The sequence below is a fragment of the Lysinibacillus sp. NPDC059133 genome (assembly GCF_042755925.1).
Lineage (GTDB): Bacteria > Bacillota > Bacilli > Bacillales_A > Planococcaceae > Lysinibacillus.
The window spans coordinates 1-100,475 of record NZ_JBHZDH010000017.1; the positions used below are offsets into that span (position 1 = coordinate 1).

At 35.6% G+C, this 100,475-nt stretch carries 94 protein-coding genes and 4 pseudogenes; 34 read left to right on the plus strand and 64 right to left on the minus strand.

Annotated features, from left to right (window positions below; translation table 11 throughout):
* Window positions 1-985 precede the first annotated feature (985 nt).
* From ACFXN8_RS11290 to ACFXN8_RS11310, 5 genes are all read right to left on the minus strand, one after another.
* Window positions 986-1,366: a DUF6262 family protein gene (locus ACFXN8_RS11290; RefSeq protein ID WP_376078231.1), complete on the minus strand. Its 381-nt coding sequence runs from the start codon at window positions 1,364-1,366 to the stop codon at window positions 986-988.
* Window positions 1,359-3,470: a tyrosine-type recombinase/integrase gene (locus ACFXN8_RS11295; RefSeq protein WP_386845123.1), complete on the minus strand. Its 2,112-nt coding sequence runs from the start codon at window positions 3,468-3,470 to the stop codon at window positions 1,359-1,361. The genes ACFXN8_RS11290 and ACFXN8_RS11295 overlap by 8 nt, the downstream gene beginning before the upstream one ends.
* A gap of 14 nt (window positions 3,471-3,484) precedes the next feature.
* Window positions 3,485-4,606 (minus strand): tyrosine-type recombinase/integrase, encoded by a 1,122-nt coding sequence (locus ACFXN8_RS11300; protein WP_376078287.1) that lies wholly within the window; start codon window positions 4,604-4,606, stop codon window positions 3,485-3,487.
* Window positions 4,607-4,871: 265 nt separating this feature from the next.
* Window positions 4,872-5,510, minus strand: a complete 639-nt coding sequence (locus tag ACFXN8_RS11305; RefSeq protein ID WP_386845125.1) for a peptidylprolyl isomerase — start codon at window positions 5,508-5,510, stop codon at window positions 4,872-4,874.
* 134 nt (window positions 5,511-5,644) lie between these two features.
* Window positions 5,645-6,871, minus strand: coding sequence for an MFS transporter (locus ACFXN8_RS11310; RefSeq protein ID WP_386845127.1), 1,227 nt, complete (start codon window positions 6,869-6,871; stop codon window positions 5,645-5,647).
* A gap of 759 nt (window positions 6,872-7,630) precedes the next feature.
* Here ACFXN8_RS11310 and ACFXN8_RS11315 point away from each other — a divergent pair.
* Both ACFXN8_RS11315 and ACFXN8_RS11320 read left to right on the plus strand, forming a co-directional pair.
* The gene (locus ACFXN8_RS11315) at window positions 7,631-8,455 is read left to right on the plus strand and encodes a methyl-accepting chemotaxis protein (protein ID WP_386845129.1); all 825 of its coding nucleotides are present in this window, start codon (window positions 7,631-7,633) and stop codon (window positions 8,453-8,455) included.
* A gap of 18 nt (window positions 8,456-8,473) precedes the next feature.
* Window positions 8,474-9,016 carry a GNAT family N-acetyltransferase gene (locus tag ACFXN8_RS11320; protein ID WP_376078245.1) on the plus strand — a complete coding sequence of 181 codons (543 nt, stop codon included), beginning with the start codon at window positions 8,474-8,476 and terminating at the stop codon, window positions 9,014-9,016.
* Between the two features lie 49 nt (window positions 9,017-9,065).
* Here the strand turns inward: ACFXN8_RS11320 and ACFXN8_RS11325 are convergent, their stop codons facing one another.
* Entirely contained in the window at window positions 9,066-10,619 is a 1,554-nt protein-coding gene (locus ACFXN8_RS11325; RefSeq protein ID WP_376078247.1) for a flotillin lipid rafts scaffold protein FloT, read from the minus strand.
* 15 nt (window positions 10,620-10,634) lie between these two features.
* Entirely contained in the window at window positions 10,635-11,165 is a 531-nt protein-coding gene (locus ACFXN8_RS11330) for an NfeD family membrane protein (RefSeq protein ID WP_134025177.1), read from the minus strand.
* 759 nt (window positions 11,166-11,924) lie between these two features.
* Between ACFXN8_RS11330 and ACFXN8_RS11335 the strand changes: the two are divergent.
* Window positions 11,925-12,899 (plus strand): annotated as a pseudogene (locus ACFXN8_RS11335) (beta-propeller fold lactonase family protein); the annotation flags it as partial.
* A gap of 317 nt (window positions 12,900-13,216) precedes the next feature.
* Here ACFXN8_RS11335 and ACFXN8_RS11340 read toward each other — a convergent pair.
* The 6 genes from ACFXN8_RS11340 to ACFXN8_RS11365 form a co-directional block, all read right to left on the minus strand.
* Window positions 13,217-13,951, minus strand: coding sequence for a hypothetical protein (locus ACFXN8_RS11340; protein WP_386845132.1), 735 nt, complete (start codon window positions 13,949-13,951; stop codon window positions 13,217-13,219).
* A 339-nt stretch (window positions 13,952-14,290) separates the two neighbouring features.
* Window positions 14,291-15,082: a GNAT family N-acetyltransferase gene (locus ACFXN8_RS11345; protein WP_376078253.1), complete on the minus strand. Its 792-nt coding sequence runs from the start codon at window positions 15,080-15,082 to the stop codon at window positions 14,291-14,293.
* Complete coding sequence (abc-f, locus tag ACFXN8_RS11350; protein ID WP_386845135.1) at window positions 15,075-16,877, minus strand: ribosomal protection-like ABC-F family protein; 1,803 nt, start codon at window positions 16,875-16,877, stop codon at window positions 15,075-15,077. The genes ACFXN8_RS11345 and abc-f overlap by 8 nt, the downstream gene beginning before the upstream one ends.
* Before the next feature lie 101 nt (window positions 16,878-16,978).
* The gene (locus ACFXN8_RS11355; protein ID WP_166672191.1) at window positions 16,979-17,119 is read right to left on the minus strand and encodes an RAxF-45 family protein; all 141 of its coding nucleotides are present in this window, start codon (window positions 17,117-17,119) and stop codon (window positions 16,979-16,981) included.
* A gap of 1,080 nt (window positions 17,120-18,199) precedes the next feature.
* The gene (locus tag ACFXN8_RS11360; RefSeq protein ID WP_386845137.1) at window positions 18,200-18,676 is read right to left on the minus strand and encodes a YjdJ family protein; all 477 of its coding nucleotides are present in this window, start codon (window positions 18,674-18,676) and stop codon (window positions 18,200-18,202) included.
* Window positions 18,677-19,059: 383 nt separating this feature from the next.
* A complete protein-coding gene (locus ACFXN8_RS11365) occupies window positions 19,060-20,088 on the minus strand; it encodes an AbrB family transcriptional regulator (protein ID WP_386845139.1) in 1,029 nt (342 codons plus the stop codon).
* A gap of 223 nt (window positions 20,089-20,311) precedes the next feature.
* Between ACFXN8_RS11365 and ACFXN8_RS11370 the strand changes: the two genes are divergently transcribed.
* The 6 genes from ACFXN8_RS11370 to ACFXN8_RS11395 all read left to right on the plus strand — a co-directional run bounded on the left by ACFXN8_RS11370 (window position 20,312) and on the right by ACFXN8_RS11395 (window position 24,206).
* Window positions 20,312-20,761 carry a LytTR family DNA-binding domain-containing protein gene (locus tag ACFXN8_RS11370; protein ID WP_386845141.1) on the plus strand — a complete coding sequence of 150 codons (450 nt, stop codon included), beginning with the start codon at window positions 20,312-20,314 and terminating at the stop codon, window positions 20,759-20,761.
* Between the two features lies 1 nt (window position 20,762).
* Entirely contained in the window at window positions 20,763-21,167 is a 405-nt protein-coding gene (locus tag ACFXN8_RS11375; protein ID WP_370075987.1) for a DUF3021 domain-containing protein, read from the plus strand.
* 6 nt (window positions 21,168-21,173) lie between these two features.
* Window positions 21,174-22,094 (plus strand): ABC transporter ATP-binding protein, encoded by a 921-nt coding sequence (locus ACFXN8_RS11380; RefSeq protein WP_386845143.1) that lies wholly within the window; start codon window positions 21,174-21,176, stop codon window positions 22,092-22,094.
* Window positions 22,094-22,969 (plus strand): ABC transporter permease, encoded by an 876-nt coding sequence (locus ACFXN8_RS11385; RefSeq protein ID WP_376078271.1) that lies wholly within the window; start codon window positions 22,094-22,096, stop codon window positions 22,967-22,969. The genes ACFXN8_RS11380 and ACFXN8_RS11385 overlap by 1 nt, the downstream gene beginning before the upstream one ends.
* 123 nt (window positions 22,970-23,092) lie before the next feature.
* On the plus strand, window positions 23,093-23,848 hold the full coding sequence (locus tag ACFXN8_RS11390) for a DUF2087 domain-containing protein (protein ID WP_386845146.1): 756 nt from the start codon (window positions 23,093-23,095) through the stop codon (window positions 23,846-23,848).
* A gap of 16 nt (window positions 23,849-23,864) precedes the next feature.
* A complete protein-coding gene (locus ACFXN8_RS11395; protein ID WP_386845148.1) occupies window positions 23,865-24,206 on the plus strand; it encodes a GIY-YIG nuclease family protein in 342 nt (113 codons plus the stop codon).
* A gap of 252 nt (window positions 24,207-24,458) precedes the next feature.
* On the opposite strand, the gene ACFXN8_RS11400 is transcribed toward ACFXN8_RS11395, so the two are convergent.
* The 8 genes from ACFXN8_RS11400 to ACFXN8_RS26525 all read right to left on the minus strand — a co-directional run bounded on the left by ACFXN8_RS11400 (window position 24,459) and on the right by ACFXN8_RS26525 (window position 33,204).
* Window positions 24,459-24,833, minus strand: coding sequence for an MmcQ/YjbR family DNA-binding protein (locus tag ACFXN8_RS11400; protein WP_386845150.1), 375 nt, complete (start codon window positions 24,831-24,833; stop codon window positions 24,459-24,461).
* Between the two features lie 298 nt (window positions 24,834-25,131).
* Window positions 25,132-25,947: a YitT family protein gene (locus ACFXN8_RS11405; protein ID WP_376078281.1), complete on the minus strand. Its 816-nt coding sequence runs from the start codon at window positions 25,945-25,947 to the stop codon at window positions 25,132-25,134.
* Window positions 25,948-26,056: 109 nt separating this feature from the next.
* Complete coding sequence (locus ACFXN8_RS11410) at window positions 26,057-27,382, minus strand: M48 family metallopeptidase (RefSeq protein WP_386845252.1); 1,326 nt, start codon at window positions 27,380-27,382, stop codon at window positions 26,057-26,059.
* Between the two features lie 230 nt (window positions 27,383-27,612).
* Complete coding sequence (locus ACFXN8_RS11415; protein WP_386845152.1) at window positions 27,613-28,410, minus strand: hypothetical protein; 798 nt, start codon at window positions 28,408-28,410, stop codon at window positions 27,613-27,615.
* Complete coding sequence (locus ACFXN8_RS11420; protein ID WP_386845154.1) at window positions 28,407-29,501, minus strand: MBL fold metallo-hydrolase; 1,095 nt, start codon at window positions 29,499-29,501, stop codon at window positions 28,407-28,409. The genes ACFXN8_RS11415 and ACFXN8_RS11420 overlap by 4 nt, the downstream gene beginning before the upstream one ends.
* A complete protein-coding gene (locus tag ACFXN8_RS11425; RefSeq protein ID WP_386845156.1) occupies window positions 29,494-31,155 on the minus strand; it encodes an ABC transporter permease in 1,662 nt (553 codons plus the stop codon). The genes ACFXN8_RS11420 and ACFXN8_RS11425 overlap by 8 nt, the downstream gene beginning before the upstream one ends.
* Before the next feature lie 61 nt (window positions 31,156-31,216).
* Window positions 31,217-32,242, minus strand: a complete 1,026-nt coding sequence (locus ACFXN8_RS11430) for an ABC transporter substrate-binding protein (protein ID WP_370076007.1) — start codon at window positions 32,240-32,242, stop codon at window positions 31,217-31,219.
* Entirely contained in the window at window positions 32,239-33,204 is a 966-nt protein-coding gene (locus ACFXN8_RS26525; protein WP_483869454.1) for an ABC transporter ATP-binding protein, read from the minus strand. Before ACFXN8_RS26525 ends, ACFXN8_RS11430 begins: the two co-directional genes overlap by 4 nt.
* Window positions 33,205-33,341: 137 nt before the next feature.
* Here ACFXN8_RS26525 and ACFXN8_RS11445 point away from each other — a divergent pair, with 137 nt between their 5' ends.
* From ACFXN8_RS11445 to ACFXN8_RS11460, 4 genes are all read left to right on the plus strand, one after another.
* On the plus strand, window positions 33,342-34,235 hold the full coding sequence (locus ACFXN8_RS11445; RefSeq protein ID WP_370076009.1) for a LysR family transcriptional regulator: 894 nt from the start codon (window positions 33,342-33,344) through the stop codon (window positions 34,233-34,235).
* A gap of 79 nt (window positions 34,236-34,314) precedes the next feature.
* Complete coding sequence (locus tag ACFXN8_RS11450; RefSeq protein WP_376078086.1) at window positions 34,315-34,764, plus strand: PTS sugar transporter subunit IIA; 450 nt, start codon at window positions 34,315-34,317, stop codon at window positions 34,762-34,764.
* Between the two features lie 5 nt (window positions 34,765-34,769).
* Window positions 34,770-35,033 carry a PTS sugar transporter subunit IIB gene (locus ACFXN8_RS11455; RefSeq protein WP_386845160.1) on the plus strand — a complete coding sequence of 88 codons (264 nt, stop codon included), beginning with the start codon at window positions 34,770-34,772 and terminating at the stop codon, window positions 35,031-35,033.
* Window positions 35,034-35,076: 43 nt separating this feature from the next.
* Window positions 35,077-36,345: a PTS ascorbate transporter subunit IIC gene (locus ACFXN8_RS11460; RefSeq protein WP_386845162.1), complete on the plus strand. Its 1,269-nt coding sequence runs from the start codon at window positions 35,077-35,079 to the stop codon at window positions 36,343-36,345.
* 162 nt (window positions 36,346-36,507) lie between these two features.
* On the opposite strand, the gene ACFXN8_RS11465 is transcribed toward ACFXN8_RS11460, so the two are convergent.
* Complete coding sequence (locus ACFXN8_RS11465) at window positions 36,508-37,758, minus strand: MFS transporter (protein ID WP_386845164.1); 1,251 nt, start codon at window positions 37,756-37,758, stop codon at window positions 36,508-36,510.
* Between the two features lie 708 nt (window positions 37,759-38,466).
* On the opposite strand from ACFXN8_RS11465, the gene ACFXN8_RS11470 reads away from it, so the two are divergent.
* Both ACFXN8_RS11470 and ACFXN8_RS11475 read left to right on the plus strand, forming a co-directional pair.
* On the plus strand, window positions 38,467-39,453 hold the full coding sequence (locus ACFXN8_RS11470; RefSeq protein ID WP_386845166.1) for a BMP family lipoprotein: 987 nt from the start codon (window positions 38,467-38,469) through the stop codon (window positions 39,451-39,453).
* A complete protein-coding gene (locus ACFXN8_RS11475; protein WP_386845168.1) occupies window positions 39,450-41,111 on the plus strand; it encodes a methyl-accepting chemotaxis protein in 1,662 nt (553 codons plus the stop codon). Before ACFXN8_RS11470 ends, ACFXN8_RS11475 begins: the two co-directional genes overlap by 4 nt.
* Before the next feature lie 209 nt (window positions 41,112-41,320).
* On the opposite strand, the gene menC is transcribed toward ACFXN8_RS11475, so the two are convergent.
* The 3 genes and pseudogenes from menC to ACFXN8_RS11490 form a co-directional block, all read right to left on the minus strand.
* Window positions 41,321-42,430, minus strand: coding sequence for an o-succinylbenzoate synthase (gene menC, locus ACFXN8_RS11480; RefSeq protein ID WP_386845170.1), 1,110 nt, complete (start codon window positions 42,428-42,430; stop codon window positions 41,321-41,323).
* 14 nt (window positions 42,431-42,444) lie between these two features.
* A pseudogene (locus ACFXN8_RS11485) lies at window positions 42,445-42,801 on the minus strand (oligopeptide/dipeptide ABC transporter ATP-binding protein); the annotation flags it as partial.
* Window positions 42,802-42,806: 5 nt separating this feature from the next.
* Window positions 42,807-43,379 (minus strand): helix-turn-helix domain-containing protein, encoded by a 573-nt coding sequence (locus ACFXN8_RS11490; protein ID WP_376078068.1) that lies wholly within the window; start codon window positions 43,377-43,379, stop codon window positions 42,807-42,809.
* Between the two features lie 86 nt (window positions 43,380-43,465).
* Here ACFXN8_RS11490 and ACFXN8_RS11495 point away from each other — a divergent pair, with 86 nt between their 5' ends.
* The 5 genes from ACFXN8_RS11495 to ACFXN8_RS11515 all read left to right on the plus strand — a co-directional run bounded on the left by ACFXN8_RS11495 (window position 43,466) and on the right by ACFXN8_RS11515 (window position 48,115).
* The gene (locus tag ACFXN8_RS11495; RefSeq protein ID WP_376078066.1) at window positions 43,466-44,431 is read left to right on the plus strand and encodes a DMT family transporter; all 966 of its coding nucleotides are present in this window, start codon (window positions 43,466-43,468) and stop codon (window positions 44,429-44,431) included.
* A 284-nt stretch (window positions 44,432-44,715) separates the two neighbouring features.
* Window positions 44,716-45,996: an XRE family transcriptional regulator gene (locus tag ACFXN8_RS11500; RefSeq protein ID WP_386845172.1), complete on the plus strand. Its 1,281-nt coding sequence runs from the start codon at window positions 44,716-44,718 to the stop codon at window positions 45,994-45,996.
* 255 nt (window positions 45,997-46,251) lie between these two features.
* Window positions 46,252-46,665 carry a hypothetical protein gene (locus ACFXN8_RS11505; protein ID WP_376078062.1) on the plus strand — a complete coding sequence of 138 codons (414 nt, stop codon included), beginning with the start codon at window positions 46,252-46,254 and terminating at the stop codon, window positions 46,663-46,665.
* Window positions 46,666-46,686: 21 nt separating this feature from the next.
* Window positions 46,687-47,481, plus strand: a complete 795-nt coding sequence (locus ACFXN8_RS11510) for a hypothetical protein (RefSeq protein WP_386845174.1) — start codon at window positions 46,687-46,689, stop codon at window positions 47,479-47,481.
* A gap of 118 nt (window positions 47,482-47,599) precedes the next feature.
* Window positions 47,600-48,115 carry a DUF6097 family protein gene (locus ACFXN8_RS11515; RefSeq protein WP_386845176.1) on the plus strand — a complete coding sequence of 172 codons (516 nt, stop codon included), beginning with the start codon at window positions 47,600-47,602 and terminating at the stop codon, window positions 48,113-48,115.
* A 166-nt stretch (window positions 48,116-48,281) separates the two neighbouring features.
* Here the strand turns inward: ACFXN8_RS11515 and ACFXN8_RS11520 are convergent, their stop codons facing one another.
* Window positions 48,282-49,040, minus strand: a complete 759-nt coding sequence (locus ACFXN8_RS11520; protein WP_386845178.1) for an SDR family NAD(P)-dependent oxidoreductase — start codon at window positions 49,038-49,040, stop codon at window positions 48,282-48,284.
* A 163-nt stretch (window positions 49,041-49,203) separates the two neighbouring features.
* Here ACFXN8_RS11520 and ACFXN8_RS11525 point away from each other — a divergent pair, with 163 nt between their 5' ends.
* Entirely contained in the window at window positions 49,204-50,400 is a 1,197-nt protein-coding gene (locus tag ACFXN8_RS11525; protein ID WP_386845180.1) for an AraC family transcriptional regulator, read from the plus strand.
* 331 nt (window positions 50,401-50,731) lie between these two features.
* On the opposite strand, the gene ACFXN8_RS11530 is transcribed toward ACFXN8_RS11525, so the two are convergent.
* The 5 genes from ACFXN8_RS11530 to ACFXN8_RS11550 form a co-directional block, all read right to left on the minus strand.
* Complete coding sequence (locus ACFXN8_RS11530; RefSeq protein ID WP_376078056.1) at window positions 50,732-51,211, minus strand: ANTAR domain-containing response regulator; 480 nt, start codon at window positions 51,209-51,211, stop codon at window positions 50,732-50,734.
* A gap of 33 nt (window positions 51,212-51,244) precedes the next feature.
* On the minus strand, window positions 51,245-52,102 hold the full coding sequence (gene eutC, locus ACFXN8_RS11535; protein ID WP_386845182.1) for an ethanolamine ammonia-lyase subunit EutC: 858 nt from the start codon (window positions 52,100-52,102) through the stop codon (window positions 51,245-51,247).
* Window positions 52,103-52,117: 15 nt separating this feature from the next.
* Entirely contained in the window at window positions 52,118-53,479 is a 1,362-nt protein-coding gene (locus tag ACFXN8_RS11540; RefSeq protein ID WP_386845254.1) for an ethanolamine ammonia-lyase subunit EutB, read from the minus strand.
* A gap of 274 nt (window positions 53,480-53,753) precedes the next feature.
* Window positions 53,754-54,845 carry a sensor histidine kinase gene (locus ACFXN8_RS11545; RefSeq protein WP_386845184.1) on the minus strand — a complete coding sequence of 364 codons (1,092 nt, stop codon included), beginning with the start codon at window positions 54,843-54,845 and terminating at the stop codon, window positions 53,754-53,756.
* Between the two features lie 304 nt (window positions 54,846-55,149).
* Complete coding sequence (locus tag ACFXN8_RS11550) at window positions 55,150-56,121, minus strand: DMT family transporter (RefSeq protein ID WP_386845186.1); 972 nt, start codon at window positions 56,119-56,121, stop codon at window positions 55,150-55,152.
* A 226-nt stretch (window positions 56,122-56,347) separates the two neighbouring features.
* Here ACFXN8_RS11550 and ACFXN8_RS11555 point away from each other — a divergent pair, with 226 nt between their 5' ends.
* Window positions 56,348-57,205 carry a LysR family transcriptional regulator gene (locus tag ACFXN8_RS11555; RefSeq protein WP_386845188.1) on the plus strand — a complete coding sequence of 286 codons (858 nt, stop codon included), beginning with the start codon at window positions 56,348-56,350 and terminating at the stop codon, window positions 57,203-57,205.
* A 201-nt stretch (window positions 57,206-57,406) separates the two neighbouring features.
* On the opposite strand, the gene ACFXN8_RS11560 is transcribed toward ACFXN8_RS11555, so the two are convergent.
* Window positions 57,407-57,802 (minus strand): VOC family protein, encoded by a 396-nt coding sequence (locus ACFXN8_RS11560; RefSeq protein WP_376078045.1) that lies wholly within the window; start codon window positions 57,800-57,802, stop codon window positions 57,407-57,409.
* Window positions 57,803-57,972: 170 nt separating this feature from the next.
* Window positions 57,973-58,857 (minus strand): LysR family transcriptional regulator, encoded by an 885-nt coding sequence (locus tag ACFXN8_RS11565; protein WP_386845190.1) that lies wholly within the window; start codon window positions 58,855-58,857, stop codon window positions 57,973-57,975.
* A gap of 104 nt (window positions 58,858-58,961) precedes the next feature.
* On the opposite strand from ACFXN8_RS11565, the gene ACFXN8_RS11570 reads away from it, so the two are divergent.
* Window positions 58,962-59,729 carry a sulfite exporter TauE/SafE family protein gene (locus ACFXN8_RS11570; RefSeq protein WP_386845192.1) on the plus strand — a complete coding sequence of 256 codons (768 nt, stop codon included), beginning with the start codon at window positions 58,962-58,964 and terminating at the stop codon, window positions 59,727-59,729.
* Window positions 59,730-59,920: 191 nt separating this feature from the next.
* Here the strand turns inward: ACFXN8_RS11570 and hblA are convergent, their stop codons facing one another.
* The 9 genes from hblA to ACFXN8_RS11615 all read right to left on the minus strand — a co-directional run bounded on the left by hblA (window position 59,921) and on the right by ACFXN8_RS11615 (window position 70,659).
* Window positions 59,921-61,033, minus strand: coding sequence for a hemolysin BL binding component B (hblA, locus tag ACFXN8_RS11575; protein WP_386845194.1), 1,113 nt, complete (start codon window positions 61,031-61,033; stop codon window positions 59,921-59,923).
* Window positions 61,034-61,061: 28 nt separating this feature from the next.
* Complete coding sequence (gene hblD, locus ACFXN8_RS11580) at window positions 61,062-62,294, minus strand: hemolysin BL lytic component L1 (protein WP_386845196.1); 1,233 nt, start codon at window positions 62,292-62,294, stop codon at window positions 61,062-61,064.
* Between the two features lie 32 nt (window positions 62,295-62,326).
* A complete protein-coding gene (gene hblC, locus ACFXN8_RS11585) occupies window positions 62,327-63,646 on the minus strand; it encodes a hemolysin BL lytic component L2 (protein WP_376078033.1) in 1,320 nt (439 codons plus the stop codon).
* 584 nt (window positions 63,647-64,230) lie between these two features.
* Window positions 64,231-65,274 carry a Fic family protein gene (locus tag ACFXN8_RS11590; protein WP_376078031.1) on the minus strand — a complete coding sequence of 348 codons (1,044 nt, stop codon included), beginning with the start codon at window positions 65,272-65,274 and terminating at the stop codon, window positions 64,231-64,233.
* A gap of 814 nt (window positions 65,275-66,088) precedes the next feature.
* Window positions 66,089-66,985 carry a diguanylate cyclase domain-containing protein gene (locus ACFXN8_RS11595; RefSeq protein ID WP_386845199.1) on the minus strand — a complete coding sequence of 299 codons (897 nt, stop codon included), beginning with the start codon at window positions 66,983-66,985 and terminating at the stop codon, window positions 66,089-66,091.
* Window positions 66,978-67,607 carry a hypothetical protein gene (locus ACFXN8_RS11600; RefSeq protein WP_386845201.1) on the minus strand — a complete coding sequence of 210 codons (630 nt, stop codon included), beginning with the start codon at window positions 67,605-67,607 and terminating at the stop codon, window positions 66,978-66,980. Before ACFXN8_RS11600 ends, ACFXN8_RS11595 begins: the two co-directional genes overlap by 8 nt.
* A gap of 8 nt (window positions 67,608-67,615) precedes the next feature.
* Window positions 67,616-67,975, minus strand: coding sequence for a response regulator (locus ACFXN8_RS11605; protein WP_386845203.1), 360 nt, complete (start codon window positions 67,973-67,975; stop codon window positions 67,616-67,618).
* A 544-nt stretch (window positions 67,976-68,519) separates the two neighbouring features.
* On the minus strand, window positions 68,520-70,121 hold the full coding sequence (locus ACFXN8_RS11610) for a DUF4179 domain-containing protein (RefSeq protein WP_376078021.1): 1,602 nt from the start codon (window positions 70,119-70,121) through the stop codon (window positions 68,520-68,522).
* Window position 70,122: 1 nt separating this feature from the next.
* Window positions 70,123-70,659 carry an RNA polymerase sigma factor gene (locus ACFXN8_RS11615; RefSeq protein WP_376078018.1) on the minus strand — a complete coding sequence of 179 codons (537 nt, stop codon included), beginning with the start codon at window positions 70,657-70,659 and terminating at the stop codon, window positions 70,123-70,125.
* Window positions 70,660-71,187: 528 nt separating this feature from the next.
* Between ACFXN8_RS11615 and ACFXN8_RS11620 the strand changes: the two genes are divergently transcribed.
* Both ACFXN8_RS11620 and ACFXN8_RS11625 read left to right on the plus strand, forming a co-directional pair.
* A complete protein-coding gene (locus tag ACFXN8_RS11620; RefSeq protein ID WP_376078015.1) occupies window positions 71,188-71,475 on the plus strand; it encodes an AbrB/MazE/SpoVT family DNA-binding domain-containing protein in 288 nt (95 codons plus the stop codon).
* A 39-nt stretch (window positions 71,476-71,514) separates the two neighbouring features.
* A pseudogene (locus ACFXN8_RS11625) lies at window positions 71,515-72,248 on the plus strand (Fic family protein).
* 1,192 nt (window positions 72,249-73,440) lie between these two features.
* Here the strand turns inward: ACFXN8_RS11625 and ACFXN8_RS11635 are convergent.
* From ACFXN8_RS11635 to ACFXN8_RS11665, 7 genes are all read right to left on the minus strand, one after another.
* Window positions 73,441-74,193: an iron ABC transporter ATP-binding protein gene (locus ACFXN8_RS11635; protein ID WP_376078007.1), complete on the minus strand. Its 753-nt coding sequence runs from the start codon at window positions 74,191-74,193 to the stop codon at window positions 73,441-73,443.
* Window positions 74,190-75,254, minus strand: a complete 1,065-nt coding sequence (locus tag ACFXN8_RS11640) for an iron chelate uptake ABC transporter family permease subunit (RefSeq protein WP_376078004.1) — start codon at window positions 75,252-75,254, stop codon at window positions 74,190-74,192. The genes ACFXN8_RS11635 and ACFXN8_RS11640 overlap by 4 nt, the downstream gene beginning before the upstream one ends.
* The gene (locus ACFXN8_RS11645; protein ID WP_376078001.1) at window positions 75,251-76,267 is read right to left on the minus strand and encodes an ABC transporter permease; all 1,017 of its coding nucleotides are present in this window, start codon (window positions 76,265-76,267) and stop codon (window positions 75,251-75,253) included. The genes ACFXN8_RS11640 and ACFXN8_RS11645 overlap by 4 nt, the downstream gene beginning before the upstream one ends.
* Window positions 76,268-76,286: 19 nt before the next feature.
* Entirely contained in the window at window positions 76,287-77,324 is a 1,038-nt protein-coding gene (locus tag ACFXN8_RS11650; protein ID WP_386845207.1) for a siderophore ABC transporter substrate-binding protein, read from the minus strand.
* Window positions 77,325-77,721: 397 nt separating this feature from the next.
* Entirely contained in the window at window positions 77,722-78,399 is a 678-nt protein-coding gene (locus tag ACFXN8_RS11655) for a response regulator transcription factor (RefSeq protein ID WP_386845208.1), read from the minus strand.
* Window positions 78,400-78,817: 418 nt separating this feature from the next.
* Window positions 78,818-79,162, minus strand: coding sequence for a VOC family protein (locus ACFXN8_RS11660; RefSeq protein ID WP_386845210.1), 345 nt, complete (start codon window positions 79,160-79,162; stop codon window positions 78,818-78,820).
* Between the two features lie 145 nt (window positions 79,163-79,307).
* A complete protein-coding gene (locus tag ACFXN8_RS11665; RefSeq protein ID WP_376077991.1) occupies window positions 79,308-79,562 on the minus strand; it encodes a hypothetical protein in 255 nt (84 codons plus the stop codon).
* A 175-nt stretch (window positions 79,563-79,737) separates the two neighbouring features.
* On the opposite strand from ACFXN8_RS11665, the gene ACFXN8_RS11670 reads away from it, so the two are divergent.
* The 6 genes and pseudogenes from ACFXN8_RS11670 to ACFXN8_RS11695 all read left to right on the plus strand — a co-directional run bounded on the left by ACFXN8_RS11670 (window position 79,738) and on the right by ACFXN8_RS11695 (window position 84,298).
* Entirely contained in the window at window positions 79,738-79,911 is a 174-nt protein-coding gene (locus tag ACFXN8_RS11670; RefSeq protein WP_386845213.1) for a hypothetical protein, read from the plus strand.
* A gap of 301 nt (window positions 79,912-80,212) precedes the next feature.
* On the plus strand, window positions 80,213-81,178 hold the full coding sequence (locus tag ACFXN8_RS11675) for a peptidylprolyl isomerase (RefSeq protein ID WP_386845215.1): 966 nt from the start codon (window positions 80,213-80,215) through the stop codon (window positions 81,176-81,178).
* A 725-nt stretch (window positions 81,179-81,903) separates the two neighbouring features.
* A complete protein-coding gene (locus ACFXN8_RS11680; protein ID WP_376077984.1) occupies window positions 81,904-82,422 on the plus strand; it encodes an RNA polymerase sigma factor SigV in 519 nt (172 codons plus the stop codon).
* On the plus strand, window positions 82,415-83,308 hold the full coding sequence (rsiV, locus tag ACFXN8_RS11685; RefSeq protein WP_386845217.1) for an anti-sigma-V factor RsiV: 894 nt from the start codon (window positions 82,415-82,417) through the stop codon (window positions 83,306-83,308). The genes ACFXN8_RS11680 and rsiV overlap by 8 nt, the downstream gene beginning before the upstream one ends.
* Before the next feature lie 129 nt (window positions 83,309-83,437).
* Window positions 83,438-83,641, plus strand: a pseudogene (locus ACFXN8_RS11690) (hypothetical protein); the annotation flags it as partial.
* Between the two features lie 105 nt (window positions 83,642-83,746).
* Window positions 83,747-84,298 (plus strand): GNAT family N-acetyltransferase, encoded by a 552-nt coding sequence (locus ACFXN8_RS11695; RefSeq protein WP_386845219.1) that lies wholly within the window; start codon window positions 83,747-83,749, stop codon window positions 84,296-84,298.
* A 44-nt stretch (window positions 84,299-84,342) separates the two neighbouring features.
* On the opposite strand, the gene ACFXN8_RS11700 is transcribed toward ACFXN8_RS11695, so the two are convergent.
* Genes ACFXN8_RS11700 through ACFXN8_RS11725 form a run of 6 tightly spaced genes read right to left on the minus strand, consistent with a single transcriptional unit; the run spans window position 84,343 to window position 88,937 of the window.
* Window positions 84,343-84,723, minus strand: a complete 381-nt coding sequence (locus tag ACFXN8_RS11700; protein WP_386845221.1) for a GntR family transcriptional regulator — start codon at window positions 84,721-84,723, stop codon at window positions 84,343-84,345.
* A complete protein-coding gene (locus ACFXN8_RS11705; RefSeq protein WP_386845223.1) occupies window positions 84,720-86,300 on the minus strand; it encodes a hypothetical protein in 1,581 nt (526 codons plus the stop codon). Before ACFXN8_RS11705 ends, ACFXN8_RS11700 begins: the two co-directional genes overlap by 4 nt.
* Window positions 86,290-86,991, minus strand: coding sequence for an ABC transporter ATP-binding protein (locus tag ACFXN8_RS11710; protein ID WP_386845225.1), 702 nt, complete (start codon window positions 86,989-86,991; stop codon window positions 86,290-86,292). The genes ACFXN8_RS11705 and ACFXN8_RS11710 overlap by 11 nt, the downstream gene beginning before the upstream one ends.
* 24 nt (window positions 86,992-87,015) lie before the next feature.
* Window positions 87,016-87,795, minus strand: coding sequence for an ABC transporter permease (locus tag ACFXN8_RS11715; protein WP_386845227.1), 780 nt, complete (start codon window positions 87,793-87,795; stop codon window positions 87,016-87,018).
* 4 nt (window positions 87,796-87,799) lie between these two features.
* A complete protein-coding gene (locus tag ACFXN8_RS11720) occupies window positions 87,800-88,702 on the minus strand; it encodes an ABC transporter ATP-binding protein (protein ID WP_386845229.1) in 903 nt (300 codons plus the stop codon).
* Window positions 88,686-88,937 (minus strand): PLD nuclease N-terminal domain-containing protein, encoded by a 252-nt coding sequence (locus ACFXN8_RS11725; RefSeq protein WP_386845231.1) that lies wholly within the window; start codon window positions 88,935-88,937, stop codon window positions 88,686-88,688. Before ACFXN8_RS11725 ends, ACFXN8_RS11720 begins: the two co-directional genes overlap by 17 nt.
* A 176-nt stretch (window positions 88,938-89,113) precedes the next feature.
* On the opposite strand from ACFXN8_RS11725, the gene ACFXN8_RS11730 reads away from it, so the two are divergent.
* The gene (locus ACFXN8_RS11730; RefSeq protein WP_386845233.1) at window positions 89,114-89,650 is read left to right on the plus strand and encodes a helix-turn-helix domain-containing protein; all 537 of its coding nucleotides are present in this window, start codon (window positions 89,114-89,116) and stop codon (window positions 89,648-89,650) included.
* Window positions 89,651-89,684: 34 nt separating this feature from the next.
* The gene (locus ACFXN8_RS11735; RefSeq protein WP_370044274.1) at window positions 89,685-90,545 is read left to right on the plus strand and encodes a YitT family protein; all 861 of its coding nucleotides are present in this window, start codon (window positions 89,685-89,687) and stop codon (window positions 90,543-90,545) included.
* A gap of 255 nt (window positions 90,546-90,800) precedes the next feature.
* Here ACFXN8_RS11735 and ACFXN8_RS11740 read toward each other — a convergent pair whose 3' ends face one another.
* The 6 genes from ACFXN8_RS11740 to ACFXN8_RS11765 form a co-directional block, all read right to left on the minus strand.
* Window positions 90,801-91,901, minus strand: a complete 1,101-nt coding sequence (locus tag ACFXN8_RS11740) for an ABC transporter permease (RefSeq protein ID WP_386845236.1) — start codon at window positions 91,899-91,901, stop codon at window positions 90,801-90,803.
* Window positions 91,898-93,151 (minus strand): ABC transporter permease, encoded by a 1,254-nt coding sequence (locus ACFXN8_RS11745; RefSeq protein WP_386845238.1) that lies wholly within the window; start codon window positions 93,149-93,151, stop codon window positions 91,898-91,900. Before ACFXN8_RS11745 ends, ACFXN8_RS11740 begins: the two co-directional genes overlap by 4 nt.
* 12 nt (window positions 93,152-93,163) lie before the next feature.
* Window positions 93,164-94,096: an ABC transporter ATP-binding protein gene (locus ACFXN8_RS11750; protein ID WP_376077950.1), complete on the minus strand. Its 933-nt coding sequence runs from the start codon at window positions 94,094-94,096 to the stop codon at window positions 93,164-93,166.
* A gap of 148 nt (window positions 94,097-94,244) precedes the next feature.
* Complete coding sequence (locus ACFXN8_RS11755; protein ID WP_376077947.1) at window positions 94,245-94,889, minus strand: response regulator; 645 nt, start codon at window positions 94,887-94,889, stop codon at window positions 94,245-94,247.
* Window positions 94,890-95,984, minus strand: coding sequence for a sensor histidine kinase (locus ACFXN8_RS11760; protein WP_386845241.1), 1,095 nt, complete (start codon window positions 95,982-95,984; stop codon window positions 94,890-94,892).
* 263 nt (window positions 95,985-96,247) lie between these two features.
* A complete protein-coding gene (locus ACFXN8_RS11765; protein WP_386845243.1) occupies window positions 96,248-97,090 on the minus strand; it encodes a hypothetical protein in 843 nt (280 codons plus the stop codon).
* A gap of 591 nt (window positions 97,091-97,681) precedes the next feature.
* Between ACFXN8_RS11765 and ACFXN8_RS11770 the strand changes: the two genes are divergently transcribed.
* The gene (locus tag ACFXN8_RS11770; RefSeq protein ID WP_376077939.1) at window positions 97,682-97,990 is read left to right on the plus strand and encodes a hypothetical protein; all 309 of its coding nucleotides are present in this window, start codon (window positions 97,682-97,684) and stop codon (window positions 97,988-97,990) included.
* Between the two features lie 41 nt (window positions 97,991-98,031).
* Here the strand turns inward: ACFXN8_RS11770 and ACFXN8_RS11775 are convergent, their stop codons facing one another.
* From ACFXN8_RS11775 to ACFXN8_RS11785, 3 genes are all read right to left on the minus strand, one after another.
* The gene (locus tag ACFXN8_RS11775; RefSeq protein WP_386845245.1) at window positions 98,032-99,549 is read right to left on the minus strand and encodes a sensor histidine kinase; all 1,518 of its coding nucleotides are present in this window, start codon (window positions 99,547-99,549) and stop codon (window positions 98,032-98,034) included.
* A complete protein-coding gene (locus ACFXN8_RS11780; RefSeq protein ID WP_386845247.1) occupies window positions 99,533-100,234 on the minus strand; it encodes a response regulator transcription factor in 702 nt (233 codons plus the stop codon). The genes ACFXN8_RS11775 and ACFXN8_RS11780 overlap by 17 nt, the downstream gene beginning before the upstream one ends.
* 42 nt (window positions 100,235-100,276) lie before the next feature.
* The coding region (locus ACFXN8_RS11785) for a hypothetical protein (protein WP_386845249.1) at window positions 100,277-100,475 on the minus strand (199 nt) is incomplete at its 5' end.

Genomic DNA, 100,475 nt, shown 5'->3' on the forward strand with positions numbered 1-100,475 from the left:
TGTTTACTATCTCTATTTGAGAGTCTTTTATTTTCTTCAAAAACGGAAGAAACAGAAAACAGAAAATTCAATTAAAATTTATGCGACGTTAGTGAGTTCATTTTTATAAAAATTAATTTAGGCTCTATGAGTGACCTCAAATGTAAATTAAATTGAGGTCACTATTTTCTATCTACTTTTTTAAAACTACTGTCTAATTCCTCTGTTTTTTTGGAAAAGGCCCCTAAACATTTTTTCCTTTACGTTTGATTTTATAGATTATCAAGATAGCAATTACTACTATCGGTATTATAAATACACCTAACGAAACAATGTTTGCAATTATATCTCCAACATGCATATTTGACATATTGATGCTCCTTCTTAAAGATTTAAATCTGGAAATTAAAGTATAAATCCCATTTATGTAAATTATTTTATTATATATATATGTTAGTTACAACAATTAATTCATAATTTCTACATTTTTATTTCAACTGAATATTCATTTAAAGGGAACATCTTATCCAAATTATTTCAATCTTTTTAATATCATGCTTAATAATGGTACACTAATTCAATTTTAAGCAAATATAACTCGTAGCTTAAGAAATATAGCTTAGCAAGGGTTTAAATAGTATGTAGTAACGACTGCTTTATGGCAGTCGTTTTCTTTATTCTTCCCATCCCTTAATCTGACTTAGCCTTAAATCAGAAATTGATCAAACTTTTTTATAAAAATTAAACAATACTTCACAGAGGAAGAAACCGTTTTGATCAATCTTTTTTCAAAACGGTTTCTTTTAATTTAATGTAAGATGTGGGTTTGTGAGATATTTTTGATCAAACATTATTTTAAAGAAACACTTTATTAATGATTTTTGAGTACAATTTCCTTTAAATGGATAAAAATTGCACAACTTAAAGAGCCTTACTGCACACTAAATTGTAGCAAGGCTCTTATATTTTTATATCAAAATTAAACAACTATATTATCGTTTTACAATCATAACTTTTTATACACCTCTGCATAAGAAAATTTCAATTGCACTCTTAGTTCTTTATTTTCACTTTCCAATTTCTTGACTTTTCTTTTTAAAGATTCAATAAGGGCGTCTTTATTATTTTCATTCATTTCTCGCTTCACTTGTTTAGGTGTGGGTACTTGTGCTTGTTGTTGCCTTAACGTTTCAATTCTTTCACGAATATCCTTGTTGTTGTATAGTGTTGCTTTCGACACTCCAGCTTCACTAGAAACACTATTAAAATTAATATTTTCGTTAGCACGTATAAGCCTTTTAATAGCTTCATCTACCTTTTGATAGGTGTTAGCCTTACGCTTGGCGTGAATGTCTTTTAAATGAGCAGAACGGTCATATTCAGCCATTATTTGCACCTAACTTTCTTTTCATACGTTCTTGTCTACCAAAGATGACACTTCCTTCTTGAAGGGTATTTAAAACAATTTGGTAACGATGTAAATTTTTTTCGTTTTTCTCAGCTATATCTTCTCGTCCTCTTTGTTTTGCTATTTCAATTGCTTTTGTCGTTGTTTTAATGTGCAACTCATATTTTTGCTTATCTAATTCTGAAAAACCTACAGCTAAGTCTTTACATGGTGTTTGGTTGTCGCCACAAGTAAGACAAGGTGGTGCTTCCATATGAGGGCAATTACCGTTTAGACGAGCGTGACATGTTCCATATGGGTTGTCCATCGCGTTTAGCTTATGGTCTTGCCATAAGGCATCCAATATGTCTGTGGGTATATCTTTTCCTGCTTTTATTTCTTGCACCTCACCATTTAAATCAAAGCTAAATACACCTTGTTTCATAACCGATTCAAACGCTTTTCTTTTCGTATCATCTAATAACTTGGCGTACCTCATTGTCATTTCTGGAGAAGCGTGAGCCAAAAGTTCCTGTACTGTCAGAATGTCTGCACCGCCATTTATCATTTTCACCCCATAGGTATGTCGGAACTGATGTGTCTTAAAATGGAATAGATCGCCATTTTCGTCAGTGATGTTTGCTTGTTTTGCCAATAAGTTCAGCCCGTGTCTAATGAAGTGCTGACTATATGGTTGTCCTTTTCGATTACCACGATAGCGAACAAAAATATACCTATTAGGATTGTTATCTTGATTGCTAAGTTCTTTTGAATTGTTGATTAGAACCGCAAGGATTCCCGCTAAATCTTCATCAATTGGAATACGATGACCTTTTACGTAGGTTTTTTCAATATCGGTTTCAATGGAGTATTGACCATTAAGTTTTACTAAGCAATCAGAGGTTAGCCCTAATACATCTGATATTCTAAGTCCTGTTTTAAACGCCACCCAAACTACTGGAACGACATTTTTATGTAATTGGTCTAGATGAAAGAAGAGTTGTTCTAAAACAAAGTCGGGAATGTAATCAATTTGTTCAATAGATTTTTTTCGCAGTTTAGGCTTATCTTCAGGAAAAACCAAGAGTCGTGCATGCACTTCAGGAGCCATCTCATACTCATATCGTTGAATGTCTTCAAGAAATTTTCCTACAATAAATAATGCCTTTTGTATGTACATTTCGGGATGTGCATTCCTTCTTGTCAGTTGAGTTTGAGAATATTCATGTAGATATTCAATGTATTTTTCTATATGTTTTCGCTTTAAAGGTTTTAAATCTTGCCATACTGGTTCTAGTGTAAAAATAAATGTAAAAAAAGATGTTAGAGATTTCATGTAATTTAATGCTGTACCCCACGAGAATCCATTTTTACTAAGTAAGCGTTGTTTAAAATACCTTTTGACTTGCTCACTAATTGTATTAGGTATCTTTGAGAAATTAAGATAATAGTGTGTTTGGCTTTTATTGTAATGAATTCCGTATCTATCATGTAAATTACGAATATCCCATCTATCTTTTCCCCATTCTTCTCCCTTATCTGTGTATTGCGAGAAGGCTATATAAATAATCCTTAGAAAGCCTGCAACCGCGGATTTACCTATTCTATCTTTGCTAATCAGACTTCTTCTTATTCTTTGGGTTTGGATTCCTTTTTCATTCAACCAAAATAAATACTCACTTTCTGCTTTTTCAATATCCAACTTCAATAAAGAGGATAGTTCGGGGTGCTTTTCATTTATGAACTCCGTTACCCGTTTCAATGGGGATTGAGCCGCAAAGGCATTCTGGACTGTCCATAAATCGTTAAATAATTGTTGATAATAAACGTATTTCACTTCTAAATTAATCATGGGATTATTGAATCGAAAATGAATGTTTTTGTTTGTATTCTTATAGTTACCTACCACTTCTTTGAATTGCTTAATTTCACCTATAACATCGATATTCCATTTGTCGTTGACGAAGAAATGGGAATTATTTACTTGTTCAACTGTTACCCGACCATCTTCGTGTATTGTTTTTTCAAAATAAGTTGAAAGTTCTTTTTCTAAACCTTCATAAAATCCTAATTCTTCTGATCCAACAATCTTGATTTGTTTCATCCAAGTAACTCCTTCTAGTTATTTTTCTTTAGGTTAAATGCAGATTGTGCCTTATTCCAATCTTCTCGAATATCTTCGTCAGAAGGATGTAGATACAAGTTCATTGTTGTTTGGATTTGAGCGTGTCCTAATCGTTCTTGCACTTGTTTAATATCCTTTGTTTTCTGATAGTAAATTGTAGCGTGTGTATGGCGAAATAGGTGAGGGTGTAGGCTTATCCCTGTTTTCTTTTTTAAACGCTTAAATAGAGATTCTACGCTCCAATATTCCATTGGTTTTCCGACATCTTTACCTCGTATTTTCACAAAAACAAAGTTTGAATCTAAATCTAATTCATCAATCACTTCGTACAAATAATCATCATATAAATCCATTAAGGATTGTGACACATATATCTCTCGTTCTCCAGTTTTTAACTTAGCACCGTTCTCCAATTCCCCTCGGTCAACAAGGCGAATCCGGTGTCCTTTTTGAAGGTCAAATATAAAATCCTCCATAAAGAGACCAATAGCCTCTCCGATACGCAATCCCGTTTCAAACAACAACTGAATGAGGAACGTATCTCGGATATTAGTAGTTGCTTGCAATACTTGTTGTACTTGTTCCTTTGTTAGTGTATCTACTTTTTTACGTGGCTCCTTTAATTTAAGTACGTTTCTGGTGGATGGCTTATCTTGATTAACATGGTGTAAGAAACTTTTGTAACGTGTATAACCTCCTGTGAACACTTGTTTCATCAACTTTTCCATCATGTCATTTTGTACTTCTTCATTTCGAAATAAATAGTCATAGAAGTTTGCTATAACTGTAATGGTTAGGTTAATAGTTTTTTCTGTTCGTATTGCTTTTTCTTTTTTAATCGAAGCGACTTTAGAACTTCCATAAGGGTTCCTTAACCACCCCACAAAATCAACCAAATCTTCTAGCCGAATATGTTTATAATTTTTATTAGCTTCTTTTAAATAGGTAAAAAAATGCTTTAGGGAATAACAATATGTTTTCTGCGTATTAGAGCTTTTTCCCGTCTTATCTAAATACTTTATGTATCTCATGACTGCTAGTACAGGAACTCCTTCTTGGTCGAGCAATATATACCTTTTAATATTATTTTCCAAAATAACCTCTTGAACTCTAATAGCACTTCACCCTCCAAAAAGTAATAGTAACGTTCGTTCTTATAACTGATTATATCTAGCTATGGGATAGTTCACCAATTAACGAACGTTTGTTCTATATTATTCTATACATATTATACTAATATTTCAACATCTAATTAATAAATCTAATATGCATGAAAAAAGAGGATATATGCTCATATATTGAACATAATATCCTCTTTTTAGTTTAGTCTATTTAAAAAATTGATCTCTCATGCTTTTTTGTTTCAGATTTACAAATCTGTTATTTTAGTACCTTTGGAGCTGGGTAATCAAAGCCCTTTGTATCTACTTCTACCTTTTTCATTTGCTGATCTTTTAATGGTTTATCTGCACCATCTCGTTCAGCAGCAACGATAGCATCTACTATTTCCATTCCCTCGATTACTTTCCCAAAGGCAGCATATTCTTTATCAAGATCTGATGCATCCTTTACCATAATGAAAAATTGTGATCCCGCAGAATTTGGATCATTTGAACGAGCCATTGAAATGACACCGCGTTCATGCTTCAAATCATTTTTAAAACCATTCGATGAAAACTCACCTTCTATCGAGTAGTCTGGTCCACCCGTACCATTACCCGAAGGATCTCCACCTTGAATCATAAAATCAGGAATAATTCGATGGAAAATAAGACCATCATAAAAACCTTTTTTAGCTAATGAAATAAAATTAGCTACCGTATTCGGCGCTTTAGAAGGCTCTAATTCGATGACGATTTTTTTATCATTGTTCATCGTAATCGTCACAATTGGATTTTCCTTCACTTTTGATGAATAATCCGCATTTTCTTCCGATTTCTTGCCCTCACAACCTGTCAAAACCAGCACTACCGCCAGCAAAGCAAAGACAAAAGAAAATCCTTTATTACGTGCAAACATATTCTTTCAACTCCTCTTTATAACCAGTCTACTCATTATACTATCAGATAATATACGACAAATCATTTTTATAAAAGTCGATGAAAATATTCAAAATATAAAACTATCAAATGGTGCCTCAAACAAACTACTGATTATGGATGCGAACGAGATTCCTTTTGCCCTGCTACAATGCGTTGTTTAGCAATAATCACCTTTAATACAAATGAAAGTAAGCATGCAACGACTAAAAATACAGCGATCATACCAATCACGCCTCCCCAGCCGAAGTGCATCCAGAACACACCCCCTACCGTTCCTCCAACACTTGAACCGAAATAATAGAAAAATAAATAGAGAGAAGAAGCTTGTGCTTTATCATGAGTGGCTCGTTTACTTACCCAGCCACTGGCAATCGAGTGCGCTGCAAAGAAGCCAAATGTAAAGATTGTAATCCCTATTATTTTCAAACTAAGTAGCCCATTTAATGTAAAAATTGCCCCTGTGAACATGATTGCAATGGACAATAACAGCATCTTTTGACGACCGTATTGATCAGCTAGACTCCCGAACCAAGCAGAGCTAAAAGTACCTACTAAGTAAATCACAAAAATCCAGCCAACAATCGTAGCACTTAAATTATAAGGCGGCGCCATCAATTTAAAGCCAATGTAGTTATAAAGAGTCACAAAGCTCCCCATTAATACAAAGCCAATACCAAAAAGACAAAGCATGGATAGATCCTTTAAATGTTGCAAAAGAGATATCGTCAATGATTTCATCTGTAATGGACGAGCTGTAAAATGCTTGGAGTTAGGTAGCATCCAAATAAATAACACACTAATCATAAGACTGATAACACCCAGTACAATCATCCCCACCTGCCAATTGTAAAAATCCGTTAATGTCCCTATAATAACTCGACCACTAAGCCCACCTACCGAATTACCACTTATGTATAAGCCCATTGCAATACCTAAACTAGATGGATCCATTTCCTCCCCTAAATAAGCCATCGCAATTGCTGGCAATCCTGCAAAAACAACACCCTGTATAACACGTAACACTAATATCGTTTCAAAATTAGGAGAAAAGGCAAGGGCAAGCGTAATAATAGATGCCGCAAAAATAGAAATCGTCATCAAAGATTTCCTGCCCCATGCCTCCGAGAATGAGCCAACAATAATCATACTGATGGATAACGCAAAGGTTGTCACAGAAAGCGTTAAACTCGCAATAGCTGGTGATACATGAAACTCCTTCGCAAATGTTGGTAATAATGGCTGTGTCACATATAAGTTGGCGAAGGTAATAAAACCCGCTAAAAATAAAGCCCAGTTTGCTTTATGAAACGCCTTAGTCCCTTTTTGAATGTAATCCATTTCTCTCTCTCCTTAACATACTTCTAATGTTACTATTATTCTAATACAATAATCTTCAAAACTCACGATTGTTTGTCACAAAATAGACGAATTTGCCACCGTATCAATTATGCCTCGGCATAATTGCGTCCGGAATCGGCTTTGTGCTTAGGCTTGCGTGACGCAGGTCAGTTAGCCGTTATCGCATGGATGCGATGATCTTAGGCTAACATCCTATGTGAATTCCTTTCCGATTCCGTGACATCCGCCGGAGGCTTTAAATTCTTTCAGCGGATGTTTGGACAACCGCTGAAAGAATTTAAATCATTGCCATAACGTGTTGTTGACTTCCGTTCCGACTGGGCGCTTTGTTGCTGACGCTTCGCTTTCGCACAGATAAAACATTGTTGCTGACGCTTCGCTTTCGCGCAGATAAAACATTGTTGCTGACGCTTCGCTTTCGCACAGAGCAAAGCTTCCTGGGGGCGTCGGGGCAACAGGATGTTGGTCACGAAGGCGTTATTACAGGACATGATGGTTTTAGCCTTCGTTCCTCTATTGCTAATCCCCGAGGAGTCGCCCAGTCTCCACTCCAATCAACCTATCTATATTTGATAATCTACCCGTGACTAAAGCCATATTTTCTTCATAAAAAATTGGTTTTTATCTATTTTGAGTTGGCAAATATTGTGTTACAGTGAAAGTAATCATCTAGCAATCATTGGTAAATAAGCTCCGATGACTAAACTATTTTCATTGCACAGATTTGGAGGAATTTATATGAAGATTATTGAAGCTTTAGCTCTTTCAGCACCCTATATCCACCTTGCATTAAAGGAAGAAGCAATCGTGGCTGTCGTTGAGAAGGAAAGTGAAACCGTTGTAAAATACTTAGCTGGCAAACGTGTAGATTCAGGCTATCTAGATGGACAAAAAGTAAATGCGAATGACCAAAATGTTTTCATTGCCTTTAGTGGGAAAAATGCTGATGTCGTTATACCAGAGGATTTATACGGAGTTGCTATCAATGCTTTTTCGTTTCCAATCCGTGAAAATGGTAAAGTCGTAGGTGCTCTAGCATTTGGATTGCCTATCGACAACGAGCTTAAACTCGAGGATTATATGGGTACAATGGATAGCATCGTAAACAGCCTACAGGACAAAGTACATACAATAGCCTCACATTCAGAGGAATTGGCAGCAACAAGTGAGGAAATTAACAAACAAGCACAGCACGCCCTTGAAGATTCAAAGAAAACAAATGAAGTCACAGATTTAATAAAAAGCATTTCTCGCCAAACCAATTTACTCGGCTTAAATGCATCTATTGAGGCGGCTCGTGCGGGGCAGCATGGCGCTGGCTTTAACATCGTTGCGCAGGAAGTTAGAAAACTCTCCTTCGAAACATCAAGCGCCACTGAAAACATTGAAACTTCCCTACGGAATATAAATAGAAACCTTGAAAACCTTAAGCAAAATATGGGGCAAGTCAATGACGCAACAAACGAACAGGCTCAGCTCGTTCAAGATTTCAGTGAAATTATTGAGGAATTAACAGTTCTTAGTCGTGAAATGAAGGGCTTTATGCATGATGCCTTAAAATAATAATGAGGTGAAAAAACATTGCAAATTACAATGAATCCAGAATTATTTTTACGTACTATCGAATTAGAAGATGCTAATGCTGTTTTTTCCTTAACAGATGCATCACGAGCATATTTACGTGAATGGTTGCCATGGCTAGATTTCACAAAAGAAATAGCCGATACAACAACATATATAGAGGGCTGTATAAAAGGACATGAAGCAAATAGTAGCCTCTCTCTTGTTATCATTTTTCGAAATGAAATTGTTGGCGTTGCTGGCTTCAACACGATAAATCATAGCAATAAAATCGCTGCTATTGGCTATTGGCTCAGTGAAGGAGCTCAAGGGCATGGTATTATGACAAAGACCGTACAGGCATTATTACAATATGCTTTTGAGGATTTACAGCTCAATAAGGTCGAAATTCGTGCTGCTGTGGGCAACACAAAAAGCCGAGCTATCCCTGAGCGACTAGGCTTTACAAAAGAGGGAACGATCCGTGCGGCAGAATGGCTTTACGATCATTATGTTGACCATGTTGCTTATGGTATGCTCGCTAGCGAGTGGAAGGAAAAATAGAAGCAAAAATAGCCGCCCGATATCATAGATATCAGGCGGCTATAGTTTATTATTGTTCAACTGTTTCTTTTATCTCGTCTTGCGTTGTAACGGGTTCTTGCTTTCCTAAGCCTACTGCTATTTGTTCTAGCTCAGGACGCAATGTATGCTTACCTGCATAGCTTTCAATTAGTTCTTTCACGTCAATCCCTGAAGTTTCCTTCAACGATTCCTGTAATGTTGACATTAAATTCGTTGCGTAGGCAGTTACTTTATTGGCACCGCCGCTTCCTTCCCCACCGCCAGTATCAACAACAGTAATCTTATCGATATTGCCAAGTGGACTCGCAAGCTCTTTCGCATATTCTGGCATCATACGTACAATCATATCAAGGACAGCTGCTTGACCGTAGTATTCGAAGGCTTCTGCAATTTTACGTTTTGCCTCGGCTTCAGCAAGACCACGAAGACGAATAATATCCGCATCTGTTTCCCCTTTTGCACGCTCAGCATCCGCTTTCGCAAGACCGTCCAAACGAATTTTCTCTGCTTCAGCTTTTGCTAATGATTCGATACGGTATTTCTCCGCATCTGCTTGCGCTAGTTCACGCATTTTGTCTGCCGCTGCATTTTGCTCGACAGCGTAACGATCAGCATCAGCCTTTTTCTTAACTTCTGAATCGTATTGCTTCTCACGACGTAAAATCTCTTTTTCTTCTAATTCAATTTGTTTTTGACGTTCAATAATGCGAATTTGCATTTCCTGTTCAGTTACTTCCTGCTTTGCACGTGCCGTTTCTAGCTCATACGCTTGGTCTGCACGAGCTTTTGCAATATCTTGCTCTCGACGGAATTCTGCTACCTTTAATTGATTTTCTTTTTCGGCTTCTGCAATTTCTGTCGCACGTTCAAGTTCTGCCTTTTGAGCTTCTTTCGATGCTTCAGCACGCTTAATACGTGTTTCCTTATCAGCATCTGCAGTAGCAATATCTGCATCACGTTTAACCTGTGCAATACGTGGCTTACCAAGTGATTCTAAGTAGCCATTTTTATCGCGTACATCTTTAATCGTAAAGGATACGATTGTCAGACCCATCTTCGCCAAGTCCTGAGATGCAACACGTTGTACTTCCTGAGAGAATTTATCACGATTTTTATAAATTTCCTCAACCGTCATTGAACCTAAGATTGAACGTAAATGACCTTCTAATACTTCACGCGCCTCATTTTCACGCTCTTCCTTTTGCTTTCCTAAAAATTGCTCCGCTGCCGTTGCAATTTCAGAAATGGAACCACCAATTTTAATGATAGCTGTTCCATCGGCCATAACGGGTACACCTTGTTCCGTATACACTTCAGGTGTTGTTACATCAAGCTTACTTGACAATAAGCTTAATGGATGTGCCTGCTGGAAAATCGGGAATACAAATGTACCGCCACCTCGTATAATTTTTATACGATTTCCTGACTCATCTTTATGTACATTTTTTGAGCCAAGATAGCTACCTGTCACAATCAGTGCTTCATCAGGACCCGCTGTACGATACTTAGTCACATACAGTCCAACTAGTGCGATTAAAACAAATGCTACAATCCCTATAACAATTAAAATTTCCGTTGACATATAAATATCGCTCCTTTATAAAAATTTCTTATCATAAGATCTCACAAACAGTGTTCCTTCCTTCACTTCTACAACAAGTACCGTCGTATCGTAATCGATAGCCTCATTGTCAAAACCTGTTGCTCGCTTCGAAATCATTCCGCTAGTCGTTTCAATAACTACCTCCCCAAAACCGTCTGTCGGGATTGGGACAATGACCTTTCCTAACTGGCCACCAAGCGATTCTTCCGTATAAGCTAAAGAGACATCGGCCGATCGTAGCGGAACAAGAACGAATAAATAAAATAGTGCACTTAAAATAGCTCCGATAATACAAGCAGCAACAATGTTCCAAACGCTAGGGAAAAAGGCTAGTTTTTCTAAAATAAATCCTGTTGCTGACATCAACGTAATGAAAGATAGAATGACACTTGGATTAAAAATCGGTAGCCCCTCTCCAATGCCCTCGACAGCATCACTAAAAAACGTAAATAAAAGAGTTGCAAGGCCCCCAAATATTAATCCCACTAAAAAGATGTGCTCGAGTGAATAGCCAAATAGCGTCAAGTTGTTCACCCCTTTTCATTGTATTACTTACTATACGGATACAGCCTGCGGAAAGTTTCGTAATTTTTCATATTTTCTTAATTTTTAATGATAGATTATGAAATAGTTAATCTCTTATAGTATTATTGTTCTCTGGAAATAGAACCATGTTACCATAAAAAATAATGACAATTTAAGGAGATATTGCATGAGGCTCACTCATCACCAAAAGTTGGGATACCTTTTGCTAAACATTACCATAATATTAGTTGATCTTCGTTACGACTGGGCGACTCCTTGGGGATCAGCAATAGAGGAACGCGAGTGAAGCGGCTCATCGGACACCCCCGGGAATGCGCCTTTAGTCGGAACGGAAATCAACCTCACGCTATGACTATCCGTCGATTTCTGTCTACGAAAATAAAAAGCATGTCACTAATTGGGCTTTATTTATAAGCTCCAATCGGCTGACATGCTTTTCTTATATTCTAGTACATTTAATACGGTTAAAGAACCCTTCGAAGAATCACCAGCAAACACTATAATTGGGGAATCAAACAATACTCGGCAACTAATATAACCAACCATTCGACACAGAAGTATTTGGTTTAGGTAAAACGTACAAGCAACATAAATCTGTTTGCATATAGTATCAATGTATCATTATCAAATATATTAGAAAGGGTGTGCAATGTGAGGAAAGAACATGAAAATTTTATAAGGTTCAAATTTAAATCAAATCCAAGTTGTCATTGTCATTGTTGTGGTTTTTGTTGCCCTTGTCGTTGTAAACCACCATTTATACCTGAACCACCACCCCCTCCAGCTTGTCATTTTTTAGTGTACGTTACAGACGCAGGTCAGCAAGAAACTCCTGATAATATGGTATCAGTAATTGATACGGCAACAAATACTATAGTCGCTACCATTCCAGTAGGAACTGCTCCTCTAGAAGTAGCGATTACACCAAATGGAGAATTTGGTTATGTTCCAGCTCTCTTCTCGGATAATGTAACGGTTTTTAATACTGCGACAAACGCTGTAGTCACTACCATTCCGGTAGGATTTCAGCCTCTTGGTGTAGCAATTTCACCAAATGGATTACTTGTTTATGTATCAAATCATGGACTTGGAGCTAACTCTGTATCTGTCATAAGTACAGCTACAAATACAGTAACCGCTACTATTCCAGTAGGGCTCCAACCTCAAGGCATCGCTTTTACTCCGGATGGTGCGTTTGCTTACGTTGCAAACGAAAACTCAAATTCAGTATCAGTTATTAATACAGCTACAAATACTGTGGTTGCTACAATCCCTGTAGGACTTCGCCCAAGATCTATCGTTTTCACACCAAGCGGACAATTTGCTTACGTTACAAATGAATCTAGTAACACAGTATCTGTCATTGAAGTAGCTACAAATACGGTATTTACTACAATCCCTGTGGGAACAGGACCTGTTGGAACAGCCATTACACCTGATGGAACACTTGTTTACATTGTCAATAAAGGTAGTAAGACTGTATCTGTCATAAGTACAGCAACAAATTTGGTGATTGCTACAATCCCTGTAGGATTATCCCCTGACCAAGTAACCATCTTGCCGGACGGAACACTTGCTTATGTTACAAATCAACTTGACAATACTGTGTCTGTCATAGATATAGAAACAAATACAGTAATCGATACAATTCCAGGATTTAACGGTCCTACGGGTATAAAAACCGGAACAATCTGTCTGACTTCAGAATCCTAGGTGTCGAGGGTTTCAAGCAGGGGACCTTCCCTTGTTCATCTGTATAAAAAAAGACATACTTCAGTTGCCTTTAGGCAATTGAAGTATGTCTTTTCGATTTTAGTCTGGCTACCTTGAAATGTTTAACGCGAACTTGTGATCACACGATTTGTCACATCTAGGGAATATTAGTTCCTTATTGATCACTGCCTTCTAAATGTGTTGGTAGTTCTTCTGATTCAAGCGACACATTTGACCGTGCTATTATAAGGCTAAAAATGGGGCTAGCTCATAGCTACCCCCACTCAAACCGTACTATATAGTCATTAATAAAGCCTTTAGGATTCTAATACATTTAAAATAGCATCAAGATCATTGACAGCAATATCCAGGCGTTCCTTTGCCTCGACATTTTGCAGTTTTAATTGATTAAAATCTAGTAAATTTTTCTCATGTTTTAACTTGATAGAAGACAAGCGTTCAATTCGTGATTCTACCTTTTCAATAGCTTGCTCACAAACTGCTGTCCATAGCTTCTCTGATTTCTGCATTTCAGTCGTTGATGGGTTGTGTTGACGCATAATTCGGGCATATACAGCTTCAATTTGTTCAATTAATTCTGAATAAAAATGTCGTTCAACACGAGTAGTTTGGAATGTCGGATGCTCTACCTCTTTTGCATATGGGGTAATCTGACGTAGTAGCTTTCCAGCATTTTCTCCAAAACCATGTGATAAATTTAATACATTCATTAACTGTAAAAGTAAACGAATTTCTTCTAGATTAATAAGCTGTGAATCGATGCTTTCCTTTAGCTTTAAGGATTCGATATAGCGTCGATCGAAGTGCTCAATTTCACCGTTGCGTTGCTCTACTAAATGATCACTTGCATTGTCTTTTAAGCTTTTAATATAGCGAATGGCGTGGCTTTTTAGCTCTTCCATCGACAGCAAGTTGTCATTGTCTTGTTGTGGCTTTCCTCGTTGAACATACGCAAATGCATCCATTTTTTGGGGCCATTTTGCTGCTGAGGTTTCTTCTGAGACATTATAGCGTATATAAATTCCGTGCATTCCATATCCTCCAAGTCCATTAAACAAGTATCTCTAAAGACAATAAATCGAATACGCTATTTTTTCAAGTAAAAAACTTTTAAAGAGTGAAAATCCTTCTTTTGCCCAATTATGTGAAAATTCTGAGTAGTTGTTGCTGTTCAGGATTGCACTATTTATTAAACGGGCGATTTTACCACTTTATCCTTTAAAAACTTGTTCTCACACGGTTTGAAACATATTCTACGACTAAAACAAGCAAAATTATCTCCTCAAAAAATGGCTCTTCCCTTGTACCACTTATAGACATTCACTAAGTGATTCCAAGATAGATTCTAGCATTTTTATCTTTCATCCTAATTAGGCATCTTGCCGTATTTGATAAATGCTTTTTCCTTCCGTGAAGGCATGAATCGATTTTAATTTACCGATTGATTTGAAATTTGCCTTGTCATAGACCTTTGCAACCGGTTCATTGATCGGCAAGATCCAGAGATATTCTATCCCTTGCTTTACCGACTCTTGCTGAACATGCTGCAGAATATACCCAATCAATCCTCGTCCTCGGTAACTTTCAATCGTCGCTACACTCTCGACTCTCCCTTGATTCCCTGAGATAAAAATATTGGCAGTACAGCAAGCTTTGCCATCCACTCTTAATAAATAATACGTAAAATGCGGAGAATGATAGGTTTGTTCAAAGGCTTTTTCAATTAATGCAGGCTCCCCAAATGTAGCAATACTCATTTCTACGGCTAATGCTTCCTCCCTATTAACATCTGTTACACGTTCAATTTGTATGGCAGGATTATGTGGTAATTGCGCGTATTCACCATTCCAACACTGTACATCATCAGTAAAACTTTCATATTGAAAGCCATGAAGTTCTAATGCCTCTATACATGACTGATTTTCCTCCAGATTGTATAAATACAATCTTGGGACGAGGGATTTTGACTGATAGAAACTCTTGATTTTCTTTAAAAACATATTTGGGTCGGCAATCTTCTTCCAAATGTGTGCATGATTGGCGTCGTAATATGTTGGTATTTCCTTATTGTAAAATAATACTCCTTCATTACAAGTTTCTATCTCACTAAAACTTTTAATATAATCAATGTCTAGTTGCATGATATGCTCAATTTTATGCATGCTCTGTTCCTCCTTCAATCCATCTTTCATATAAATCCTCTAGCTGCTGTTCAAGCTTTTGACGTTGCTCCTTAGCAAGTGTCGGCTCTTTTAATTTCATTTCGAGCTTTTCAATTTGTTCTTCAATGGGTATCTCTTTTTTAGTCGCGTAGATCTTTTCAGGAGCTTCTTTTATAACTGGTTCTTTTACTATTTCTAAGCGGCGTTTTTGTCTTGCCCAATCATAATCACCTTCAAACACTTGAATCGTTTCATGCTCAATCCATGCAACTTTTGTAAAAATCTTTTGTAAAAAATAACGGTCATGCGAAACACCAATAATAGTCCCTTCAAAGGATTCCAGTGTATCCTCCAATACCTCTCTCGCTTCAATGTCTAAATGGTTGGTCGGCTCATCCAGCATCAATAAATTAATATCCTCATGCATTAACTGTGCTAGACGTAAGCGCATTTTTTCTCCGCCACTTAAATCCTTTACTTTTTTAAAGACGTCATAACCATAAAATAAAAACTGAGCAAGAATATGACGTGCTTCAGCCTCTGACACAGAGACGCCCTCACGGAAGGCATCTATTAAACGAATGGCAGGATTTTTATGCTCAAACTGTTGCGATAAGTAGCCAATTTTAACACTGCTGCCGACATGGCAAACACCTTTATTCGGTTCTACTTCACCTAGCATCATTTTTAATAACGTTGATTTTCCACTGCCATTGCCACCCACAATTGCCAGTCGTTCTTCGAAGTAAACCGCTAAATCACTTTCCTTAAATAATGGTTTTTCAAATGCATGGCTAATGCCCTTCATTTGTACAACCTCTTTACCACTACGCTCAGCCATCGTTAAAGCTAAATTCATTTTCTTTTTCGTTGTAGGCCTCTTCACACGTTCTATACGGGCTAGTGCTTTTTCCATACTTTTGGCACGTCGATGCAGGCCAGCATTTGGCGGATTCGCTTCATTTGCCCATTGCTTTAAACGCTTTATTGTTTCCTGCATTTTTTTAATTTTCTTTTGCTGTTCTTCGTATTCAGCAAACTGCTGTTCAACCTTTGCTTCTTTTTGTGCTACAAATACATCGTAATTGCCGATATACGTAAATGCCTCTCCATCCTCAATCTCAATTATTTTTTGAGCCATCTGATTCATAAATTGACGATCATGTGATACTACAATAACAATTCCCGCAAAGTTTCGGACATAATTTTCTAACCACTCAATTGCCTGCATATCTAAATGATTGGTCGGTTCATCTAATAGCAAAATAGAAGGATTGCTTAACAGGATTTGCCCAAACATCACCTTTGTTTTCTCCCCACCACTTAAGTTACTAAAAGGTTGCTCAAGTAATGGTGTAATACCTAGACCATTTGCAATCATCGCTAATTGCGCATCCATTTCATAGCCACCCTGTAGGATAAACTGTTCCTGCACATGACCATATTGCTGAAGTACCTTATCTGTTACAGCTAACTGCATTTCCTGCTCAAGCTTTGTCATTTTCGCCTTTATTACATAAATTTCCGCAAATGTTTCCTCCAGCACTTCCTTCACTGAAAACATCGGATACTGTGGAATTTGATGTAAATAACCAATCGTCGCTTCCTTGCTTTTTATGATTCGTCCCTTATCCGGTGTATCCAAACCAGCTAATAACTGTAATAAAGTCGTTTTCCCGCTGCCATTCACACCAACAATGGCAACATGCTCCCCCGTATTTACTTCGAATTGAAGTCCTTCAAATAAAACATTTCCACCAATAATTTTTTGTATTTGTTCAGCTTTAATTTGCATCGTTTTTTCCTCCAATGAAACGTGCGAAAAACATCTAGACACAAAAAAGACTGCTCGATTAACAAGCAGTCTTTTCCTCATTAGTTTGTGAAAAAGAATGGTTAATTCGCTACGTTTGATATTTGATTTTGCTTAAAAATGGACAGACCTATCCCGTTGTTCGCAAAATCGAAAGTAATAACACGTGCAAAATACATAGCTGTATCCACTTTTACACATGTTTTCGTAGCGTTTTTATTCATTCCTTTTCACCTCCGTTCATAATAGTTAGCTTTATAATACCATAATTCCGATAAATTGGAAAAGAAAAAATTTTCAGAGGTTAAGATAATTGTTTCAAATGTGTTTTTTATAAAAATGGATAAAGAATCAACATTTAGTAGTGGAAATTATTATCAATTTGTTATAACAACGAAAACAAAAAACGAAATCAATTTAGCATAAAATGATAATAGAATAGTCAATTGCGTTGCCTTATGATAGTAACTTTTTTAACATAATAATAAATAAATGATATATAATGAAAAATACTTTGAATTATTAATTCAGATATACATATTTTAACGGCAAGAGGTGTTTAGATATATTAAAATTTCTCGTATTAGTATTGGCATTTTTAATTGTAATAGTATATGTCATATCGGTTAGAAAGAGGAGTTGGTCATTTTTCTTCATCGGTATCGCTTTAGTAATTAATATTGTTGTTGCTCCACTTTCATTATTTATTGGCCTTATGTCAACAGATGATCCCAATGGAGGATCCTTTGCTTTTATTCTAGGCTTTTTATTTATTCAATCCATTCCATTACTAATACTTTTCATATGTGTTTTAGTAAGTTTTATAATGAAACGACGTGTAAAACAAAAAATTTCTAAATGAGTTTGGATTAATAGCGATTTTTACAGCTACTATGCAAGAATTAGCGAGTAGCGCAAGCACACAAAAACATAGTGCCAGTGAAATGCGGAAGCTATGCAGGATAGTATTCATGCTAGCTGATCAAACAATTTACTGGCATTTATTGATTAATCGAAGCAGCACTTGCTAGAGAGCATGGTAAGGGCTTTACGGTTCAAAGGATTGTTCATTAGGGTGATATCTGATGGGCAATTTTTTTTATTCGTCATACCCCTTATGACGGTATATCTTTTAAGGCTATCGGTACTGCTATGCCCCATACCTACACAAAATGCTTTTAACACGATCAAATCCTCATTTGGTTCAATATTAAAATGAGTAGCTATAAGATTGAAAAAGTGCGAGCTCTTGTACAAAGACTTATGTACTAGAGCTCGCACGCTTATGTTCCTATCATCAATTATTATGGCTGTAAGTTAAATGATGTATTTTTCTTGTACCATAAACTTATTGTAATACATATAAAAATTAATGCACCGACAGTTGTAATCCAAAAGAATACATTCCCTCCATCGGTTGTAGAGTTAAGAAATATGCCACTACTAACAATAACTACACAACTAATAATTCCTGACAAGATAATGGCTAACTGACGATTTAGTTGGTAAATTAAAAAAATAAGTACTGCAAAAATATAAATAACACTTACGATCATAATAGTCGGGAAAAATGGTTGAAATTTAGCCGCATAGACAAAGTAATCAAGCTGGCTAATATCCTGACCATTGTTTATCTCAATATTAAAAAACTGAGAAAATGGTGTTGAATACTTCCATTCCAGTGAATTATCTATGATACCACTTCCCTCATACCAAGAAATAGCTGTTGACATCAATAAAGTCAAGAAACCAAGAATTAGTTGAATCACATATTTAAACAATGTTCTTCCCCCTTCTCCCTTTGAAGTTAAAGACGTTAGAATAAGATTATAGTTTCCAAAACCAACAAAACTTTACAATATTAAGGTCGATACCATAACGTGTGGTTGATTTCCGTTCCGGCTGGGCGCTTTGTTGTTGCTGTCGCTACGCTTTCGCACAGAGCAAAGCTTCCTGGGGGCGTCCGATGAGCCGCTTGGGCCAACACAATGTTGGTCACGAAGCCGTTGTCACAGGATGTGATGGTTTTAGCCTTCGTTCCTCTATCGCTGATCCCCAAGGAGTCGACCAGCCTCCACTCCAATCAACTTATATACATGACAGTGTTTATCATCTTTATTATATATATTTCCCATACAATAAACTGGTGATATCCACCCGTACTCTACGTTTTCACTTTTTTCACAAACATCTTCACAAACGGTACGAGGAAAACAGATACAATCAGCACTCGGAACAGCTGAAATGCGGTAACGATTGTGACCTTTGCATGCACGGAAGCCGCAATAATCCCCATTTGATCAAGTCCGCCTGGTACGATACTTAAAAAGCTCGTTTGAAAATCAAGGCTATAAAGACTTTTCATAACAAATGTTAAGCCATAGGCCGCGCCAACAAAGATACCCGCCGATACAAAAGCGTAAAATACTTGCTTCTTCGATAAATGTAGATCGTCTTTTTTCAATAAAAGTCCGATGTAAATGCCAAGCATTAGTTGCGCGATATGAAGTAGTGACAATGGCAATTTCGGTACATCGATCCCCGCTATATTGATGCCCATCAATAAAAACACTGGACCAAGCATATAACCTGTCGGAATCTTTGCCTTTTGCGCTAGCCAACCTGCTACTCCACACACAGCAAGTAATCCTATTAAGCTCCATGAATACGCCCCATTGACAACTACGCCAGTTCCCCCAGATCCAGACACCATTAATGGCACAAAACCGACAATTAATAGAACCCGTAATATTTGGAAGAACATAATCACGACCATATCCATATCCCCTTGCTCCTCAGCAAAGGCAACAACCTGTGACATGCCACCAGGTACACAGCATGTCAACGCGGTCGCAAAATCTAAATCCGCACGTTTTGCTACTAAATAACTAACACCAAAAAACAATACAATAAATAATACGTTTAAAACAATCATACTTCCTATAAATTGTTTAATATCCTGTACCGCTTCTGGTGTAAACGCAAAACCAATGGAATACCCCGCAACGATTAAACCAAAATTACGAAAATATCTATGCCATTTCAATTGTACTTTTGTTGATAACTGAACAATAAGTACCGCCGCTATAGCTCCAAGTAACCACGGCATTGGAATATGTAATAAATTAAATAAAATTGCACCTGTTAAACCTATACATAATGTAATGAACATGTGCTTGTCAAAAATAAACATAGAAGCAACCCCTCATAATTGTATGTTTCTATTATGCTGTGAACCTGCCTATTTTTCTACTTCATTACTTTTTTGCAAGATCATATATCGTTAAAATTTAACCTGTTATCGATAAAATTCAACCTCTTATCCAAGATTTTCTCCAAGCCAAAATTTTCTATGCTACATTATTATTACCTGATTCAGTGTTTCTCCATAGCGGAGATATGTAAAGGAGGCCTCCATGAAAATTCATTTAACAATCAATAGTGAGCTAGACGAAACCGAGATTCATATACATGCGAAGGAATACACCGAGCAAATTGAACGACTGATGAAGCAGCTACAAGCTTCACAAACAACAATGCTAGATGGCTTCTTTCAACAGGAAATTCATATGCTAAAAATTTCAGATATTTACTCCATTTACGCAGAGGGTGCAAAAGTTTTTTTGCAGACGGAAGAACAGGAATTCGAAACGAAGCGTAAATTATATGAGCTGGAAGCACAATTAGCGAAAGACTTTGCCCGAGTTAGTAAATCAACGCTCGTCAACATTAATAAAATTGCCTCTATTCAAATGGGCAAAATTGGCACAACTGAACTGATTTTAGAAAACGATGTGTCCGTCCATGTTAGCCGGAAATATTTAAAAGAACTAAAACACCACTTAGGTATTGGGAGGGACTCATAATATGAAAATTATTCGCATGATGATTATTGGACTACTCATATCACTTAGTTCTTCCTACGTCTTAGTAACATTAAGTGTCATATCTAATAACGCTGTGGTGTCAGGATCTGAATTACTTGAGCAAATTATCATCGCCGCCATCCTTGGAGCGGTAATAGGTCTGCTGTCCATCATTTTTGAAATAGAGCGTTTACCTTTTATTACTCAGCTTATTCTACATTTAATTGCAGTTACGCTGTGTGTTATGATTGCAGGCTATTTCGGGCGTTGGTTTGAACATTCCGGCATTAAGTATGTTCTTATAAGTGAAGCTATTATTTACTTAATCGTTTGGTGCATCCTTTATGTCCTTCAAAAAAATGATATTGAAAAAATTAATTATGAAATTCAAAAAAGAAAGGAATAAAACAATATGACCTTTTCTATACAAGTTGAAAATCTATGTAAACAATATGGCGATCATCAGGCGGTAAAAGGTATTTCATTTACGGTTGAACAGGGCTCCCTCTTCGCCTTTTTAGGTGCAAATGGTGCTGGAAAATCAACGACCATTGAAATACTTTGTACATTATTGAAAAAATCAAGCGGTACTGTAAACATTAATGATTATACACTTGGTGCAAGCAATGACAATGCGGAAATCCGAAAATCCATTGGTGTTGTATTCCAGCAAAGTTTACTAGATGAACGATTAACGGTGCGGGAAAATATAATTCACCGTGGTAAAACATATGGCTTATCAAAAAAACAATTGGTCGAAAATTATCAATTCGTTTCAACATATTTACATTTAGAAGATATAGAAAAACGCAAATATGGGACTTTATCAGGTGGTCAAAAAAGGCGTGCTGATATCGCTCGAGCCCTAATCCATCGACCAAAAATATTGTTTTTAGATGAACCGACAACTGGACTTGATCCACAAACGCGGCAATTCGTTTGGCAAGCCATTAAGCAGCTTCAGCTCGAAACAAACATGACTGTTTTTTTAACAACACATTATATGGAAGAAGCAGCAGTTGCTCATCAAGTCATCGTCTTAAAAGAAGGAGAAATTGTTGCTGAAGGGACACCTGATGAACTTAAAACAAAATACGCCTATGATTCAATGGCAATTGTTTTTCATAATAGTTCAGAAGGGATACAGTGGCTCGAGGAAAATGCTATCTCCTATACAGAAAACCTAGGTATTTTCTCCATCCGAGTCGACTCGACCCTTCATGCTTTAACGCTATTAAAAAATGCGGAACCGCTTATTGCTTCGTTTGAAGTCATCAAAGGTACGATGGATGATGTCTTTCTTCATATTATGGCCGAGGGAGGTGCAGCTTAATGGAAGCATTATTTAGCTTAGTAAAACGAAATAACAAAGTTTTTAGACGTGATAAAACACAAGTCTTCTACTCGCTGCTATCCGTCATTATAGTCATTATCCTTTACGCAGTATTTCTTCAAAAAATGCAGGTCAATGCCATTGAAGAAGTGACAAAGGCTACTCCAGAATTAGTAACGATGGTCAATGAATGGATTGTCGCTGGTTTACTCTCTATGATCGCTGTTTCTACTACACTTGCCGCGTATGGCATTGCTGTAAGGGATCTTGAAACAAAAGCGCAAGCTGATTTTCTCACAGCGCCTATCTCGCGAGCAACCATTCAATTTAGCTATGTTTTAAATGCGTTTATCATTGGCTGTATCTTTTCCTTTATCGCCCTTATTGGCTGTGAAATTTTTATCGCATCAACTGGCGGCCAGCTACTAAACTTTGGGGATTTCATGAAAGTTGTAGGATTACTATTTTTATCAGTATTACTGGCCAGTGTTTTTAATCTCTTCCTTGTGTTACTTGCTAACAGCCAACATTCATTTTCAACTCTCAGTACAATCGTCGGTACAGCACTCGGTTTCTTTTGTGGTGTTTATGTACCTGTTGGTGCACTTCCAAGCTTTGCTCAAAATCTTATTATGTATTTCCCTATCAGTCATACAACGTTACTATTACGCAATGCCTTTATGGAGAGCTCAATTCCCAAAGTTTTCGAAGGTGCGCCTGCTTCACAGGTGGAAGATTATAAAATAATGTATGGTATTGTCTATGACGTTCATGGAAATATACTGAGTACCTCAACTAGCTTTATCATTATTTTCGTCACAATTATTGTGCTAGCGATCTTATCGATCATTATTTTTAAAAAGAAAAATAAATAAACATTTTCGCACATCGTTTATAAAACGATGTGTTTTTTATTGATTTTAATCAAACAATTTGTTATTTTAATAATAAATAAGCAAACAAAATAAATAAGCGTTTGTTTTATAGGAGGATATCCAATGGATGTAAATGAATTGTTTTGGCAAGCTTCAATCCATGACATAAAAAAAGGCTACAGTGATGAAGCAACACACTTCACTTGCTTGCTTTGCGGAGAAAAAATTGAAAAGGGTATTATTTATCCACATGAAGGCGTTCTCTACGAGGCAGAAAAATTTATGCAATATCATATTACTGCTACACATCGATCTGTATTTCATTATTTAAATGGCCTTCATAAAAAAATGACAGGACTAACTGATCATCAAAGTCATATTTTACGCTTATTTTATGAAGGAAAAACCGATCAAGAAATTAAAGAAGAGTTGGAAATTGGTAGTGCAACAACGATACGTCACCATCGCTTTACTCTTAAAGAAAAGGAACGTCAAGCGAAAGCGTTTCTTGCGATGATGGAGCTTTTAAAAGAACAAAATCAAAAGGAAGACAGCTTTGTACCTATTCACAAAACGGCAACGATGGTCGACGATCGCTATAATATTACGATTTCTGAAGAACAGCAATTACTTGAAAAGTACTTTCCAAACGGTATTGGCAAAGAGCTAGTCCGCTTCCCGAAACGTGAAAAACATAAAATCGTGATACTCCGTGCAATCACAAAACTTTTCGATGAAACAAAACAGTATTCAGAAAAAGAATTAAACGAAATGATTCAACCGATGTATGAGGACTATGTGCAAATACGTCGCTATTTAATCGAATACGGCTTCATGGATCGACAAGAGGATGGCAGTGCTTACTGGATAAAAAAATAAGAAAGAAGGATTTCCAATGGACCATAAAAAAGAATTAAAGGAAATGTATAAAGAAATAAAAATCGAAGCTGGTGTTTTTTCAATGACCAATAAACAGAATGGTAAAGTGTTTGTTGGTAGCTTTAATAACTTAAAACGCTTAAACGGCTTTCAATTTATGTTAAAAACGAATACACATACTAATAAAGAGCTACAAGCTGATTACAACACTTTCGGTAATGATGCTTTTGAAATTGAAGTTGTGGAATATTTGAAGAAAAAAGAAGAGGGCTATTTCGATGCCAAAGGAGAGTTAGAAAAGCTAGAACAAAAATGGCTCGACAAGCTTCAGCCATTTGGTGAACTCGGATATAACTAGGTAACATAAAAAAAAGAATCTGTTTTCTCCGAGATCAAGCTGGAGAAACTTGCAGATTCTTTTTTGGTTTCATATATTGTGTTGTTCGCGTGGAGATTCACTGCTTCTGGGGCATTCCTTTTCGCCGGTAGATCAATTATCTACTGGTCCGGAGCAATTCTTTGGCTGACCCGAGCACTTTTCTCTTACACCTGTGTATTTCTTAGCCAGATCTGCTCCTACTTCTTTGCAAGGGGCATCCTACTTGTTCTCTTACTTCATTTCTTCCATTAAATTAATTTCCTGCTGAGCTTTTTTTGTTAGCTTTTCAAAAACTAACTCATAGGAATGTTTGATTAAATTTTCAACTAAATCAATAGGGACGTCATCTGAATCCATATGGATTGAATTCCAATGTGTTTTATTCATATAGTAACCTGGAATAATACCTTCATAGGCTTCTCTCAACTCTTCAGCTCGATTAGGTTCACATTTCAAAGTAAGTACCGGTCTTCCGGTAGCATCTCCGCCCATCATCCCATACATTTTACCACCAATATGATAACGATCCGCTTGCCATTCTTCTTTGTAATCATGCGTTGTTCCACGAAGCTTTAGGCAATATGCATGAATTGTTTCTTTGTTCATTATTTAACCCCATTTCCGCCAAATATCAATTATGCCTCGGCATAATTGCGTCTGGAATCGGCTTTGTGCAAGCACAAAGAACTCCTTTCCGATTCCGTGACATCCGCCGGAGGCTTTAACTTCTTTCAGCAGGACCTGCTGAAAGAAGTTAAAAAAACACACGTTCGATTATATTCATTATAATCAATAACGTGTGCAGAGGAAATATTTATTTATTTTAAATCGAGTACTGAGCCTCTTAGCAACAATGAGAAAGCATAGCTTCAGCCACACGAAACACTTTATTACAGGACACCCTTTATTTTATGCCTCTATCAAACATGCCGATGACCTCGGTAGTTTGCAATATATTGACAAAGGCTTTAGCATCTGTTTCCTTGATCGTACCTTTTACTTCAGCAAGCTGATAACGTGTAATGACGGTAATTAAAACTTTTCGCCCTTCTCCTGAATAAGCACCCTTCGCATCTATAATAGTTACTCCTCTATGAAGCTTTTCCAGTAGCTGCTGTTTCACTTCCTCGCCCTTGCTCGTAATAATCATCAGTGTCAATTTAATATGACTCGTATGAATGGTGTCGACAACCTTCCCTGTAGCATAAATCGATACGAGCGTCAGTAATGCTGCATCCCAGCTAAAAACGAACCCGGAGACAGCTACAACGATACCATTCAATGCAGAGATTAATGTACCAAGTGGAAAGTCTCGTTTACGACTTAGCAGCATCGCTATAATATCAAAACCTCCAGAGGAACCCGCCGCACGAAAAATCATGCCCGTCCCTACGCCCACAATAACGCCACCAAATAATGAGGCAAGAATTGGGTCTTGTGTAGCTTTATAAATAGGAATAATATACAAGCTTACCGACAAGACGACTACAGAAAGAATGGTATATCCAATAAATCGCTTCCCTAGCTTTAAGACCCCAATAATAAGTAAAGGCAAGTTCAATAGTAAATTTAAAACCCCTGTATTCAAAGGTGTAATAATACCAAGCATGATGGCAATCCCGCTTAATCCCCCACTTAAAATCTCATGTGGAATTAACAAAAAATTGTAGGCAAAGGCGACTACTATCGATGAAAGTGTAATAACGACAATATTACGCATAACAATTCCCCTATCATTAACGAACAGTTTTGATCTTTCTCTTAGAATACCCAACTTATTCGTTCAAAAAACCTGGAGTATTACACTATTATTGTTTTAACAACGGTATTTATTTCTTCTGATATTCTTTTTTCTGCTCCTCTTTTATCGGCACTTCTTTTAAAGGCTCCTCTTTATTATCTTCAGCGTTCTCCGCTACCTTATAAATACGTTCAAGCATTGGGGGATGTGTATAACGGAACCACTTTACGAGTAGCTGTGGATTTACTTCACTTAAACCAGATATCGTTAGTTTCTGGAATGCAGTAACTGCAGACTCTCGATCACCCGTTAATGAAATCGCATATTGATCGGCTCTCGTTTCCTGATACCGTGAAACATAATTTGATAATGGGCTTGAAGCAAATAATAAAACGGACGTTATGATTAAAAACAATGGATAAGAGCCTATATCACCGATTTTTTTAATTTTTAATACATGTCCATAACGTCTAATCAACCACCTCAAAAATTTCGCTGTCAGCCACAATCCTAGCAATGACAACAGAAGATACCCAGCAATACCAAAATAAATATGCTTCTCAACGTAGTGCCCCATTTCATGTGCCATGATAAATAGTATTTCATTATCTGTTAAACGATTTAACGTTGTATCCCATAGCACAATTCTCGAGTTACTGCCGATACCCGTTACATAGGCATTTAAGGCATTTGTTTTTTCTGCCATATTAACTTCATATACATGCTCCGCTGGTATATTTGCCTGTGTAGCAATAGACAAAATTTTCTCTTCTAGCTCCTTATTTTTTAGCGGATAAAAATCATTATATAAGGGATCAATGACTACAGGTTGAATAAACATCACAAATATTGAAAATGGAATCGTTAGAAACCATGCATATAGCCACCATCTTTTGGCGCTTTTTTTGATGAGCCAGTAAAGGACAGACACGATAATTAAACTCATGCCAAAGTTAACCCAAAAATCAAGAATGCCATCTCGCATCCATGAGGAAAACGCTTGTGTACTAATTCCATAAGTTTTGCTTAAATTGAAACGATAATAATCGAGTGGAAATAGTACAACATATAGTAAAAATGATAATAAGAATAAGTAGCCTGCATTTTGTAACAGCTTCCATTTTGTTTGTGACGTCGCTACCTTTTCGAAATAACGTGATACGCCCATAATTAAAATCATGAAATAGATTAACCATTCCAAAGGTGTAGCAACAAAGAATAGGAAGTTCCGTATTTTAGAATATTCACCGCTTAAGTATAGTTCTTTTTCAGACATAAACATCACTGGATCTGCAGCTGTCCCCTGCATCGCTCGTGGTATTGTACCACCACCGCTGTGAAATATATACCAATACATACACAGCACATAAACACCGAATAAAAGTAGCGCGACAATTCCCATTTTTTTCGCTATGTCATTTCCTCCCTTGTTCAACACTAAGTTCGTCCTATAGTAAGTGTAAGCTAAATTGAAAAAGTTAGAACAAATTTTTCTTTGTTTTTATTTACCTTCTATTCTACTTCACACCAAAAAGAAAAATACGCTCTACTTCTCCAAACGCGTAACAAGCCATGTAGATGCTAAAGCTCCACGGCTTGTTCGCTATTCCTAGAAGTGACGCGAATTTCAAAGAATATTTTTTATTACTTATCCATTACAAATGCCGTTTTGCCACGTTGATCTTCACTTAAATAACCAGCTAATTCTAATCGATCATGCCATTCTTTTTCTATAATAGCAGCCTTTAATGCATCATCCTCTTTCGTTGATAGCTCTACCATAATCTCTCCTTGATATTGCCAAACTTCAACATCCGCCGCATAGCCCGCAAAGCTTCCTTTATATGTTGTTGCCTCTGCAGGACCATATACGACAGCTTCGGATAATGTGTTTTGATACCATGCTTCAGAATCCCAATTTAAAATTTTCTTCGGAACATTTTCTACTATTAATTTTTTTGCCGCATTTGTATCCACTGCATCATAGGAAACTTTAGATGTAGTCTTTAATGATTCTTTACGACTTATGGTGAACGTACGATTGTCACCCTTAACATCCGTTTCAAATTTATAGTTAGACTCTGCTCCAGTGAAGCCATGACTTTCTGTAATAGCAATTGCTTCATCCAGAGGTGTATTTGAAAATCTCTTTTTATAGGTGATATCCATTTTATTGCTTCCTTTGTAGACACGTAAACGGTTGATATAATCCTCATTTAGAAAAGCTTTATTCGGAGTATCAAAGAAATAAATCTTTACTTCATCTTTTTTTGTAGCTTGGAAAACATTAAAAATATCCGATTCGGTGAAAAGCCCAGATTTAATATTGAATTTAATTTCATTCCCTGGCTCGATTGCTGCTTTAGCTTGTGTAGAATCAAATCCAATGATGCTAACAAGTACAATACCGATTAAACAAAAATTTAGTACCCATTTCTTCATGTTATTTCCTCCCTATTCTGTAGTAATTGCAAGATAGTCGTTTCTCTATTCGTTAATGAACTGTGAAAATAGATTGTCTTATGTGCATGTATTTTCTTAGAAAGTGCAATGATATCATCATAATCTGGATGCGTTTTATAAAAAAAATCCTTATGTTGATTTTTGGAAAATTGAATTCTATATTTGCCTTTATTCCAATATCCCGTAAAGATAACCATAGCTGTTGGCTTTTTGTGAAGTAGTTCCATTAATTTCGCTTCATTACGCTCAGGTACAAAATAAATGAAGTTTTCACTTTCTCTTATCTTTGTCAAACATTCTAGTTTAAACTCTTGCAAAATTGTTTTGGTAGACAATAAATTTTCAAATGACTCATAACAATTATCAAATAACGACAACAAATCATTATCTACACGTATCGCTCTTGTTGTATGCTGAAAAAGATAAGTAGCAATATCTGCTGTTTTTCCTGAGAAAGAAGATGGGAAAATGATCGGGTAGCCTGGATTTGCATTGATATATTCCGTCATTTGCTGCAATACTTCTATATTATTAATGCGCTTCTCAACATGGCCGCTATCCATAATGGCTAGATCATAAACAGTCCCGTCCTCTATCGGTAGTGTTGCTTTTAACAAATAGGAATCCACAACATAATCGCCAGAGTAAAATATCACCTCCTCAAAAAAACGAATCTTAAACCAAACGCTTCCTATTAGATGCCCACTGTAGCCCCATTGAAAGGCAAGACATTTACTAACAACTATCCACTTTCCAATTGATTCTGGTTGAAAGGTTTTTGTATGTTGAAAAGACTGTTTTAATTGCTGCGCAGTCATTTTACTCATAATGATCGGCCCTGTGTATCCCCATTGCTCAAGTAAAGGAATAGCACCTACATGATCTGTATGTGAATGGGAAATAAACACTGCATCAAGCTTTGCCACATGAGCTTGTGTTAAATTAGGAGGAGTCTTCTGTCGATTGTTCATCACTCCGCAATCGAGTAAAATAGCATGTCCATTATTTTCAATGAAAAAGCAGTTACGGCCATACTCACCAACCCCACCTAAAATTTCTACATTAAGCATCCGCATGTCCTCCCCGTTTTTGTAGCCAATCTAATAGAAACATAAAAATAACGGTCATGACGACTGTAATCACCGCTACAGCCATTCCTACACCAACATTTCCTTGTTCAAATTGACTGTAAATAAATGTTGCGCCAGTCTCTACTGAAGGAGGCAAAATGAGTAATCCAGCGACAAGCTCACGCATCGAGATAATAAACGTCATCATCATTCCAGCAAGAATCCCCTGCATTAATAATGGAATAATGATATGTCGATAAACCGCCCAGCTACTTCGCCCAAAAATAGCAGCTGATTGGAATATTGAAGAATCTAATTGTGATAAAGAGGACTTTATATATTGCACGGAATATGGTAAAAAAAGTACACAATACGTGACTACAACCATTGTCTTTGTGTTATAGATAGTCGCTGGTAGCCACGGTGCATTCCAAAACATGATTAACCCAACTACAAAGACAATTCCAGGAATAATATTAGGCATTAAACTAAAGAAATCTAATACTTGCTGCTTTTTCGTTTCTCCCTTTTGAATGTATAAGGCAATGAACAAGCCAATAATTGCTGTAACGACAGCTGTGATTACTGAGAAAACAACACTATTTAAAAATGCTGACAATCCAGCACTTCCACTTGTAAACACTTTCTGGTAGGAAGCAAAGCTAAAATTCCCTGCCTGCAAACCATCTCCCCTTACTTTCTGCAAAGATGTCACAATAATTGAGAAGTAAGGAATACCGATTGATAGCAAAATGATGATTCCCACAAAGAGCCATGAACCGAATTTGACATACCATTTATCTTCTATCTCGCGATTAGCTGGTGTTTTTCCAGATAGCACACTATATGTATATTTTCGTCCAATAAGATTTTGAAAATACCAGATAACGAGACAAACTGATAGTAAAAATAATGACAGTGATGTCGCCATACTAATATCTACTGGCCATCTTGAAAGGTAAGAGTGAATCTCCGTTGTAAATACTTGAAAGCCAATTCGACTACCAAACGTAGCAGGTGTTCCAAATTCAGCTAGCGTTTTGATGAAAATTAGCAAGCTCCCTAGAACATAGCTAGAAACTACTAAAGGCAGAACTATTTTCATCCAATTTCTCCAAGAACTTCGTCCAAAAATTAATGCAGCATCTAGAAAGGAACCATTGATTCTTAATAGCGTATTTTTCAGCATTAAATATAAAAAAGGAAAAAGATGCAGGCACATAATCATGACCATTCCAAATAAGGTGAAGAACGATTCAGTCATCCAAGCAGCACTTGGAAATAGTTGTTGAAGAAAACCATTATTTTGCATGAACAATATCCATCCCATGGAGCCAATATACGGAGGTGTCATAAATGGAATGGTTAAAATAATATCTAGCCAATCGTATTTATATAAGCTTGTTTTCGTTCTTATTAACGCCATTGGGAATGCTACAATCGTAGTCCCTAAAACAACTAAAACCCCTAATAATACAGAGTTTCCAAGCGTTTGCCACATTCTTTCATTGGCAAACATTCTGTTAATCTGCGAAACATCTAATTGCCCATCTTTCATAAACGTATAAAATGCAATGGCAATTAACGGTGCGATAGCAAACGTGACGACAAGTGTCAGTAAAAATCCAAAAGTTCGTCTGCCTTCCATAATCATTGATGATTCAATCCTTTCCCTAGAAAAACTTCAAGGAGGCTAAAAAACCTCCCCTAACTACTTAACGAAAAATATCATTGAATTTAGTTAATACTTCAAGCTGCTTCGCTTCTGCACCTTTCCAATTCACGTTTAGCTGAGGAATTTCATTTAAGGCTGCACGATCCTTAACAGGTATATCTTTGTTGCCTGGGAGTAAATAGGCATTTGCTACAAGCTTTTGCCCTTCATCTGACAGTAAAAAATCAACGTACGCTTTTGCACTTTCTACGTTTTTTGCATCCTTCAAAATACCAACAGCTCGCGGACTGACAACTGTCCCGCTTTTTGGATAAATAATTTCTACTGGCTCACCATCAGCTTTTGCTTTATAGGCCATGTAATCTACCCCTGAAATTGTGGCATTTTTGTCACCAGTAATAACAGCATCTAACGCTTCCTTATTAGCACCATTCACCTGTAAACCATTTTCCTTCCACTTCTCCATCGTAGTCCAAGCTGTTTTTTCAGCTTCTGTATATCCGAATAGGAAGTCTACAGCAGAGCCTGACAAGCTAGGGTCTGGTATATTAATTTTATTTTGCCATTCAGCTTTTGCTAAATCTGTCCATTCTGCCGGAACCTGTTGCGTATTTTTCGTATTATAAGCAATTCCTAATGCTGAGGCACTGTAACCATAGTAATAACCTTCTTTATCTGACCAATCGCTATTGATTTTCTTGGCATTATCAGCGTCTTTATTGCTTTGAAGTTGATCTGTTTCCTTTAAGCCATCCATTGAAGCGACAGAGGCTAGTACGACAACGTCAGCTACAGGGTTATTTTTTTCCGCTTCTAAACGCGATAATATTTTGCCTGTTGTTCCTTGGAACATCTCTATTTTTATGCCTGTTTTCTCTTCAAATGCTTGTTGAATATTCGCTGCTAAACCATCTGGACCAGCAGAGTATACCGTTAAAGTTTGTTCTTCTTTTGAGGCTGAACTTGCTTTATCATTCTTCTCTACCTCTTTATTTCCACATCCCGCTAATGCTAATGTTAAAAGAATCCCAGCTGTAGCAAATAGTTTTAACCCTCGTTTTTTCAAAGGTAACCCTCCAATTGATATATTTGTTTTTCATCAATAAAAACTTCAAGCTGTTTGCCATGTTCTATCGGTTCTGCTTCGTAAAAGCTCCAGTACTTACCTTCTACCTGTGCTTGCACTAAATAACGATCACCAACAAAGGTACTTTTTACAATCATCGCTTGTTTTGCAATTGTACCTGGGCGTCGTAGTCTGGAAATTCCTTCAGGTCGCACAATATAATTACCTTTATCAAACCAGTTCACTTTACCGATAAAATCTGCTACATACGGTGTTGCTGGAGCGTGATAAATTTCTTCTGGTGTTCCCACTTGTGCAATTCTTCCTGCCTCCATCACGATAATTTGATCTGACATTGCCATTGCCTCTGTTTGATCATGTGTGACAAAAATTGCCTGACAATCTAACTCGTTAATAATATGCATGATTTCATCTTGCATTTTTTCTCTTAGTACTGCGTCGAGTGCTGATAGTGGTTCATCAAATAAAATAAGCTGTGGATTTGTCGCTAGTGCCCTCGCAAGTGCTACTCGTTGCTGCTGTCCTCCCGATAACTCCCCTGGCTTTCGTTTTTCAAAACCCTCCATTTTCACCAATCGCATAACATGCTCCACTCGAGCCGGAATGTCTGACTTTGAAACAATACCCTTCAGGCCAAAAGCAATGTTTTGGAAAATAGTCATATGAGGCCATAATGCAAAATCTTGAAAAACCATTGCCATATTTCGCTTATTTGGTTTTACATTTTTATGGAGTTTGGATGAATAAATAATTGTGTCATCAAAACGGATTTCTCCATTTGTCGGTTGTTCAAGACCTGCCAATACTTTCAATAACGTTGTTTTACCACAGCCTGATTGTCCTAAGATGGTAATGAACTTGCTATCCAGCTCCACATTGATGGGCCATAACGCATGAAACTGTCCATATTTTTTTTCGATATTCGTTAATGAGATTTTCATCATATCCTCCTCGTTAATTACAACTATAAATTCCAGATATTTAGAAAATATTAATCTACTATTAATATCTCGTTAAAAAAAATCTAATAAACTAAAGCAAAACTAAGATTTTTTCTAATTTACTTTAGGAGGATAAAATGAATAACATGAAGTTACAGGCATTTTGCCTACTCGTAGAATTTAAAAAATTAGCTCCTGTTGCCAAAGAGCTAGGTCTTACAGCGCCGACAGTATCCTTTCATATTCGCTCCATTGAAGAGGAATATGGCATCCGTTTATTTCGGACAAATGCAGGTGGATACCGTTTAACAGAAGCGGGAGAAGGGCTCTATCATTATGCTCGCCAAATTGTACAGCTACAAAAAGACATGAATCGCTTTGTCGAAAATCTTTTGGCGGGTAATATTGGCTCCATTCGTCTTGGCGCAAGCGGGCTACCTGCACATATTTTTATGCCGGATATTATTCATCTAGTTTCAACAGCTTACCCAGACATTCGAATATCGCTAGAAGTAAAAACAGCGCCTGAAATTGAACAAAAGGTAGCTCTTCAAGAATTAGATTTCGGGCTAATTATGGAAACAAAACAAGAAAATTCGTCTCTTATATACGAAACAATCGGCGAAGATTCCCTTGTATTAGCATTGAGTCCTACCCATGAGCTTGCAGCAAAAAAGGACATCACAAAAGCAGATGTCCTAAAAAACAAAGTATTATTGCATACATCCTCCAGTTCAACGAATCATTTTATAGAAAAATGGATGGACCCTCACCCATCCATTTATACAATCGAGCTTGATTCTGTCAGTACTATTAAGAAAATGCTTACTTTCGGAAAAACAATTGCATTTTTGTCAGTTGCCCTGATAGAAGATGAGTTAAAATCAGGACTTTTGATCAAAAGAGACTTACACGATGTGACACTTAATAGAAAGATTCAACTTATTTATCCTAAATCTCGTCTAGATAGCAAGATGGATGCGTTTGTAAAAACTGCAATTTATGATTTAGCCAAACAATTAAAAAAATAGCCTCTTATGACATATTTCCATAGTCGACAATAATAACATGAAATGGGGATTGTTTATCCCTATGAAGGGAGGGTTGTATTTGCTAACCGAGTTACTAACAAAAGATACTATACAACTCGCAGATATTGTAAATACTTGGCAGGAATCTATTCATTTAGCGGCAATTCCACTATTAAAGCACAATAAAATCGAAGAACGCTATATTGAGGCGATGATTCATTCCATTGAAAAGCACGGACCTTATGTAGTCATTACACCAAAAGTAGCGATTCCACATGCACAGCACACAGAAGGCGTCAATGAGCTAGCCATGAGCCTATTAAGCTTACAAAAACCTGTTATGTTTGGACCAGAAAAGCCTGTTTTCTTAATTATTGTCTTAGCGGCCACCGATCATGCGTCGCATCTGCAAGCATTAGTTGACTTAACAAAGATTTTGCAAGAACCCCATCAAATCGACAGCATCATCGCCTGCCAGAATAAAGACGATATTATCAAAGAAATCCAACAAATTGTGGCAAAGGAGTAATCTTGATGAAGATTTTAGTAGTGTGTGGGAATGGCTTAGGCAGTAGTTTTATTATGGAATTGAATGTAAAAAAAGCGTTAACTGAACTTGGAAAAGTTGCAGAATTAACGCATACCGATTTAGCATCTGCCAAGGCAGAGAAAGCGGATATTTATATTGGCGCAGAAGATATTGTCAATCAATTGCCCGAAGAAAGAGGTCACATCGTTAGTATTGTTAATATGATGAGTATTTCTGAAATTAAATTAAAGCTTAAACCTCTGTTATAAAGGATTGAATTTAATTAAAAATTGGATAGGATGAGGTGTTAATATGTTAGATGTAATGATGAATGACATTTTAGGAACACCTGCTATATTAGTCGGCCTATTCGCTTTTGTCGGTATATTAATCCAAAAAAAGTCAGCTTCAACAGTTCTTTCTGGTACGTTAAAAACGGTTATGGGCTTTGTAATACTGGGCGCAGGTGCAAGCGTATTAATTGGTTCTTTAAATCACTTTAGTAAAATGTTTGATCATGCCTTTAATGTCCAAGGAGTTATCCCAAATAATGAAGCAATTGTAGCAGCCGCTCAAACTAGTTTCGGAACAGCTACTGCCATGATTATGGTTTTCGGTATGATTATGAACATTTTATTCGCGCGATTTACGCCCTTAAAATATATATTTTTAACTGGTCATCATACATTATTTATGGCGTGTTTAATCGCAGCATCACTGTCTGTCGGCGGTATGAGTGGCACACCTCTTATCATCGTTGGCTCTATTATACTTGGTCTTTGTATGGTCGTATTCCCAGCCATTTTACAACCAACTGTTCGTCAAATAACTGGCAGTGATGATTTTGCTGTTGGTCATTTTGGCAGTGTTGGTTATTATGTATCTGCTAAAATCGGGAAGCTCTTTGGAAACAAAGCTAAATCAACAGAAGACATAAAAGTTCCAAAATCTCTAGGTTTTTTACGGGATACATCTGTAGCTGTATCCTTAACTATGAGTCTGTTTTTTATTATCGTTGCCCTATTCGCTGGCCAATCCTATATTGAGTCACAGTTATCTGGCGGTTCGAATTTTATCGTCTTTGCCATTATTCAAGCTATTACCTTTGCCGCTGGTGTCTATATCATTTTGGCTGGAGTGCGAATGCTAATTGCCGAGATCATTCCTGCCTTTAAAGGTATTGCAGATAAACTTGTGCCAAACACAAAGCCTGCATTAGACTGCCCTACAATTTTTCCGTTCGCACCGAATGCAGTTATTATTGGCTTCCTGTTTAGCTTTGTAGCAGGCTTAGTGTCTATGTTTATTCTTCCCCTCATAGGGCTTAAAGTGATTGTACCTGGTCTTGTTCCGCATTTCTTCACAGGTGCAGCTGCAGGAGTATTCGGTAATGCAACTGGTGGTAGAGTCGGTTCTATGGTAGGATCATTTGCCAACGGATTAATTATTAGCTTTATCCCAGCGATTCTACTAATCTTTATGGGTGATATCGGCTACGAAGGAACAACATTTGGCGATTCAGACTTCGGCATCGTAGGTATCATAATTATAAATATATTGAAATTATTTGGTGCAGTTTAATTCATTACTATCGAACGATGGGCCTCGCAAACTCTTTGGATGTTTGCGAGGCTATTTTAAGTTGACTAAGAAAAGGATTGATTTTGCAAAATTTATAGATATTTCACTTGTAAAATTATCTATCCCATTTACGTATAAAGAATAACAGAAAGCCTTATCAAACTAATCAATCTCTTCACTCAAATTTTCTTTTTTTGTTAATTCATTTCTTTTTATTAAAGAACTAAATCCCATTAAACCAATAATTAAAATAATTCCTCCTCCGCCCCAAAAGACACTGGATGTAGAAAAAATAGCCAAAATACTACTAATAACCCCTAACGATAATGTGTCGCTTGTATAATTAATAGATGATGATATACTGAACACTTTACCTAACATATTGCTGGGAACTTTCTCTTGGAGTATTACAATCCTTCCTAGTCCTTCACTTGCCTGACCTATTCCAATAATAATTGTTGCTATATAGATAACAAAAATAGATGGTGATAGACCGATTAATAATAAACCACTCCCCCATAGGATAATTCCTATATTAAAAATTACTATTGGATTAAGTTTTTTCAGTGCACCAAGAATAATAGAAGTAGAGAAAGCTGCAGCACCAAGTATGCCTGTAATAATTCCAAAAGTAGAAATATCTTTTCCTAAATTAGTATCTAGATAAATAGGTAATCCCACACGCCACAATCCTGTATTTATCAGTATACTTATACTTTGGACAAACATAATAAAGAGAATATTTCTATGTGATTTTAAATAAGCTAAAGTCAATTTAATTTCGCCTATTGTTCCTTGTTCGCTATCATTAGTATTCAAATGAGTAACTTTATACTTAATTAGCCTATGAAATACACTAGAAATACTAATTAAAATGAATGCGAGAGTTAAAATATGAATTTGATCCGCAACTTTAACAACTATTCCTACTGAAGTAGGAATAATAATACTAGCACCGCGTTGAATTGAATCCAAGAGAGCATTACTTCTTTGTAATTTATTATTTGTAACTAATTCTGGTAACAGAGCTCGAAAACTTGGTTCTGAAAGACAATTTAAAATACTTATTAACACTGCAATACACATTAATATGAAATAATTTAGAAAACCTAAAAAGAACACAATTGGAATACTAAGAATTAACACTGCTATGAGAAAATCACAAGTGACCATTGTTTTCTTCTTATTCCATTTATCAGCTTTTACTCCACCATAAATCCCCAAAAATATAAAGGGCAAAGTTTCAGCCATTACCATTAAAGATAAATAGAGTGGTGAGCTATCTGTCAATTCCATCGTTAACCAAATGAGCTCCATACTAAATAATATTAAAGAACTTCTTTTAAAAAGCCTTCCTACCAACAAAAAAGTAAAATTTTTCTCATCTAAAATATCCTTATATAGGATTTTCAATCTCTAACATCCTTTCAAATATTTCATATGAATACTTACTTCTTATCTTTTAATATAAGTTGATGTTTAATTCAATATAATAAAAGCTCAATTAAACAAAATAATTTTTACATCTCAAAAATTTTATTCGGCGCTCTAATTGATCTCGCTTCCTTTCGATTCCAAGACTGCTAGCAAGCGCTTTAATGATAGTAAAAGTACTAGTTTTTTTATTTATAACAGTTAGTAACATTCTATAATAACTTTCATAACAATCAAAATCAAAATTCACTATCTTTTCAGTAAATTTCAATAATTCCGCAAATCCATTGGCTGAAAGTCGCTATGTAAAGATAATAAAATCGAAATTATATTAATATTATTTGGTGCAGTTTAATTCATTACTATCGAACGATGGGCCTCGCAAACTCTTTGGATGTTTGCAAGGCTCTTTTAATTGACAAAGAAAAGGGTTAATTTTGCAAAATATATCAACATTTCACAATATCCCCCTACCTTTTTCACTATACATATAGAGAAAATTCATTACAAAACAAACTAAATGCTCATTGCTTAGAAAATATCAAGAATGATTTAAACCCATTTCCCTGTAGTAAATTACAAAAAATCTGATAGTATTTAATGGTAAAATAAAAATTGTCGTCTGACATCTGACTTAGAATAACTATTTGCCGATATAAATCATACATACAATTGGAGGTACTCATATTGAAAAAATTAATGATTGGCTTTTGTTTAATAGCTTTGTTATTAGCAGGCTGTTCAGTTTCTACGCCGGAAAAAGCGCAGGATGACTATAAAATTGGGATCTTACTCTCAGATGCAGGGCTCGGTGATGAATCGTTTAATGACTCGGCTTTTAAAGGGCTTGAGAAAGCACGCGATGAGTTAGGTATTTTGTTTGATTATAAAGAGGCGCCTGATGGCAATTACGAAGAGAAGCTAGAGGCACTTGTCGCAGAAAAGTATAACATCATTATTGGTCTTGGCTTCTCTGTACAGGAGGCTTTGGAAAAGACTGCGAAGAAATATCCTGATCAACAATTTGTCCTTATTGACGGGCAATCAGATGTTGCAAATATCACTTCCATCACCTTTAAAGAGCAGGAAGGTAGCTTTTTACTTGGAATGGTTGCAGCAATGACGAGTAAAACTGGAAAAATAGGATTTATTGGTGGCGCAAATGTTCCGGTTATCCATCATTTTGAGAACGGCTTTATTGAGGGAGCTAAATATTATAATCCAAATATCGAAATTATTAGTGAATATGCTGGCTCATTTGATGATACTGAGGTAGGTGCCGCAATCGCAGAACGTTACATAAAGAACAAAGTGGATTTTATTTATCACGCAGCGGGCTTCACAGGCTTTGGTGCCATAAAGAAAGCAGAAGAAATGGGCATATATGCGGCCGGAGTTGATATTGATCAATTTTACATTGCAGAAAAAACTGTCGTAACATCGATGTTAAAAAATGTCGACCAAGCTGTTTTTAAAATGGCTAAAACACTAGATGAGGACGGGAAAATTTCCGAAAAATCGTTTTCATTCGGTTTATCTGATAATGGAGTGGGCCTAGCGGATATACGTGTTATTAAACTTACACCTGAGCAACAGACTGCTATTGAAAAAGCAAAAGAAGATATTGTCTCAGGTAAAATAAAAGTTACTGCAGAAAAGGAGAACAGCCAGTGACACTTCGAAAAAAGTTATTTATGAACATACTGATACCCATTGTCCTCGCAATGGTTATGATTGGCTTTATTATCGTTCAAACATTTGATATCCAAACAACTGCAGAAGATGATACAGAACTATTACTGGCAGTGAAAGAACTTGAGCAAAGTTTAGTTGTAGCGAGCCAATCACTAAATAATTACACATATTTAGATAGTGAGGCCAATAAAAATGAAGCTCTTTCCATTTTAAAAGAAACGAAAGTAAATTTAGAAAAACTCTCAACGATTTCAAAAGTAGCTGAGCATAAGGCTATCATCAAAAAAATCGAGAATAAATACGACGAGTTAGCAAAAGCTTCAGAAGCAGGGTTCCTTGCTCACAATCGTCCTGAGATAAAAAAACAAGCAATAAGAATTTCTGGTATTTTGAATGATATGTATCTACTAAAAAAAGAAACAAATGAATGGTATAAAGAAATGAATGATTTGGCAAAGCAAAAAATTTCTTTCATTACCACAACAACAATAATTGGAAGTATCCTTCTAATTATTGCTACGATCATTTTTTCGTATTTCGCAACGAGAAGAATTACAAATCCAATTAACCGAATTGTGGATTATGCACAAGCGGTGGCTGCAGGGAATTTGACAATTGACACCTCTTCCCTCTCTTTTAAAAAAGGCAGTCGAAACGAAGTTGATCAATTAACTGAGAACTTTTCCAAAATGATTGTTAGCTTAAAAAGCACCGTACAATCCATTGATCATGTAGGAAAAAATGTTGGTCTCTTTACAAAGGATGTCACAAGCTATATTGAAACCGTTAACGAAGGCAATAAACAAATTGCTACATCAACAGACGAATTGGCAAAGGGAAGCCTAACGATATCAGAAGATATCCAGTCAACGGCTGTACTTATGAATACGATGGCAGATCAGTTTACTACTGTTCAGCAGACAAGTGAACAATCAGCAATAAACGGCAACCAGGCACTTACTGCTGTTCAAAATGGTCGTAGTTCACTAGAAAAGCAATCCTCTATCGCGAAGGATATATCATCCACTTCGATTAACATCAAAGAGGCTGTTACTCAATTCTCTCAATTCACAACAGAAATTGAAGGTGCAGCTAATGCAGTCCATGCTATAGCAGATCAAACAAATCTCTTAGCATTAAATGCTGCCATCGAAGCGGCACGTGCAGGAGAAGCCGGAAAAGGATTTGCAATTGTGGCACAGGAAGTCAAAAAACTATCTCATGAAACCGAAAAAGCAACGGCTTTCATCTCTTCTATGGTTACACATATACAAGATGGCATTACGCTCATTCTTTCTACTGCAGAACATGGACATCAGCTTTCAAAAGAACAATTACAATCGATGACCGATACAGAGAAGTCATTTGAGGCGATTGCTACTCATGTGTTAGACATTAATGACCAGTTACAGCACCTTACCGAGGATATGGAGCAAACAAGCGAAATGAGCCAGCAAATGAACAGTGCCATTGAAAACATTTCAGCTATTACGGAAGAAACCGCAGCAGGAACAGAAGAAATTTCCGCTTCTACCCAAGAGCAGCTACAATCCTTCCAGAAGATTAGTGAAAAGGTATCAGAACTTCAAGACATGACAAATACATTGTCTGTAGAACTTAAAAAATTTAAATTATAAAAATCAGCGCCCCTATTACTACAGACTAATAGGGGCGCTGATTAGCAACTTTTATTAATTACAAGACATCGGCTTCCGATACGGGCTACTCGCTTTCCTTCTGACGAGCGTCGAGTCGATTATTAGGATGAAGTGATAGCTAGAACTTTTGCCCATAAAAATTTATTTTAACCTTCACAATTTTTGGGTCTACTAAAGCCTCCCATTTATTATGCTTCGTAAATAAATTTTTCTAGTGTGTATTTTTCTAGTTTATCTTGTACTACATTATACCCAATACCAGGTAGGTCGGAAACTTGGATATGTCCTTGGTCATCCATGACAATTTCTGGCTCGATAATGTCCTCATGCCAATAGCGAGCAGACGGTGCTGTATCACCAGGTATTATAAAGTTTGGCAGTGTTGTAATTGCAATATTATGAGCACGACCAATCCCTGATTCTAGCATACCCCCACACCATACAGGGATCTGATGCTGTTGACATAAATCATGAATCTTTTTAGCCTCAGATAAGCCTCCAACACGCCCTACCTTTATATTAATCACTTTACAGCTACCAAGTTCAATTGCACGTCTAGCATCATCGTATGAATGAATACTTTCATCTAAGCAAATCGGTGTATTGAGTTCGCTTTGTAATTTTCGATGATCGACAATATCGTCATGCTCAAGTGGTTGCTCAATCATCAATAAATTTAATTGATCCATCTCTTTAAATAATGGTAAATCTTCTAACGAGTAGGCAGAATTGGCATCTGCCATTAAAGCAATATCACCAAAGCGCTCACGGATTACACGCAGTACTTCGATATCTTTTCCGGGCTTAATTTTAATCTTAATTTTTTTAAATCCTTGTTTTAAATAACCTTCAATGCTTTCTAGCAATACATTCGTATCATCTTCAATGCCTAGGCTAATGCCAACTGTAATTTCTTTTTTCTCTCCTCCAAGTGCTTGCGCTAAAGGTATACCCTGCTCTTTTGCATATAAGTCCCAAATAGCCGCTTCCACAGCAGATTTTGCCATATTATTACGTCGCACACGAGCAAATTTCTTATTTACCTCATCAGGGTGATTAAATTCCTGACCAATAACAAGTGGTATTAAAAATTCATCAATAATAGAGAATGCCGTCGAAGCTGTTTCTTCTCCATAATAAGGATAAGCGCTAACTACACATTCTCCATAACCAACATGCTTCTCACCATACGCTTCAATAATTAAGAAGATGCGTTCTTGCTGCGTCATAAAACTTGTTTCAAATGGTGATTTCATAGTCATTTTCATTTTACGGACTATTACTTTTTCAATTTTCATTTCTCAACACTCCCCTATTTGTAATATAAATGACAGGCTGTTTTATGGTCAGGCGAATGTTCGATCAACTCTGGCTCCACCGTCCTGCATTTGTCCATTGCAAAAGGGCATCTCGTCTGGAAAACACAGCCTGTCGGTGGATTCAATGGAGAAGGGATTTCCCCTTGCAGCTTAATCTTTTCACGTTTAATTCGTGGGTTGGGCACAGGAATTGCAGATAATAGTGCTTTCGTGTAAGGATGCATCGGATTGCTAAAAATTTCATCTGTCGTCGTTTCTTCTACTAGCTTTCCTAAATACATTACGCCAATTCGATTGGAAATATGGCGTACAACACTTAAATCCAAAGATGAAAATACTAGAGTGATACCTTATTTCAAGATAAATATTTCATTGTTAAATGGAGAACTGCGACTTCATTTCCGGTGTTTTCATAGCTATGCTTTCGATTTGCTTCAAATTGAATCGAATCAAATTCGTTTAATTCATACTTTTCTTGTCCAACTTGAATCGAAATTTCCCCTTTCATTACTGTTACAAATTCGATAGCTCCTTCATGATGAGGTTCTGCTTCATATATGCTATTCGGTTGCAAACAAGCACGATGCATTTCCAATCCTGTTTCTTTTTTGTAACGAAATATAGTCTCTAACCGCCACATGTGATTTTCTTCTATAGTAAATCCTTCTCCGCAGCGTGCAACATTTACTATATCTTCTATAACCATAAGCCGTGACAGCGGAATAGATAATCCTTTCGTAATCTTCCAAATGACACCTAATGTAGGATTCGTTTCTCCTCTCTCTATTTTCCCTAACGTTAATTTACTAACACCTGTTTTTTTCGCTAACTCTTCTAAACTTAATTTCTGTTCATTTCGTATTTGTCGTAACAGTTGACCAACTTGCAAAATAACTTCTTTTGTTTGCATATCTTCTTGTTCTTTCATAGGAATCTCCTGCTTTCGGTATATTATAGTTTACTTTTTACGCAAATAATTATATTATAATATATGTTTAGAAAGGAGCGAACGAAATGCGTGCTATCTTATTAGGTATTTTATCATCTGCGTTTTTTTCAGCTACATTTATTATAAATCGAGTTATGAACGTATCAGGAACAAGCTGGGCTTGGACTGCTTCCTTCCGTTTTTTATTCGCTTTACCCATTTTATTCTTTATCGTCCTATTTCGCAAAAACCTTCGTCCACTATGGGTAGAAATGCGTAAACATCCTTTGGCATGGCTTGGTTATGGCACAATAGCCGGGGTTGGATTTTATTCCTTATTAAGCTATGCTGCTGTATTTAGTCCTGCATGGCTCGTAGCAGGTACATGGCAAATAACCATTTTAGCTGGTTTGTTATTATCTCCGTTATTTTTTATTACATTGGAGACGAAGTCAGGAGTTAAACGAGTTCGCGGTAAAATTCCAATGCGAAGCTTACTCGTTTCCTTACTTATTTTAACGGGTGTCATTTGTATGCAATTAACAGAAGCTGGGGACATTACTGTTTCTCAATTTTTATCTGGCTTCCTCCCTGTAGTTATCGCTGCATTTTTATATCCTTTCGGTAATAGAAAAATGATGGAAGTCGTTGATGGACGCTTAGATACATTTCAACGCGTATTAGGCATGGCAATTGGTAGCCTTCCTGTCAGTATTATATTAGCGATTTATGGTTGGACTACAACTGGCATTCCAACATCTGGGCAAATGATGCAAGGTTTCTTATTAGCATTATGTTCGGGTGTCATCGCCACAATGACATTTTTCTTCGCTACTGACTTAGCGAAAAATAACCTTTCTTTGTTAGGGGCAGTGGAGGCAACACAAGCAGGAACAATGATTTTTACTGTTCTTGGTGAAATCCTTTTTTTAAATGGTTCTTGGCCTGTTGGAGTATCTTTAATCGGTATGATCATTATTATGATTGGAATGATAGCCAATAGTATTTTAAATCGTTCTGTTCCTGTATCCAGACAAAAGAAAGAGGCATAGCTTTACTTTCTTCAAGTAGCATTTTACATCGTGTAAAATGCTATTTATTTTTCATGTTGCCAAAGAATTAAGTTGTAATTCAAGATCATTCAAAGTGTCTCAATTATGCCTCAGCATAACATAATTGCGTCGGGAGGCTTTAACTTCTTTCAGCGAGTGTAGGGACCATCGATGCGTCCGATAGCGGGCATTTTCACCCATTTATCCTTATTCTAAGCCTTTTTTTCTATATATTCATGGTATACTTTTACGGAACTTTAGCGGAAAGGAGATTTCCACGCCCTATGTTAAAAGAACGAATCGATTTTTTGTGCAAAAAGAAAACCATCACCCGCAAAGAGCTGGTTGAAGGTTTAGTGACGCAAACCCATTTTGCCAATATCCTCGCAGAGCGTTACCCTCTTGCCGCTGATTTGGCTGAACATATAGCCTCCCGTCTCAGCGTCTCTCCTGCTTATTTGCTGCAGGCTTCATCTCAATCGCCGGATACATTGGCAAAGGCAGAGAGCATTTTCGAAATGTTATCCCAATCCACAGCATCCATCGATGAACAGCAGGTTAACGATCTGCCGGACCGCGACGATGCTTTAACCGTTGAGTTGACCACAGCCTTAATGAAAGCCGTATATTACCAGCAGCTTAATGACGCGGCAGCTCATGATTATTTGCACCGGAACTATTTGAATTATTACTTGGATAAATACGGTCGTCCTGACGACAATGATCTGCCCCTGCCAGCCAAAAAAGCGATGTTTTATTATAAAATCCAACTTTTCAGATCCAAACACCATTACCACGAGGCACTGCTTCAAGCACGAAAACTTGCGGAACTGCTCGCTCCAGGCAGCGAGCCATGGCTGACGGCGCATAATTTCATGCTTGAGGCCTTTATCTATTTGAAACAGTATGATCAGGCGAAACAGACGTTTGAGCAAATGATGAAGCATGTCTATGAACAAAGGCTCTTTCACCGTTTGAGCGGGTTCTATCTCACCTACAGCGGTTATCAGTTTACGGTCGGACTTGTTCAGGAAGCGCTGCTAGCCTTATCCATGGCGGAAGCACATTTGGTTTACACCTCCAGTCAGGGCGAAATGATGACATCCATAATGAACAACCGAATTATCATGCAAACGCTGCTGGGCGAATATGACAAAGCCGCATTGGAGATTGACCGCTTTAAAGAAATGATTCGGCGCGAACCAGAAGAAATTAGACAGAAGTTCCAACCGCTGCTCGATATTTACCGCTGCGAGTTGGAACTAAAACAAAAGCAATGGGCATTGCTCCCGCAGATGATCAAGGCGCTTGAAAGCAGCGCCGAAACAACCGATCAACAAATGTCGCTGCAGTTCTACCAAAGCCAACTCTTGTTTGCGCAGGGGCAGTTCGAACGTTCAATGGAGCATGCCATGGCCTGTTTGCCTTATTTTGAGTCCATTCAGCAAACCAACCGCTTGGAGACTCTATATGAGTCGCTTGCCGTCGTCTCTGAGGATGCCAGAAAATACAAGGAATCAGCTGCCTATTACAAGAAGCTAGTTTACCTTCTGCGGAGCAAATAATAAACCGGAGTTTCAGTCGGAAAACCGCAATACGAATGGGCTGTTCCAAACGTTAAAAGGCAGATTTTCCGCTTTTTATTGCAGTAAAGGGTGGATCTTCGCAAAATTCACCCCTTAAACTGGAAGTAAAACCTTTGATTACCGCCACCATATTGTATCCCTTCAAACCCATTGTCGCCTTTCCATCCGCTGTTTACAATTGTGATAGAGACATCGATGAACTCAAAAATACGATTGTAGCGAGGTGCTTAACATATGGGCTGGTTCAGTAAAAAGAAACATGCACAGGACAATTTGGAAAAAGCGGATCAAGTATTAAATAAAGGCTTAAGCGGCATGATGATGAAGGGACTCATCCCCAAGCAGCATCGCGAAGCCATGAATCAAAGCATTGAGCAGACTAGGCAAGCGCAGATGGCCACGGGAGGTTCCGTTCCTATCACCGCTACCGCTATCGTCCTTTCGGTACGCGATACCGGAAAACTGATTAATTTTGAACCGGTTGTTATTTTGGAGCTGGAGGTGACGGAAACCCGTGGCAGCCGTTATACGAAAACGCTCGAAACGCTTGTATCCAAATTACAGGTGCCACGGGCCGGGGACCACATCGGACTCGGACAGCATCCGGCCAATCCGGCGGAACTCATCTATGTTGGCCCCATGACTTGAATCTGACCCAGGAGGATAATGATGCAAAAAATCTTAACATCACTTGGCATGATTACCGTGCTTGGCGTTTGCTTTTCCCCGCTGCTGGCTAATTGGATATGGGACGATCCCTTTATCATTATAGGTTCTTCTTGGTTTGTGCCAGCCATCTTTTCCAGCATTGCCCTGTTGATTCTTCCACCCATATTGAGTAACGTCTTTGGTGTCGGTACCGTCAAGAAGGGGCAGTCAGCAGTGGGACTAATCACGAATATCCAGCAAACCGGAACGGTGATTAACAATAAACCGGAAGTCAAGCTGGAGCTGATGGTAACAAGACAGGGCCACGACAAATACCCGGCCAAGCTGCGGATGATTGTTCCTGTCGCGAATTTACCACAATTTCAGCCTGGATTCATTATTCCCTTACTGGTCTCAGAGAAAAATCCCTACAAGATCAGTTTTGATGCCAAAGGTCATATGAATCAAAATGATCTTCAATCGCTTTTTAATGAACAGCTTGTTAAACAAGGTTTGAGTCCGGAACTAGCGGATATTGCGCAAACCGGGGAGAAAGGTCTAGCTAAAGTAATGGATGTGGTACCACTGGGTATGGCCGCATCCGGAAAAGTTCAACTGCAGCTTACTCTCGCCGTTACCAAACTAAACGGGGAAACATTCAAGGTGACGGTACAAAAAGATCTGCTTGTCGTGAATCTTGCCCGGGTGCAGCAAGGTCAAATCATCAATGTCATCTATTCCCCGCAGGACCCTGCGAAGCTGACGATCGTGCTGCCGGTCACGGAGCAGGAAATCCGGCAGACATTCGGTACATAAACATGGAAAAGCGTTAGCCTCCGGGTTGCAGCCGGACCTCTTCATTTTTAACTTTATTTATGGCTGAATGAAACACAAATCAAAAACAATAATGATAAAATTCGGTAAAACCCAATCGATGCAAATAGAAACAACCTTTCATTTATGGTACTATACACAAAATATTTTAAAAGAGAAAGAAGTGAGGAAACTGAATTACGGAAAAACGATGGTTGAATTTTTTTCTAGCGCGGAAGAACTTAAACAGCTTCACAAAATAATTAATGATTACAACTTACCTATTAAAAGTGAAGATACCTTTGAAAAACAAGTGGTGGGGGTTAGTGAATATTTAAATGAACCTACTTTTATCGAAGCTCGGAATAAAAAACGATCTTTAAACATTATCTCGGGTGTTATTGCATTACCAATCATTGTCTTTATTGTTTATATGATATTAGGAAAGTTAAAAGTAATAGATCGAGGGGATATCTTTAAAAATGTACTTGATTGGTTTTTAGCTTATCCATGGGCGTTTATTCTGTACGCTTTTGTATTTGCTTCTATTGTAATTGCACATAAATTAATAGAAAAGAAAATGTATTATAAAATATATCCTAATTTAAAGTTTAAATTATTGGACCAATTAAACTAAAATATTGAAAAGCAGTTTTTAACTAACTTTCTCTCCAAATCAATTAAAAAAATACCTTTAAGGAGATAGGAAAGGGTGAGCGCTCTTTCTGCTTTAGGATAAATTAAAAACACAAGATAAGAAAAACAAAATCCCGAATAACGTTCAATATTCGGGATTTTCCTTATTATAAAGTTAAGCCACCATCAACTAGAACTATTGATCCTGTCATATAACTAGCGCGTTCAGATGCTAAGAAAGCAACCATTTCTGCTAACTCTTCTGGTGCTGCATAACGTCCCATTCGCATGTTCGGAAGTTCATCTGGAATATAGCCAGTTGTTTCAAACATTTCTGTAACACTATTTGTTAACGCTGTTTGAACACCGCCTGGACAAATAGCATTAATGCGAATGCCTTTTTTAACGTATTCTAACGAAGCTGATTTAGTCAAACCAACTACAGCATGTTTACTTGCAGAATATGCAGCCATACTGTGTTCGCTTCGGATACCTGCCGTTGAAGCTGTATTAATGATTGAGCCACTACCTTGACCTTCCATTACTTTCAAAACATGTTTTAAGCCAAGAAATACACCTTTTACATTGATGGACATAATACGATCATATTCAGTATCTTCAATCTCTGTAAGTGGTGAAATTTTTTGAATAATCCCAGCATTATTCAAAAATACATCGATCCGTCCGTATGTTTCAAGCGCAGCATTTACATATTTCTGAACATCTTCACTTTTCGAAACATCGGCTTGAACGAAGATACCTTCGCCACCCTGTTCCTTAATCAGGCTTAAAGTTTCTTCACCTGTTTCCTTATTGAAATCGACAACTACAACTTTTGCTCCATTATTAGCAAATTTAATACTACTGGCTCTGCCAATACCGCTTCCAGCTCCAGTTACAACTGCAATTTTATTTAAAAGATCCATACTTAATTTCCCCCTTGATATATTGAATTCACAATCTATTTCATTGCCTAATTAACTATTTTTATTGTATTATTCTACACAAAATAGTATTTTCTCATTGTATTTAGCCAAAAATATTACTATTTTCATGTTGATTATCCAAAATAGAAATGGGGTTATAAAGATGAAAATCTCCTCAATTGATCTTCAATATATCTGTCAGCAAATATATGAAACACATCATCTTCCTGTTTTTTATATCAATCAATTTGGAGAGATAGTTTTTGAGTACACTTCAAAAGGTTTCCAGCAAAGTTCGCAATATGCTCCCTTAAAAGATCTCATTCGAGCATATCCATATCATACTACTTCAAGTGATTTCCCAATTTTTTTCGCTAACGCTGATTTTAATTTTTTCTATATTAATTTGAAAATGGATCAGCAATTTTTAGGTTCAATCATAGTAGGACCTACCCTTTCCTCAGAAATATCTGATGAAAAAATAAATTTCTATGATGACGATCAACCCATTCCTTTTCTCCATTATCAACAATTTTTAGCAATTAGTTTATTCGTTTACTATCTTATTTATGGACAAAAATTAAACAAAACGATGGTTATCCAGAACAACCAAGCATTAAAACCCATTTTTACTCAAGAAGAAAATACGATTCTGGAACTTTCAAATGCAAGAAGAAATTTTAATGTCCATACAAATCTCTACTATGAAAAAATATTGTTAGACTATGTTAAAAATGGGCGTAAGGAGAAATTAAATGAGCTGACTAACTACTCTATAGTCGGAGAAGCGGAGCTTGGTGTACTGTCTAAACGTAGTAGACTAAGAAGTGTACAGAATCTGATGATAACAGGAATTGCTCTTATTTGTCGTGCAGCCATTGAAGGTGGTTTAAATGAAGAAATCGCATTTACGTTAAGTGATTTTTATATCCAAAAACTTGAGGAGCAGGGTAACTTATTATCGATACTTTCCCTAATGGAGGAAGCCATCTACAACTTTACCAATCGCGTGTCTCAATCTAATAAAGATAAATACTCTGCTACAATCAAAACTTGTCAACATTATATTGATAATCACATTTATGGTGAAGTTACATTGGATCAGCTTGCTGACATTTGCCATTTAAGTCCCAATTATCTATCCTCTTTATTTAAAAAGGAAGTCGACATTTCAATCAGTGAATATATTCAACAGCAACGTATTGATGAAGCAAAGAGGCTATTGACTTTCACAAATTATCCAATCTTAGATATTGGTTCATTACTAAATTTCACAGATCAAAGCTATTTCATTAAAATCTTTAAAAAATTCACTGGCACCACACCAAAACAGTACAGGAATGAGCACTCTAACAAATGATATTGGAGTCAAATTAAATAGAAGGTGAAAATATTGCCAAGCCTACGATTTCACCTTCTATTTTAAGCTTTTTCAACACATAACAAAATTTCTTTTAAAATGGGTGTCATATAACTTTTTACGGTATTTATTAGCTAAAATCTGCTTATAATTATTTTTGTGGTATTAATATCGGCACAATGATTCTTTCCTGTTTTCACTGTAATCTAATCATTTGCCCATCTCTTCTACTTTTTAAATTTAAGAATTTTCCGCAAACTTAATAGACGTATCAACAATAATAGAGATAAACAACTTTAAATCCTTTAATACTTTGGATTAATGTAAATACCTACAGCCTAGATGATTTCTTCCCATCCAGTTGCCCTTTCGCTCGTTCAATCATCTTGCGCTTTTGAATTTTTTCATGCGTTAATTGTAAAGATTGTTTTAATGTTTGTGTCCTCTTAGCTTGTTGAAGTGCAATCATCATTGTTGGAATTAAGCTAGCTTCAGAAACGGGTTTAACTAGATACCCCATTATATTATCTTGCCTAGACTTTTCTATAAATTCTTTTTGACTGTATGCAGTAATCAACAATACTGGTATATCTAGCTGACGACCAATAACCTCGCTTGCCTTTAAACCATTTAGTTTTGGCATTTCTATGTCCATTAACACCAAATCCGGTTTTAACTTAAAAGCGAGTTCAATCGCTCGATCCCCATCTCCTGCTTCCCCGATTACCTCATAGCCGTTATGCCGAAGCATCATTTTTAAGTCCAGTCTAATAATTGGTTCATCTTCAGCAATCAGAATCCGTTTTTTCATAAAACATCACAACCTTTCTGGACAGGGAGAATACTACATTTTTAAATTTCTTTGTTGAGCAAAAGACACTCCTGAACACTTTGCATGAAGCATTTGTTCGATTAAATCAGATAGATAGGCACCAGCTTCAACTGAAGTCAATCCATCTTTATGGATATTTGAAATGACCGTCCGATCAGCTTCAACTGTTTTTTCAGTAGGCCTATAAATCATGTATGCGCTCAAGCTTTCATCTGTATTTAGACCTGGCCTTTCACCAATCAATGAAATGACAAGGTCACAATTAACAATAGCAGCTACTTCGTCTTGCACCCATACACGCCCTCGCTTAATAAAAAACGGCTTTGCGACACTTATATTTTTTAATTTTAGCCCTTGTATTAAAGCAGGTAGTAAATCAACTACATTTGCTTCTACCGCAGAGGAGCTCAATCCATCACAAACAATAATTTGAACATCTTTGCTCTTATCCCCGTTCTTTTCAAGATACTTAATAGATTCATCCGATAACTTTCGACCAGCATCTAAATCCATTAAGTAAGTTTTCATATCACTAGCTTTCGTCTCCAGCTTATGCAGCCCCATATTCTGAAGAAAATTATCACTTACATCTCTTAATACAGCATCCTGTGCAGCTGCATGATCAATTAAAAATTGTAAATAGCTTGTCGTCAACATACGAGTTCCAGTTCGACCAATACCAATACGGGCAGGTGTAATACTTTGTGCCCGTTCTATAGATGCAACATTATGCGGCTTGTCTACCCCTTTTATACGTTCTTCCGGAAAATAGATGATTTCTTCTTTATTTTGATCGGTATCATTTTTTGGTGAATCCATGTTTTTCTTCACTTCTTCTACTACTCTTTGAACAATCTCCTGAATATCCATTTTGCTCCTCCCTCCTCAATCAAAAATTGATAAGTCTCCTGCACGTTTCGTCAACTTTCCATTTTCCATTAGGCCCATATTCTCCAACCATTTTTCAAATTCCCGAAGTGGTCTTAAGCCTAGAATCTCACGCAAACTAGCATCATCGTGATAGCTTGTATCTTGATAATTCAGCATGACATCATCTCCACCCGGTACCCCCATGTAAAAATTCGCTCCGGCAACTGCCGTTATGACACCGGCAACTTCCTGATCATTTTGATCGGCATCCATATGATTTGTATAAGTTGGAGCGATTCCCATTGGTAAACCATGTAATTTCCCCATAAATCCATCTTCAAGATCCGCTCTAATTAATTGGCGTCCATCATAAAGTGTCTCCGGTCCAATAAAGCCAGAAACGGTATTCACCATGAAAGGCTTCCAGTGACGTGCAAAACCGTAGCTTCTTGATTCAAGGGTTTGCATATCTATCCCAAAATCAGCATTTAAAGATACCTCCGAACCTTGTCCTGTTTCAAAATACATAAAGTTTGGACCTGCAGAAGTACCATATCGAGCCATCATCTCATAGCCCTCATCAAGAATTTTTTTAGATATACCGAACGCTTCATTCCCTTTTTGTGTACCAGCTAAACTTTGAAACATAAGAGCGATAGGTGCCCCCTGCTTTAAAGCTTCCATTTGTGTTGTTATATGGGCCAAAACACAATTTTGAGTTGGAATTTGCCATTTCTCAATAAATTCATGAGAAAGTGTTAAAAGTTTTTTGACCGATTCAATCGTATCCACATTCGGATTGATACCAATAACCGCATCACCCGCTCCGTAGGACAACCCTTCCTTTATTGAATACAAAATGCCTTCTGGAACATCATTTGGATGGTTGGGCTGACAACGAAATGCTAAGCGACCGGGCTCTCCAATTGTAGTATTGCAATGTGCTTGATATTTCATTTTCTGTGAAGCAAGAACAAGATCAATGCTTGACATCAGCTTGGCAACAGCTGAAATCATTTCACTTGTTAGTCCCCTTGAAAGTTTCAATAATTGATCTCTACCTGTATCTGATGACAAAATATAATTTCTCAGTTCACCGACAGTCCAACTTTGAATATCTTTGTAAATCGTGTCGCTAATATCATCATAAATCAAGCGTGTTACTTCATCGATCTCATACGGAATAACCGGATTCTCATAAATTTCTTTCAGCTGCATCTTGCTAAGTACTACTTTTGCTGCCATGCGCTCAAGCGATGATTCCGCTGCTACCCGCGCCATCACATCCCCAGATTTCGCTTCACTCGCTTTTGCAAGTACCTCCCTTACCGACGAAAACGTATAATGAGTTCCTTTTACTACACAAGACAATTTCATCATTTAACACCCCTTTTTATATGCTAAAAATTGCAATCAAACGAAAAAAAAAGCGCTTTCACTTATCCCTGAAGAAATTTTCTTCGGGCGTGAAAGGCGCCTTTGCCTCAGTTATTATTTTAATTCATTCTACACTACTAGCAAATATTTTGTAAATAGTTCGAAAACAATAACAACATCTATTAAAAATGATATTTATTTTAAAATATACAATTCCTCAAGATTTAAAAAACTTGTAACTGTTTAACTAAAGCTTTAATTAGGAGACCTATTGTCATTTAGTATTAACTACGGTAGATACTATCGGAAAGGTTATTGAAACTTTTGTCCCTTCCTCAGAAATAGGGAATGAAAAAACTCCTTGTAGCTTCTCTTCAACTAACATTTCTACAAGCTGTAATCCTAAAGATGACAGACCGCCTATAGAAAAAGGATTGCCAATTCCACATCCATCATCCGTTACTGTAATCGTAACCATTTGCTTTCGTTGCCTCAAATTTATAGCAATTTTCCCGTAATTTCGTGAAGGAAAGGCATGCTTAATGCTATTTTGAACTAACTCATTAACAATCAGTGCTATGGCTGTTGCTTGATCTGAAGGACAGCATACAGATTCCCCTTCTACAGACACAGTAATATGTTGACCTGGAATAATGGACGAGGAAACTAACAAAGTAGAAATTTGTTGTATTAAAAGTTTAATATCTGCTTCATCAATTCCACGCTGAGCCAAATAATCATGCACTAAAGCCATACTAGATATACGAGATATACTGTCATGAAATACCTCAGCCACTTCTTCCGAGTGAGTACGTTGCATTTGTAACCGTAGCAAACTTGAAATAACCTGTAAATTATTTTTAACACGATGATGAATTTCCTGAACGACAATAGCTTGAAATACACGTTGCTTGTCTTCACTATTAGTCGCTTTCATAAGCTGCTCTATATTTCTTTCGTTCTGTACTACCTGTGAGATATCTCTTTCCTTAATTAATACCGCAATAGTATCTCCAAACTGGTCATTTATAGGAACAATATCTTGTTGCATGATTCCGCGCTCTTCCGTAATGCCCCTCGATCCAAAAAGTGGTTTTCCGGTTTTTAAACTAAATAAAACACCCGGCTCCATTTCTTCATATGCGATTTGCCCTAACATACTATTTTTATACAAAGATACTATAGTGGTAGGCTTTGCTTCAGCTACAACGAAAGATGCGCTATCTTCTTCCAAAAGACAATTAATAAAGATGTCTGCTTGAGAAAGGTCAGCTATTATTTGTAGATTTTGGGCCATACCTAAAATAATTTCACACTGTTCATTTGATAAATTTGTCAATAGTTCTAAATCTAAAATTCCCATCATGATATGCGCTCCCCTCTCCCTAGTTTTCCAAACACTATAGCAAAAATAAAAAGTGTGTTCAATATGATATAAAAATAGTAATTCAAGATACCCTAGAGGGATGGTAGTATTGGCACAATGGGATGAAAAAGAATCCTTTCTCTCATGGTCCGGAATAACAACAAATTGATACTCTAACAAAATAAAGAGCGTGTTTTAAATCGAAAACCGATTAAAACACGCTCTTTATAAAAAAGCTTAATCTATTAATTACTACATGCTTAGTTGTTAATTGCGCCAGCAGAAAATCATAACTCTTCTAATATTAAACAGCCTGCCGTAATTCTTCTTCCTCTTGTAAAACCTGCAGATTCGTTTTTTCTTCTCTACGCTGACATATATTATTCCAAATAAGAGCTGAAATAACAAGTAAGGTCCCTGCTATATCAAAGATTGTTATTTTATATCCTTGTACCATCATAATGACCAATGTAGTAATTGGAACAAAATTAATAAATAAAATTCCATTAATGGATGATAGGATTTTTACACCATAATTCCAACTAAGCAATGCCACAATGCCTGGTAGTGTCATCATAAACAATAAATCATATTTAATAGCAAAAATCGTTTCCATACTTGGAACGGATACATACCCTTGTATCGTCATGATCATCGTGATGATACCTGTAACAGCTGTGCCAAATACACATGTTAATGTTGAATAGCGCAGAGTAGACCAATCGTTAAATGTTTGACCGCCCATTGTATAAATGACCCATCCTATAACTCCAATTAAAATGAATGCTAGCGGAACTAGATTATGTTTCAGTGTAAGAAAGAAACCCATATCGCCTTTTGTAATAACAAAAATAGCCCCAATAAAAGCAATGATCATGCTACTAATCATATACTTCTTCGGTTTCACATGTTTATACCCCCAAAGAATAGCAATCGAAATCATCGGCATGAGTGCTTCCATAATCGACGCTACCATAACACCGGATTTCCCCATTAACATTTGGCCTAAGAAAACAAGCACGTTGTAAACTGTAAACGCCATGGTCCCAAAAAAGACTAGCAATTTACCTTTCCCTTCTAAACGAAAAGCTTTCTTCCCTTCTTTCATCCATAATAAAATAACTAATACAATCGATACCGCCCCATATCGAATAATTGAAAAATAGAATGGATTTATATATTCAAGTGCATGATCTGCAACTGGAAACATGGCTCCCCATGACATACTTGCAATTAAACATGCCAGCATGCCTACTATTATTTGACTTTTTCTCACTGTTTTTCCTCGTTTCTATATAACCCTATCAATTATGCCTCTTCATAACTTCTTTCAGCGGGTGTTTGGACACCTGTACCTGTCGCTACGCTTTCGGTACAAAAGACATTTGCTGAAAGAAATTAAATTCACAATGAAAATTATAAAAAAGAAAATACATCACGTAAAATGATTGAAAGTGATATTAACTATCATTTATAATGATAGCTTTAAGGGGGAATGCCTAATGGAACTACGAGATTTACAGATTTTCAAAAGCGTCGCAAATTGCGGGAGCGTTAGCCATGCCGCAAAAGAATTAAATTATGTACAATCCAATGTAACTGCACGTATTAAGCTATTAGAAAAGGAGCTCCAAACGCCGCTTTTTTATCGCCATAAAAAGGGGATGACATTGAATCCAGAAGGGCGAAAAATGCTTGCTTACGTTAATAAAATTTTGCTGGATGTCGAAGAAATGAAACAGGTATTTTTAGATAGTGATACACCGACTGGTACTTTAAAAATCGGTACAGTTGAAACTGTGAGTATATTACCAACCATTCTAGCGTCTTACTATAAGGGGTATCCCAATGTCGACTTAACACTGCAAGCTGGTTTAACAGAGGAACTTATTAAAGAAGTAGCGGATCATCAATTAGATGGGGCCTTTATAACTGGACCGATTAAACATCCAGTTTTAGAACAATATGATGTATTTACCGAAAACCTCGTTCTCATATCACAAAACAAATCCTTTCGCATAGAGGAATTTATGTCTACACCAATCCTTGTTTCTAATCAAGGTTGCGGATATCGATCCAAGCTAGAACTCTGGCTCAAAGATGAAGGTTTACTGCCAAAAAGAATCATGGAATTTAATATATTAGAGACAATTTTAAAAAGTGTTGCAATCGGTCTTGGCGTTACACTTGTACCACAATCGGTTGCTGAACACCTTTCTACTACAGGCAAGGTTTATTGTCATCCAATTCCTAAAAAATACGGTACAATTTCAACCGTCTTTATACGACGAAAAGATGCATATATGACAAATTCGATGGAATGCTTTTTAAAAACAATTGCTGAGCATCAGCGTATATAGGGTAACTTCTATCATTTCCGCGTCTTTTCTTCTGCCAATCATCTTTAACAGTGTCTAAAGGATACATTCATTGATAAAAAATAGTGAAGTGACAAAAAACGCTTGGTTTTTAGTACCAAGCGTTCTGTGTCGTTAATTATATATTTAGCTAGAACGATGCAAACAACCTATTTAAAAACATAATTTTAAATTATAAGGGTCCTATTTTGCATTTTTGTCAGGCTGATGAATTCCGAATATATTTCCTTCGGTATCAATATAATATCCTTGCCACGCCATTCCCGGTAGAGCATATTTTGGCATTGCAACCGTGCCGCCACTCTCAAGAATTTTAGCTTCTGTTACATCATAATTTTCCACACCCATTGTACAAGCAAATCCATTTAAAGCTTGGTTTGGTTCTGGAGAAGCACCTTGACGTTGCATTAAAGCGCCGTTGACCCCAGGTTCTTCCTCATCGCCAGTTACTGCACCAAAATAAGGCATTCCTGCGTAATCACTCCAGTCTTGAAATGACCATCCGAATACCTCTCCATAAAATTTCTTTGCACGTTCCATGTCACTTACATGAATTTCAAAATGAACTAATCTGCCCATGATATCCTCCTAAATACTAAAGAATTAAATTACTCACTGTGTTTGAGTACAATTACTATATATTATTATTACAAGGAATGGAAATAAAAAAGAAGAGAAATTCTATGAAAAATCGAGAATAAACATTCTAATGCTTGTTCTCGATTTTGGTTCTATTACTTTTAAGTTAGTTATTTTATAGCGTTTAAATTTTCTTTTAAATACTGAATAAATGGATGCTCTTCTATATCTGATTTGCGTGTACATATAAATAAACTTTGCTGAATATCTGCACGTTCTACATACACCCGAGCTAGTTTTCCATTTGTTATACTTTCAGTTACACTGTAGGACGGTGCTAAAGTCATACCGAACCCTGCTTCCACTACTTTAATCGATTCATGTAAGCCCTGCATTTGAAGTCCTAACTTAGGTAATGGACTGTTAAGCGTGTAAAAAACAGCCTCCAATAAATCAAGTGTCGAGCTACCACGTTCCCGATAAATAAAGTCCTCATTCGATAATTCATAAATGGAGACAGTTTGATTTGCCAAAGAATGTGATGGGTGAACTACAAACCAAAACGGGATATCTAGTATTTTTTCAAACTGTAAATCAGGGTGACCCATTTTATTTTGCACGACAAAACCAAGGTCTACTTCATAACTCAGAACTTGCTCTTCCACAGATTTCACATTGCCAAGCGACACAAAAAATTCAATGTGAGGATTAGCAAGTTTATACGCTGCTATAATAGGCGGGAGTATATAGTTTATTGGTATATAGGAAGAAGCAATATGTATTTTTTCTTCTTTCGCTAAAAATTTACTGAGCTTTTCATCAATTTGTGCTTCTAAATAAAATAAACGCATTCCCTGCTCATACAAAAACTTCCCCTCAGGCGTTAATTGAATGCCGCGTCCTTTTCCTTCAATCAATTTTGTCCCTATTTCGCTCTCTAATTTCCGTATTTGAATTGTGACAGCTGGTTGACTAAGAAGCATTTTATTGGCCGCTGCGGTAATTCCCCCATGTTTTGCTACATTCGTAAAAATCCTTAACGCATGCAAATTCATTTCATTCACTCCTCTTTATCCATAAATTTAATTTATGAATAAGCAATTAATATATATTTGTTTTATGTATTGTTTAGCAGTAATTTAGGTATAGAGGTGATTTGATGGAAATTTTACTACATGAATGGTTATCAGTAAATGGATTTATTTTATTTACAATCGGCTTACTCGCAGCAGTCATTGGTGTTCTTTTCGGCGCTGCAGGCTTCGTTTTGTTACCCGCAATGTTACTTATTGGCATTCCAATTCATACAACCGTAGCAGTTAATAAATTTGCGACAGGAATTTCAGCTCTATCAAATGTCGTATCGTTTGTAATTAAAGGACATTTATCGTTAAAAAATTTCACATCTTTAATGATGATTGCTAGTTTAGGAGGTGTATTTGGTGCATTTTTAGCCACTCGATTATCAGAACAAATCATGAATATTGTAGCATGTGTATTCTTAATTTCCTCATTTTTCATCGTGCTTTGCAGTAATAAATTTATGGTAAAGGATATAAAAGAAACGGAGGAACAACCAATTAATAAACTCATTCCGTTTGCGGTTTCAATATATGACGGTGGTTTTGGACCAGGCTCAGCTCTAATGAATGTAACCTATCATCTTAAAAAGCAATATACCTATATAAAAGCAGTTGAATTAACAAGAATTATTACGTTTTCAAGTTGTACAGGTGCATTTCTCTTTTACTACTTTACGGGCATTGTTAATTGGGGAATCGCCATTCCTGTTTCAATTGGCTCTATTGTTGGCTCGTTCTTAGGTCTAAAGATCATTCCTTATATCAAAACAAGGTGGATTCAAATTTTATTACCAATCATTTTTTTCTTGCTGATTATTCAGGTCGTATCAGATTTATTGATATAAATCACGCTATCTGTTCCACATTTATTGTTGGATTTATGAATCAATTATGCCTAATTTAACGTCTTCACTAGATGGGTTTTCAACAGCTTTTTATTGTACTTTTAGTTTGGGTACGTAAAGCAGCGAGAAGTGACTAACTTCTCGCTCTTTTGTTTACTCTTATTTTATTAATTAGCAGGAGTAACAATGAGTTATATTTTCAACTCTTTTATCCCTGCTTTTAATGTGTCTGCATCTATTTTTAATGTTCTCCAGCTGTCTTTAGCTGATTTCAAGTTAGGTAGTAAAAATTTGAATTTATTTTGTTCCGCTTTATCAGATGCATTCTCGATATGTCTCAGTACCCCCGAATATTGAGAGTCTAAGTCATTCCATTGCGTAGACATAAAAGTAAGAGCATTAATAGCATCATCAAGTGCATTGTACATCTCACTTATATTATTATGTGCAACTCCAACTACACGATTTAATGTTGTTTTATAATCCACTGTCTGTCTTAATTGTGCTAATAACGGTTCTAATTGACCTAATTGATCTCTTGCTACCCCTAACATAATACCACCAGCAATCCACGTAGGTATAGAGGGTACAGATACTGTTATTATGCCATCAGACTCTAATTTCTTATAATAGTTTACTGACTCTAAAACTTCATTTAGGCGCTTTTGATCATCCTCAACTGCAACCCCTTGGTTTTTTAAAATCGACTGTAAAAGATCTTTGTTACTGCCGAATGCTCTTACATCTTGTCCAATAGCATCTCTTAATTTAGTTAATTCTACTATTAATTGTTGTGCATACTTCTGATTTTGTTGAATTTCTTCTCGTAAATCTGTTATTCCTTCTATTAATGTCTCTCCATCTCCTGTATTAATGGCCTCTACAATTATGTCATAATAATTTTCGAATTTTGTATCGTATTCAATAATACCTGTCAATGTATCTATCAGCTGTTTTTTTACTTTTGTATCCCATGTAAGGGCGTGTGCTCTTGCATCCTTTTGATCCTGTACAATTTTACCAGGTAAATCTGGATAGCCCTTAATATTAATTCCTTCAAAGGTGATATCTGGATTCTTAATTAACATATAAGAATAGGCATTCATAGATTTTGCAAAAAGCCCCGCCTTTTGCAAGGTTTCTCTCATCTTCGCTTCATCTGCTGAAAGAGAAGTATCACTATTGCTTGTTTGCTCAATTTTACTTGTCTCTGCAAATACTGCTACTGGAGAGATTACAGAAGTTGTTGTCAAAGTTAAAAACGTCGATACAGCGAGTACTTTGTAAAGAGATTTTTTATTCATTTTATATTCCTCCTATATTATTTTATTTTCAATTCTTAGCTTCTTGTTTAAAAGCAATATCTTTTGCAATAAATTCCGCGTCTTTATGAATATCATTCCAACTTTGTTTAGCCGCTTTTAAATCATCTGGTATTAAAGAGAGCTTATGTTCTTGCATTTGATCGATATTATCATATAAATCTTTATAATTTGCGCCCATTGTATTCCATTGTTGCTGAATATTCGTTAGAGACATTATCGCTTGATCCACTGTTTGATACAGATATGTCAAAGTGTCTTTGGCGTTAGTAAGTGCAATAACTGCTTGGTTAGCGAAATCGGCTTTCATCGTTAGTTCTCCGATTTTATTGGAAATTTCGTTATAGGAGTTCATATGATTAGATGCCGTAACACCAGCTGCCGTTCCTAAACCAATACCAGCTGAACCGAGAACTGTAAGGCCCCCTATAACAGCCGGTGTTGCTGTTCCGCCTGTCACAACAATGACTACCCCTCCTGCAATAGTTCCAATAACTAAAACAGCTGCTCCCAATCCTCCACCAATTGACCATGCTAATACATCGTCAAAATGGGCCTTCTGAGTGGAACGTAGATTCTCAATTTCAGCTTGAAGTTGTGGAATCAATGCTTGTTTTCCCGCTAATATTGCCGTTAATCCACCTTTCCCATCTGGACCACCAATATTATTTTTAAAATCTATAGTATTTGTATATAGCTTTGTTTTGAAGGCTTCTAACATCTTAATTACTTCTGTAACTTCTTTTGAATTTCTATCAATCGTACTGATTAAATCACCAATACCTTCTTTTAGCCCTTCCTTATCTTTCTTTTGTACAGTGTCTATTAATGTGTCGTAATAATTATTAAATTGTTCATCATAATTTACAATATTACGTGCTGTCTTTTGAATTTTTGGCTTCGCTGTATCTAACCAATAATTCGCATGGATTCGAGACAGTTCCTGATTAAGATGAATATTTTTGATTAATTCTCCCCCTTCAGAACCTAAATCAATATTGGATAGGTTTACATTCGGCTGTTTAATCATTGTTTTTGCGTACAAATCCATTACAAGAATATGAGAACCTGTTTCAGCTAACGCTTTCTTCAGTCCTTCAGGTCCTAATGAATAATAATTCCCTATTTTCTGTTCTTGAACGATCCGTTCTTGCGCAAGCGCCTGAATAGTACCACTGTTAGTTGCGGTTATAACCGTTGCCAAAGTGGCCACGGTTAACAGCTTATATGAAAATTTCTTCAAATCTAATCTCCTCCTAATTTTTCGATAAAATATCAAAATTTATGAACCTGTTCTTCAAGTTGACTAATACCATTTTTTAATCGTCTTAATGTATCTTTTTGAGATAGATTGTTAGCAGTATCAGCATCAGTATTTAATTTTGTGATACTACTTTTTATTAAATTCAAATCTTCTTTATAGCGTTTCAATAGGTCAAGTTCTACATCCACTTGGCTAGCAAATGTATTCAAATCATGTTGCATAAGAAGAAGCATTGATTTTTGTAAATCTGCTATCGATAGTTTCGTTGTTAAATCATATAATTTTTGGTTTTGCTGCTCTAAATCATCTAAATATGCTCGTTGTTCTGCCTTTAGATTATTCACTTCAGCGAAGGTACTATATGTTTTTTTGATTTTTTCTGGGTCGATTACTTTCATAAGGTCATACTCTTTCGCTTTTGTAGCTGCTGCTGCTGCAATTTCACCTTTATTATTTTTCTCAATTGCTTCACGCGCTTCTTTTTTGGCAGCTTCAATCTCTAAGGCAGATTTACCCTTTTCTTTTGCTTCTTGCTCTGCTTTTTTCTCTGCTTCTAAAATAGTGTTGTTAATTTCTTTTCCTTTGTTATACGCTGCCGCCGCTGTTTGAGCAGCTGGTTCAATGATATCTTTTGAAAGACTATAGATCTCTTGGAATATTTTTAGTCCTTGTTCATTTAAAGCTCCTGGTAGAAATGCTATTTCTTGCAAATCATTTTGAATTGATTTTTTAGTATCTAGTAATTCACCTTTTAGCTTGTCTATCTTCCCTGTTCCTTCTAAACTAAGTACTTCCTGAGCTTTTGCCACATCAGTATCGAGATCTTTAAGCTTTTTATCAAGCTGTAATTGAAGATCTGTTAATTCATTAATTTGATATTGAACATTTTCTTGGTTTGTCATAACCATTTCTTGAAGGACATCCAGTCTATCCAAGAAACCTTCCTTATCTCCCTTATTATCTACATATTCTTTTAATGTTGGATAATAGCTATGAAATTTAGTGGCAAATCCTTTACTTTTTGAATTAATTAGAATTAACTTTGGATAGAGTTCCGATGTCCATTCTTTCATATCTTGTTTTATTAGGAATTGCTCTGTATTTAAAGCTGGTACTTCATCTAGCTGTACATTAGGGTTCATTAAAGATTGGTCTATATACATTTGGATTAATTTAGATTGTGCACCTAATTTTCTTAAAGATGAAGAAAGAATCATGTTCTCTTCCTGAATTTCTGCTTGAGCAACAGGCGTTGCAAAAGTATGTACAGGAATAACTCCTGTTGCAACAATGGATGTTATCATTAATCCTGTAATTAATTTCTTTTTCATTCTATTTACCTCCCTATATGATATTTTTCACAATAATTCATACGATTTTTTATACATTTTGAGCACCTCCAATTTACTTAAGTTTAGGAAACATTCTTCCTATTTCCTATGATGTAAATTTTAGCCATGTACACATTTTTAAGCAAATAACAGCGAAATAACCTATATTATGTACAGAATAGGTTATTTTCTGTTATTTTGATTCTAAAAAATAGATTAATATTAACATTATTCATATGAATGTGTCACAATAAAGCGAAATTCAGTTGTCAGACGACTAAATATTGACATATTTTTATTGATAATTGGGGAATAAGTGAATTGGAGTAATTCTTTAAAATTTTGACGTATTGATCCCGATAGGACTTTTCTGGTAACAGATATTAACTGTAGATGGCACCTTCTTAATTTTCATTACTGTGGGGTATCCTTGACTAGTAGTTACAACGCACTTTTGAGATTTTTCATGTTTCTAGATTGAAACGTAAAGAACCAATTGCTTATTAAAGATTGGCAATTGGTTCATAGATTAGATTTTGATTTGTTTAGTAGAAACTTATTAGCCCGACCTGAAAAGGTGTAGATTAAGATTGGACTTTCATCCAGCGCGCATTTCTTCCTTTTGAAATAAGTTTAATTTCACCTAATAATTGCAAATCAGTTAAAGCTTTACTAATTGTGCTTTCGGCTATATCTGGATAAATGCTTCGAATGCACTCTTTTGTAAAAGGTTGTTGTTGATTATGAATGAAATTCTGAATTCGCTCTACCTTAGTATGTTTACATATAGAATCCAGTACTCTGCTATGTAGATCTTTATAAGCCTCTAAAATAATCATTAAGAACTCTTTTAACCAGAAATTCATATTATGCCCATTACAGTACCAATTAACCGAAGATTTAAATATGGCTTCATAGTATTCGGTTTCTCTTTTTTTTATATATTCATCTAAACAAACATATTTTACAAATGTATGTCCGCTTTTTACTAATAGCAATTGGATGAACATAAGTGTTAATCTACCATTGCCCTGACTAAAAGGGATTATGCAATAAAGATTCAATATAAAACGAGCTATCAATATAAGTGTAGGTAACTCTTTTTTACGGTTTAATAAATTGTACTGGTTGCATAATTGTTCTACAGCCTGTGGAATATTTTCAGGTGGAAGAGGACGATAACAAATCGTGTGCATCCCTTTTTCAGGAATTCCTGGGATAGGAAATGGCTTTTGGCGCCATTTTGCACTGTCAGAGGTATTATAATGAATTAATTGAAAATGCAATTCTTGTATAGTATCCGGACTAATAGAAAAAGTGCAAGATTTTTTATGTACAAGAGTGAGTGTTTCATAATAACAATATATTGCATCTTCCGAAATTGATTGAGGTATCATATCGTCTAATATAAGCTCTTTTAATCGCTTATTTGAAACTTTTATATCCTCATAAACTGAAATATAGTTTTTTATGTATTGTAGGGGTATAGCTTTTTCAAGGCTAGTGAATATATCAGGTCTTTGCTCTTGATAAGCGGTCAACATACCTTTATATTCACTAATTTCACTGACTAAGTTTATTAGTTGTTGATCAATATTTATGTACTGATCTTCGAAAAAATTTCTCATTTTGTTCCTCCTGTTACTATCTCTTAATGCTCTATTACAATAATATTTTTTTGCTTTTTAGGAATTCCTAATGTTATTCTAGTATTACTATTCAAATAACATCCGGTTTAATAGAGCTTTTACTTTTTAAAGAAAGAGGACCGTAATTATAGACATTAGACATTATTAAATATCGGAATATTATCTTTTAAATGTACTGATATTTTTATTATTTTTGTGACATTTTTGTGTAACTTTCCAATATTTTTATTACGTTTGTTAATTATGTTATTTTTGTTAATATTGCTTTATTTTCGAATAGGATAACCATTATGGAGCTTTTAATACTTATATCATTCAACATTTCAATTAAAATCCTATTCATTGAATAATTTTTTCAAAATCATCGCCAACATTTTTTGTTAATAATTTAACCAATACCTTTAATATAATTTAACTCTCAATGTTAAATAATTTGAACGTATGAATGATTTATCAATTACATCAAAATAGTAGATTTATAAATTTGTTTCCTTTTCCTATGTAAATCAATTGGTAGCTGAACTTTTATTTATGTGTACTATCCTTTTTTAGCATTAAAATGAAAGAAACAAGCGGATACCATATGTTAATTAGACATGGGATCCGCTTGTTATTAATTCATTGAAATTTGCTGTAATCATAAAACAATATCACCGGTTAAATGCGTAACATCGATCTTAATCAAAACAAAAAGCACTCTTGGTTTTGATTAAGATAATTGTATCAAAACCAAGAGTGCCGCTTTATGCCAAAATTGTACCTTGATGAAGTTCGACAATCTATTTTATTTATGCTATCTCTTTGCTTTTTGAAGATACATTTGATAATCTGCCACATTCAATAATTGCTTTGCTGTAGCCCCATCTTGTGGGAAACGCGCACAGCCAATACTTGCTGAAATCACAATTTGCTGTTCCTCAATGATAAACGGCTCCCGTAATAACTCGTGTACTTTTTCTGTATACGGTTCAACTTCATTTGCCGTGGTCATATGTTCAACTAATAACACAAATTCATCTCCGCCAAGACGTGCCCAAACTTCCTGCTTTTGAGAAAATTGATTGCACCGTTCCGCAAACATTTGTAGTAATAAATCTCCCTGTAGATGTCCATACTGATCATTTACAGCTTTAAAGCCATTCAAATCTATGAAAAATAGGGAAAATACCTTATCCTCTTCTTCGATTAAACGCTCTAAACGGTCCAACACAAATTTACGATTCGGTAAATTCGTTAAACTATCATAATAAACAAAGTACTCCAAGTTTTTGGAAAGATCAATCGAACTTTTTAAATACTTATTTAAGTTTTGAATGCGCTTATAGTGATTAGATACATCATAAAGTTCTATCATTAAATGCGATGTATGCTCTATTTGTATATGTTGAATTAAAATATTTTGACGAGTTGGCTTCATCTTTGCACACTTATTTTCCACAAAATATTGATGCATTGCTGCTGAGCAAAAGCTTTTTTGTTTATCCAACAAAGCCTTTTCAAACATATAGGCATAAATCTTTTTATCAAAACGTGGAACAACTGTTGTGATCGGTAAACCTTTAACCTCTTCTTCACTTTTACCTGTGTACTTGATTAACCATTTATTCCATAATTGAATGTTCAATTGCTCATCCAATAAAATAATGCCATTATCTAGCTGATTGACGATCGCTACATATAAATCATTCATCCAAATCCCTACTAATCTCGTCCACTTTTTGAATTAAAAATTCGATTGATTCTAATGAGAACTTAATTAAAATTATGCCTAGCACCTTTGAATTATCCACATCAAAACTTACATAAAGTAATAATACATTGCTATCCCCGGAGCTAGTAAGTGTTTTATAAAACTCTCCTTCATTATGTAAAATTACCTGTGGCACATCATACTCTAGCTTCATCTCCAGCAGGCTTCCCATACCACCCATAATGGAATTTAGAATGATATTGCCAATTTCCTTTACAACATCAAAATCCTCATCATTAAATGAAAGCTCTTCATCCTCTTCTGTATATTCTTCCCCTAAGCAAAGCGCGGTTAAATATTTAATTTGCTCTGCCGGAAAAATAAAATCTGCTCTACCAGAAAAGACATTACCAAACTTTAAAGAGGTAGATAGTACTGTACCATTTATTACAGGAGTCAGCTCTTCTTGCTTGCCAGACTTTAATTCTTGTAACCCTAGTAACGTTATCTCTGGTACTGACAAAAAAATTCTTTTTTGAAGAATTTCTGATAATAAGTTAGCTGCCTCGCCGACAAATACATTATACAGCTCTTTCAATATATCCTCTTGTGTTGTTGTCAACAACTAAATCACCCTTCTATCAATAATTCTATCTCCTTCAGTTTCGCAACATTTATCGGTTTATTAATAAATGCTACCGCTCCAGCAGATAAAACCTCATCACGAACCGCCAATTGCACATCAGCTGAAAGCACGATAATTTTAGCCGTTGGGTATTTCTCTAATAATTGTCTAATTGCCTCTTGTCCACTCATCTTAGGCATTAATAAATCCATAAATACAAGGTCAGGTAGAAGGGTTGCAAATACTTCAATACCTTCAACACCATCATTTGCTGTTTCATAAACAGCATCAGGGTAAATAGATTTTAATGTTTGTATTGTTGTTTTTTGAGAAAACACGGAATCATCTACTACAAGTACTTTCATAAAAAATTTATCCTCCGCTATTAAATCATGTTTCTTAAAATAATATCACAATTATTCTTTATTTGAAAAATATTTGACTAGTTCTCTAAATGTTGGTGAATTTTATATAAAAAGTTTTTTCACTATGATTCCTCTTCCTCATTTTAATAGTTTTTTGCTAACTAGGGTGTTTGAACACCTGTACCTGTCGCTACGCTTTCGGTACAGAAAACATTTGCTGAAAGAAGTTAAATGAACTTAATTAAGCTTGATAGATAAGGAAATAGAAAAGCGTATTTTGAATTAATCAAAACACGCTTTTTCTATACTCAATTGAATCTTCCTTTTATTATCATGCGCCTTAAAGAAGCGTTCCTTTAGATGTCGTACAATTCTTTACAGTCTCGCTAATCTGCCATAAAACATCAATCAGTCGTATACTGTCGCTACGAAAACACTTGTAACTGCCGTTTCACTTACGTTACATAAAACACTTGTAACTGCCGTTTCACTTACGTTACATAAAACACTTGCTGAGAGAAGTTAAATCTACACTGCAAACGATTTACTGTAAAATAATAGTTTTAGCTCGATCTTCATTGACAGTATAAAGGAAGAAGTTTAATGTAATATCTTTATCCTTAATATTTTTAAATGTTTCTACTTGTTTATGTGTTCTTAACACTCCATCATTAGAACGAGTTTCAGCAAAGATTCTTTGGCCATTCTGATAAATAACATTTTGTGTGATACCACCAAATTGCTCGTTCTTACTTTCTGATTCAACAATTAAATCATTACCATTAGAATAGTAGGTAACATCAATTGGATACCCGTTTAATTCTGTTTTTATAGTCTTTGGCACATCAGAAATATTTGTTAGCTCTACTTTGTCTTGCTTTTTAGCTTCATAAGAAACCTTCACATCATTTAAAGTAAGTGAAATTTCTTTATCTGTAATATCCTTTATCAGCCCCTGTGTTTCAAAGGAAATATAATCTGTATAATAATCTCCCAATAATTCTTGCTCACCAATTCGTAATTTAAACTGACGATAATTGAAATGAGCTATATTAGAGTTAGAATCTGTATATTTTTCATCAAAATAAAGCTTCATATTACTCGGTGTAATGACAAGCTCATTAAATTGAAGTTGCTGAGAGCCTATCTCAATTTTTTCGTCTATATCCATAACAAAAGTAGACTTTTTAGCAAGATCCTGATTGTATTGGAAATCTAGGTTCCACGTTTCTGGTTTATAACTTACTGTATCAGTATAACTTAAAAATACGCCTAATTTTTCTACCTCTTCTTTTTGTATCTCTAGTGAATCACTTCTTTTAATGACATTTGCTTGAGGACGTTTATGAGTGACGCCAAAACTCGCAATGGTTTCATCTTGAATTTTATAAGATACATATGCGTCTTCTATGTTATTGGTCTCTTCCAGGTCAATAAGATAATCCAATGTATATTGTCCGTTTTGATATCCATTTGAAGTGAATTCTATTTGTGATATTCCATCTTGATTAATAGTAATCTTTTCAGGGAACGCGTTCGATTGAACTACATTTTTTAACTCTACACTTTTCTGCTGTATCTCCTTTACACCACCAAGTTGAAGTGTAACATCGCTGTTGTGTGGGATTTCCTCATCTGTTTTTAGAATGCCTACTAATTGATCTGTTTCCTGATTATATACTGCGTTAGCCTCCATCTTTATTTCTTTGCCGTCACTTATTTTGAGTAATGCTTGTTCGAAGTCTGCATAATCTATTGGAAAATCGTGATCAATATCTAAGCTAAAGTTAATAGTTGTCCCATTTTGATCTGAAATTACATTATGAATATTTAATACACCAGCTTCGTTTTCTACAGTTTTATTGACTTCCTGTCCAAATCCATTTTCTAAAGAAGTAATAACGCCTGTTCTATTCATATTTCGCATCCAGTCCAAGATTTCTGTTGTATATTTAGCAAATACAGGTGTGGCTGATAAAACAATTGTAAACAAAATGGCAGTTAATATAACTTGTGGTTTATAGCTATGTTTTTTAGTTTTATAATTATGATTTTGTTGTTTACGAACGATTTTATTCCACATTTCATTCTCATTAGGATAATCTACTTGATCGCTCTTCACTTTTTCTTTTATTAAATCTTCCATATTACTCACGATGATCCCTCCATTCAAATAATAAATTTTCATCTACTTGGATAAACTTTTTCGTTAATTTTTTACCTTTAAAAAGCCTCGATTTAACCGTCCCCTCAGGGATTTTTAAAATTTCAGCAATTTCTCTATCTTTACAATCATGCACATATTTCAATACCATTACCTTCCGTATACGAACAGGCAGTTTGTTCATTAAATCGACTAACTCACTTTTATTTTCATTGAGCTGTATTGTTCGCTCAATATTTTGGGTATTGTCAACTCCTATAAATGATAGGAAATCAAAATTTTCTTTTAAAAGCAGTCTGTTCATTTTCTTTAAATAATTTCGAGACATATTCATAGCAATACTAAGTAACCAAGATTTTTGATTTTGTATAGCTCGAAAATCTTCACTCAAAGCTTTTGCAAATACATCCTGACATAGATCCTCTGCATCGTATTTATTTTGAAGCATGTAATAGCAAGCTCTGAAGACGTCTTTATAATATGTTTGAAACAAAACCCTCTCATCGCTAATTTGTTCCACAATCCCACCTCCTTTTCCGTTTTCTACACAAGTAACAATTTAGCATTATAAATAGTTCATTTTTTTAAAAAAACTTTTACAAGGTTTCGTTAAATGATCAAGAAATTCACAAAACGTTCTTATCGAACTTAATTTCAAATCAACATGAGGAACGGATACAAGAAAAATCAGGCCTTAACGCCCATTGAATATGAGAATCAAGCGGTCTAAAAAGTGTTTATGTGTGTCTCAATGATTGGAAGTTTGACACAGCCTTTTAATATTTATGATGGTCAAAGGTTTTAAATTGTAGTTAATTTTACGAATTGTTTTTCGCACCCGGTGCAGGTCACTTCTTTATTTCAACGTGTTCAATCCCAATAATTAAATCATACGTCTAAAAAAGATTGTTTTTTGTCTTTGAATGGCTATTCATTTCTATTAAAATTCAAAGAAATCAATTTAAAATATCGCAATCTAATTTCTTTATTCTATAAATAATTTTATTTATAATAAAGAATACCATTATATAGAAACGAGGTCTTTGCTTTGAATGAACTAAAAAAAGTAAAAATATCGAAGCAACGTCAGATGACGATTCCGAAAGTTTATTTCGATGCATTACAAATGGAGGAAGAAGTAACAGTTGAATTAGTCGATGATGGGCTGCTCATTAAACCGGTTCATAAAGTACCTGATGATTTTGCGGAGCAACTGTTGGCGAGTTTAATCGAAAAAGGTTTCAGCGGGCAAGAATTATTGGAGAAATTTAAAGAAGCGACAAACAATACTGGATGGACAACTTTTCGTGCGTTAAATGATGATGACACTATATAAATAGAAGAAACTCCAATTAAACGTGAAGGGGCGATTTCAATGAATGATGTACTTCGTGTCGTGCAAGAGAAAAAAGCTTTATTAAACAAGAAACGTCCTTTACCACCCTATACTCTAAAGAGCTTACGTGAGAAGCTACTAGTGGAATGGACATATAATTCCAATGCGATTGAAGGCAATACACTCACGATGAACGAAACAAAAGTCGTTTTGGAAGGTATTACAGTAGGTGGGAAAACGATGCAAGAGCATTTAGAAGTTATAAACCACCGTGATGCGATTGCATATGTTGAGGAAATTGTGCATAAAGAAGAAGCCCTATCCGAATGGCAGATCAAAAATCTACATCGTCTTGTCCTAAAAGGAATAGATGACCACTATGCTGACATATACCGCGATCAACAAGTCTTTATTTCTGGGGCAGCCCATGTACCCCCTGCTCCTTACCTCATTCAAGAAGAGATGGAGAAAATGATGCAGTGGTATGAAACAGAAGGACAAACCTGCATCCAGTTGAGCGTGGGGCGATGTTACATGCCATTTTTGTAGGGATTCATCCATTTATTGATGGCAATGGTCGTACAGCACGCCTTTTGCTCAACTTAGAATTGATGAAGGATGGATTCCCCCCTGTTGTCATTAAGGTTGTTAATCGTTTATCCTATTATGATGCGTTAGATAAGGCACATACACAAAAGGACTATCACGATTTTATCAAACTTGTTGCAATCGAAGTGGAAGATTCGTTAGTACTTGAGTGTGATAAAAGATGACTAATAGTAGCTTAGAAATGATAGAGAGTCTACGTCAAAAGCTTATATTCTAAAGAAGAAACTCATACTAAATTGGTCATGATGACATGGAAACAATTCATATTGCTATCGATTCTGACAGTATTATTAGTAACTCTATTGAGACTCCCACCCCTAAAGGGACAAGCTGACTAATGTCAGTGGGATTCCTGAGTAACTAAGCGTTCGCAGTCCATTTCTGTTTTGAACAGCTCTCAAGATTGGGGTATCCCATTACCCCTCCCTATCCAGTGCATATAGCAGATAGGGCTACGCTACTTTTACCATAACGTATAGTTGGTTTCGTTCGATGTGTTTTAGCGTCTTTTTCTTGACGACACATATTGTTTTACCGATAGCATGAATTAGGCTATCGAACCATATACAATATCCAATTTTCAATGAACGAGCGTGTTTTAAAGACTTTTACTTGTCTATACATGAAGGATAACACCCTTTCAGACAATTAAGGTAGCAAAAGCTATCTCTTGTCTGACCTCACTTTCATCCCTATGTCTAAAGACGGGCTACACCCTGCATGGGCTTTCTCGTTCGGAAAATCTGTAAAGGCAATCAATCGAAATGGCGTATCGGCAACAAGTGGGGCAAACAAAATGCACGAGGATATGAAGGACAAGCAGAAGTGTTGGCTTCACTCGTGCTTGAATGCTCCACGCTTGATATCGATAATTGTTCCTAACATCATCTTAACAAAAACTCACTACTGTTGCTTAACTAAACTGCACCGTTAGCCATCCATGAGGCGCAAAAATCAGCTCTTCACCACAGAAAATGAAAGATGATTAAGTTCTTTCATGGGAGTTCAATAAAAAAGAGCTGCCTGTGCAACTCAATGATCTTAAATAACATTTCTTTCATTTAAAACCTCAAAAAAGTTTAGGAACAACTCCTAAGCCTTTCTATTATTGAGTAATGCTTGATTTGAAATCAGATTTTTTTAATGGCTAATTTCACTAAATTTCTCGTTATGACATACTTCAATCATTCTCGTGGGCAATGGCATTTAAAAAAGCTGCCGCCTGTAAAATACAGACAGCAACTTCAACTAGAGTAGCTGTTATGATCTATGCAGCTACAGTAAATATTTTAATTTTCTATTAGTTTTTTTGGCATACTCATTTTTTGAGATGCTTCTTTTTTAAAAATTTCGTAACTAATAAACAGCGATTGGCCCATAAGGACCTTCGATAATTTCTATTTTTGTTTCGAAAATATCTGTCAAAATCTTCGAATCCATAACCTCTTCTACTGTTCCAAAAGCGGCAATTTGTCCATCTTTCATAGCACAAATTCTATCAGAATATTTGGCTGCAAAATTTATATCATGCATAACAGTCAGAATTGTTCTTCCAAATTCATTAGCCGCACGTCTCAGATGCTCCATCATTTGAACAGAACGAGCAACATCAAGGTTGTTCAGAGGCTCGTCCAAAAGTACATATTCAGTCTCTTGGCATAAAACCATTGCTACATATGCCCTTTGTCTTTGACCACCTGAAAGCTCATCTAAATATCGATCTTCTAAATCAGTCAAGTCTAAAAAATCGATATATTTAGAAATAATAGCCTCATCTTCTTTTGTTAATCTTCCCTTTGAATAAGGAAATCGTCCAAATCCAACTAGTTGTCTAATAGTAAGCCTAGTTACAAAATGATTTTCTTGTCGTAATATAGTCAAAATTTTTGCTAAGTCTTTTGATTTAGATCCAGAAATATCCATATCAGCTACTTGAATTTGACCTTCCTCTATATCCAAAAGTCTTCCAATCATCAAAAGTGTCGTAGATTTTCCAGCACCATTTGGACCAATTAAAGAAGTAAAACCCGCTTTTGGTATTTCAATATTCAAAGGTCCTATTTTTACCTTATCAGTATAGAACTTTTTAACATTATCAATTTTTATCATAAAGCCCTCTTCCTTAAAACTACAGTTAAAAATATTATTCCACCAAATAATTCGATAATAACTGAAACTACACCTTGAGCATGGAATACATGATACATCAAAAAGTATGCACCCGTTATTATCAAAAATCCTATAGCAAGAGCCATTGGAAAAATATATCTATGATCATAAGTTGACGCCGCCTGATAGCTCAAAGTCGCTACTAGAAAGCCATAGAAAGTAAGTGGTCCAATCAAAGCTGTTGAAATTGACATCAAAATAGCAACTAATACAAGCGTATAAATTACACTAGATTGATATTTAACTCCAAAAGAAGTAGCAACATCCTTTCCTAGTGACAATATATTTAGATTCTTAGAATGAGCAAGAAGTAGTAATGCTACAATTATTACTATAGGAATTACAATAGGAAAATATGCAGAATCTGCATTGTTAACAGAACCAAACAATCTTGCCTGTAAAATATCAAATTCAGAAGGCGCAAGTAGTCTTCTCATGAAAGTTGACACAGAATTTAGTCCAGTGCCCATAATAATTCCAACTAAAAGCATAAGTTGCAAGTTCCCATATTTACCAGAAAGCAGCCATCCATAAAGGATCAAACTCATCAAGACCATAACAACAACTTGAAATAAAAATGATCCAATTCCACTAAAATTTATCAATGCACTAGCACCAAAGAAAAATATTGTACTAGTATGAATTGTTGAGTAAAGTGCTTCGAAACCTAAAAGCGAAGGAGTTATAATCCTATTATTCGTAATCGTTTGGAAAGCAACCGTCGACAAACTCTGACAAACTGCAGCAATAATCATTGCAACAAGAGCTACTATCCTTCTCATAACAACTGGGATAAAAGAAGGTGAATCTACTGGAACTGGATTGTTATAAACTAAAAGTCCATATGAAGAAAGGATGCCCAAAGCAATCAATGTTATTAGCAAAATCCAATAACGTCTTTCTTCCTTCTTAGAACGAAAAGCCCTAGCTGATCTATTATCATTATGAAGGCTAGAATCGATTTCGACATTTTCTTTATTTCTATCTTCCAATGTGTTCATCGGTGCCTCCTTGGTTTTCTTTGTCTCAATAAAATAGTAATAAACACGACTGACCCCACTGTTCCAAGTATTAAAGAAACAGGTACTTCAAAAGGCATTATAATTGTTCGAGAAATTATGTCACAGGCAGTTATAGTCCCCATTCCTATCACACATACCCAAGGTAAATTACTCCTAAGATCATCGCCTCTAAACATTGAAACAATGTTTGGTACAATTAAACCCAAGAAAGGTAAGTTTCCAATAACAGCTGCAACAATTCCAACTGCAAAAGAAATGAGAACAGTCCCAAAAAGAACAATCCTGTTGTAATTAACACCAAGGCTTGTTGCGATATCTTCTCCTAGTCCAGCTAAAGTCAATCTATTAGCATAAATAAAAATAAGCAAAGTAACGATAACAATTAGCCATAAATATTCATACCTTCCCACCTGAACAGCCGCAAAAGAACCTACAAACCAAGTTTCAATACTTTGCGTCATTTGAAAAAAGAGTCCCATAAAAGTGGACACTGCAGAAATAACTGCTCCAAGCATCAATCCAATAATCGGGACAATTAAAGACGAGCGAAGTTTAACTCTTCTTAAAAATAAAAAGAAAATCATAGTTCCTATAAAAGAAAAAATGATTGCACCAGTCATTCTTAGTACTAAAGTCGGAGCAGGAAATAATAAATAAACAAAAAGCAGCCCTAAACCTGACCATTCAATAGTCCCTGTTGTAGTAGGTTCAACAAAACGATTCTGTGTGATCAGTTGCATTACGAGTCCTGCCATTGACATTGCAGCTCCAGTAAGCATTAGTGCAGCTGTTCTCGGAACACGAGTTATGAAAAACATCTCCATTCCATCCTCTTGTCCACGTATATCATACACTCCAGTAAACAGTGATATAATGCCTAAAATAATAACAACTATAATCGCTAATATAAAAGGTTTTGTCCATATCTTATTGTAGTTATAAAACTGGGGTTGAGAATTTATCTCAACCCTAGAAGTTACATTTTTCAGCACTATTTTATACTCCTTTACACTACTTAGCTTTAGCTAAAGTATTTGCAAGGTTTTCAAACAACTCTATATAAGTCTGAATTGATTCATTTGTGTAAGTATCTGCTGGTGCATAAACAATATGTTTTTTAGAAACAGCAGTTGTTTTTTGAAGAGCAGGTGAGTTTGCAATAACATCCTGAGCAGGAACTGAATCTTCTTCACCAGATATTGCAGCATCACGATCTAATACGAAAAGCCAATCAGGATTACTTTGTGCAATTGCTTCAACAGAAACTTCATCACCTTTATGATCTGAAGTAGAATCGGCAACTTCTAATGCTGGTGCCCAATCGAAAATTTCATACATTGGTCCCCAAACACGTCCAGAATGAGGAGCTGAAAAACCAATATCCCCACCACCAACGATAACACTCATCACTTTATCTGTTCCATTATAAGCAGATTTAGCATCTTCGATAACTTTATCAAAATCAGCTACCACTTGTTTAGCTTCTTCATTTTTATCGAAAATTTTTCCTAAAGCAATTGTAGAATCTTTAAGTCCATTTACTAAGTTTTCCCCAGGCGTAGCAGCTTCCTCAGAAACATCTACATTAAGATCAATAACAACTGCATTTGGCACTAATTTTTTGATCTCTTCGTAATAGCCAGCAAATCTTTGGCCGATAATTACAAGTTCAGGGTTTGCAGCTGCTATAATTTCAAGATTTGGTTCGCGGTGATTTCCAATATTTTTAACTGAATCGTCCTTTACATATGGTGAATCCGCAGGCATTACATCCTTTGGAACAGCCACTAAGTCAATTTTCCAATCAGCTAAAGTTTCAAAAGTTCTATTATCCAAAGCAACTACATTCTTTGGATTTACAGGAACAGTAACAGTTCCATGGGCATCAGTGATTTCAACCGTCGCAGGTTTAGCAACCTCTTTACTTCCATTATCTTCATTAGACTTTGACTCTTGGTTAGATTTATTACTTGAATCTGAACAAGCTACTAACATCAATGTCAAAACTGCGATAATACCAACAAATTTTAAAAACATAGATTTCTTCATACATATACTCCTTATGTAATTTATTTTGAGAATGATGAATTCTATAGATTGAATTGGATAGTAATTGCTACCCTCTCAATTGCTATTGATAATCATTTTCATTTAGTCGTTCTGTGGAATAGTATAGTCTTTAATTCTGTGAAAATCCTGTGAAAGATATAAGTTTATAAAAAAAGTTGCTTTCAAGCATAGATTGGCTACAAAAAGTAATACGTGAAGTATTCTTTTTATAGTTTCCATCTCTTTAAAATATCTTTTAGAAACTGTTTGGTTATCAGATTTAATAGAACAAAAAAAACGAGCAAAACTGGTTGAAACTGTTTTACTCGTTTTTTTTCGATTATGTTTAATATTGATTACTGTGACAAATTGTACTTGACCTATTATCTTATTTTTACTAGTCAATCATTGAATAGCCCCTGCCATGGATTGTTTGAATATATCTGTCTTTCTTCTCGCACTTTAGCTTTTTTCTTAAATACCCAATATATAAATCCACTACATTTGGATTGACTGCTACGTCATATCCCCAAACCTGGTTCAAAAGCATTTCACGGCTCAATATTGTATTTTTATTCTTGATTAAAAATACAAGTAAATCATACTCGCGCTTAGTAAGCGGGAGATTTTCACCACCTTTTGTCATAATATTGCGGGATGCATCCACGAAGAGATCTTTAAACCGAAAGTAATCAGTCTCGATTGGCTGGATTCTGTCCCCTCTTCTTAAAATAACTTTTATCCTTGCTACTAATTCTTCTTTCACAAATGGTTTTCTTATATAATCATCTGCTCCTGCTTGTAATCCTGCTATGCAGTCCTTGCTGGACACATTGTCGGTCACAATGATTATTGGGGTCGTTTTAACGGCCCGTATTTGTCTGCAAATTTCCGGTCCAGATATACTTAACGAATCCCAATCCAATATGATAATATCCCAATCTTGCTCAAATACTATATTTAAACCTTTATTTTCATTGTGAAGTGTTAAAATGAAATAGCCTTCTTGCTTTAAACCGCTTCCGATTTTCTTTGCTAAAGACCGTTCATTCTTAATTACCAACACCTGCTTCACCTATGGTTCACCTCTACTTCATTACATAAAATAATTTATCACAAAAAAGAATATCTGATATATACATCTTAAATTTCTAAAAAACTATTATAACAACTCATAAGTATAAATTTGGTATAATTTACAACAAATATGTATAAAATACATTGGATATGGTTAAACGGCGCGACACCACACTCATTTGTGTATTAGGTATCTTCATGCTGGCATAAATTAATCAAATAACACCTAGAATGCGAATAGGTGGACATGTGGATTCTAGTCTACTTCCACAATAACGATAATGATTATCATTGTCAATTAAAATCAGATCCATCTGTACTACTGGTGGTATAATCTGTATGTACCAAGTGGTCTGCTTCCTCTTTTATCCATAAGTATTTCCCCTGGAAATAACTATTTTCATATTACACCGCTTTTATTTTATTAATACTTTTTCAATTATCAATCCATACTGCCTTTCACCTAGGTCAAAATATTGTAGCAAAAATTTATAACTTTCTTCATATTGCTTTATCTCACTAAAGATTTCCGTACACTTCTTATTCAATTTGGCAACAACAGCTTCAATATCTTCAACAGTAAATGCAATATGTCGGGTACGCAGTGTATTTGCAAAGGGTTGCTGAATATCTTTTTCATCTGACGGTGTATAAAATTTGATGAGCTCTATCCATGTCTGACCGTCAGCCGTTCCCAATCCTACACACGCTACTTTAACGTCATTAAGCCCAACTGCATATCCCATTAACTCTCCTTCCATTCCCCTTTCACCTCAAGTCCAAAATCGAGAAAAAACGCTTTTAGGGCAGAGAGATCATTTACGATTACACCTACATGATCTATTCTTTGGATCTTTAAATTTCATACCTCCATTGTTTCTGTTATTTTGCAATATCACCTAGATACTAAAACTCCCTTTTTGAAGTCGTTTTACAAAACAATCCATTCCATCCAATAAAACTATCACGCTCGTTAAGCCAGTTATAAAACGGTACTGGACGCTCACTATTTGCTGTTTCTTCTATAGATGATGAATTAATCGACTTCTTATCTAAACGCTCAACAGCCTTCTTGCTGGTACACGCATTTATATGCCGTGCCTCAAGATGATTTGTCACCAAAAAAGACAGATTTACAAAAGAAATTTGCCATATTTTCATTTTATCTACCCTTATTCTCTATACATGGTGGGGAAAATTGGACCATCCATCACGGATTGAACCTATGTTCTCTTCTTTAATTTTAAAACTTATTTTAAAATAATTAACTTTTTTCAATGGTAAATCGTCTAATTATTAGTAACAACTAATTTTTAAAATACAAGGAGAAATAAAAATGAAAAAACCGATTAAAAAAACTTGGATGATTGCTTCTGCACTTACTATAGGAATGGCTGTTCTAACGCCACTGCAAGCAGGCGCTACATCTGCTGAAAAACAATCGAAGCATCAGTTCAAAAGGAACAACAAATTAAAGGGACTATTAAAGACATCTCCTTCGATGGTATAGACATTAAAGGAATAGATGGCAAAAATTATTTCATCAATTTAAATAATTTTTCTACAGAACAACTAGAAAAAATGAACTTAGTTGAAGGACAGGAAATTTCTGTTGAAGGTAGCGTTGTAGAAAATTATAATGGCTTCTATACATTTGAAGATGAATCTATTTGATTTGTTGTACTATTTTTATATACCTTTAATCAAAAAACTATTCTAATTACTCACACTTTATATACAAATCGCGCTTTTCATTACTGGAAAATAATAAATGATCTATTGGTTGTCCTGAAGTATAATTAGCTAGGTTTTTGTTTTACAACTGCAACAACAAGAAGTTAGGAGAGAATTCCATAAAAAAAACAGTATTAACATTCACACTTGCAGCATCAGTTCTTGCATTAGGCGCTTGTAATAATGATTCCGCAACTAATGACGAAGTAATCGCTACTTCTAAAGTTGGAGATATCACTCAAAATGATTTATATGAAGAAATGAAAGCATCTATAGGAGATCAAGCATTTCAATTTCTAATGATTAAAAAAGTACTTTCAGGGAAATATAAAGTGACAGAAGATGAAGTAAACGCTCAATTAGAAGCTGACAAAAAGCAATTAGGCGATAACTTCGAAACCGTCATTGCACAACAAGGAGATACAGAATCTTCGTACAAAAAATCCCTAGAACTTAAATTGATGCAAGAAAAGGCATTAGTTGAAGATGTGGAAGTAACAGATGATGAAATTAAAGCTGAATACGAAAAAACCAAAAATGAAATCCAAGCTCGTCATATAGTAGTAAAAGATGAAGAGACTGCTAAAAAGGTGAAAGCGGAACTTGAATCTGGAAAAGATTTTGCAAAAGTTGCAAAAGAGTATTCTATTGAACAAGCGGCACAAACAACTGGTGGGGATTTAGGTTGGTTTAACAAAGCAACTAATATGGATCAACAGTTTTTAGAAGGTGCTTTCGCATTGAAAAAAAACGTTATCAGCGATCCGATTCAATCTAGCTTTGGCTATCATATCATCGAAGTGACGGACAAGCGTGAGATTAAAGAATCATACGAAGATAAAAAAGCCGAGCTTGAAAAGCAATTAAAGCTAGCAAAAGCGGATACTTCAACGCTATTAACAAAAGTAGCGAAAATGATGAAAGATGCTGATATCAAGATTAAAGATGAAGATTTAAAAACAGCGTTAGATAAGTTTTTAGCTTCTGCTGAAACAGATACAACGACTGAAGATGCAGATACATCAACAGAAGAAAGTAAATAATTATCCATACAAAAGCGTAAGGGCATAAGCCTTTACGCTTTTTGTATGCTTTAAGAAATAATAAAATCTATTGCATGTGGATTATTCTTCTTCCAGGCTCCACCGCCTTGCTTCTGCGCAAGCTCGAACAAAATCGCTTGTGGTGGCTTAAAAGCTGCCTCCTTGCTTTTGATGTTATTTCAAATGTAGGTTTATAAAACGAACGGTTTTCTAATGAGAATAAAAGTTCAGTAAACTCTCCAGTATTTGTTTTGTCTAATGCAATCTGGATCTTTAATCCTTGTCCGAACAGTATGTATCTTCTCCTATTTCCTAAGTAATCCAGTTAGTCAGCATAGTCATCCAATTTTTCTTTTTAAATAACAAGGTCTGAATAAATTCCCTCTAATTTTCTCAACCACACACCCAAAAAAATGTTTTTTTTAGAGCATAGACTCAAAACGTTTGTTTCGAGATAAAATTGAACTAGTTTACTTACTTATCAAAAGGTATATTTTGCTGCATAAATACAAACTTAGGCTTTTGTATAAATGAAAGCTCTAACTATTCCAATAGAACGGTCCTCTAATATTATACATATCATTACACATCAGGGATTTACATCACAAAAGTTCCTATAGGGATATTGGTATTCCATTTTATTCACAAACTATAACTTTTCCCCCATTTCACACGTCTAATAGTAGTATACAATTTGAAAATGTTAAAAAGGAGCTTCTTTACACATGAAAACAAGAAATACATTTCAACATGAAGAGGTGTTTGTTCAGTTTATTCGTGAACAGAAAGAACGATTTTATCTGCTCGCGTATAACTATACGAAAAATGAACAGGACGCACTAGATGTTGTACAAGACAGTATTCAAAAAGCAATGCTTTCTCTAGATCGACTAGAAAATGTCGAGTATCTGAAAAGCTTTTTTTATAAAACCTTGGTACGTACAGCCATTGATTTTTTACGCAAGCATAAACGTTTACAGGTGACAGACGATGATACATTGCAATATTTAACACCTGCTCAAGAGGATGTCTATGAAAATGTTGATTTAGAACATGCGTTGGACGAGTTACCCCAAATATATCGCGAAGTTGTCATTTTACACTATTTCGAAGATTTAAAGCTCGCTGATGTTGCTAATATCCTGAATATTAAGCTGAGTACTGCCAAAGCTCGTCTTTATAAATCGTTAAAACTCTTGAAAATACAACTACAAGATGTGAAGGGAGAAACAGCACATGGATGAAAAATTAAAAGAATTAGAAAAGCAATATAATGAAATACCTATCCCAAAGGAGCTTGATTTTGTGGTTGAAAATGCACTTAAGCAAGGTAAAAAGAAGAAAAAAAATCGAGCACCTCAATGGTTACTTGGATCTGCTGCGGCTGCTATGCTTTTAACAGCTGGTTTAAATGTCAGTCCTGCAATGGCACGTACACTTTCTGAAATTCCAGTAGTTGGTAGTGTTGTCACGGTATTAACATGGACTGAATATGAAGTAGCTGAAGACACATACGATGCAAACATTAAAGTACCTTCTATTGAAAACCTAGAAAATAAAGAACTTTCAAATGCTTTAAATGAAAAATATCGTTCAGAAGGTAAGGCTCTATTTGATAAATTTATTCCTGATGTTGGTGTTATAAAAACAAATGGAGGTGGTGTTTTAGGTGTTGATAGCGGCTATGAAGTGAAAACAGATAATGACCAAATCTTATCAATCGGTCGCTATACGACCACTACAATTGCATCGTCTTCTACAGTTATGCACTATGACACAATTGATAAAAAAAATGAAATTCTAATTACATTACCAATGCTATTTAAAGATGACAATTATATTAAAACTATCAGTGAAAACATTAAGGACCAAATGCGGGAACAAATGGCTATACCTAACTCAAGAAAAGTGTACTGGGTAAAAGATGCAGGTCTTTCAGATGAAGAATTTATGGACAATGACTTTTCATCCATTAACGCAGACCAGCAATTTTATATTTCTGATAAAGGTAAACTTGTTATCTCCTTCGATGAATATGAAATAGCGCCTGGCTATATGGGTGTAGTGGAATTCGAAATCCCAACCGATGTCATAAAAAATGATCTTGTAAGTACTAAATATGTTCATTAAATTGGAGTAGAGAATTGCAATTTTTAGATAAAAAACATTCTTTAATAAGAGTATACTTTGAATTACTAAATATACCAATAAAATAAAAGAAAAAAAGTCCAGGCTCAAAATTAATTGAGTACCGATAATGCTATTGGTGGCGGTACTGCAACTTTAACAGCTTTAGGACAAATAACAGCGATCTTTGTTGGTGGAGGAACAATCATTCCCTGGGCATTAATCCCGGCTGCTACCATTTGTAATGTTAGCCCCTTCGAGCTTGCGAGGCGTAATTTATTACCCGTGGCGATTGGTCTTGTGGTTACAACCATTGTGGCGGTGTTTTTAATATAACATTGTAAAAGCGGGGAACTCTTTTAGTAGTTTCTCGCTTTTACATCTTCCATACAACCCCATGGTATAATTTAACTATACCAATTTAAAAGGGAGATGACTTCAATGAAAGTTTCCTATTGGCGTGGCGAAAACATACGATTGAGGGCGCCCAACACTGAGGACATTCATATATTTGAAAATTTAGATGATGACATACTTAAAAACCTTGATTCAATCGCTTTTCCTCGGACAAATCAGCAAATTGAAGAATGGATCAATGAAATATCACAAGGGGCATCTACAGAGAGTGATGATTTTTACTGGATTGCTGAAGATGCTTCGAACAATGTCGTGGGGACAATTGAGGTTTCTGGATGTGATGCAAAGAATGGGACATTTGATTATGCTATAACGATATTTCCTTCACATAGAGGAAAAGGATATGCAAAAGATATGATTTTAACAATCTTAAAGCATTATTTCTTTGAACTTCGCTATCAGAAAGCAACCATTTGTGTTTACTCCTTTAATGCATCTTCTATAGCTCTACATAAAAAACTTCGATTTGTTGAGGAAGGCCGGTTAAGAAATATGATTTATACAAATGGTACCTTTTATGACGAGGTCTATTTTGGGATGACCAAGGATGAGTTTAATAAAATACATTCTAATTAGTAAAAGATGACTTCTGTACTTTGCTGAAGTCATCTCTTTCTTTCCTAACGCTCAAAATAATATTTTTGCAAATTCTCATGAAATATCTGCTGTAGTTGATGTTCGCTAATACCTAAAATATAAGCTTCACACATTATTTGTTCGACTTTTATAGAAATTTGTTGCAGGTCACCCCCCTTTGCCTCAGCGGGTTTCCTAACAATTGCTTTTGAGTTAGGTTTTATAGCGAGTATTCCCTTCTTTTGAAGCTCCTTGTAGCTTTTATGAACGGTATGAAGATTGAGGTTTGTTTCAGCCGCTAAATCACGAATGGAAGGCAATGGGTCACCATTTTGCAAATTTCCTTTTGCTATTTCAAAAAGGAGTTGCTGAGTTAATTGCTGATACAAAGGAATGTTACTCTTTGGATCTATCTTTACATTCAATTGTTTACGTATCCTTTCATATTCTTTCCTTCAAAAAACATTTTATAGATTACTGTAATTGTACATAGAGTTACAATTACCATAATAATTACGGCTGTCATCAACGGAGAAACATCGAAAGTAAGTAAGCTAAAATGGAGAAGCCCAATGACAATCAATAGCGGTAATCCATACAGCAGGCTTATTAATACTGTAGGATTTGATTTTATTGCTTCAGATGGATTAGACCATTCAAGTAAAGGATGCCTTCTATCATAAAGCGGGGACAATAAATTATACGTAATGACTAATAATAATGTAATCAATAAATGTAGTCCCGTAATAATATCGCCTCTACCAAATAACATGTAAATGATATAGCTTATTACAACCGATATTGTACCGATACATGATGAAGCCATAACTTTTGCTAGATAAACCTTTTGTGGATCAAATGGCAACGTCATGCTAGATGCATAGTATTTCCCCTCTCTTGAATAGGGAGTTCCACTAATATTGTTCATACAACTCATCAACAAAACCATATAGACAAAAAGAAAAGATTCATTGTTCACAATCCATTCAGCCTTTAAAATATTCGTCTGTACGAGAAAAATGATTGTACAAATTGGCGTTAAAATGATCCCTAAAATAGCTTGCATTTTAAAGTATGGTTCAGACTGGATAATCCAATATTCACGTTGCAAATAATTGACCAAACTACTTTGAATATCTCTCCCCCAAACTTTGGTCGTTTTTTCTATTCTGCTGACAAGCAAGCCATGTTCATAATACTTAGACGCAATCATTTTTATAGTTGCTTTAAACAATACATAACATAGTGCGAATAAAAAGATAAAACTAATCAACGTATTTAATGATAAAAGCGTCTCCACCAATGACTGTTGCATTGCAAAACGATAACCTATTTCTAGAAAATCAGAAATTGAAACACTTAAGGATGATATTGTTGAAACATCTAATTTCACTAAAACAGTGCTGATTGCATGATAATTTTTTATTAGAAAGTACAATATTGGGCTTATTCCAATACCAAATATAAGAGTCATCCTAACAAGCAGATACAAGGATGTATTAATAAATACACTGCGATAATGATTCAAAATGGATAATAAAAATAGAAGGAACAGTACAATTAAAACGTTCATGATAAGTAAAAATGCAATTGATTTTACAGCAATACCTAGATTAAACTCTATCAGTAATATGAAAAATGTCGGTATTGATAGAATACTTACTACCATCATCGGTAAAGCTACTCCACTGATTATTTTCGACATTACAACCCGCTTCGCAGAAATGGGTAAATGTGCAAATATAGCAAAATCACTTTGACTAAACACTACCGAAATAGCAAAATAAGAAATCAATATATACGTCATACCATTTGAAAGAAGTATATTGTAAAATAAATACACCTCTGGGGTCGCTATAAAATAAATACTTAGAGTAAGCACAAAATACTGAATGGCTACATATATGAATGCAACCAATAGGAGTACTTGAATTACTGGCTGTTTTGGCTTTGCATAAAAGGATGGTAAAAAGAATTTGATTAATTGCATATTATCCTTCATTAGCTTGTTTCTCCATAAAAATAGTCTCTAAGCTCCCATCGACTAACAATTTCTCAACACGCTCATGTAAGACAATCTTTCCATCTTTTAAAAACGCAATGGATTGACAAATTTTCTCGGCAACATCTAACAAATGAGTGGAAAAGAGAACGGTCCCACCCTTTTCGACATACTCTTTCATACAATTTTTAAAAGCAACGACAGCAAGTGGATCTAATCCATTTAACGGCTCATCCATAATCAGGATGGGCGGATTAATTGTAAAAGCAGTAATCAACCCAATCTTATGAAGCATTCCATAAGAATACGTTCCCATAGGTTTATAAATACTTTTTTCCATACCAAAGACGCTAATAAAGTTTTGTAGTTTTTCATCATCAGTCTTTTCATATAGCTTCAAAACAAAATGTATCCAATCATATGCAGCTATATTTGGAAATACATGAATCGTATCGGGTATAAAATAAAATTGCTTTTTATATTCGAGCGATTGCGATTTCGAAACATTATTAATTATTATTTTCCCGCAATTTTGTTCTACTAATCCAGCAATACAATTTAATGTCGTTGTTTTACCTGCACCATTCCCACCAACAAACGCCAGTATTTCTCCCTTTTCAATTTTTAACTCTACACCCTTTAAAACCTCATGCTGTCCATACGATTTCTGTAAATTTTCTATCGATAACAATTTCTTCACCTCATCCCATATCAGTTAAAATTTCTTTTTCGCAATGAAACTTTGCATAGTAATGATCATCAATAAAACTAACAGCAGTGTTACTATAATATTGATGCCATACCAAGATCCCACATCACCCGACATTAGAATATTTGTTGCATACATACTATTACTAGCAGGATTAACAATGTCCATTAATGGATGTAGCCCAGCGATAAAACGACATATTAATAGGACAACGATACTTATTAGTGCAATAAATGCAGGACTTTTAAAAAATGTACTCATCATCGCAACAAACGTTATGATGAATAACAGCCAAACACAATAAAATGCAAAAGCCCACATAGCTTGTGTCATAGGAACAGTAGTAAATAAATACGCTGAATAGCCATAGGATGCTGCATAGCCAAGAGCTATACATATAACAGCCAATATATAATGAATGATGATTTTACTATTTAAATAAGATGATATCGATACTGGCCTTGTTAAGATAAATGCCATCATGCCATTTGCTTTTTCCCCTTGAATAATACTCATAGTGGCAACGACCAGAATAATAATACCTAGCTGATCAAACTGTGAATTTAATGTTGAGGCAAGTACCTCCTGTCCCACAGGCTTTGCCATCGTAGGATCAATTATTATACCTTGAACACCACCAGCTGATTGTAAAATAACAGGTAAATAATACATCATAATCGGTTGTGTTAGCCCTAGTAAAATAAATACGATTGGGAGCCACAATATTTTAAACTCCCTTGCCATTTGATGTACTTCTTTTTTGCTTAATTCGATAAAAGCATTCATTCACTTACACCACCAATTCTAAAAAGATTTCTTCTAGATTGTCTTGAATACCCACTTCAAATTTAGTAAACATCACTTTTGAATCCAGTCCGTGCTGTATTAATCGATTAGCATCTGTTTCCAAATTTTCAACGTGTATTTTGAAACCATTTCCATAGCTTTCGATTTTCTGCACATAAGATAATTTTTCAAGCATTGTTAACCACTGAAATTCTACCTTGCGAATCATTAAAAAGATAGCTGATTCTTGATGGCGCTCAAGTAACTCTGATTTTGTAGCATCCTCTATTTTGTGACCATTTTTAATCATCACAAAGCGCTCACAAATTTCCTCCGCATCGCTCAATATATGCGTTGATATTAAAACTGTCGTTTCTTTTTTTATCTCTTTTAATAGATTTAACACTTCTCTTCTCCCTATTGGATCTAGCGCTGATACCGGTTCATCCATAATCATTAAAGCTGGCTTATGCAATAATGCTTGTGCAATGCCAAGGCGTTGCTTCATACCACCTGAAAATGTCCCGACATGAATATGTGCTTCTTTCCCTAAGCCTACCTTTTCTAAAAGTAATGGAATTTCGTTCTGCAATTCATTTTTTGATATGCCTGAAAGTGTTCCCATAAAGGACAATGTTTCAAATGCTGTCATCCATGAGAAAAAATTAGGATACTGAGGTAAATAACCAATGTGATTTTTCATAGATGAAATCTTTTGACCATTAAGAAGAACTTCTCCTTTGTCTGCAATCAGAATGTCGGCAATGATTTGAATTAATGTTGATTTCCCTGCTCCATTTGGTCCAATTAATCCGACACACTCATTAGCATCAATGACCATTGAAAAATCATTCACGGCTGTTTTTTGTTTAAACTTTTTCGTAATATTTTTAATCTCTAAGCGCATGTTTATTTACATCCTTCCTACCAATAATGAAGTATAGAACAGAACCAATTGAGTTAAAGAACAAAATAATAATTGTCCACATCAGTATGTTTTCTCGCGTATCTCGGTGCCGATATAAATCGAATAATGCAACAATGATTAGAACAAATCCTACGAATAAAAATGGCAAAATGATTGGAAGTATACTTGCCCAATCCAGTTGGCTTAACTCATCAAAACCATAGTGTAATTTCATGCCTAAAACCTCCATTCATTATCATTATCAATAACGATAACATAAGATGTAAAAAATTTCATTGCCTTTCTACTGTACATCTGTAAAAAAAATATATAGTATATTTATTGATAATGTTCTCATATTGATAACATTTGATTGCTTCCCTTGATACCATCTGATAGGAGGATCGTTTTATGCGGAATAAGGCAGAGACTTTAATGCACCCTGTGAGAATGAAAATTTTCCAAGCTCTGATGCACAATAAAGAAGAAGGTTTAAGTACTTTGGAGATGATTTCTATCATAAAGGATGTACCTCAGGCTACTTTATATCGACACATCCAAATTTTAGTAGATGAAAATATCATAAAAATTGTGAAAGAGCGAAAAGTACGTTCTGTTACAGAGAAATTTTATGCATTAAATGAAGGAGCAGAAAAACTTAGTCAGGAGGATTGGACACAACTAACGATCAAACAAAAATTAAATTATGTTTCCAACTATCAATTAACTTTACTATCTCAATATCAAAATTATTTACATTCACTTGGTGAAGAAGAAAGACTTGCAGATTTAGCAACTTTTTCATTTATTGATTTAACATTAACGACTGATCAATTTATGAGCTTTGAAAATGAATTAAACGATTTAATAATTAAATACTATAATATGACCGACTCAAACAATGATGAGACAAAAACAATAGCTATAAATATTATTCCAAAACCTTAAGTATGATTTTTATGTAAAGAAATGGAGAAGATTTATGAAAAGAAGAAAGTCAGTTGAAAACACACGAAAATTTATCATGATTATTATTGGCGCCATCATCGCAGCATATGGACTAGAGGCGGTATTAATTCCGAACGATGTCATTGATGGCGGCGTGACAGGTATTAGTATTATGGGCGCACACCTCTTTGGTATTCCATTAGGCTTACTGCTCTTTGTATTAAACATTCCTTTTATTTGGATTGGTTACAAACAAGTAGGTAAAACTTTTGCATTGATGAGTAGTGCTGGGATAGCAGCTCTCTCTATTTCCACAGTGCTTATGCATGATGTTAAAACAATTTTAGGTCCAAATGATCCGTTATTAATTGTTTTATCTGGTGGTATGCTACTAGGTGTTGGGATTGGGATTGTCTTACGTAACGGTGGTGCTTTAGATGGCTCTGAGGTTTTAGCCGTGTTACTATCACGTAAAATTCCGTTTTCAGTCGGGGATATTATATTATTTATTAATGCCTTTATTTTCTTAGGGGCAAGCTTTATTTTTGGCTTAGAAAGCGCATTATACTCAGCTTTAACGTACTATATTGCGAAAAACGTTATCGATATTATTCAAGTAGGTTTAGAAAAATCAAAAGATGTTCGTGTTGTCAGTGCAAAATCAGAGGAAATTGGCGATGCGATTCAAGCTCGTTTAGGACGTGGTGTTACATATACTAAAGGGCGTGGCGGTTTCTCCAATGAACCTACTGATATATTAAACTGTGTCATTAACCGTATGGAAGAAAATAAACTTGTATCGATTATTAAAGATATTGATGAAGGTGCCTTCGTAGTTATTTCTGATGTATCAGAGGTACGTGGTGGGAACTTCAAAAAGCGTGATATTCACTAAATAAAAGGTAAGCAAGTCGTTTTTGAACTGCCCCCCAACTGTTAGATATCTAACAATTGGGGGCAGTATTTTTTATGACTACATTTACAGTTGAAGATACATTACGCTGGGTTTAGCGTACATTAATTATGCCTCGACATAATTGTGTGACACCCGCTGAAAGAAGTTAAACAGATCCAACATGGCAGAAGTCAATTGAACTACATTCTTCAATCCAGAAGATAACTAACTTTTTGCAAAGGAGTTAGCTAAACTTTAGCTTTTCTTCTCCAGGACACTAATGCCAATGCCCATAAATACGACTGTCATAAATAATAATAGGCTTAAAGGCTGTAATAACTCTACATAAGAACTAGCATTAATCGTCACACCTTTTAAAATCTCTAAACCATATGTGATTGGTGAAATATAAGATAGAGCTAAAATTACTTTAGAAGAAACGATTTCTAGTGGCCAGTAGGCGCCACCTAGCATTGCAAATGGTACTGCAAGGAACGCCATCACTGTATTAAATTTACTAGGTGTATTCGTAATTGAGGCGATAAATATGGATAGGGCAACGATACACAACAAATACGGTATGACTGCAATTAAACTTGCTACAAACCCTCCGTAAAACTCTACACCAACGCCAAAATAAAAAATGCAAAATACTAATACGATTTGAAGATAGCCTAATAAAAACGCATAAGCTAGGTTAGCTGTATATACTTCCCATTTACTAATACTTGAGACTGTTAAACGATTCCAAATACCATTTCTACGCTCCATGACGATATGATTGACACCGTTGGCTACCGTATAAATAACCATAAACAGTGCAAAGCCAATTAGGGTGTGAAGTCCGGAATCCCATTTAAATCCTTTTTCATTAGAAAAGTTTGTATACTGAATTTCAAATGATGGGGCTGTTTTCGCTACTGCGATCGCACTTGTTACCTCATCTTGCAAATCTGTAGGAAAAGCTTTTATCATCGCATCATTTTGAACCACCTGACTATAAATTCGGTCTAGTTCATATTGAACCAATTTGGAATTCATAAAATCAACAGCCACCAGTAACTCATAGCCTGCTTCCTGTAAAAAAATTGCTACATCAACTTTACCCGCTTCAACTAATTGTGTTGCTTCATCCTGACTATAAATCGTAAATTCGTAATTTTTATTACTTTCTAACTCAGTCAATACTTGCTTTGTCATTTCCTCACTCAAAGTCGAATGGACAGCAACCGGCTGCTTTGTTTGTTGTCCATTCCCTATCAAATACGCATAAAGACATATAATAATAGTAGTTGCGATTAAAGAGCTAGGCTTTCTTTTTAATAATAAAAATTTTGTCTTGAGTATATTGATCATGCAATACCACCTCTTCTCGGGAACAATAAAAAGGCGATTGCTGTACAAATCACTGCTACAGCAGTTAATATCCATAAATAAGATGAAATCTGGCCAAGCCCTCCACCTTGCTGTATCGTTAAATAACTTTGTAAAGCTGCTCCATTCGGTGTCCAACTCCCAATTTTCGCAAGAGTTGGTGCAAAGGTACTTAAATTAAAGAAGCTACCACCGAATAAAGCTAAAATTGATACGATAACCGAGCCAAACACATTAGAAAACTCTGCCGAATTAAAGCGGTAGTTAGCTGCTGATAGTAATGCAGCAATACTCCCAACAACAATTGCCAGTAGCAATGTCACGAGTAAATGTAAGGGCAATTGTACAAATGAAATATCAAGCATAAGATAGACAACTACAAATACAATGGACACTTGAATGAATGACAAAATAACAGTTGAAACAATAATCGATAATAAATAAATCATAGGCTGTATATTTGCTAGTAAAATACGATCAAAAATATGCATATGCTTTTCTAAGAATGCTTGACTAGCGATTGTCCCTGCTATATATAAAATAAACATGACAGTCATACTAAACGTATAATATACACTCGTTGAGACGGGCTCCTGTTGATTCACCGTCTGAACGGTAGATGAAGTATCTGCTGTCGGCAATTTAACATCCTGCGTTAATAACCCTTTTGAACTAAGCTCTGCCATAAGCGTATATTGATATTGAAATGACTCCAAAATATTTTGTACAATCGTTGAAGCTATTTCTTTCTGTTCGTTTATATACACATGTAAGGCTGGAATTTCTCCTTTCACGAAAAGTGATGTATAAAATTGCTTTGTAAATCCAGCTGGTATTTCAAGTATTACATCGTACTTTCCTTCTTTTTTAAGCGCGTTCAAATCACTTGAAGTAATCTGGGAGACAGTAATAAATTGTTGCATATCTTCCTGCTCTAGCAATTGCAAGAGCATAGAAATGGGTAGCATTTGTTTAAGGCTTTCCCGTGAATGTACATCAGCCCACATCTCTCCTTGTGATTCCTGCAAAAATGCCGCCAATTCTTGTTGCTCATCCTCATGTTGCACAATTGCAAGCTTCACATCAATTGGATTACTATCTCCCTCCATTAATGAGCCTAATGCAAAACTTATTATAGATATAAGTCCTATCGGCATTAATAGTAAAATTACCAACTCTTGAGGGTGACGCCACAATACTTTTAACTGTTTACGAATAAGTGCTAAAAACATCACGGTTCCCCCCTAATTCCTTAATGCTCTACCGGTTAAATGTAAAAACACATCTTCCAATGTCGGCTCTTTGACATGGAAACTTTTAAGAACAATGTCATGCTTCTCACATAAAGGTAATAACATTGGAAGGAAATCGGTATTTTTCGCTACACTAAAGGAAATATCTGCATCCTTTACCTGAAAATTTGATAAAAAGCCTTGTTTCATAAGCGCATCAACAAAATCATTTGAATGCTTTTCTAGCTTTAAAACAATCGTTTTCTCTGAAGATAATATCGCCTTAATTTCTTCCTTTTTACCAGCTGCAATTATATGCCCTTTATCCATAATATAAATGCGATCACATAAATACTCGACTTCCTCCATGTAATGACTCGTATAAATAATCGCTGTATTGGCTTCTTGATTCAGCCTCTTCACAGTTTCTAAAATATACTTTCTCGATTGCGGGTCAATGCCAACTGTCGGCTCATCCATAATTAAATATTCAGGTTCGTGCAGTAAGGCAACACCAATATTTAAACGTCTTTTCATCCCTCCAGAATAATGTTTGATAAGTTTTTTCGGCTCATTTTCGAGTCCGATTTGTGCAAGTACTATACGAACCCGTTCTTGCAATTTCAGACGCGGAATTTTGTAGACATCTCCAAAAAATTCCAAATTCTCACGTGCTGTCAGTTCCTCATACAAGGCAATTTCTTGCGGTACAACCCCTAGTACTTTTCGTAAGGAAGTTGGATTTTTTAAAATGCTATTATGCTGTAATAAGACATCACCCGTTGTTGGTTGAATCAAAGTCGACATCATCGCAATTGTCGTTGATTTGCCAGCACCATTCGGTCCAAGAAGTCCAACAATTTCGCCAGGCTCTATGTAAAGGCTCACGTCATCCACAGCGTTTACTTTTTTAAATGTTTTTGTTAGGTTAACCACTTCAATCATTCAACGCCCCCCTTTCTCTAAAGAATAGCAGTTGCATAATGACTAGACGACTAGCTTCCGTCATAAAAGGCAATGACTGAAGTCATTTTTTATACTGGACGAGTAAGGTTTGCCAAATGAAATTCATTATGAATGCTTATATCATGCTTTAAACAATTCCATTCCGTACAGCATAAATCGCTAACTGTGTCCGATCTCTTAGTGCAAGCTTCTGTAGAATATGGGTAAGATGATTTTTCACTGTACCGACCGATAAAAATAACGAATCCGCAATTTCTTTATTGGTTTTACCCTCCCCTATTAATTGAATAATCGTTAATTCACGCTCTGTTAGCGTAGAAAGCTGTGTTGTTGAGACTTTTGTAGTCGTTTGTTGCAATAACCTAGGCATTAGCTTGGCGGCAACATCTTCTTGAATGACCATGCCCCCATCTAATACACTATGAATGCTCGCTATTAGCTTTGCTGGCTCAGACGACTTGACAAGAAAGCCACTTGCACCATCTTTTAATGTTTGAAAGGCATACTCTTCATCATCAAATGTTGTCAAAATCAGTATTTTTACATTTGGAAAATGACTGCGTATATGCTTTGTCGCCTCTATTCCACTCATTTCTGGCATGCGTATATCCATTAACACAAGATCGACATATACTTTCTCAAGTAATACTAAAGCCTCCCGCCCATTGCTTGCTTCTGCCGTAATTTGCAATGTCTCATCTTGCTCAATCATCATTTTTAGACCATTTCGTACAATAGTTTGATCTTCAACTAGTAAAATTCGTTTTTTCATTCAAACTCTCTCCTTCATCGGAAAAGATCCATCTACAATAAATTGTTGCTCCGTTTTATATATGCGTAGCTCTCCGCCAATTTCCTGGATTCGTTCCGTCATATTTTTTAGTCCAAAACCATAAACAAACGGTGTCTGCTTCATTGATTTGTTTTTTACTTGAAAACTGATATGTTGTAATGAATCTTTCCCTAAAATGATGTCGACTTCCTTTGAATCACTATATTTCATCGCATTTGTTAAACATTCTTGTAAAACGCGATAAAGCACTATGCTTTGCTTATTGGAAATGGGTAATGACAGCACTCCCTTCTCAATAGTAAAGCGAATATGTAAACGACTTTCCATCTCTAGCCTTCGAATTAAATGTAGCACCGATGAAATGCCATATGCCTCGCTCGATTTTAACTGCCGAACCGCATACCTTGTTTCGTTTAAACTTTTGCGCGCTAATTGCTTAATATCATCTAACTCGTCATGCCCATACCGAATAGATATTATCTCTGCTTGCATAAGTAATGCCGTTAAATTATGTCCTACTGAATCGTGCATATCACGGGCAATTTTTGTGCGCTCCTCTGCTCGGACAAGCTGATCTTGCTCAACGGATAGACGTTTTAATGCACGATATTGCCCTAATAATTCTTTGTACAAAATATTTTTTTCACTGTGTGCTTGCATGTAATGATGCATCACCAATGAGCATACAGAAAGAGCAATTAGCATTAGCAGCCCGTATATTGGCAGCCATTGTAACAGAACAAATATCATACCGATAACAGTCAAGCTGCCTATAAGAATATAATAAAACTTTGCCTGTAGTAGAAAAGCGCCCTCTATTATAAAGAAAGCCAAAATCGGCAATGCATACAATATTTGAAGTGAAAAGAATACGCTACAAAATAATATAAGAACAATCGTTATGTAACTTATAATTCGCAACTTTCTCAAAAGAGGTGTGATGAAATATAAAGTTAAGATGGCCGTACAGATGAAAAAAGCGGCTGTCAATGATGCATCCGTGTAATAAGTATGAACTAGGAAAATTGTCATTAATAGCAATATACAACTAATGCGAAAGAGAAAATATTTCATAGATAGACTCCTCCCTATTCTATTATTTCCAACCTATTATACATCTCCAATTCCTTAAAATGTCTTAATTTACAAATATCAATAAAAAACACTAGACATAATCATCAACATGTCTAGTGTTTTTGGACATTAGAGCTTGTCATCTCATGTTTAGTGAACATTTTACTCGCTCTATAGTTTCATATACATAACAGTCCGTTTTCTGAGGAATTTTGTGACGCTATACAGCTCATTTAGGAAACTAACCGTTATTAAGCTTTCTTTTATTTTTTCTTGTTCTCCAGCCTTTCAGTTAAATCATTAAAGTCTTGGATTACTTCTCGCATTGAAGATTTTTTAACTAACGAAATTCCCTTTTGAATCGATTTAGACGCTTCTTCAAATTTATTTGCTTTGATTTGGGCATCTGCAAGGCAATACCAATAAAACCATGCATCCATTTTTGAAATTTTATCTTTATAAAACTTTTCGATGATCGGATAGTATTTAGAATATAATCCTTCGTTATAGACCAACTTTTCACCATTCCATTTTAGTACATCCACTAAATAACTATCGCCAATATACATTTGCCAAATTGCTAAACCAACTTTTTGTTTTCCATTCACAAAATCCATTTTATGATAAGGAACATCAGCAATCTTTTGGAATGAGTTATTGATCCATTGAAACACTTGAAGTTCGCTACCCATTGCCGCCCCAATTGTAACACCAAATAAATATTCTTTTGTGCCATCACCAGTAATATCTACCAAACTTGAAAAATCCAAATCGACTCCTTGCATTTTAGTTTCCCAAATCTTTCGCCAATCTGAATTGTGTTTTTTCAACACTATTGATCCAAACTGAGAAGGCGATGGTTGATTTTTTGCTTTAATTTTAAAAGTAAATATTATTTCTTTCTGTCCATCGTGGTCAAAGTCATAGAGTTGAATTGGCAATGTGGAGAATGGATTTTCAGGGCTTACAAGGGACGCATTCGATGGCATAAACCTACTTACAATTTTCATTAAGTCTTCTTTCGGGTTCTCGTTAGCCTGAACAAATAGTGGTCTAAAGCAAACTGCAAAAAGTAGCAATAATGTAAATAGCATTATTTTCTTCATCAATATGTCCCCTTTTACAGCCAGATATAACTTCTAGTATTGACGTAATTAGAAAAGAAATTCTTGAATAAACTTGCTTAGTGGTTCTGATAACCTCAATATTGAAAATACCTCTTTGAACGTAAATAAAGTTGAAATAGCATAGAAATCAATACGATTCTCACATAGCCATATCGCTGTGCAAACTTAGTCCAAAATCTCGACAACAAACCATACAAAGATAGTTTCGCCATACTTCATGTCGTAGGGTGGGACAAAAGCAGCGTATAGAATTTGGCACCCTCAACGGAATCATTGGCCACATTGTTGCTGTGCTAGGTGTAACTTTACCCACGTGCAATGGCGATATATATATATGAATACACAGTCATTGCCGCTACACATACTAACAACAACACATACTCAAATTCCCTACTTGATTTATTTATGCAATGACGAAATACAATCAATTGCGTTAAAATATTCTAGAGACGATTGATGCATATAATTATCATCACTTTGACGGTTCTATCCATCAAATTAAAGGTTCTATCCACGCTTTATGAATTCTATCCATCACTATTAACATCAAGATATAAAAAGGAGACATAAATGGATTTATTTATCGCAAGTAATCGTCAGTTACCTATCCGTTATTACATTAATGAAGCGATTTGGATTCGTCGCGGTTGCTTAAGTTTACATCAATTAACACTACCTTTTTTTGTAGAAGTAGAAATGAAAGACCCTCTTCATTTATTGAAAATTACAGAATATGTTCAAGAAGTCCAACAACAATATCGCTATACGGAAATTCAAATTGTTACGAAAGACAATAATATTTTAATGCACTTGCAAAAGCTTCTTCCCCACTCTAATGACAATCATATTCTCACTATTGAGCAACAAATTCGCCCATAAAAAAAGGTAGCATTGCTCTAATAAATGCTACCTCACTATTTTTATGAAACTATAACAGGCAATTCGATGATAAACTGCAGCATACCATCCTTATACTTCGTGTCAATTTTGCCACCATGTAGTTCTACAATGCTCTTAGCTATAGCAAGTCCAAGTCCAGAACCTTCCGCTACACTTGTTCTAGATTGATCTTTTTTATAAAAACGATCAAATAAGCTCATTAGCTCTTCAGATGTAAATTCATTACTTTCATTAGCAACACAAATATGAACATACCTTTCTTTTCTTTCAAGAGAAACAAAAATCTCACCGTCACCCGTACTATATTTAATGGCATTCATTAATAAATTATCAAAGACCCTAACAATTTTTTCAGAATCCACTGTAGCAAAGATCCGCTGCTCTGAGAAATTTTTAATAAATGTACGATGATTTTCCTCCGCTTGCGGAATCAACTCCTCAATTAACTGATCGAGAAGCTCATTCATACATACCTCTTGTTGCCCAAGGACAATGCTTTCATTCGTTAGCTTCGTATATTCAAATAAATCTTCAATCAGGTTTTTTAACTGTTCGGATTTTGAGAAAGCAATCTTTACATACTCATCATATTGCTCCTTCGTGTCGTACCTTTCATCTCTTAACAATCGTAAATAGCCGATAATCGAAGTAAGTGGTGTTCGTAGGTCATGTGAAACATTAGTAATTAATTCATTTTTTTGTTTTTCAATCCTTCGTTCCATCTCAATATTTGTCATAATTGCTTCGGCCATATGATTAACATTCTCAGTTAATAAAGCGATTTCATCCATTCCCTTTTTCTCAATTCGATAGCTTAAATCTCCTTTTGCAATTTCCTTTACCCCCTTTGCCAACAACTCAATTTGTTTCATTTTTCGTTTTGTTAAATAAAGGAATGAAAGGGTAAAAACAGCAATTCCAATTAATACAGGAACAGGACCCTCTGTAATGCTTTTAATAAGTACGCCTGATGGAATACCACTGACAAACAAATATAAATTTTTATCTTCTATAGTTATTGGATAAAAGGCAATAATTTCTTTACGCGATTGCTTGACTGTAGGTATATCATAATTAAAATTATAGAGTGGATTATTGATTGCAAAATCCATTACATGACGAATCTTATTATGTACATCAATTTGTTCCTCTTCCGCTTGCTTTGTTTTATACAAAACTTTCCCGTGCTCATCGGTAACTAACACTTTCAACGCATGCTCTGTCAATTTCAGTTTTTCATTTTCTACTTCAATCATTTGCAGTATAGTTTCGACACTATTTTCACTAACAGCCAAATCTGCCGCTTGCTGTGCTTGAAAATTTATTTGCTGCATATCTCCACTATAGTCAATGGTAGGTGTTGGATTCCCAACATACGGTAGAGTAAATCGTGCAACAAGTAAACCGAGAAATGCACAAAGGATAAAGGTTGTTAAAAGTTGAATTCTAATACTTTCCCGAACTTTTGTAATGGCATTCACTATAAATAATTTAAGTTTGCTTAGTAAGTATTTGAATGGCTTAATGATCTTTCTCAATTTTATAACCTACTCCCCATACTGTTTTAATATATTGAGGATTTCTTGGATTTGTCTCAATTCTTTCTCGAATTTTACGAATATGTACCATTACCGTATTTTCAGACTGTATAGCCTCTTCCTTCCAAACTTTTTCGTAAATTTGCTCAGCGCTCATGACTATGCCTTGATTTCTTGCAAGCAACTCAAGAATTGAAAACTCCCTTGGCGTAAGCTTTACCTTTTCATTGTTGACGATTACTTCATGTGTGTCTGTACTGATTCGCATATCACCAATCTCTATCTCATTCTCGTCCATCATATCTGAACGATTCATTTTGATATATCTACGAAGCTGAGATTTTATGCGCGCAACTAGCTCTAATGGGTTAAAGGGCTTTGTTACATAATCATCTGCCCCTAATGTTAATCCAACGATTTTATCCATATCCTGAGACTTTGCTGACAGCATAATAATTGGCATTTCGGCGATTTCCCTTACCTTCATACACATTTCAATGCCATCCACGTTCGGCATCATAATATCTAGGACAATTAAATGTACTTTATGCTTTTTTAAAAGACTCAAGCCCTCTTCTCCATCACTTGCTTCTAGAATTTCATAGCCTTCATTTTTTAAATAAATGGCAATAAGATTTCTAATCTCTTTTTCATCATCAACTATCAGTATTGTTTCTTTAGTCATCTAATCCCACCAATTTCAAATTATATTAAAATATCAGATATATTAATCTGAACCATAACGTGGGGTTGATTTCCGTTCCGACTGAGCGCTTTGTTGTTGCTGTCGCATACGCTTTCGCACAGATAAAACAATTGTTGCTGTCGCTTCGCTTTCGCACAGATAAAACAATTGTTGCTGTCGCTTCGCTTTCGCACAGATAAAACAATTGTTGCTGTCGCTTCGCTTTCGCACAGATAAAACA

Excerpts from the sequence above, each read along its gene's own strand:
- ACFXN8_RS11290 (WP_376078231.1), bottom strand. The coding sequence starts at position 1,366 with ATGGCTGAATATGACCGTTCTGCTCATTTAAAAGACATTCACGCCAAG.
- ACFXN8_RS11295 (WP_386845123.1), bottom strand. The coding sequence starts at position 3,470 with ATGAAACAAATCAAGATTGTTGGATCAGAAGAATTAGGATTTTATGAA.
- ACFXN8_RS11305 (WP_386845125.1), bottom strand. The coding sequence starts at position 5,510 with ATGTTTGCACGTAATAAAGGATTTTCTTTTGTCTTTGCTTTGCTGGCG.
- ACFXN8_RS11310 (WP_386845127.1), bottom strand. The coding sequence starts at position 6,871 with ATGGATTACATTCAAAAAGGGACTAAGGCGTTTCATAAAGCAAACTGG.
- ACFXN8_RS11315 (WP_386845129.1), top strand. The coding sequence starts at position 7,631 with ATGAAGATTATTGAAGCTTTAGCTCTTTCAGCACCCTATATCCACCTT.
- ACFXN8_RS11325 (WP_376078247.1), bottom strand. The coding sequence starts at position 10,619 with ATGTCAACGGAAATTTTAATTGTTATAGGGATTGTAGCATTTGTTTTA.
- ACFXN8_RS11340 (WP_386845132.1), bottom strand. The coding sequence starts at position 13,951 with ATGCACGGAATTTATATACGCTATAATGTCTCAGAAGAAACCTCAGCA.
- ACFXN8_RS11345 (WP_376078253.1), bottom strand. The coding sequence starts at position 15,082 with ATGCATAAAATTGAGCATATCATGCAACTAGACATTGATTATATTAAA.
- abc-f (WP_386845135.1), bottom strand. The coding sequence starts at position 16,877 with ATGCAAATTAAAGCTGAACAAATACAAAAAATTATTGGTGGAAATGTT.
- ACFXN8_RS11355 (WP_166672191.1), bottom strand. The coding sequence starts at position 17,119 with ATGAATAAAAACGCTACGAAAACATGTGTAAAAGTGGATACAGCTATG.
- ACFXN8_RS11365 (WP_386845139.1), bottom strand. The coding sequence starts at position 20,088 with ATGTTTATTTTTGACAAGCACATGTTCATTACATTATGTATAGGTTTA.
- ACFXN8_RS11370 (WP_386845141.1), top strand. The coding sequence starts at position 20,312 with ATGAAAATTCATTTAACAATCAATAGTGAGCTAGACGAAACCGAGATT.
- ACFXN8_RS11375 (WP_370075987.1), top strand. The coding sequence starts at position 20,763 with ATGAAAATTATTCGCATGATGATTATTGGACTACTCATATCACTTAGT.
- ACFXN8_RS11380 (WP_386845143.1), top strand. The coding sequence starts at position 21,174 with ATGACCTTTTCTATACAAGTTGAAAATCTATGTAAACAATATGGCGAT.
- ACFXN8_RS11385 (WP_376078271.1), top strand. The coding sequence starts at position 22,094 with ATGGAAGCATTATTTAGCTTAGTAAAACGAAATAACAAAGTTTTTAGA.
- ACFXN8_RS11390 (WP_386845146.1), top strand. The coding sequence starts at position 23,093 with ATGGATGTAAATGAATTGTTTTGGCAAGCTTCAATCCATGACATAAAA.
- ACFXN8_RS11395 (WP_386845148.1), top strand. The coding sequence starts at position 23,865 with ATGGACCATAAAAAAGAATTAAAGGAAATGTATAAAGAAATAAAAATC.
- ACFXN8_RS11400 (WP_386845150.1), bottom strand. The coding sequence starts at position 24,833 with ATGAACAAAGAAACAATTCATGCATATTGCCTAAAGCTTCGTGGAACA.
- ACFXN8_RS11405 (WP_376078281.1), bottom strand. The coding sequence starts at position 25,947 with ATGCGTAATATTGTCGTTATTACACTTTCATCGATAGTAGTCGCCTTT.
- ACFXN8_RS11415 (WP_386845152.1), bottom strand. The coding sequence starts at position 28,410 with ATGAAGAAATGGGTACTAAATTTTTGTTTAATCGGTATTGTACTTGTT.
- ACFXN8_RS11420 (WP_386845154.1), bottom strand. The coding sequence starts at position 29,501 with ATGCTTAATGTAGAAATTTTAGGTGGGGTTGGTGAGTATGGCCGTAAC.
- ACFXN8_RS11425 (WP_386845156.1), bottom strand. The coding sequence starts at position 31,155 with ATGATTATGGAAGGCAGACGAACTTTTGGATTTTTACTGACACTTGTC.
- ACFXN8_RS26525 (WP_483869454.1), bottom strand. The coding sequence starts at position 33,204 with ATGAAAATCTCATTAACGAATATCGAAAAAAAATATGGACAGTTTCAT.
- ACFXN8_RS11445 (WP_370076009.1), top strand. The coding sequence starts at position 33,342 with ATGAATAACATGAAGTTACAGGCATTTTGCCTACTCGTAGAATTTAAA.
- ACFXN8_RS11455 (WP_386845160.1), top strand. The coding sequence starts at position 34,770 with ATGAAGATTTTAGTAGTGTGTGGGAATGGCTTAGGCAGTAGTTTTATT.
- ACFXN8_RS11460 (WP_386845162.1), top strand. The coding sequence starts at position 35,077 with ATGTTAGATGTAATGATGAATGACATTTTAGGAACACCTGCTATATTA.
- menC (WP_386845170.1), bottom strand. The coding sequence starts at position 42,430 with ATGAAAATTGAAAAAGTAATAGTCCGTAAAATGAAAATGACTATGAAA.
- ACFXN8_RS11490 (WP_376078068.1), bottom strand. The coding sequence starts at position 43,379 with ATGAAAGAACAAGAAGATATGCAAACAAAAGAAGTTATTTTGCAAGTT.
- ACFXN8_RS11495 (WP_376078066.1), top strand. The coding sequence starts at position 43,466 with ATGCGTGCTATCTTATTAGGTATTTTATCATCTGCGTTTTTTTCAGCT.
- ACFXN8_RS11500 (WP_386845172.1), top strand. The coding sequence starts at position 44,716 with ATGTTAAAAGAACGAATCGATTTTTTGTGCAAAAAGAAAACCATCACC.
- ACFXN8_RS11505 (WP_376078062.1), top strand. The coding sequence starts at position 46,252 with ATGGGCTGGTTCAGTAAAAAGAAACATGCACAGGACAATTTGGAAAAA.
- ACFXN8_RS11510 (WP_386845174.1), top strand. The coding sequence starts at position 46,687 with ATGCAAAAAATCTTAACATCACTTGGCATGATTACCGTGCTTGGCGTT.
- ACFXN8_RS11515 (WP_386845176.1), top strand. The coding sequence starts at position 47,600 with ATGCAAATAGAAACAACCTTTCATTTATGGTACTATACACAAAATATT.
- ACFXN8_RS11520 (WP_386845178.1), bottom strand. The coding sequence starts at position 49,040 with ATGGATCTTTTAAATAAAATTGCAGTTGTAACTGGAGCTGGAAGCGGT.
- ACFXN8_RS11525 (WP_386845180.1), top strand. The coding sequence starts at position 49,204 with ATGAAAATCTCCTCAATTGATCTTCAATATATCTGTCAGCAAATATAT.
- ACFXN8_RS11530 (WP_376078056.1), bottom strand. The coding sequence starts at position 51,211 with ATGAAAAAACGGATTCTGATTGCTGAAGATGAACCAATTATTAGACTG.
- eutC (WP_386845182.1), bottom strand. The coding sequence starts at position 52,102 with ATGGATATTCAGGAGATTGTTCAAAGAGTAGTAGAAGAAGTGAAGAAA.
- ACFXN8_RS11540 (WP_386845254.1), bottom strand. The coding sequence starts at position 53,479 with ATGAAATTGTCTTGTGTAGTAAAAGGAACTCATTATACGTTTTCGTCG.
- ACFXN8_RS11545 (WP_386845184.1), bottom strand. The coding sequence starts at position 54,845 with ATGATGGGAATTTTAGATTTAGAACTATTGACAAATTTATCAAATGAA.
- ACFXN8_RS11555 (WP_386845188.1), top strand. The coding sequence starts at position 56,348 with ATGGAACTACGAGATTTACAGATTTTCAAAAGCGTCGCAAATTGCGGG.
- ACFXN8_RS11560 (WP_376078045.1), bottom strand. The coding sequence starts at position 57,802 with ATGGGCAGATTAGTTCATTTTGAAATTCATGTAAGTGACATGGAACGT.
- ACFXN8_RS11565 (WP_386845190.1), bottom strand. The coding sequence starts at position 58,857 with ATGAATTTGCATGCGTTAAGGATTTTTACGAATGTAGCAAAACATGGG.
- ACFXN8_RS11570 (WP_386845192.1), top strand. The coding sequence starts at position 58,962 with ATGGAAATTTTACTACATGAATGGTTATCAGTAAATGGATTTATTTTA.
- hblA (WP_386845194.1), bottom strand. The coding sequence starts at position 61,033 with ATGAATAAAAAATCTCTTTACAAAGTACTCGCTGTATCGACGTTTTTA.
- hblC (WP_376078033.1), bottom strand. The coding sequence starts at position 63,646 with ATGAAAAAGAAATTAATTACAGGATTAATGATAACATCCATTGTTGCA.
- ACFXN8_RS11590 (WP_376078031.1), bottom strand. The coding sequence starts at position 65,274 with ATGAGAAATTTTTTCGAAGATCAGTACATAAATATTGATCAACAACTA.
- ACFXN8_RS11595 (WP_386845199.1), bottom strand. The coding sequence starts at position 66,985 with ATGAATGATTTATATGTAGCGATCGTCAATCAGCTAGATAATGGCATT.
- ACFXN8_RS11605 (WP_386845203.1), bottom strand. The coding sequence starts at position 67,975 with ATGAAAGTACTTGTAGTAGATGATTCCGTGTTTTCTCAAAAAACAACA.
- ACFXN8_RS11610 (WP_376078021.1), bottom strand. The coding sequence starts at position 70,121 with ATGGAAGATTTAATAAAAGAAAAAGTGAAGAGCGATCAAGTAGATTAT.
- ACFXN8_RS11635 (WP_376078007.1), bottom strand. The coding sequence starts at position 74,193 with ATGATAAAAATTGATAATGTTAAAAAGTTCTATACTGATAAGGTAAAA.
- ACFXN8_RS11640 (WP_376078004.1), bottom strand. The coding sequence starts at position 75,254 with ATGAACACATTGGAAGATAGAAATAAAGAAAATGTCGAAATCGATTCT.
- ACFXN8_RS11650 (WP_386845207.1), bottom strand. The coding sequence starts at position 77,324 with ATGAAGAAATCTATGTTTTTAAAATTTGTTGGTATTATCGCAGTTTTG.
- ACFXN8_RS11660 (WP_386845210.1), bottom strand. The coding sequence starts at position 79,162 with ATGGAAGGAGAGTTAATGGGATATGCAGTTGGGCTTAATGACGTTAAA.
- ACFXN8_RS11665 (WP_376077991.1), bottom strand. The coding sequence starts at position 79,562 with ATGAAAATATGGCAAATTTCTTTTGTAAATCTGTCTTTTTTGGTGACA.
- ACFXN8_RS11670 (WP_386845213.1), top strand. The coding sequence starts at position 79,738 with ATGAAAAAACCGATTAAAAAAACTTGGATGATTGCTTCTGCACTTACT.
- ACFXN8_RS11680 (WP_376077984.1), top strand. The coding sequence starts at position 81,904 with ATGAAAACAAGAAATACATTTCAACATGAAGAGGTGTTTGTTCAGTTT.
- rsiV (WP_386845217.1), top strand. The coding sequence starts at position 82,415 with ATGGATGAAAAATTAAAAGAATTAGAAAAGCAATATAATGAAATACCT.
- ACFXN8_RS11695 (WP_386845219.1), top strand. The coding sequence starts at position 83,747 with ATGAAAGTTTCCTATTGGCGTGGCGAAAACATACGATTGAGGGCGCCC.
- ACFXN8_RS11705 (WP_386845223.1), bottom strand. The coding sequence starts at position 86,300 with ATGAAGGATAATATGCAATTAATCAAATTCTTTTTACCATCCTTTTAT.
- ACFXN8_RS11715 (WP_386845227.1), bottom strand. The coding sequence starts at position 87,795 with ATGAATGCTTTTATCGAATTAAGCAAAAAAGAAGTACATCAAATGGCA.
- ACFXN8_RS11720 (WP_386845229.1), bottom strand. The coding sequence starts at position 88,702 with ATGCGCTTAGAGATTAAAAATATTACGAAAAAGTTTAAACAAAAAACA.
- ACFXN8_RS11725 (WP_386845231.1), bottom strand. The coding sequence starts at position 88,937 with ATGAAATTACACTATGGTTTTGATGAGTTAAGCCAACTGGATTGGGCA.
- ACFXN8_RS11730 (WP_386845233.1), top strand. The coding sequence starts at position 89,114 with ATGCGGAATAAGGCAGAGACTTTAATGCACCCTGTGAGAATGAAAATT.
- ACFXN8_RS11735 (WP_370044274.1), top strand. The coding sequence starts at position 89,685 with ATGAAAAGAAGAAAGTCAGTTGAAAACACACGAAAATTTATCATGATT.
- ACFXN8_RS11740 (WP_386845236.1), bottom strand. The coding sequence starts at position 91,901 with ATGATCAATATACTCAAGACAAAATTTTTATTATTAAAAAGAAAGCCT.
- ACFXN8_RS11745 (WP_386845238.1), bottom strand. The coding sequence starts at position 93,151 with ATGTTTTTAGCACTTATTCGTAAACAGTTAAAAGTATTGTGGCGTCAC.
- ACFXN8_RS11750 (WP_376077950.1), bottom strand. The coding sequence starts at position 94,096 with ATGATTGAAGTGGTTAACCTAACAAAAACATTTAAAAAAGTAAACGCT.
- ACFXN8_RS11755 (WP_376077947.1), bottom strand. The coding sequence starts at position 94,889 with ATGAAAAAACGAATTTTACTAGTTGAAGATCAAACTATTGTACGAAAT.
- ACFXN8_RS11760 (WP_386845241.1), bottom strand. The coding sequence starts at position 95,984 with ATGAAATATTTTCTCTTTCGCATTAGTTGTATATTGCTATTAATGACA.
- ACFXN8_RS11765 (WP_386845243.1), bottom strand. The coding sequence starts at position 97,090 with ATGAAGAAAATAATGCTATTTACATTATTGCTACTTTTTGCAGTTTGC.
- ACFXN8_RS11770 (WP_376077939.1), top strand. The coding sequence starts at position 97,682 with ATGGATTTATTTATCGCAAGTAATCGTCAGTTACCTATCCGTTATTAC.
- ACFXN8_RS11780 (WP_386845247.1), bottom strand. The coding sequence starts at position 100,234 with ATGACTAAAGAAACAATACTGATAGTTGATGATGAAAAAGAGATTAGA.